The 115343-nt window shown below is 66.6% G+C and carries 86 protein-coding genes (2 of these 86 only partly in view); 53 read left to right on the top strand and 33 right to left on the bottom strand.

Annotated elements, in window-relative coordinates:
- From GT347_RS04260 to adk, 4 genes are all read left to right on the top strand, one after another.
- A protein-coding gene (locus GT347_RS04260) for a hypothetical protein (RefSeq protein ID WP_160550779.1) crosses the window boundary here: on the top strand, window positions 1–7640 show its 3' portion. 2104 nt of this gene lie to the left of the window's left edge; 7640 of the gene's 9744 nt are visible here — the last part of the coding sequence; its start codon lies off the left edge, out of view; it ends in the stop codon at window positions 7638–7640.
- 299 nt (window positions 7641–7939) lie between these two features.
- Entirely contained in the window at window positions 7940–9976 is a 2037-nt protein-coding gene (locus GT347_RS04265) for a chromosomal replication initiator protein DnaA (RefSeq protein WP_160550780.1), read from the top strand.
- Window positions 9928–17862: a hypothetical protein gene (locus GT347_RS04270; protein ID WP_160550781.1), complete on the top strand. Its 7935-nt coding sequence runs from the start codon at window positions 9928–9930 to the stop codon at window positions 17860–17862. Before GT347_RS04265 ends, GT347_RS04270 begins: the two co-directional genes overlap by 49 nt.
- A gap of 275 nt (window positions 17863–18137) precedes the next feature.
- Window positions 18138–18794, top strand: a complete 657-nt coding sequence (gene adk / locus GT347_RS04275) for an adenylate kinase (protein ID WP_160550782.1) — start codon at window positions 18138–18140, stop codon at window positions 18792–18794.
- On the opposite strand, the gene GT347_RS04280 is transcribed toward adk, so the two are convergent.
- Window positions 18760–19677, bottom strand: a complete 918-nt coding sequence (locus GT347_RS04280; protein ID WP_229722677.1) for an asparaginase — start codon at window positions 19675–19677, stop codon at window positions 18760–18762. The two genes, adk and GT347_RS04280, sit on opposite strands and share 35 nt — an antisense overlap.
- A gap of 134 nt (window positions 19678–19811) precedes the next feature.
- Here GT347_RS04280 and lexA point away from each other — a divergent pair, with 134 nt between their 5' ends.
- The 3 genes from lexA to GT347_RS04295 all read left to right on the top strand — a co-directional run bounded on the left by lexA (window position 19812) and on the right by GT347_RS04295 (window position 22130).
- Window positions 19812–20498: a transcriptional repressor LexA gene (gene lexA / locus GT347_RS04285; RefSeq protein WP_160550784.1), complete on the top strand. Its 687-nt coding sequence runs from the start codon at window positions 19812–19814 to the stop codon at window positions 20496–20498.
- Window positions 20499–20646: 148 nt separating this feature from the next.
- Window positions 20647–21009 carry a hypothetical protein gene (locus tag GT347_RS04290; protein WP_160550785.1) on the top strand — a complete coding sequence of 121 codons (363 nt, stop codon included), beginning with the start codon at window positions 20647–20649 and terminating at the stop codon, window positions 21007–21009.
- A 113-nt stretch (window positions 21010–21122) separates the two neighbouring features.
- Window positions 21123–22130, top strand: coding sequence for a D-2-hydroxyacid dehydrogenase family protein (locus GT347_RS04295; protein ID WP_160550786.1), 1008 nt, complete (start codon window positions 21123–21125; stop codon window positions 22128–22130).
- A 44-nt stretch (window positions 22131–22174) separates the two neighbouring features.
- Here GT347_RS04295 and GT347_RS04300 read toward each other — a convergent pair whose 3' ends face one another.
- Window positions 22175–24301: a type IV pilus assembly protein FimV gene (locus GT347_RS04300; protein ID WP_160550787.1), complete on the bottom strand. Its 2127-nt coding sequence runs from the start codon at window positions 24299–24301 to the stop codon at window positions 22175–22177.
- Window positions 24302–24526: 225 nt separating this feature from the next.
- Between GT347_RS04300 and GT347_RS04305 the strand changes: the two genes are divergently transcribed.
- The 3 genes from GT347_RS04305 (at window position 24527) to GT347_RS04315 (ending at window position 26201) form a co-directional block, all read left to right on the top strand.
- Window positions 24527–25306: an oxepin-CoA hydrolase, alternative type gene (locus GT347_RS04305; RefSeq protein WP_160550788.1), complete on the top strand. Its 780-nt coding sequence runs from the start codon at window positions 24527–24529 to the stop codon at window positions 25304–25306.
- Window positions 25307–25452: 146 nt separating this feature from the next.
- On the top strand, window positions 25453–25749 hold the full coding sequence (locus GT347_RS04310; protein WP_160550789.1) for a hypothetical protein: 297 nt from the start codon (window positions 25453–25455) through the stop codon (window positions 25747–25749).
- A 182-nt stretch (window positions 25750–25931) separates the two neighbouring features.
- A complete protein-coding gene (locus GT347_RS04315; protein WP_160550790.1) occupies window positions 25932–26201 on the top strand; it encodes a hypothetical protein in 270 nt (89 codons plus the stop codon).
- Between the two features lie 88 nt (window positions 26202–26289).
- On the opposite strand, the gene GT347_RS04320 is transcribed toward GT347_RS04315, so the two are convergent.
- From GT347_RS04320 to GT347_RS04330, 3 genes are all read right to left on the bottom strand, one after another.
- Window positions 26290–26484, bottom strand: coding sequence for a hypothetical protein (locus GT347_RS04320; RefSeq protein ID WP_160550791.1), 195 nt, complete (start codon window positions 26482–26484; stop codon window positions 26290–26292).
- Between the two features lie 98 nt (window positions 26485–26582).
- Window positions 26583–28982: a YgiQ family radical SAM protein gene (locus GT347_RS04325; protein ID WP_160550792.1), complete on the bottom strand. Its 2400-nt coding sequence runs from the start codon at window positions 28980–28982 to the stop codon at window positions 26583–26585.
- A gap of 127 nt (window positions 28983–29109) precedes the next feature.
- On the bottom strand, window positions 29110–29562 hold the full coding sequence (locus GT347_RS04330; protein WP_160550793.1) for a CHRD domain-containing protein: 453 nt from the start codon (window positions 29560–29562) through the stop codon (window positions 29110–29112).
- A gap of 161 nt (window positions 29563–29723) precedes the next feature.
- Between GT347_RS04330 and GT347_RS04335 the strand changes: the two genes are divergently transcribed.
- The 5 genes from GT347_RS04335 (at window position 29724) to GT347_RS04355 (ending at window position 41271) form a co-directional block, all read left to right on the top strand.
- Entirely contained in the window at window positions 29724–30290 is a 567-nt protein-coding gene (locus GT347_RS04335) for a chromate transporter (RefSeq protein ID WP_229722679.1), read from the top strand.
- Window positions 30287–30883, top strand: a complete 597-nt coding sequence (locus GT347_RS04340; protein ID WP_229722681.1) for a chromate transporter — start codon at window positions 30287–30289, stop codon at window positions 30881–30883. Before GT347_RS04335 ends, GT347_RS04340 begins: the two co-directional genes overlap by 4 nt.
- A 262-nt stretch (window positions 30884–31145) precedes the next feature.
- Window positions 31146–34214, top strand: coding sequence for a hypothetical protein (locus tag GT347_RS04345; RefSeq protein ID WP_160550794.1), 3069 nt, complete (start codon window positions 31146–31148; stop codon window positions 34212–34214).
- Between the two features lie 14 nt (window positions 34215–34228).
- Entirely contained in the window at window positions 34229–40237 is a 6009-nt protein-coding gene (locus GT347_RS04350; protein ID WP_160550795.1) for a DUF11 domain-containing protein, read from the top strand.
- Window positions 40238–40314: 77 nt separating this feature from the next.
- The gene (locus GT347_RS04355) at window positions 40315–41271 is read left to right on the top strand and encodes an aldo/keto reductase (protein WP_160550796.1); all 957 of its coding nucleotides are present in this window, start codon (window positions 40315–40317) and stop codon (window positions 41269–41271) included.
- 1 nt (window position 41272) lies between these two features.
- Here GT347_RS04355 and GT347_RS04360 read toward each other — a convergent pair whose 3' ends face one another.
- The 3 genes from GT347_RS04360 to GT347_RS04370 form a co-directional block, all read right to left on the bottom strand.
- A complete protein-coding gene (locus tag GT347_RS04360; protein WP_160550797.1) occupies window positions 41273–41740 on the bottom strand; it encodes a RidA family protein in 468 nt (155 codons plus the stop codon).
- 78 nt (window positions 41741–41818) lie between these two features.
- Window positions 41819–42715, bottom strand: a complete 897-nt coding sequence (locus GT347_RS04365) for a transglutaminase family protein (protein ID WP_160550798.1) — start codon at window positions 42713–42715, stop codon at window positions 41819–41821.
- Window positions 42715–45348 carry a circularly permuted type 2 ATP-grasp protein gene (locus GT347_RS04370; protein ID WP_160550799.1) on the bottom strand — a complete coding sequence of 878 codons (2634 nt, stop codon included), beginning with the start codon at window positions 45346–45348 and terminating at the stop codon, window positions 42715–42717. Before GT347_RS04370 ends, GT347_RS04365 begins: the two co-directional genes overlap by 1 nt.
- A gap of 148 nt (window positions 45349–45496) precedes the next feature.
- Here GT347_RS04370 and GT347_RS04375 point away from each other — a divergent pair, with 148 nt between their 5' ends.
- On the top strand, window positions 45497–46072 hold the full coding sequence (locus tag GT347_RS04375) for a hypothetical protein (RefSeq protein ID WP_160550800.1): 576 nt from the start codon (window positions 45497–45499) through the stop codon (window positions 46070–46072).
- 7 nt (window positions 46073–46079) lie between these two features.
- On the opposite strand, the gene GT347_RS04380 is transcribed toward GT347_RS04375, so the two are convergent.
- The gene (locus GT347_RS04380) at window positions 46080–49499 is read right to left on the bottom strand and encodes a transglutaminase family protein (protein ID WP_160550801.1); all 3420 of its coding nucleotides are present in this window, start codon (window positions 49497–49499) and stop codon (window positions 46080–46082) included.
- A 215-nt stretch (window positions 49500–49714) separates the two neighbouring features.
- Here GT347_RS04380 and GT347_RS04385 point away from each other — a divergent pair, with 215 nt between their 5' ends.
- The 5 genes from GT347_RS04385 (at window position 49715) to GT347_RS04405 (ending at window position 58487) form a co-directional block, all read left to right on the top strand.
- Window positions 49715–52075, top strand: a complete 2361-nt coding sequence (locus tag GT347_RS04385) for a DNA internalization-related competence protein ComEC/Rec2 (RefSeq protein ID WP_160555216.1) — start codon at window positions 49715–49717, stop codon at window positions 52073–52075.
- A 92-nt stretch (window positions 52076–52167) separates the two neighbouring features.
- Window positions 52168–53613, top strand: coding sequence for a circularly permuted type 2 ATP-grasp protein (locus GT347_RS04390; protein WP_160550802.1), 1446 nt, complete (start codon window positions 52168–52170; stop codon window positions 53611–53613).
- An 18-nt stretch (window positions 53614–53631) separates the two neighbouring features.
- Window positions 53632–54597 carry an alpha-E domain-containing protein gene (locus tag GT347_RS04395; protein ID WP_160550803.1) on the top strand — a complete coding sequence of 322 codons (966 nt, stop codon included), beginning with the start codon at window positions 53632–53634 and terminating at the stop codon, window positions 54595–54597.
- An 88-nt stretch (window positions 54598–54685) separates the two neighbouring features.
- Complete coding sequence (locus GT347_RS04400) at window positions 54686–57916, top strand: bifunctional diguanylate cyclase/phosphodiesterase (protein ID WP_160555217.1); 3231 nt, start codon at window positions 54686–54688, stop codon at window positions 57914–57916.
- Window positions 57917–58019: 103 nt separating this feature from the next.
- Complete coding sequence (locus tag GT347_RS04405; RefSeq protein ID WP_160550804.1) at window positions 58020–58487, top strand: hypothetical protein; 468 nt, start codon at window positions 58020–58022, stop codon at window positions 58485–58487.
- Between the two features lie 46 nt (window positions 58488–58533).
- Here GT347_RS04405 and parC read toward each other — a convergent pair whose 3' ends face one another.
- From parC to GT347_RS04420, 3 genes are read right to left on the bottom strand one after another with little or no spacing between them, the layout of a single operon-like run.
- On the bottom strand, window positions 58534–60903 hold the full coding sequence (gene parC, locus GT347_RS04410) for a DNA topoisomerase IV subunit A (RefSeq protein WP_160550805.1): 2370 nt from the start codon (window positions 60901–60903) through the stop codon (window positions 58534–58536).
- Entirely contained in the window at window positions 60900–61709 is an 810-nt protein-coding gene (locus tag GT347_RS04415; protein ID WP_160550806.1) for a lytic transglycosylase domain-containing protein, read from the bottom strand. Before GT347_RS04415 ends, parC begins: the two co-directional genes overlap by 4 nt.
- Before the next feature lie 8 nt (window positions 61710–61717).
- On the bottom strand, window positions 61718–63694 hold the full coding sequence (locus GT347_RS04420) for a DNA topoisomerase IV subunit B (protein WP_160550807.1): 1977 nt from the start codon (window positions 63692–63694) through the stop codon (window positions 61718–61720).
- A gap of 138 nt (window positions 63695–63832) precedes the next feature.
- Here GT347_RS04420 and GT347_RS04425 point away from each other — a divergent pair, with 138 nt between their 5' ends.
- From GT347_RS04425 to GT347_RS04440, 4 genes are all read left to right on the top strand, one after another.
- Complete coding sequence (locus GT347_RS04425) at window positions 63833–64381, top strand: class I SAM-dependent methyltransferase (RefSeq protein ID WP_160550808.1); 549 nt, start codon at window positions 63833–63835, stop codon at window positions 64379–64381.
- A gap of 48 nt (window positions 64382–64429) precedes the next feature.
- Window positions 64430–65326 carry a 4-hydroxy-tetrahydrodipicolinate synthase gene (dapA, locus tag GT347_RS04430; RefSeq protein ID WP_160550809.1) on the top strand — a complete coding sequence of 299 codons (897 nt, stop codon included), beginning with the start codon at window positions 64430–64432 and terminating at the stop codon, window positions 65324–65326.
- A gap of 48 nt (window positions 65327–65374) precedes the next feature.
- The gene (gene bamC, locus GT347_RS04435) at window positions 65375–66496 is read left to right on the top strand and encodes an outer membrane protein assembly factor BamC (RefSeq protein WP_229722683.1); all 1122 of its coding nucleotides are present in this window, start codon (window positions 65375–65377) and stop codon (window positions 66494–66496) included.
- Between the two features lie 93 nt (window positions 66497–66589).
- Entirely contained in the window at window positions 66590–67366 is a 777-nt protein-coding gene (locus GT347_RS04440; RefSeq protein ID WP_160550810.1) for an MBL fold metallo-hydrolase, read from the top strand.
- 61 nt (window positions 67367–67427) lie between these two features.
- On the opposite strand, the gene GT347_RS04445 is transcribed toward GT347_RS04440, so the two are convergent.
- On the bottom strand, window positions 67428–67784 hold the full coding sequence (locus tag GT347_RS04445; protein WP_160550811.1) for a hypothetical protein: 357 nt from the start codon (window positions 67782–67784) through the stop codon (window positions 67428–67430).
- A gap of 191 nt (window positions 67785–67975) precedes the next feature.
- Window positions 67976–69127: a cupin domain-containing protein gene (locus GT347_RS04450; RefSeq protein WP_160550812.1), complete on the bottom strand. Its 1152-nt coding sequence runs from the start codon at window positions 69125–69127 to the stop codon at window positions 67976–67978.
- A 37-nt stretch (window positions 69128–69164) separates the two neighbouring features.
- On the opposite strand from GT347_RS04450, the gene GT347_RS04455 reads away from it, so the two are divergent.
- Window positions 69165–69689: an FKBP-type peptidyl-prolyl cis-trans isomerase gene (locus GT347_RS04455; RefSeq protein ID WP_160550813.1), complete on the top strand. Its 525-nt coding sequence runs from the start codon at window positions 69165–69167 to the stop codon at window positions 69687–69689.
- A 62-nt stretch (window positions 69690–69751) separates the two neighbouring features.
- Here GT347_RS04455 and GT347_RS04460 read toward each other — a convergent pair whose 3' ends face one another.
- The 3 genes from GT347_RS04460 to coaBC form a co-directional block, all read right to left on the bottom strand.
- Window positions 69752–70279, bottom strand: coding sequence for an outer membrane lipoprotein (locus GT347_RS04460; protein WP_160550814.1), 528 nt, complete (start codon window positions 70277–70279; stop codon window positions 69752–69754).
- 183 nt (window positions 70280–70462) lie between these two features.
- A complete protein-coding gene (gene dut / locus GT347_RS04465) occupies window positions 70463–70912 on the bottom strand; it encodes a dUTP diphosphatase (protein ID WP_160550815.1) in 450 nt (149 codons plus the stop codon).
- A 2-nt stretch (window positions 70913–70914) separates the two neighbouring features.
- Window positions 70915–72147: a bifunctional phosphopantothenoylcysteine decarboxylase/phosphopantothenate--cysteine ligase CoaBC gene (gene coaBC / locus GT347_RS04470; protein WP_160555219.1), complete on the bottom strand. Its 1233-nt coding sequence runs from the start codon at window positions 72145–72147 to the stop codon at window positions 70915–70917.
- Window positions 72148–72315: 168 nt separating this feature from the next.
- Here coaBC and GT347_RS04475 point away from each other — a divergent pair, with 168 nt between their 5' ends.
- The 9 genes from GT347_RS04475 to GT347_RS04515 all read left to right on the top strand — a co-directional run bounded on the left by GT347_RS04475 (window position 72316) and on the right by GT347_RS04515 (window position 80544).
- Window positions 72316–74004: a CTP synthase gene (locus tag GT347_RS04475; protein ID WP_160550816.1), complete on the top strand. Its 1689-nt coding sequence runs from the start codon at window positions 72316–72318 to the stop codon at window positions 74002–74004.
- Window positions 74001–74858: a 3-deoxy-8-phosphooctulonate synthase gene (gene kdsA, locus GT347_RS04480; protein ID WP_160550817.1), complete on the top strand. Its 858-nt coding sequence runs from the start codon at window positions 74001–74003 to the stop codon at window positions 74856–74858. Before GT347_RS04475 ends, kdsA begins: the two co-directional genes overlap by 4 nt.
- Window positions 74855–75142, top strand: a complete 288-nt coding sequence (locus GT347_RS04485) for a DUF1330 domain-containing protein (protein ID WP_160550818.1) — start codon at window positions 74855–74857, stop codon at window positions 75140–75142. Before kdsA ends, GT347_RS04485 begins: the two co-directional genes overlap by 4 nt.
- Window positions 75143–75202: 60 nt before the next feature.
- Window positions 75203–76486 carry a phosphopyruvate hydratase gene (gene eno / locus GT347_RS04490; RefSeq protein ID WP_160550819.1) on the top strand — a complete coding sequence of 428 codons (1284 nt, stop codon included), beginning with the start codon at window positions 75203–75205 and terminating at the stop codon, window positions 76484–76486.
- Between the two features lie 23 nt (window positions 76487–76509).
- Complete coding sequence (locus GT347_RS04495) at window positions 76510–76785, top strand: septum formation initiator family protein (protein ID WP_160550820.1); 276 nt, start codon at window positions 76510–76512, stop codon at window positions 76783–76785.
- A 15-nt stretch (window positions 76786–76800) separates the two neighbouring features.
- Window positions 76801–77415 (top strand): nicotinamide riboside transporter PnuC, encoded by a 615-nt coding sequence (gene pnuC, locus GT347_RS04500; protein WP_160550821.1) that lies wholly within the window; start codon window positions 76801–76803, stop codon window positions 77413–77415.
- Window positions 77412–78059: an AAA family ATPase gene (locus tag GT347_RS04505; protein WP_160550822.1), complete on the top strand. Its 648-nt coding sequence runs from the start codon at window positions 77412–77414 to the stop codon at window positions 78057–78059. The genes pnuC and GT347_RS04505 overlap by 4 nt, the downstream gene beginning before the upstream one ends.
- Before the next feature lie 206 nt (window positions 78060–78265).
- Entirely contained in the window at window positions 78266–79297 is a 1032-nt protein-coding gene (locus GT347_RS04510) for a hypothetical protein (RefSeq protein WP_160550823.1), read from the top strand.
- A 143-nt stretch (window positions 79298–79440) separates the two neighbouring features.
- Window positions 79441–80544: a hypothetical protein gene (locus GT347_RS04515; protein ID WP_160550824.1), complete on the top strand. Its 1104-nt coding sequence runs from the start codon at window positions 79441–79443 to the stop codon at window positions 80542–80544.
- A gap of 19 nt (window positions 80545–80563) precedes the next feature.
- Here GT347_RS04515 and hslO read toward each other — a convergent pair whose 3' ends face one another.
- Window positions 80564–81550 (bottom strand): Hsp33 family molecular chaperone HslO, encoded by a 987-nt coding sequence (hslO, locus tag GT347_RS04520; protein WP_160550825.1) that lies wholly within the window; start codon window positions 81548–81550, stop codon window positions 80564–80566.
- Between the two features lie 53 nt (window positions 81551–81603).
- On the bottom strand, window positions 81604–82128 hold the full coding sequence (locus GT347_RS04525) for a gamma carbonic anhydrase family protein (RefSeq protein WP_160550826.1): 525 nt from the start codon (window positions 82126–82128) through the stop codon (window positions 81604–81606).
- Window positions 82129–82186: 58 nt separating this feature from the next.
- On the opposite strand from GT347_RS04525, the gene GT347_RS04530 reads away from it, so the two are divergent.
- From GT347_RS04530 to GT347_RS04540, 3 genes are all read left to right on the top strand, one after another.
- Window positions 82187–82984, top strand: coding sequence for a ferritin-like domain-containing protein (locus GT347_RS04530; RefSeq protein WP_160550827.1), 798 nt, complete (start codon window positions 82187–82189; stop codon window positions 82982–82984).
- A gap of 86 nt (window positions 82985–83070) precedes the next feature.
- Window positions 83071–84303, top strand: a complete 1233-nt coding sequence (locus tag GT347_RS04535; RefSeq protein WP_160550828.1) for an EAL and HDOD domain-containing protein — start codon at window positions 83071–83073, stop codon at window positions 84301–84303.
- A 68-nt stretch (window positions 84304–84371) separates the two neighbouring features.
- A complete protein-coding gene (locus GT347_RS04540) occupies window positions 84372–85619 on the top strand; it encodes an EAL and HDOD domain-containing protein (protein ID WP_160550829.1) in 1248 nt (415 codons plus the stop codon).
- A 31-nt stretch (window positions 85620–85650) separates the two neighbouring features.
- Here the strand turns inward: GT347_RS04540 and GT347_RS27385 are convergent, their stop codons facing one another.
- The 6 genes from GT347_RS27385 to GT347_RS04570 all read right to left on the bottom strand — a co-directional run bounded on the left by GT347_RS27385 (window position 85651) and on the right by GT347_RS04570 (window position 91339).
- The gene (locus GT347_RS27385; RefSeq protein WP_229722684.1) at window positions 85651–86937 is read right to left on the bottom strand and encodes a YfaP family protein; all 1287 of its coding nucleotides are present in this window, start codon (window positions 86935–86937) and stop codon (window positions 85651–85653) included.
- Window positions 86927–87553, bottom strand: coding sequence for a hypothetical protein (locus GT347_RS04550; RefSeq protein WP_160550830.1), 627 nt, complete (start codon window positions 87551–87553; stop codon window positions 86927–86929). Before GT347_RS04550 ends, GT347_RS27385 begins: the two co-directional genes overlap by 11 nt.
- Window positions 87554–87665: 112 nt before the next feature.
- Window positions 87666–88634: a Bug family tripartite tricarboxylate transporter substrate binding protein gene (locus GT347_RS04555; RefSeq protein ID WP_160550831.1), complete on the bottom strand. Its 969-nt coding sequence runs from the start codon at window positions 88632–88634 to the stop codon at window positions 87666–87668.
- Between the two features lie 45 nt (window positions 88635–88679).
- Window positions 88680–89441 carry a DUF72 domain-containing protein gene (locus tag GT347_RS04560; protein WP_160550832.1) on the bottom strand — a complete coding sequence of 254 codons (762 nt, stop codon included), beginning with the start codon at window positions 89439–89441 and terminating at the stop codon, window positions 88680–88682.
- Complete coding sequence (gene xerD, locus GT347_RS04565) at window positions 89416–90342, bottom strand: site-specific tyrosine recombinase XerD (RefSeq protein WP_160550833.1); 927 nt, start codon at window positions 90340–90342, stop codon at window positions 89416–89418. Before xerD ends, GT347_RS04560 begins: the two co-directional genes overlap by 26 nt.
- A gap of 22 nt (window positions 90343–90364) precedes the next feature.
- The gene (locus tag GT347_RS04570) at window positions 90365–91339 is read right to left on the bottom strand and encodes a tripartite tricarboxylate transporter substrate binding protein BugE (protein WP_160550834.1); all 975 of its coding nucleotides are present in this window, start codon (window positions 91337–91339) and stop codon (window positions 90365–90367) included.
- Window positions 91340–91464: 125 nt separating this feature from the next.
- On the opposite strand from GT347_RS04570, the gene GT347_RS04575 reads away from it, so the two are divergent.
- Window positions 91465–92376 carry an AEC family transporter gene (locus GT347_RS04575; protein ID WP_160550835.1) on the top strand — a complete coding sequence of 304 codons (912 nt, stop codon included), beginning with the start codon at window positions 91465–91467 and terminating at the stop codon, window positions 92374–92376.
- On the opposite strand, the gene queG is transcribed toward GT347_RS04575, so the two are convergent.
- Complete coding sequence (gene queG, locus GT347_RS04580; protein ID WP_229722685.1) at window positions 92356–93453, bottom strand: tRNA epoxyqueuosine(34) reductase QueG; 1098 nt, start codon at window positions 93451–93453, stop codon at window positions 92356–92358. The two genes, GT347_RS04575 and queG, sit on opposite strands and share 21 nt — an antisense overlap.
- Between queG and tsaE the strand changes: the two genes are divergently transcribed.
- From tsaE to GT347_RS04595, 3 genes are all read left to right on the top strand, one after another.
- Window positions 93436–93972: a tRNA (adenosine(37)-N6)-threonylcarbamoyltransferase complex ATPase subunit type 1 TsaE gene (tsaE, locus tag GT347_RS04585; protein WP_229722687.1), complete on the top strand. Its 537-nt coding sequence runs from the start codon at window positions 93436–93438 to the stop codon at window positions 93970–93972. The two genes, queG and tsaE, sit on opposite strands and share 18 nt — an antisense overlap.
- Complete coding sequence (locus tag GT347_RS04590; protein ID WP_160550837.1) at window positions 93969–95414, top strand: N-acetylmuramoyl-L-alanine amidase; 1446 nt, start codon at window positions 93969–93971, stop codon at window positions 95412–95414. The genes tsaE and GT347_RS04590 overlap by 4 nt, the downstream gene beginning before the upstream one ends.
- A gap of 153 nt (window positions 95415–95567) precedes the next feature.
- The gene (locus GT347_RS04595; protein WP_160550838.1) at window positions 95568–95786 is read left to right on the top strand and encodes a glycine zipper 2TM domain-containing protein; all 219 of its coding nucleotides are present in this window, start codon (window positions 95568–95570) and stop codon (window positions 95784–95786) included.
- 3 nt (window positions 95787–95789) lie between these two features.
- Here GT347_RS04595 and GT347_RS04600 read toward each other — a convergent pair whose 3' ends face one another.
- Complete coding sequence (locus GT347_RS04600; RefSeq protein ID WP_160550839.1) at window positions 95790–96434, bottom strand: DedA family protein; 645 nt, start codon at window positions 96432–96434, stop codon at window positions 95790–95792.
- A 60-nt stretch (window positions 96435–96494) separates the two neighbouring features.
- Between GT347_RS04600 and mutL the strand changes: the two genes are divergently transcribed.
- The 6 genes from mutL (at window position 96495) to GT347_RS04630 (ending at window position 104841) form a co-directional block, all read left to right on the top strand.
- Complete coding sequence (gene mutL / locus GT347_RS04605; RefSeq protein ID WP_160550840.1) at window positions 96495–98357, top strand: DNA mismatch repair endonuclease MutL; 1863 nt, start codon at window positions 96495–96497, stop codon at window positions 98355–98357.
- A gap of 117 nt (window positions 98358–98474) precedes the next feature.
- Window positions 98475–99410, top strand: coding sequence for an alpha/beta hydrolase (locus GT347_RS04610; RefSeq protein WP_160550841.1), 936 nt, complete (start codon window positions 98475–98477; stop codon window positions 99408–99410).
- Between the two features lie 31 nt (window positions 99411–99441).
- Window positions 99442–100470, top strand: coding sequence for a tRNA (adenosine(37)-N6)-dimethylallyltransferase MiaA (gene miaA / locus GT347_RS04615; RefSeq protein ID WP_160550842.1), 1029 nt, complete (start codon window positions 99442–99444; stop codon window positions 100468–100470).
- Window positions 100467–101141 (top strand): ABC transporter ATP-binding protein, encoded by a 675-nt coding sequence (locus tag GT347_RS04620; protein WP_160550843.1) that lies wholly within the window; start codon window positions 100467–100469, stop codon window positions 101139–101141. The genes miaA and GT347_RS04620 overlap by 4 nt, the downstream gene beginning before the upstream one ends.
- Window positions 101142–101152: 11 nt before the next feature.
- On the top strand, window positions 101153–103732 hold the full coding sequence (locus GT347_RS04625) for an ABC transporter permease (protein ID WP_160550844.1): 2580 nt from the start codon (window positions 101153–101155) through the stop codon (window positions 103730–103732).
- A complete protein-coding gene (locus GT347_RS04630) occupies window positions 103729–104841 on the top strand; it encodes a lipocalin-like domain-containing protein (RefSeq protein ID WP_229722689.1) in 1113 nt (370 codons plus the stop codon). The genes GT347_RS04625 and GT347_RS04630 overlap by 4 nt, the downstream gene beginning before the upstream one ends.
- Before the next feature lie 634 nt (window positions 104842–105475).
- Here GT347_RS04630 and GT347_RS04635 read toward each other — a convergent pair.
- The 5 genes from GT347_RS04635 to GT347_RS04655 all read right to left on the bottom strand — a co-directional run bounded on the left by GT347_RS04635 (window position 105476) and on the right by GT347_RS04655 (window position 110207).
- On the bottom strand, window positions 105476–106453 hold the full coding sequence (locus tag GT347_RS04635; protein WP_160550845.1) for a branched-chain amino acid ABC transporter permease: 978 nt from the start codon (window positions 106451–106453) through the stop codon (window positions 105476–105478).
- Window positions 106454–106459: 6 nt separating this feature from the next.
- Window positions 106460–107335, bottom strand: a complete 876-nt coding sequence (locus GT347_RS04640; RefSeq protein ID WP_160550846.1) for a branched-chain amino acid ABC transporter permease — start codon at window positions 107333–107335, stop codon at window positions 106460–106462.
- 127 nt (window positions 107336–107462) lie between these two features.
- The gene (locus GT347_RS04645; RefSeq protein WP_160550847.1) at window positions 107463–108659 is read right to left on the bottom strand and encodes an ABC transporter substrate-binding protein; all 1197 of its coding nucleotides are present in this window, start codon (window positions 108657–108659) and stop codon (window positions 107463–107465) included.
- A 25-nt stretch (window positions 108660–108684) separates the two neighbouring features.
- Window positions 108685–109425, bottom strand: coding sequence for an ABC transporter ATP-binding protein (locus GT347_RS04650; protein WP_407704136.1), 741 nt, complete (start codon window positions 109423–109425; stop codon window positions 108685–108687).
- 8 nt (window positions 109426–109433) lie between these two features.
- Window positions 109434–110207, bottom strand: a complete 774-nt coding sequence (locus GT347_RS04655; protein ID WP_160550849.1) for an ABC transporter ATP-binding protein — start codon at window positions 110205–110207, stop codon at window positions 109434–109436.
- 255 nt (window positions 110208–110462) lie between these two features.
- Between GT347_RS04655 and GT347_RS04660 the strand changes: the two genes are divergently transcribed.
- From GT347_RS04660 to egtD, 4 genes are all read left to right on the top strand, one after another.
- Entirely contained in the window at window positions 110463–110684 is a 222-nt protein-coding gene (locus tag GT347_RS04660) for a CsbD family protein (protein WP_160550850.1), read from the top strand.
- Between the two features lie 47 nt (window positions 110685–110731).
- A complete protein-coding gene (locus GT347_RS04665; RefSeq protein WP_160550851.1) occupies window positions 110732–111307 on the top strand; it encodes a hypothetical protein in 576 nt (191 codons plus the stop codon).
- A 105-nt stretch (window positions 111308–111412) separates the two neighbouring features.
- Entirely contained in the window at window positions 111413–112735 is a 1323-nt protein-coding gene (egtB, locus tag GT347_RS04670) for an ergothioneine biosynthesis protein EgtB (RefSeq protein ID WP_160550852.1), read from the top strand.
- A 29-nt stretch (window positions 112736–112764) separates the two neighbouring features.
- Window positions 112765–113742, top strand: coding sequence for an L-histidine N(alpha)-methyltransferase (gene egtD, locus GT347_RS04675; protein WP_195812421.1), 978 nt, complete (start codon window positions 112765–112767; stop codon window positions 113740–113742).
- A gap of 13 nt (window positions 113743–113755) precedes the next feature.
- Here the strand turns inward: egtD and GT347_RS04680 are convergent, their stop codons facing one another.
- On the bottom strand, window positions 113756–115021 hold the full coding sequence (locus GT347_RS04680; protein WP_160550854.1) for an MFS transporter: 1266 nt from the start codon (window positions 115019–115021) through the stop codon (window positions 113756–113758).
- A gap of 70 nt (window positions 115022–115091) precedes the next feature.
- Between GT347_RS04680 and GT347_RS04685 the strand changes: the two genes are divergently transcribed.
- Window positions 115092–115343, top strand: partial view of an AraC family transcriptional regulator gene (locus GT347_RS04685; protein WP_160550855.1) — the 5' end (the start) only. It continues 681 nt past the right edge of the window; 252 of the gene's 933 nt are visible here — the first part of the coding sequence; it begins with the start codon at window positions 115092–115094; its stop codon lies beyond the right edge, outside the window.

Consider the following 115343-nt stretch of genomic DNA (forward strand, 5'->3'; position numbering starts at 1 on the left):
TCATCCGTCTGATCAAAGCGTTTTCAGCGCTGAAGACCATATTCGGAAACGATGCCTCATTCATGTTCACCCAATCCATACAGCCAGGATTGATGGGTGAAAATCCTCGCAAAATAAGCCACTCACTTCACAAATCACTGGCAGACAATCTGCTCAGCATTACATACAACCCGCTTTTCACCATGGACGCAATGCGCCCCCTGATGCCATTGAGCCACGCCGGCGGAATAATATATAAAGTAGAAACAGAACTATACAAGATCCACGTCATTACCAATATCTACTTCGATCCAAAAAACCCGGATATTTTGGGAAAGATATCAGCTGACCTGGAAACCGTCGCAAAATCAGCGCTCGCAGACGAAATGTTAGCCAAGAGAACGCCCGGATTCCCTCTGACACGCACCACCAAGCTTCATTATCGGCCGCGACTAGAGAAGTACCATCCCGTCTCCATCAACACCCTCGACGAGTACAACAGGATACAGATACTCTACGACGCACCGCAAGAAACGTCGGTTCGTGACGAGGCAGAATCGCTTGAAATATTGGCCCGCATGCCATTCGGCCCGGCAGCACAAGAAATCAAGAAAATAATCACACCCATCAAAATGATTCTCGATGTCTTTTTTGTGCCCTTTGCCGAGGAAGACAGCTCCGGCAAACCCACCGGAAAAATCGTCAGATGGACGCTGGAGTCACCTTCGGATTTCTTCTCCAAATACTTCATTGCGCCAATGGGCCCGTTGATCACCGGCCTGAATGCCATCAGCGGCTCTCACAGCGGAGAATTCCATACCTTCGTCGACGCCGCCGAGCGATATTTCTCCACCATTCCGGCCATTAACAGCCTCTGCGCCGCACTGGAGGATTGCGACAACAGGCCGCTTGAATCAATTTATCACTCCAAACTGGCCTTTCATCTCGCAGGCATCGCTGATCAGTGCGAGAGCGAATTCACGCGCATCCGGGCGTACAGGATCTGGCTGCTGTTCAAATACGCCAGTTCCGCCGCCGACGATGCAAAAAGTACGATCAGCCTGGCCATCGCAAGGTTTATGTCCGAGATGGCGAACGGCGATGGGATGGGTGAAAAAGTCAGAATCGCACTCAAGGAAATCAATCAGCAGTATCTCGTGAACAACCCGCAGATGAGCCAGATGGCCGAACAGGCAGATGCAAAGCTGCTGGAGCTTCGCAACAGCGTGAGAGAAATAAGACTTCAGGATCATATCGAAAGCAAGCCCCAAATAGCTGATTTACTAAGGCGCATCGGCCAGATGAATTTCGACAGTCTGGTCGAAACAGACCAGATCATAAAAGCCCGGCAAGTCACTCAGCAAATCGGCTCGGCCATGGTTGACATAATATTGACCATTGCCTCAAAAGGGCTCTTGCTGCCCGAACTCATACAAAACGGCGTGGAAATACTCGACGACAATACCCTGGGCGCGCTGAACAAAATAATTTCCGGGTGTGTGGGTGAGTTCGACAAGATGATCAGCCCCATCGCAGGCAGCGAGAAGTTCCTCACGACCAAGGCCATTGAAAAAGTCATGGTCGAGATCGAACAGAATTTCGTGAAAAACGACAACGCCTTGGGGAAAATCGCCAGGATATTCAGAGGCCATTTGGTCAGCAACCTGAAGCTCCTATTCTGCGTGCCTGGCTCCCAATCGATTTCCGGCCTGCTTTCGCTGATACCACAGACGATTTTCAGCACCATCAATGACTTTATATTCCTGGACCTCATCGGCCACCGGCTGAAAGAATACCAAGCCACAACCAGACAGCATGTCAGCGACCTCCAGAAAAAATACTACAACGGCTTGCTGAGCAAAAGCCGCGACGAATTGAAATCAAATTTCAAGTGGGTTTACTATTCATTGTGCACCATCGGCAAGATCGAGGACCCCGTCTTCCTGAAAGAGAGTCAACCCCTATTCTTCGGCGAAAATTACCTATCGCTGGCGCAGGAATATGTGGCGTCCATCACCGGAGAAGCTCCTCTGCCGGAGTTCAATCCACTTACTGACGGCAAGCCTCTACCAATCGATCCAAACATCCCCGCGCAAGACGAAGCGGAACAGGAGGATGAAAACGATACCGTCGAAAAAAAACGCACATTCGTCAATTCTGCCGACATTGTTTCGCCCGACGCCGCAAAGGCCGCAATGGGCGGCAAGCAGATTTTCAACGAAAAAATCGTAGAGTTGAGCAGAATATATGGCCCAAAAATGAATGACATCGTGGATCGCATGCCAAAAGGCATTCATTTTGTCGACTCTGATTTTGTAAGCGTACTGGGTCCACTAGATCTGGAGGTAGCACAATTGAAGGCCACCTTCAACCGAAGACTGGATGGCACCGGCGGCTACCCGGCATATGACGAATTCATCAGAACATTCACCATTACCACGACCAACGCCGTCGGTTTGCCGGAAAAAATCAGCCTGGAGATGGTGATGAAATCGGGCAGCATCGAATATGCGCAGGAATTCGCGGATGAGCAAATCAGGAAGAATCAGCAGTTCATGCGTTTTCTGGCTGAGAGAAGCCTGATGTCGGCCAACTATTGCACAATCGAGGATATCCAGCGAAGCGACGGCTCTCGCGATCAGACAGTCGTACGCAAAACCATTGAAGGCGATTTCAGGGCTTTTGATATTCACGTCACTTACCAGGAAGTGCACACGGAGAGTCATGGCGAGACCGAAGAGATAATCGGGATCATACCTACGTACACGGCAGTCAACCCACATGATCCCCATGCAGTCGCTTTCCAGAATCTGATGAACGGCGGCCAGGTGCTGCAAGAAGACAGATTCAAGCTCATAACCGACGTTTCGGACAAGATTTTCTACTTCAAGGGTCAGATAGAAAGCAGGCTATATGAACTCTTCTATGACTACCAACTGAACTTCATTACCGCGCGGGAAGCCGGTGGTCATCTGTTCCTGAGTGAAGACAATGACTTTGTCAAGCATATCAGGACGGAGCTCACAAGAAAGATGGCGTTTTCGCATCTGGATACAGAACCTCATGTCGTGCCGATCTCGACCAACTTCGGCAAGTTCAAGTCTTTCTCGAAAACTCCCTTTATTTTTTCGCTGCCAGAGAACGCGGTGTCGAGGACGCTGTTCTCAGATGATGTAGCGACGCTCCGAAAAGCCTTCGACGCCGCGCACTGGTTTGTCAGGGAGGCTAACGGAACGCCTTTTGTCGGCCTGGGCATAGCGAACGTCAAACTGGTCAGAACCGATTTTGTTTCCATGCAGGTTCCGCACGTTGAATCGGCGGTGGTCGGCAGCTCCATCGGCGAAACGACGCTGACCGTGAACTTTGAAATAATTCATCGATGGCGCACGCAAGCGGCCGACGCGAACACAGCCAGTGCTCAGTCGCGCGATCTCAGGAATCAACTGGCGGCCGATCCACGCGCGATGACGCAGAAAACCCTCTTGTCCTTTTTCACCAGCCACTTCGGGAATCAATTCAAAATCCTGTGCACCGCTTTAGGCGACGCCTCACTTTCACCTCCGGATGGGCGTTTTGACAAGGTGTTGGACACCATATTGGCGCCCTTGACCCCCTACGCCCGTGTGTCGAGGTTAAAACCTCTCCTGAACCTGAATTTCAGAAAAAAGCTCCGGGTCGATGCCGCCGCCAGAGCGGCAGCTGCTCCACCAAACACGGTAGCGGATGCCCTCGATGCTGCGAGCCCACTGCGTGCTATTTCAATGGCCGATCTCAACAATGCCCTGCGCAATCGTCCGGCAGAAACGATCGACGCCATTGCACGATTTGACGACATGGTGGCCAAAGTATTTTCGGTCTATATGCACGCCACACTTCGTGTCGTGATAAAGCACGAATCAGATCATGCATCCAATGTGTACAGTTGGATGCTGGGAGCCATGGATGCTGAATCAATCTATCAGGAACGGATATTTTATTCTCTGGTCCGAAGTGTAGCCATAGCCTCAAAGGGTATTGGCATGAGTGCAGCATTGTCCATGGACCCACGTGAGGCCGTCACCACTTTCTACGGAAACTTTGACAGCGGGCAATACACCCCCGAAAGAATGAAATACCCAGACCCGGAGTTATTTATCCCGGAACAGACTTCGGTGACCGGAGAGCTATGGGAAGAGCTGAAAATACTGCGGCAGACCAATCTGGCCGACTACAACTCCAGAATCGATCAAATTGCAAAATCGCTCATCAAGAACCCATCGCCGAAAACGTTCAGAGAGCTGCACGCGATATTTTCGGTCGCCAATCGGCACATCACCAGTGGAGATTGCCATCAGTTGGCCGACACGTCCTACAACTTCCTCTCCGAAAAAACTCAAGCCGCCTTGCAGAATCTCCAGGACTTTGCGCATGCCATTTACAGCCAGATCAACAGCTATGGAAGCGACGCCAACCGGTACATTCAACTTCTAAGAAGCCAAAACTTCATTCAAGGAAACTATCAAGCAGAGGTAGAAGGAATCACGGCTTTCCTGGACGAGTTCAGAACCAGCATCATCGCGAGAGACGGGGTGGATCTGACCAAATGCTACCGCGATATTCGCATGTTCTTCAACCCAGATGACCTGCCAGTAAAAACCAACAGCGGCCCCATAAGGGGAAGAGCATTCATCACCATTCACAGCGCAGAAACGAATCAACCACTATTCACGGTTGCACATAAACTTTCGGTCATCACGGATCAAAAGACCGGTGAAAAGACACTGATTTTCGTCGAGCCGGTTTCTGTTTCTCCAGCCAATCTGCAGCACATGATCGCGAGCACACAGAGATCAACCGGCTACGCAGCATTCCCGGCGCTGATCGGCACAGGCAAGGATTTCAAGAAGCACGCTCACACACTGGTGAACTTCTCTCCAGCCATCGCAGGCAGGACACTTGACGGCCAAACCTTCCGCAATTTGTTCGAAGCCACCGTGTCCGAAATCGCCAGCAGACGGCCCATCAACCAGGCGGATCGAACGACAGACCTGAACCCCAACGGCGGAATCAGGATATTCTGGGATTTTACGTTGCTGGACAAATCAAGCGACGCAGGCAGTCACCCAACGGCAGTCAAATATCAATACGCGTCTCAGGGCCACCATACATTCAAATTCAGGCCCAAACGGCAGAACACCAACACAGCAAACGTGCAGCCGAGGTCTCCCGCCATCTTTCAGTATCGCCTGCTGCCAAGTGAACTCACAGAGCCGCCGGTAAAGCCAGCGCTGATAAAGGCCGAGTACAGCATTCCTGATTCCGACGATCTTGGACAAATCACGACCTTCGCCGCTGACGTGAACAACGAGCCGGCTTTCCGCGGCAAAAATCTCAGTCTAAAACACACTAAAACACGGATCCTCGAGTTGCTGCGGGCAACGGGTCGCAAAGTGGAAGACATTGTCAGCATGAGGCAATTAAGCACCAGTGAAATAGATTACCAGAAATTCATGACTGAATGGAGTACGCGCAACGCGCTTTTTAAAACCAAACTATCGGAAATCAACAAGGTCGGAATGTTCGAAACCTTCATGGGGCGCTTGATGGACGATTGCGACGTCTATTTCTCGCTCGGCGACATCTCGTGGCGGCGATACCTGAGCAAAACCGATGACAACATTGGCAAAATTGTCACCATCATGCACGCCCTGGAATTCAGAAAAGGTGCCGTGCAAAGAGTCGACGGCAAACCTTATATTGGCCTTGTCGATATTTATAATGTCATCGACATCAATTTCTATAGATTCAAGACTCGTGCGTCCGCGCTTGACATGCTTTACGAACTCAGCAGCATCGAGCTCGAAACCAATAAATGCGAACTTATTTCTTCGGCTAGCGAAGATGATTTGATTAGCAAAATTGCGACTTATTGCAGGTCCGTGCGGTGCAAAGAGATAGACGACGAAGCGTTCAAAAAATCGGAAGAATCGGGCAGGGTTTACAACAAAAACATGGTGATGACATTAAGAAAATACCATGGCTTCTTCGTCGGCCACGCGCGTAAATTTGGCAGCAAAATCAACCTGCCATTCCACATCCATGTTGTCGATCAAGTAATTCTGCAAATGGAAGCCGAAAGCAGCAAAGCCGTATTGCAAAACGACGAGATCGTGGAGAGTTTGCTTGGCGTGCTGTTTCCAATGTATCAAGCCCACCCGGAGGAAATAGAACCCTACTTTTATGCGAGCATCAAGCTATGCCTGGATACCAAGCAATTCCCGATATTAGCAAGGTTTTTTAACGATAAAGTACTGCCGGTGATCAACCTTACAAAGCTGGGAACCGACGAATCCAAGACCACTCTCTTCTGGAGCGAAGAAGAAATACGCTTCGAATATGGTCCACAGAACTCGCTCATCAAGCATCTATCTTTCAAAGGTCTGATATCGGGATTTTCACCAGATGAACGAGCAAGATTCCTGACCGCATTGGAAGACGCCTTTGCCCTCAGGGGGCAGAAGCTTTTCCTGGAAGAAAAAAAAGACGCCAGTGTAATTTACACGCTCATCCCGGCCGCTTCCACGCAATTCAGCGAACGTTTCAAGATTAGTTCCAAGCTGAAAAAAAACCTGGATCGTATGGCGCTTATCGAAAGCACGAAAGGATATGTCCTGCCTGAACTCGACCACGAGAAATCCAACGACCAGACTGCATATGAGTATAGAAACTTACAGGGCAAGTATTCGCTGGACAAGTTGGGCACCTACGCCATAAACAGGTATCTGCAAACAAAGGCATTCGCTGCGGACGACATGGATAAATTGGTTAAAACGTTCAGCACATGGTTGCCCAGCAAGGAAATAGCGCGGGATTATTATGAAAACAATGCTGCGTTTCAATCAGAGCCATTTTCATATTCCGCAGCGGATATGCAGAGAGATATTGCGCAAATGAAGGCCGCGGTCACCAACCTGCCGCAAGACATTCGCCGGGCCGGGCACGCCGCGCGAGCCGCCATGCGATATCTCATCGAGAAATATGCGAAGGCTGACACGGATCCTCAGCGATTCAGCATCATCAAGCGCCTAGTGCAGGAGAGAGGAAAAGATGCACTTCTGTATTTTTTAGAGCGCACAGTCGCTTCCAACTTCGATTTATTAGACCAGCTTGCAGCCCATCCTGGCGGGATCAAATTACAGTTCAGCCCCTTCATCGGAGGCGCATCAGACAACCGGCATTATATATTTGCCTATTTAAAAAAATTGGCTGCCCTGCCGGACGAATGTCAGTTCCTTTTCGCAGCCTTGCAAGACGCGTTTAAGCTGCATAACATGAAGCTGCAAAACAATATTGATTACGCGGGAAACTCGGTTGAAGTAGCCATCGACAACGCGGTACACCAGGAGTTTGTGGACTTCAAGATCTGTGATCTTGAAGAATTCATTGCGGGGCTGCCGAACAACACCGACTTCGATATCGAATATTCGAGTTACCAACCCAGCCCGGATCGCCAACCGGTCAGCGTTTTCACCGTAGGCAACTCGGCAGCCAATGACGCTCGATACAAGCAAGCCAATGAAATCTTGCTTTATTTAAATAACGTCATCCCCGGGCCGAGCGTTGAAAATCTGGCGCGAGCTTTGAAAAACCAGCTGGAGAGCAAGAAAAGAAAACGAAACTGAAAGCAGACGTTCTGCCGGCTGACATTCTGCTTTGAGTAAGGAGAATGCCGAACTTCGTGTCATAACATACCCGTTCGAGCAATCATCGTAACGGCAAAGGCAAGGTGCAGCCGGGCTTCTTTTAAAAGGCCGGCGACCTTGCCGCTCGCTATCGGAGACAAGTTCCTGGCCGGAACCTTTCCTTCGAATACCGAGAATATTGAATTTCGCGAGGGCCAGGGAGCTTTCGTGTAGCTCTCTCGAATTGCCGCCGTTCCTCCGCAAAGTGAAGCCCCCCTTCATTAATCAGGCGTACTCCCATGGCTGCGGAATTCAATCCTTCGTCCTCTCTCCAAAACGCATCGGCAAATTCCAAAATTTCAGTGTTGACCGTTTTGACTCAAGGCCTGATTGCTCTAAAAACACAGCAGTCGCAGAATTTACCAGGGGGCAAGAGCTCAAAATCCGAGGTCATTGCGGAACAAAAGCTACCGCCCAACGAAGTCAGCGAGGAAATGAGAAACCTGCTTGGCCTCAAGTCAGGCTTCAAAAGCCATGACAATATCGACACGTCAACCGAGACTTTCCCAAACGATGGTCACGATCACGGCCGCAACGGGAGATCGAAACGTGACTTGCGGGCCATGCAGGACCGGTATGGCCGCTACCATTACGTCACTACGTTGGTAGAAGTTCAGCCTGGCGGCCAATTCCTGCCGTGGGCCGATGGCTTCTACCGCTATTACCACAAAGGGGTTCTGCAGGGACAAAACATCTACATCGCCGGACTAGACGGTCGCTTTTACCAGGTTTTTCAACCAAACCGGGCTGACATGGCACCCGGCAACGTCTATGTGCAGGGTCGCACAGGCATTCAGGCAACGCAGGCTCCGCCACCGGCTAGCACCAGCCGAAATCCAAGCTTGCCCTATTGGGGTCCCAACCAGAGCGATCAGCCACCCGCCAGTACCGCAGACCCGCGCAAGGCGGATTACCAAAACTTTGGCTGGTTCGATGCCAATCCCGCCCGCCCTGACCAACGGCTAAACCATGCAGCAGCGCATCCTGGGTTCCAGGCGGCACAGCCAGTTAATCCGGGCGCCTTTGGCAGCCATGACCGGCCGAATGAACCCACGCGCCCCCCATATATCCCGAGCGCCACCGGGAGAGATCCAAGCAAGGCGTTTTACGGTTCAAACCAGAGCGATAAGCCGGAAACAGGTACTCGAAATCCTGGCCAGGCGGACAACAACAAATTTCATTGGACCGCCGCCACACGCTCGCCAATGGTGCATTCACCAAGCACGTCGACCAGACGTCTTTCTACCAAGCCGCCTGCGCCACTTTATCAATCGCGCTATGACGAAAACGGCCAGCCTGTTGATGAATCCGAAGACTACACCGCGGTGACCGACTATTACGGCAGAACCATCAAGACGCATGTTGTAGGTTACGACATGAACGGCAAGAAAATATACAGCCACGTCGGCCCCAGAAAACTCATCGGCATGCTTCCAAACAAAACCGCTGTCTATGGAGACTACGAGCGTGTTCTGATCGGCTGGGACGAAAACAGACGTCCGGTTTACCTGGGTGACAATTTCAAGCAAGGCACCATAGATCCGCAATACCTGGGTAGAACAGCCAGCACTCCCTCATATGGCAAGGGATTTGAGTTTGCCGACACGAATTGGTGGGAGCATAACTACACGACCACCACCCGCGCACCACGCATATACATATCCACATCCAGACCCAGCAACTTGAATATATACGACAAGCACGGCCATTTCATTGGTGACGCTGAAACAGGGAGGGCGAGAGGACGGCCAGGCCAGCACACCCATGACGGCCCAGGCAATCGCCTCGGCAATAACGGCGACATACCGGAAACGACCACCAAGGACCCGAGGGCTGCCATCTATCCGGTGGCACTGGATCGCAGTGGCAAGCCCACTCGAATCAATCAAGCGTGGCGCACACCCACGGACAGACTCGCGCCTGACTACGGTCCAAATAACGATCCGGCATACCAGCAGCGATACTCCGCTGCAGGGCGGTCTTCCCAACGCTACGGCAACTCCAGCAACCGGGCCAGCTGGCAGTTGGCCAGACCGAAATATCCACAGTATTTTATCTTTGAAGACATCACATACAGGGCGATGAACCAGGCCTTGGCAACCGTCAGAAGCAAAAGGCAAATTGGGGTTAAATTAACAGAACCTGCCCCGCCCCCATTCAAACCGGCAACAGTACTGTCGACAGTGAAAACCTGGCCGAGTACACCGCACGAAAAAATATCTACAAAATGCAACAGGACCATTTCAACGCCATTACGGGGTTCGAAAAGCCGTTGATGGATACGATCAAGGAACTGGAGCGCGAAATACGTGATGCGGAACAAGCCCAGCTGACCGATTCGCTGGATAAACGCGAAACCACGGAGGATACGTTAATTGCCAAATTGCCGGTCGCGCATTTCACTTCGCCGACCATGGAAACAATTCTGGAAGAGTTGCTCCCTCGATATGAAGACGCTCACGGCACGCAGTTGACGGAAGCGCAAGCGTCGAATAGTTATCATAATCAGGTGGCCGAGACCATCAAAACCCAGATTCTCCAATACTTCAGGAATCCGACGCCTGCAGCCGAGATAAATATCATCCGTTTCGTCAAGGCATCGGCCGGATTCAAGGCAGCATTTGGAAAAGACTCTTCATTTATATTCACCCCCTCAGGCCAGGCAGGACTTCCCGGAGAGCCGCCAAGGGCCATAAGTTATTCGCTGCGTTATTCCCTTTCGAACACGCTCACCAGCATTCTGTTCAACCCGATTTACGACATCGTGCCCGGCACGTCACCGCAAATCGTGGGGCAAACGGGGGCTTCGGTTCAAAAAGTCGAGACCGACCTCTATAGCGTCCAGGTTGTCGCGAGTATGTATTATGAAATCTCCAGTCCTGATGCTTTGACCGCCGCATCGGAACTCTTGGAAAAATGCGTGAAAACGGCTCTTGCCGATGAAATGATCGCCCGGAGAACGCCAGGAATTCCGCTGGTGCGTACCAGCAATTTCGCTTACACAGCGGAAGCGGATAAATATCATCCCGTGACAATCACGACAGTGGAGGAATACGAAAGGCTTCGCACAGCGTATGGTTTCGCGCCAAGGATATCGACGCGCGATGAACGTGCGCCACTGCCATTTATGGCGCGGATGCCATTCAGCTTGGCGGCGCAAGAACAACGGAAGATTTTCCTGCCGGTCAAAACCATGCTGGATCAATTTTTCGTGCTCTTTGCGGAGAAGGATTCATCCGGGCAGTCTACCGGTAAGATAGTCAGATGGACGATCGAGTCCGCAGCAGAAAAGGTCTCGAAATATTTTCTAGATCCAATAAACGGATTGAAATTTTTCCTGACTTCAGTATCGGGGCCCCACACCATCCAATTCGCGGCTTTCAGCGACGACGCCGAACGGTATTTTTCCAGCATCCCGGGCATTTTCGGACTTTGCGAAGCCTTGGAGGAATGCCAGCAAACGGTACTCGAGAACGTGCAGGATTCTAAAATTGCCTGGAATGCTGCCGGAATTACCTCGGGGTCCAGGACGGAATTCATGCGGATTCGCGCGTATCGAATCTGGCTGTTGGCTAAGTACGCGTCGCTCGCGACCGAAGACTCAAGGGCCGGCTTCACGTTGGCCATGGGCAAATTCCTTTCGGATATCGCCGATGGCACCGGCCGCGGAGAGCTTATCAGGATGGCCCTCAGGGAGGTCAACCGCCTGTCTTTGCGCAACCAGCCTGAGCAATGGAAAATCGCCGAGCAGGCGGATGCGAAGCTGGTCGAATTACGCACCAGCGTGAGAGAAATCAAGCTGCAGGATCATATTGAAAGCAGGCCGCAGATTGCGGACTTGCTGGGAAGGATCGGGCAGTTGAACTTTGAAAGCCTCACGAGTGCAGATCAGTTGATGAAGGCGCGGCAAATCAGCCAGCAAGTAGGGTCGGCGTTCATAGATGTGTTGATGACGATCGTGACCAAAGGAGCACTGCTGCCCAATCTGGCGCAGAACACAGTAGAAGCCATCGACAACAATACGCTGGGTCTGATGAACTACCTGATTTCAGGATGCGTCGGTGAATTGGATGCGGTTATTAGCGCAATTCCTGCAGGCAAAAAATACCTCACGACCGAAGCGATCGAAAAGGTGATGTCAGAGATAGAAACCACTTTCTCGCAGAACGACAACAAGCTGGGAAATATTTCTCGAATATTCAGAAGCCATTTGATCGGCAATATCAAAACGATGTTTTGCGTGCCGGGATCGTTTTCACCCGCGGGACTGATTTCCGCGATACCGCAAACGATTTTCAGTACCCTTAATGACATGATTTTCGCAGATATGATCAGCGCGAATATACAGGGGTACAAGATTGCCTCCAGGGAGCACGTCAATGCCTTGCAACGAAAATATTTCAACAGCCTGGTCAGCAAAGGGCGGGAAGAATTAAAGGAAAACTTCAAGTGGGTCTATTATTCTTTATGCAAGATCGGGAGCATTGAAGATCCGGCCTTCGTCAGGGAGAATCCGATTCTCTTTTTCAAGGAAAACTACCAGTCGCTCTTGCAGGAGTATGTTGCCTTGACCACGGGTGAAGCGCCCCAGCCCGAGTTCACCGGCCCCCTCAGCAGCATTAGATTCGCCCCGACCAATCTCACCCAGGCAGACGGGACGCCGGCAGCACGGCAAAACGGCGCAGAAATAGGCAAGCGTGTACTCGTCGATGCCGCCGAAGTTCAAGACGTCAATGACACTTGGCTAGCGAAGCAGGGCGATGAAATATTCCTCCAGCAAATGCGGCAGCTGGATTTGATTCACGGGAGAAAATACGAGGAACTTTGCTACCTGCTTCCGCCGGGAGCAACACTCACCGATCGGGATTTCTTCCACGTTTTAGGCCCGCTGGATCCCGAAGTGGAACAGCTGAAAAATACATTCAATGCGAAGCCCGACGGCAGTGGCGGCTATCCAGCCTATCACGAATTCATCAGGAAATTCAGCATCACGACTTACCGGGGCATTGTCCCGACACATGTAAGTTTTGAGATAACGCTCCCGACAAACAATATAGAAATCGCTCAGGAATTGACAGCGGATGAGCTGCAGAAGAACGATGAATTCATGCAGTTCATTTCCGACAAGAATACGCGGGCGGCAAAGTTTGTAGTCATCAGGGATCAAGAAAGGCCGGACGGTACGCGCGAGCAGATGGTGGTCAGGAATACTCCGGGAAATTATAGGATATTTAACGTTCAAGTGAGTTACCAAGCGGTCTACGACGAACGACATGCCGGCATCAGGGACAAAATTGGCATTTTACCCCACTACAGTCCGCTGCATGCATTTGATCAGCATGCCAGCACGTATTGCGATTTGCTGAATTACGGACAAGTTCTGCAGGAGGACAGCTTCCGGAGGATCACGGAAGTGACGGACACGGTCTTTGTGATCAACGCAAGATTCATGCACAAACGCTATGAGCTGTATTATGACAACAACCGCAATCTGATCACGACAAGACCGGCGGGGACCCGCGTCTTCTCCTTGAAAGACGACGCTTTCACTGAGCAGGCCAGAAAGGATCATGCCGCCAGGAGGGGGCTGGGATTCTTCGCTACTCACCGCCATGTAGTACCGGTGCCGACTGCTTTCGGAAGGTTCAGGTCGTTCTCCAAGACACCGTTTATCTTTGCGACAAAAACTCCCTTGGCAGTTTCCACCCCGCTGCAGGCGCAGGATATAGCGGAATTTGAAGACTTGTTCAGGGCGGCCGAATACGTCGCATCCCATGCCAGGAACATTTATATGGGCCTGGGCGTGGTGAACGTCAAATTCGAGAACAGTGGCATAGCCGGATTGTCTGTGCCTTATATAGAGAAGCTTGCCCCTGGAAGTTCGATTGGCCAGACTACCCTCAATGTCAATCACCGGTTCTTCGCCCAGCTGGACCATGACCTGGCCACTGCCAATGCCTTAAGATCGGAGGCCAGAACGCTTAAAAACACACTGGATGTCTATTCCAGGCACAGACCCCCGCAAGCGCTTCTGGATATTTACAGGCAGCACCTGGATGCGCAGTTCCATGTACTGCTCTCGGCTCTCCCCGAATGGGCGAGGACGCCAGCGGACTCACGCTTCGAGCAGGTCGTCGACACCGTGTTCGCCCCCTTGGCGCCTTTCGTCGACAGCTATCGATTGAAGCATCGGCTGAACGATCTGGAAATATCGCGGATCAGGGCGGCCGCGCCGGGCAATCCTGCAGCGGCGAGTCCGGTCGATCTTCTGATCGACAAAAACATCCTTCAGGTAGCGAGAAGCAATCCTTCCTACTTGATGGAATGCCTGGCGAACTTCGATGCAAGAGTCGCGCAGATTTTCGAGATCAAAAGAAATCATCAGCGGGCCGGGACGATAAGGCATGAAGCAGACCATGCCGCCAATTTGGACAGTGCGCAGGTCGGCGCGCAGGATGCAGATTCGGTGCAGCAGGAAAGAGTATTCTACTCACTGGTCAAGAACTTGATATCGGCCTCCACAGGAGTGGAAATGAGCGAAGTGCTGGGCCTCAGCAGGCACCAGGCCATTATCAGGTTTTACGGCACATTCGTCTACGACCAGGCTTACCCCGAACGATTCGGCTACACCGCGACTGATGACATCATCGCAGAGCAGTCGTCGGTCACCGGTGAAATTTGGGAGCGCCTTAAAGTAGTGAGCCGTGATCAGCCGGCCGAGTATCTCCACGTGATGGACCAAATCGCCCGTTCTCTGCTCATGGACGTGTCGGCAGGTGGTTTTGCGACGATGAAAGCTGTTTTTGATGTTGCCACCCGCCATGTGACCAGTGGGGATCGCCACGAACTGGCGGATACCTCATACGACTTTGTTTCCAGGCGAACGCAGCGCGCGGCACAAAATCTTCAGGATTTTGCTCATGGACTGCTCATGCAAATCAAGGCGCTGGCTACCACGAAAAAGGATTACGTCCGCGTTTTGAGGAGCCTGAATGTGATTCAGAATGATTATTCAACCGAATGGCATCAGATGAAGTTGTTTGCCGATGCGTTCCACATGTCCCCCGTCAATCAAATTGACCTCGATCTTACAAGCTGCTATCGGGAAGTGAGGATGTATTTCAATCCAGACGAGTTTCCAGTCACTTCCGTGCCGACCCGAATTAATGGCAGGGCTTTTATTACACTTCACCGGAAAGATACAGCTCAGCCCATTTACACCGTTGCATTCGGGCTTTATGTCGAGAAAAACACCCGGACCAACGAAAACATCATGAAGCTTGTCGACCCCCTCGCCGTTGCTCCCAATGCCCTGAGAGCCGTGATCAGAGAAACGGCGCGATATACCGGCTGGCCCAGCTTTCCGGCGCTGGTGGGATCGGTGAAGCATTTTCCAGATTTGGCCGGCACGGTAGCGAATTTCGCGACAGCCGTGGCGGGCAAGACAATGGATGAACGCGCCTTCTCCGGTCTGTTCGAATCCAGCCTTGTGGATATGGCCCATCATCGTCCGATGGGCCCTCGAGACGTGGCGGCAGCCCTCAATCCTAGTGACATGCGGACATTCTATGATTTCACCTTGCTTGACGCAGAAGGCGAAGGCGCCCCCGTGCAAGACGTCAATCGGGCCGGTGGCGTGAAATATCTGTGGGCGCGTGAGACTTATGGCGTCCCGCGTACTTTCAAGGCGCGGCCCAAGCGCGACAGTGGCGGCCCGACGGATCGCGCAATCACGCCGCTACTGGTGAAGCTGGAATACAGAATTCCCAATTCGACGGAGGTGGGCAACATCACGTTCGTTGCCGCGGATATCTATAATCAGCCGGCATTTTACGGCTTCCACCCGAGCACTCATTTCACCAAAATACAGGCGCTTCAGCTCCTCTCCAGCCTGGCCCATGTCAAGGCGGACGCCTTTGTCGGCATCACGCAGTTGAAAACCGGCGAAAAAGCCTATCAGGATTTCATGTCTGCATGGAATGCGCGCCAAGCCGCATTCAAGGCCAAGCTTTCCACCATCAGCAAGATTGGAATGTATGCAACTTTCATGGAGAGTCTGAAGGCGGATTGCGATGTCTACTTTCCGCTGGGCAGCGTTTCATGGCGTTCGTTTCCAAGCAGAACCGATGGCAATATCGATAAGGTTCTCACCGTCATGCGGGCGTTGGAATTCAAGAAAGGAGCGGCGCAACGCCCTGACGGTGCACCCTATGTGGTGCTGACCGATCTCTGTAATGTCATCGACGTCAATTTCTACAGGTTTCGGACGGATGCTTCGGCGCTCGACATGCTGTACGAACTCAGCTCCATAGAATTGAGCAGGAACGGCTGCGCCGTCATTTCGGGAGCCACCGAACTGGATCTGTTGGAAAAAATCGAGATTTATTGCAGGGGCGTTCAATGCAACGCTGTGGAGGAAGAGAAGTATGCAAAACCTGACGATTCCAGAAGCAGTTATAACAAACATACGGTCCGAGAACTGAGAAAGCAATACAGCTACTTCCTGGGCTATGTCGGCAGATTTGGCAGTGACTTGGACGTGGGATTTCACTTCAACGTGGTCAGACCTGTCATGCAAGCGATGGAAAGAGGACGCGATACCGCGGTGTCTCTTGCGGAGGAAATCACCGACAGCATGCTAGGCCTGCTGCAGCCGCAATACCAGAACAATCCGGCCGATCGCCGCGCGTTTATGTATGCCGGCATCAAGCTGTGTCTGGAAAATGGGCAACCCGCATCGTTGGCGAAGTTCTTGAACAATGCGGTGTTCAGCGATCTGGGGCTTGCGGAAATTGCCGGCGGTGAGTGGAACGTACTGGTTTCCTGGATTCGCCAGGAGATCCGTTTTCAATACAGCGGCCCTGGCTTGTTCACCAGAACAATCTCCCTCGCCGGCCTGGCATCCGGTTTTTCGGTCGACGAGAAATTTCATTTCCTTCGAGCTGTTGAAGAGAGCCACGCATTGAAAGGGCACAAGCTGATTCTGGAAGATAAGACAGACGAGGAGTTGACTTACACTTTCATTCCCGCCAACTCAGCCCAATACAGCGAACGTTTCAAAATCAGTTCAAAACTGAAGGCGAGCCTGGACAGCATGCCGCTGGAGGCGGGTTCCAAGGGCTACGTGATGCCAAAACTGGACCACAGCAGATCTTCCGCACAGAACAAGAATGACTACGAGAATTTGAAGATCAGATTCGAGCTGGACAAGCTGAACAGCTATGGCATGAACCGTTACCTGCAAGCCAGGGAACCCAGCGCCAGCGACATGGAAATGAATGTGAAAATATTCAGCCAGTGGTTGCCGAGCAGTGAACTCGCGCGGCTCCTCTCACAGGCTTCTCCGCAGGCAGCGGAAGAGGATGGCATTTTCCAATACTATGCAGCAGACATGCATGCGGATATTCTCCAGATGAGTGAGGCGGTTATTGCCTTGCCTCAGGATCTGCGCGGGACAGTGCATGCCGCGCGTGTCGCGCTGCGACACCTGATGGACACTTATTTCACGGTGGCCACAGACGCCCAACGATTCAGCATCATCAAACGTTTGATTCAGGGAAGACAGGCCAAGCCGCTGGTTTACATCCTCGAACAGACGGTGACCTCCAAATTCGATGAAATAGAGATGCTGGCCGCCCAGCTTGGCGGGGCCAAAATTGGTTTCGAGGTTGCCGCTGGGGGTTCACTGGATAATTGGAGCTATGTTTTCCGTTATCTGCAGGCTTTGCTGCCACTGCCGGAGGAGCGCCGGTTTCTTTGGGATCGTCTGCAAGACGCTTTCAAGCTGCACCGCTTGCAGCTGGCCGATGAAATTAATTATGCCGAAGGCAGCATTCGCCTGACATACGACAGCACCATTTATCCCGAGCTGGCACAGTTCAGGTTTGCCGATCTCGAGGAGTTCGTCTCCCGCCTCCCCCAAGGCACCAGCTATCGTATAGGATTCAAGGCGCGGCAAACGGCCCCCGGGCAGCTTCCGCGCAGTGTATTCGACGTGGATGAGTCGAAAATCGACCAGGGCCCTTACAGCAAGGCCAATAAAGTCCTGGCGTATTTCAACAATGTGTTGTCAGGGCCCCAGGTTGAATATGTGGCCGTGTATTTCACACGGCTTCTGGAGATGAAAAACCATGCTCAAGGTTCCGGGCAGGCCTTGAATTAACCGAGAGGCGCCGTGCGATGGCGGCTCTGCGGCGTCGCGCGGCCGGATCGGTAGATGGAGTGGATGCATGCTCTGGCGCGACCATCGGCTGGAATGAGCCCGCGCAGCCGTCTTTGCTAGGGCTTACCCCGTGCCGCACCGACAGGCGGTGAAGGTTTCGTGCAAGGCGTGCATGCTATCCTCGACTCCAATAGAGCACCCGCCCGCCCCTTGGCACCCACGCCCTTCGCGCGCGCGGCTTGCGGTGCCAGATTTTTTATCTTCCGAGGATTCCCATGAGATTGATCCTGCTGGGCGCGCCGGGCGCCGGCAAAGGCACGCAAGCTGCGTTCATCTGCCAGAAATACGCCATTCCGCAGATCTCCACCGGCGACATGCTGCGCGCCGCCGTCAAGGCCGGCACGCCGCTGGGGCTGCAGGCCAAGGCGGTGATGGAATCCGGCGGCCTGGTCAGCGACGACCTGATCATCAACCTGGTCAAGGAAAGGCTGATGCAGCCCGACTGCGAGAAGGGCGTGCTCTTCGACGGTTTTCCCCGCACGATTCCGCAGGCCGATGCCATGAAGGCGGCGGGCGTGAAGCTCGACTATGTGCTGGAGATCGACGTGCCTTTCAGCGACATCGTCGAGCGCATCAGCGGTCGGCGTTCGCATCCGGCTTCGGGCCGCACCTACCACGTGAAGTTCGCGCCGCCCAAGATCGAGGGCAAGGATGACGCGACCGGCGAGGACCTGATCCAGCGCGAGGACGACCGCGAAGCCACGGTGCAGAAGCGCCTGGACGTCTACAGCGCGCAGACGCGTCCGCTGGTGGATTACTACCGCGGTTGGGCCGAGCAGGAGCCGGCCAAGGCTCCCAAGTACCGCAAGATCAGCGGCGTGGGTTCGGTCGACGAGATCACGCAGCGCGCGCTGCAGGCGCTGTCGAACTGAGCAAGCTCAGCTGAAGGGCGATGCGGGCCTGGGCTGGCGTCAGCGCCGGCTTGCGGTCTCCCCGATCGAAGGGATCGGCGTCGCCCAGCGGGCAGCGGCTGCCGATGGAAACCTGCACTCCCGCGGCGCGGGCTTCGTCCAGCGCGTGTTCCATTTCCCGATGCAGCGTGGCGTTGCCGGTGCCGGCCACGACCAGGCCTTCGACACCGGCGGCCAGCAGCGCCCGCACCTCGCGCCCGGTGGCGCCTGCATGGCTGCTCAGCCAGGCCACCCACGGAAGCCGTCCGCCCTGCTCCAGGCGCGCCTGCAGCGCTTCCAGCGCCCCCGGGACATGGTCGGCGCCGGCCATCGGCCATCCACGCAGGATTTCCCAATCGCCCGCCCTGCCCCGTGCGAGGCAGCCTGCGTCGCCGGCTTCGAAGGCATCGATCCGCTTCGGATGGACCTTGCGCACTTCGCTGCCGGCAAGGACGCGGCCCGCGAACACCACCAGCACCCCTTGGGCGCCCGGCATGCAGGCCACAGCGATGGCATCGCGCAGATTGCCCGGGCCATCGGGCTCGGCATCACTCGCGGGCTTCATGGCGCCGGTCAGCACGACCGGCTTGCCGGCCTGCAGCACGGCGTGGAGGAAGAAGGCGGTTTCTTCCAGGGTGTCCGTGCCATGTGTCACCACCACCCCGTGCACCTCGGGCTGCGCCAGCCAGTGCTGCAGGCGCCGGGCCAGCGCCAGCCAGACCGCCTCGGCCATGTCCTTGCTGTCGATCTGCGCGACCTGCTCGGCCAGCAGTTCGCAGCCGGCAGGCAGTGCCAGGCCCTGCGTGAGCTGGCCGACCGGCACCTGTCCGGCCCGGTAGCCGTGCTGGGAGGCGCGATCCGCCATGCCCGCGATCGTGCCGCCTGTGCCCAATACCACCACTTTCATAGACAACCTTGCTGTAGCGCTTGCCAGCGAGCCGAAAACTGTTTAAAAATACAGGCACTGGATATCCAGACAGCCCACCCTCAGGAGAGGCCATGATCGATACACCCGTCCTGCCCGTCAAACTCACCGCGCGCCAGCAGCAGATCCTGGAACTGATCCAGAACGCCATCGCCCGCACCGGTGCGCCGCCGACCCGTGCCGAGATCGCCAACGAGCTCGGCTTCAAGTCGGCCAACGCGGCCGAAGAGCATTTGCAGGCGCTGGCACGCAAGGGCGCGATCGAACTGGTCAGCGGTACTTCGCGCGGCATCCGGCTGAAGCACGGGCAGATGCACCAGGCGGGCGCCGGTCGCGCCCATCAGCTGATGCTGGCGATTCCCGGCCTGGCGCAGCTGGCCTTGCCGCTGGTCGGCCGGGTGGCGGCCGGTTCGCCGATTCTCGCCCAGGAGCATGTGGACCAGACCTACCACGTCGAAGGCAGCCTGTTCCAGCACCGGCCCGATTACCTGCTGAAGGTGCGCGGCATGTCGATGCGCGACGCCGGCATCATGGATGGCGACCTGCTGGCGGTGCAGTCCACCCGCGAGGCACGCAATGGCCAGATCGTGGTGGCGCGGCTGGGCGAGGAGGTGACGGTCAAGCGTTTCCAGCGTACGCCCCACGGCATCGAGCTGCATGCCGAGAACCCCGACTACCCCACCATCATGGTGGCGCCGGACGAGCCCTTCGAGATCGAAGGCCTGGCTGTCGGGCTGATCCGCAACACCATGCTCATGTAGCCATTCGCCGCAGCGTCAGGTGGCGGGCGTTCGGCTGGGGCCTGGGTTCGACCAGGCCTGGCGGCAACCCTCGCGCTGCGGTTTCTCAACGTGAATCCTGCCTGGACCGATCGATGGATACGACGTCCTGTCACCAAGGAGTTTTCACATGGCATCCACCACCGCTTTCTCGCGCGGCCCGGCCGCTTCTTCCAACGTCAACGTCAACGGCAACGGCGGTTCCTGGCTGGCGCCACTGGCCGGCTGGGTGCAGCGCAGGGTGTTGCCGCGCAAGGCGCAGGCGCAGGCACATCCGGCCATGCAGGCCAAGCCGCATGCGGTGCCCATCGTGGTCACGCCCAGCCGGCCACGGCCGCCGCTGCGGGTGCTGCGGGTGGCCGACGGCGCCTCGCGCCAGGACGCGGGCCGCATGGTGATCTCGGGCCGGCTGGCCGATGTCTGCGCCGAACTCGATCGCCTGGCCGCATGGGAGTCCGCCCGTTCGGTGGAGCGGCGGCAGAAGATCAACTAAAGCTCAAGCAAAGCGCCGCCAACGGCCCCATGGCGGGGCCTCCTAACCTGCGCTCACGTTTTTGCTGGCGTGCCCGGCCCGATCTCGCACATCGGCAAGGCACAATCGCAAAGATGAACATCGTGATCCTCGACGACTATCAGGATGCCGTGCGCAAGCTGCCATGCGCCTCTCGTTTGGACCCCTACTCCGCCAAGGTCTTCACCAACACGGTCAAGGGCATCGGTCAGTTGTCGGTACGACTGAAGGACGCCGATGTCATCGTGCTGATCCGCGAGCGCACCCACATCAGCCGGCAACTGATCGAGAAGCTGCCCCGGCTCAAGCTGATTTCCCAGACCGGCAAGGCCGGCCCCCATATCGACATCGCGGCCTGCACCGAAAGGGGTGTGGCGATCGCGGAGGGCGTGGGTTCGCCGGTGGCGCCGGCCGAGCTGACCTGGGCCCTGATCATGGCGGCCATGCGGCGGCTGCCGCAGTACATCGCCAACCTGAAGCACGGCGCCTGGCAGCAGTCGGGGCTGCGCTCGGCCTCGATGCCGGCCAACTTCGGCGTGGGCGTGGTGCTGCGCGGCAAGACGCTGGGCATCTGGGGTTATGGCCGCATCGGGCAGCTGGTGGCGGCCTATGGCCGGGCCTTCGGCATGAATGTCCGCATATGGGGCCGGGAGGCCTCCCGGGCCAAGGCGCTGGAGGATGGCTTCCAGGTGGCATCGAGCCGGCAGGAGTTCTTCGAGCAGTGCGACATCGTCACCGTGCACCTGCGCCTGAACGAGGAGACACGCGGCATCGTGACGCTGGATGACCTGTCGCGCATGAAGCCGACCGCCCTCTTCGTCAACGCCTCGCGGGCCGAACTGGTCGAGCCAGATGCGCTGATCGCCGGCCTCAACCGCGGCCGGCCCGGCATGGGAGCGGTGGATGTTTTCGAGACCGAGCCACCGCTGCAGGGCCATGCCTTGCTGCGGCTGGAGAACTGCATCTGCACGCCGCACATCGGTTATGTGGAGCAGGACAGCTACGAGCTCTACTTCGGTGCTGCCTTCGACAACGTGGTGAACTACATCAAGGGTTCGCCGACCAACATCCTGAACCCCGGCGCGCTGCAGGTCCGGCGCTAAGGGCAGAGCGCTGCAAGTGCCGGCCGCATCACGCGGCCCGGGGCTCAGCGCGGCGGTGTCTTGTCCGACGGGGGCACGGCCACGTCGAACATGTCGAAGTCGATCAGGTGCGGATCGTCCGCCGGTGCCGCCGGCGTGCGGGCGCCCACCGGGCCGCCTTCGGGCAAGGCGATGTCATCCAGCGAAGGATGGGGCGCACGGGCCGGCGCGGCACCCGAGGCGAAGTCCATCGGCAGGCCCAGGTCCGGCAGGCCCGAATCCGTGGTCTGCATGTGGAAGGGCGCGGGCATGTCCAGCGGGTCGCCGGGTTCCAGCGCGAAGTCGATGGTGGCGCCGGAGCTGGCCACCGGTGCCGGTGCGGGCGCCTCGACGGCCGGGGTCGCCGCCACGGCGGCGGCAAGCGCCGGCGTGCTGGTGAAGCCCGCCAGGCCCGGAGGCGTGGTCAGGCGCACCGCCGTCGTGCCATGTTCGAGTTTGGCCACTTCGTACAGCATCAGCAGGTCGCGGTAGGCCTCGAGCTGGAAGGGCGGATGCGCCTGCAGGTCGGGCTGGCGCACCAGGAAGGATTCGATCAGGTCCAGCACTTCGGCCCGCGACCAGTTCTGCGCGATCTGCCCCAGCACGTCCTCGTAGGAGAACAGGTCGCGGCTGCGTTTGAGGAAGGTGGCGAAAGTGGGCAGCTCGGCGTTGAAGACCGCGTTGAAATCCGCGCTCAGCTTGCGATATGGATCGGTCAGGCTGAGGGTGTGGAAGAGCTGCAGCAGGTCGAGATAGGCGCCCGGGCTGGTGCCCGGATGGCTGTCGATATAGCCCTGCAGCAGTTCGATGGCCTGGTCGTACTGGCCGAGCGAGGCGAAGAAGTCGGCGTTCTGCTGCACATCGGCCAGCTCGTTGGCCGAGCCGTTGCGCAGTTCGCGCGCGGCGCGCATCGCGGCCTCGGCGGAGTTCGGTGCGACCGGTGCCTCGGCATGCGGCGCGCCAGCGGCTGTCGCATGCATGGGCTCCATCAATGGCGCCTGTTCCGCATCCGCGCCGGGAACCAGGGTGTCGGCTTCGCCGGCTTCGTGGGGATAGAGGAAATCGACCGGAGCCGGCTGCGTGTCGACAAAGCCTTCGCCGAAAGCGGTGGCGGCGTCGGCGCCGAATTCGGCCTGATGGCGCGACTTCCACCACACCGGACGGCCGGTGCCCCGGCTGCGCCAGAACAGGAAGCCGGCGGCCAGCAGCACCAGGATGACCACGCCGCTCAGCGCCCACATCCAGATCCAGGCCGAGTCGCGCTGCGACTGTGCCTCGGCGAGCTGTGCCTGCAGATCGGCCTCGCGTCCGCGTGCCAAGCGCGAGCCGGTCTGCAGCGTCTTGATCTGGTTTTCCAGCGTCAGGATGCGCTGCTGGTTATCGCCATCGGGCGCCAGCGTGCCGTCGGCGGTATTGAGCGCACGCCACACGGCGGCGGCCAGGGTGCGCTGCTCGGGAGTCGTGGTGAGGGACGGCGTGGCCATGCTGTCGGAAGACCGCAGCGAGACGATCTGCTCCTGCAGCCAGTCCATCGGCGACTGCAGCTCCAGCCGCGGGCGGCTGGCGGCGGCGCCGCTGTCAGCGGTGCGGACCGGCTCCGGCGCCACCTTGGGCGCCTTCGGTACCGCGGGCCTGGCCGCTGCCCGGCTGTGCGATGGCGCTGCCGCTGCGACCGGCGGGCGCCGCGTCGGTGCGGCCGATTCGCGCACCGCCGGCAGCGGACGGTACTGCGGCACCGCCGCGGGATTGACCGGCAGCGTGGCCACCGTGTTCGATTCGATCGGCGAGCCCGCCAGGAGCGTGTAGCGGCGCGACACCGCGGTGGCGCAGCCTGCCCGCAGCAGCACCGCCACCACCGGCTCGTTGACGGCCAGCACCGAACTCACCTGCACCACCGCCTGCAAGGGCTGCGCGCCCGCACGGGTGGTCACCCGCACCCGCGTCGGATCGACCCGGCTGTCGCCATAGAACAGCTCGGCGCTGACGCAGGAGGAACTGGCATCGCTGCCCGCATCCAGCGCGATGTCGAAGCTCAGGTCCAGCGCCTGGCCCACGATGGCCTCGCCGCGGGACGGCCCCATCGACAGCGCCTCGGCCTTCCACGCCACGGCACACAAGGCCGCGCCCAGTACCACCTGGAAACGGTTGGGCATGCTCAAAGCGTGCGCACCGTCAAGACAAGGAACCCGGATTTCAGTCGCGGCAGGTGGCAATGCATGGCTGGGGAATGATCAGGGCTCAAGTTAGAAACGAAGCGGATTTTGTCACACGTAAAAAAAAATAACAGATCCGATAATGCCCCGTCGTGGGAATAAAGCCGCAGTTACATTCGCCCCTCCTCACTGCTCTCCGCCCGCGGCGTTTCAAGGATGCAGCCGATGCCCGCAGAAGTAAGAAGTCACAGCCATGGCCAGACCATGGTGGTCAGCTTGCACAATCCCGAATACGGCAATGCGCTGGAACCCGGCATGTATGCCGCGGCCGTCGAGGCCCTCAATGCCGCCGGCGACAACCCCGATGTGCGCTCGGCGGTGATCGTGGGCGCGGGCGAAAGTTTCTGCGCCGGCGCCCGGCTGCAGCAGCTCGCGCAAGGCCGTGGCGGCTCGCGTGCGCAGCAGGCCGAGGCGGTCGATGGACTGCATCTGCTGATCGATGCGGTCAGCACCTTTCCCAAGCCGGTGATCGCCGCGGTGGAAGGCAAGGCGGCCGGCTCCGGCTTCTCGCTGGCCCTGGCCTGCGACATGGTGGTGGCGGCGCGCGACGCGGTCTTCGTGCTGTCGCAAGCCCGCCTGGGCCTGACCCCCGACGGCGGCGCGACCTGGCATCTGGCGCGTTCGCTGCCGCGGGCGCTGGCACTGGAGATCGCGCTGCTGGGCGAGCGGCTGACGGCCGAGCGCCTGTATGAGACCGGCCTGGTCAACCGGCTCACCGCCACGGGCGAGGCGCTCGATACGGCGCTGCGGCTCGCGGAGGCCCTCAATCGCCGCGCACCCGCCGCGCTGGCCGCGACACGGGAGCTGCTGGCGCGAGCGCCCTCCTCCACCTTGAGCCAGCAGCTGGGCGCCGAACGCGAGTGTTTCCTCGACTGCCTGGCGCATCCTCATGCGGGCATCGGCATCGATGCGGTACAGCACCGCAAGGAGTCTTCGTTCGACTAGTTCCGCAGGCGCTTGTCGCTGGCTGCCGACACGGCTGTCATGCGCCAGCCCGGGCCCACGTAGGAAGGCATCCATTTGTGGGCGCCAGACACACCACGGGGACAAAGCGGTGTCCATACTGGCGGCTCCTTCTCACGGAGATCAGCATGAAAACAAACTCCCTTCGCACTCTTTCCACCGTCGTCGCCCTGGGCGTCGCCGCCCTGTCCTTCTCCGCCCATGCGCAGACCGAGCCCGCCAAGGGCAACGGCCCGGTGCAGCGCGCCGAGGACGCCACCGTGCGTACCGCCAAGAAGGCTGGTCACGCCACCGCCCATGCAGGCGAGAAAGTTGCTGGCGGCGTGCGCAAGACCGGCAACAAGATCGGCTCGCACCTGCCGCCGGCCAAGAACCCCAGCAACCTGGACAGCCAGGGCGTTCCCAAGGTCACCAACGGCTCCTGAACGCGGCCTGGGACCCGGCCATGCGCCGGGTTCGACAGCCCTGCCCAAACCCGCCCTCGTGGCGGGTTTTTTGCATGGCGCGCCAACGCGGGCCCGTCCTACGCAAGGCGCGGGGAGCGGGTTCCATACTGAACTTTCGATCTTTTCGACCAACCACTTCCGTTAAAAAAAGGGGCCCAGCCATGAGCATCGAATCCGTCGAAGACAGCAGCCTGTTCGGCAAACCCAGCGTCGATCCCGAAGGCGTCGTCGGCAAGGCCGCGGCCAGCGCGCACGACACCGTCGACAAGGCCGCCCAGCGCGCCCAAAGCGCCTTCGATTGCGCCCACGACTACATCGACCAGGCGGTGGAAGCACCACGCAACGTCATCCGCGACAACCCGGTCGCATCGGTGGTGCTGGCCCTGGCCGTCGGTTTCCTCTGGGGCCGCCTGGGCGCCAGCCGCGACTGATCCGGCCTGCACCGCACCGGGCTGGAAACGCCCGCAAAAAAGCCCCGCGCCGTGATGGCTGCGGGGCTTTTTTGCGAGCGCAGCGCGCTCAATCGCCGACCGGCTCGGGCTGCACCACCCGCTCGACTTCCTCATCGAAAGGCACGCCGGCCGGCTCCACCAGGCCTTCGCCCGGCGAGGGTGCTTCGACCTGCTCGGGCAGGTCGTCGGAATCCAGGTCGTCCTCGTCCGCAAGGGCGGGATCGGCGGCCGGAAACTCAGGATTGCCAAGACGGCTGTTCATGATTCGGGCTCCTTGTGGAATTAACGGAAAACCCGATTCTGCGCCGGCTTCGCCTCCACAGATGTATGCGGTTGCGAATGCCGTTCCAGCCCCTGCGGCTAGCGCCGACCCGAAGGCTTGACCCTTGGCCGCGAGCCGTTGTCGCGCGGCGGCAGGCCGGTGTGCTGCGTCAGGATGCGGCCGGCGCGCGGCGGCTCCACGGCCGTGGCCTTGCGGCTCTTGGCTACCTGCGGCGCAGGCGTGGAGTTCTTGCGCCGCGCGCTCTGGTAGCCGCCGTCGTCCAGCGGCTGGTAGGTGGGGATCAGGTGGTGCTTGCCGTTGCCGATCAGGTCGGCGCGGCCCATGTCCTTGAGCGCTTCGCGCAGCAGCGGCCAGTTCTTGGGATCGTGGTAGCGCAGGAAGGCCTTGTGCAGCCGGCGGCGGCGTTCGCCGCGCACGATGTCCACCGTCTCGCTGTCGCGGCCGATCTTGCGCAGCGGGTTGCGGCCGCTGTGGTACATGGCCGTGGCGGTGGCCATGGGGCTGGGATAGAAGGTCTGCACCTGGTCGGCCCGGAAGCTGTTGCGCTTCAGCCAGAGCGCCAGGTTCATCATGTCTTCGTCGGTGGTGCCCGGATGGGCGGCGATGAAGTAGGGCACCAGGAACTGCTTCTTGCCGACCTCTTCCGAGAACTTCTCGAACATCTGCTTGAAGCGGTCGTAGCTGCCGATGCCCGGCTTCATCATCTTCGACAGCGGACCGCTCTCGGTGTGCTCGGGCGCGATCTTGAGGTAGCCGCCCACATGGTGCTGCACCAATTCCTTGACGTACTCCGGGCTCTGCACCGCCAGGTCGTAGCGCAGGCCGGAGCCGATCAGGATCTTCTTGATGCCGCGCAGGGCCCGCGCACGGCGGTAGATCTTGATCAGCGGGCCGTGGTCGGTGTGCAGGTTGCTGCAGATGCCCGGATAGACGCAGCTGGGCTTGCGGCAGGCCGCTTCGATCTCGGGCGTCTTGCAGCCCAGGCGGTACATATTGGCGGTGGGACCGCCCAGGTCGGAGATGACGCCGGTGAAGCCGGCGACCTTGTCGCGGATGTCCTCCACCTCGCGGATGATGGATTCTTCCGAGCGGCTCTGGATGATGCGGCCCTCGTGCTCGGTGATCGAGCAGAAGGTGCAGCCGCCGAAACAGCCGCGCATGATGTTCACGCTGAAGCGGATCATCTCCCAGGCCGGGATCTTGGTGGCGCCGTCGTGGCTGCCGTTCTCGTCGGCGTAGCGCGGATGCGGGCTGCGGGCGTAGGGCAGGTCGAAGACGTAGTCCATCTCGGCCGTGGTCAGCGGGATGGGCGGCGGGTTGATCCACACGTCGCGGGCGGTCGTGCCCTCGCCGTGCGCCTGCACCAGCGAGCGGGCATTGCCGGGATTGGTCTCCAGGTGCAGCACCCGGTTGGCATGGGCGTAGAGGATGGGATCGGAGCGCACCTGCTCGTAGCTCGGCAGGCGGATCACGCTGCGGTCGCGCGGCGGCGGCTTCAGGCGCACGGCAGGGTTGGCCACGAAACGCATCGGCTGCGCGCCGCCCGGCAGCTGCGGCGCGGCGGCCATCAGCGAAAGCTTGGAGAGGTCGGGCAGCGGCGGCGGCTGGCCGGCCTCGGCGGCGGCCGCGGCGGCCTGGGCCTCGTCCTCGCGGGCGCAGGTGGCGCCCTGGGCCTTGGCCTGCTCCGACACCATCAGATAGGGATTGACATGCGCTTCCACGCGGCCGGGCATGTCGACCTCGGTGGAGTCGATCTCGAACCAGGCCTCGCCCGGCATCTGCCGCCGCACGAAGGCGGTACCGCGCACATCGGTGATGTTCTCGATCGGCTCGCGCGCGGCCAGCCGGTGGGCGATCTCCACCACCGCGCGTTCGGCATTGCCGTACAGCAGCAGGTCGCTCTTGGCATCCACCACCACGCTGCGCCGCACCTTGTCGGACCAGTAGTCGTAGTGGGCGATGCGGCGCAGGCTGCCCTCGATGCCGCCGAGCACGATGGGCACGTCGTTATAGGCCTCGCGGCAGCGCTGCGAATAGACGATGGCCGCGCGGTCCGGCCGCGAGCCGGCGCGGTCGCCGGGGGTGTAGGCGTCGTCGCTGCGGATCTTCCGGTCGGCGGTGTACCGGTTGATCATCGAATCCATGTTCCCCGAGGTCACGCCGAAGAACAGGTTGGGCTTGCCCAGCGCGCGGAAGGGCTCGGCGCTCTGCCAGTCGGGCTGGGCGATGATGCCGACCCGGAAACCCTGCGCCTCCAGCACCCGGCCGATGACCGACATGCCGAAGCTCGGATGATCCACATAGGCATCGCCGCTGACCACGATGATGTCGCAGCTGTCCCAGCCCAGCGCCGCCATTTCCTCCCGCGAAGTCGGCAGGAATTTCGCCGTGCCGAAACGATGCGCCCAGTACTTGCGGTAGCTGGTGATCGGTTTGGCGGCGCGCGCGAAAAAGGAAACGTCGACGGGGGCGTTCATCGTGGCTTTCTGGGGGAACCCTCGATTTTAGTTGGCAGTTGCTATCACCTACCGCCAGAAATGACAAAGCCGTGGTCGGATGACCACGGCCTGTCGAAGAAACACCCGCCGTTGGCGGGCGCCCGCTTCAGCGCACCAGCAGCACCTGGCCGCGGATTTCGCCGCCGGGATACTTGGCGGAGTGGATGTTGAAGTACCACTGGCCGTCGACGATCTGCTGCACCTGGGCCGGCGAAACGATGGCCTCGCCCTCGAAGCTGGGCGAGGGAATCGGCGTCAGCTTCACCGGCACGACCACGCCGGCATTGGCGCCGGGCGCCGCCGGGCCGTGGAAATGCGCCGCGGTGGCCGGGCCGCTCAGGCCGGAATACTCCACCTTCCAGCGCAGGCCGCCGGTCTGCTTGTTGAGCCAGACCTGGGCCAGGCCCTGGCCCATGGAGACGGTCGGCGGCACTTCGGCCTGGGGCGACAGCCGAGCCTGCATGGTGGCGACGTTGTCGGTGACGGTGGCGCAGCCGGCGGCCAGCGCGATGCTGGCGACGGCGAACAGGCCGAGTGCGGCGCGGCGGATTTTTTGCATGGAATCTCCTGATGGATGCGGACGTATCGGGGTCGGACGACCCGAGGCATCTTGTGCGGCCGGCCGATATCGGTAGAAACAGACTGCAACGAATAGCGGTCCGCTGGCGATAATCGCAGGATGCCGCCATCGCCGACGCCCGCCTCCCAGAACCCACCGCGGTGGAACCGGCGCCCAGGCCCGGCCCCGCCTCCCTCACCGAACTCTTCCTCGCCTTCAACTGGCTGGCCCTGCAGGGCTTCGGCGGCGTGCTGGCGGTGGTCCAGCGCGAGCTGGTGGAGCGCAAGCGCTGGATGACACTCGACGAATTCGTCGAGGAATGGGCCGTCGCCCAGGTCATGCCCGGCCCCAATGTGATCAACCTCGGCCTGATGCTGGGCGACCGCTTCTTCGGCTGGCGCGGCGCCGCCGTCACCCTGCTGGGCCTGATGACGGTGCCGCTGGTGCTGGTGCTCTGCCTGGGCCTGGTCTACAGCCACTTCCAGAACCAGCCGCAGGTCGCGGGCGCGCTGCGCGCCATGTCCGCGGTGGCCGCCGGACTCATCATGGCCACCGCCTGCAAGCTGCTGCCGGCCCTGCGCAAGCATGTGCTGGGCATGCCCTTCTGCATCGGCGTGGCGGTGGTCTCCTTCGTCGCGGTCGCCTTGGTGCGCATGCCGCTGATGTCGGTGCTGCTGGTGGTGGGCGGCATTTCCTGCGTGCTGACCTGGAGAAAACTCAAGCCATGAACATCCATATGGCGCCGGGCGACTGGCTGGCCCTCTTCGGCCAATACCTGCTGCTGTCGCTGCTGTCGGTGAGCGGCGCCATCGGCACCGTGCCGGACATGCACCGCTACCTGGTCGACCAGCACGGCTGGCTGAGCGACATGCAGTTCAACGCATCCATCGCCATCGCGCAGGCCGCCCCCGGGCCCAATATTCTTTTCGTCGCGCTGATGGGCTGGAACCTGGGCCTGAACGCCGGCGGCGGCCTGGGCGCCGGGCCGCATGCCTGGGCGCTGGGCATGTTCGGCCTGCTGGTGATGATGGGCGGCATCCTCCTGCCGAGCAGCCTGGTCACCTACAACGCCGCGCGCTGGGGCCAGCGCAACCGCCATCGGCGCTCGGTGCGGGCCTTCAAGCAGGGCATGACGCCGATGGTGATCGGCCTGCTGCTGTCCACCGGCTGGGTGCTGGTGCGCAACGGCGCTGCCGAGCAGCACCCGGTGAGTGCCTGGGTGCTGGCGCTGGTCAGCGCGGTGCTGGTGTGGCGCACCCGCATACACCTGCTCTGGCTGCTGGGCGCCGGGGCGATCCTGGGCGCGTTCGGCCTGGTGTGATCGTCTGGAGCCGGGCCTTGGACTCCGCCCCCGGCCGGTTGTTTTTCCGCACCGCCTAGCCCCAACGGCCCAGGCAGCGAAGGCTCACATCCTGTTCGCGTAGCGAAAACTCGGTGGCAATCCATGCCGCCGGGAATTCGACATTATGCGACGCCCTATTTCATCCGGTCTCACCATTCTGGCCGGAGCCGTCAGCCTGTATTGCCGCAGCGCAGGCGCGCAACAGCCCCCGGAAGATTTTCCGCATCTGGTGGAAAACGCCATGCCGCTGAATGCGCCCAATCATCTGGTGGTGGAGCCGGTCCAGTCCAATACCCAGGTGCAGCGGCAGGCCTTCGAATTGCAGGGCCGTTATCTCACGGCTGGCGAACATATCGAGGTATTGCTCGAAAAGAACCAGGCACCGGCCGACGGGCATACCGCCCTGCCCCTGCGCATCCTGGTGCGAGATGCCGATGGCCGGCCGATCACGGCGCCGATCAAGGTGGCGGTCGATACCAGCCTGGGCCGTCTGCGCCTGGCCGACGGCCGCCTGGCCAGCAGCACCCATCTGGTGGTGGTCAACGGCCAGGAAGACCTGGAACTCGTCGCTTCCAGCACGGCGGGCAGCAATGCCATCCGGGTGAGCAGCGGCCCGGTGAACGCCGTCGGCAGCATGGACTTCCTCGCCCAGCTGCGGCCGCTCTTCGGCCTGGGCATCGCCGACATCAGCCATACGCTCACCCGCAGCCAGCACGAGGACCAGGTCATCGCCAAGACCGGTTTCGAGGACAACTTCCACCAGTGGGACGGCCCCAACCAGTCCGGCGTGGTCTACCAGAACACCAGCAGCCGCGCCGCCGGATTCATCAAGGGCACGATATTCCAGGATTATGTGCTGACCAGTTCCTACGATTCCGCCAAGATCACCCAGCAGAAATTCTTCTGGGATGTCGATCCCAACGACTATTACCCGATCTATGGCGACACCTCGGTCGTTCGATACGACGCCCGCAGCACCGGCAAGCTTTATCTGCGGATCGACCAGCAGAAGAACTATTTTCTCTACGGCGATTTTCTCAGCCATGACAGCGCCCAGCCGCTGCGCCTGGGCAGTTACGCACGCACCCTGACCGGCGCCCGCGCGCATTACGAGAACGAGACGGTGGCGGCCACCGCCTTCGCAGCCAAAACCTCGCGCACCACCATGGTCGATGAGCAGCCGGGCCGGGGCCTGTCCGGGCCCTATGCGGTGTCGCGGCTGAACGCGGTGGCCAATTCGGAGCAGGTCAGCATCCTGGTGCGCGACCGGCTGCAGCCGGCGGTGGTGCGGTCGCGCACGCCCATGGTCCGCCATGTGGACTACGAGTACGAGCCCTTTTCCGGCCGCATCCTCTTCCGCGAGCCGGTGGCCAGCGTGGACGAGGACTTCAACCCGGTGTCGATCCGCATCGTCTACGAGGTGGAGGACGGCGGACCCAAGTACTGGGTGGGCGGCGCCGACGGCCAGCTGAAGCTGGGGCCGGACCTGACCGTCTCGGGCCGCCACACCAAGGACGACAACCCGCTCACCCAGAAGACCCTCTCCGGCGCCACCGCCGACTGGCAGCTCGGCGAGAGCACGCACATCGTGCTGGACGCGGCCTCCAGCCGCGGCAGCGACTTCATCGCCAGCGGCAGCCTGGGCACGGCGAGCAACCGCGGCCTGGCGGCGGGCGGCGGCTCCATCCTGGCCCTGCCTTCCGGTCAGGCCTTGCGGGCCGAGCTGAACCACGACAGCGGCCCCTTCAAGGTCTCCGGCTTCGCCGCCCGCACCGACGTGGGTTTCGACAATGCCAGCGCCGGCATCAACCCCGGCCGCAAGGAGGCGCTGCTCAAGTCGGAATACGCCATCGCCGAAAACCTCACCGCCGTGGCCAGCGGCCGCTTCTCGCAGGACCTGATCACGCCCGGCGAACAGGTGCTGCTCTCGGCCGGCCTGCGCCGCGCGGTGACACCCCGGCTGCGCCTGGGCGTGGGCGTGAACAAGGTGCGCGACGACTATCCGGCCGGCGCCAGCCCGCTCGGCAGCCTCGGCTCGGCCGCCCTGCCGGGCGCAGTTGCGCCGGGCGGCCTGCACAGCACCAGCTTCGGCGCGGGCGATTTCCAGTACGGCCCCTTCTCCAACCTGCTGGGCAGCAGCTGCGTCGGCCTGCCGCAGTGCGACATCGTGCACCGCTACACCTCGGTCTACGCCGACGCGCGCTACGAACTCACCGACAGGTGGAGCCTCACCGGCGTCGCCGAGCAGGCGGTGGACGGCGACCACGGCTGGCGCCTCGGCGTGGGCACCGAATACCGTTTCCGCGACGCCGGCAGGCTCTACGGCCGCTACGAATGGGTCGATGGCCTGTTGGCCAACTACGGCTTCGGCGACGACCTCAAGAGCAGCCACCGCCTGGTCTTCGGCGCCGACACCGCCTATATGCCGGGCGGCAATGTCTTCGAGGAACTGCGCCTGGCCGAAGGCAGCGACGGCCACGACGCGGTCAACGCGGTGGGCGTGCGCAATGTGTTCCACCTGAACGAACACCTGGTGGCCAATACCTCGGTGGAAAACCAGGTGCTGGTGCAGACCGATACCGGCAACCGCAACGCGCAGGCCGTGGCGGGCGGCCTGGAATACAGCGGCAGCCCGCTCTGGCGCATCGGCGGCCGGCTGGAGTACCGCATCTCCGACACCCAGAAGACCTGGCTGTCCTCCGCTTCCGCGGTGCGCCGCCTGAACCAGGACTGGTCCGTGCTCGCCCGCAACCTGCTGCTGAGCTCGCAGGGCCGCGACACCGCCGCCGGCCAGGACCATACCCAGGACCGGCTGCAGCTCGGCCTGGCCTGGCGCGACACCGGCAGCAACCGGCTCAATGCCATCGGCCGCTACGAACACAACATCGACCACAACACCGGCCCGGACAGCCCCGACAACTACCGCAACGACGTGCTGGCCCTGGCCGCCAACTACCGGCCGGCGCGCGACTGGACGCTGAGCGCCTCCGGCGCCTTCAAGCACCAGGTCGACCGCTTCGACGGCCCGGGCTCCAGCTTCAACGGCAAGCTGGTCTCGGCCCGGGTGATCCACGACCTCAACGAGCGCTGGGACCTGGGCCTGATCGGCTCGCACAGCTGGGGCGGGCCGACGCAGGAGAACGGCGTGGGCGTGGAAGTCGGCCTGCGGGTGATGACCAACCTCTGGCTGTCGGCCGGCTACGTGGCCGGCAGCTATGCCGACAGCGAGCTCTACAGCACCAACAGCCACTGGCGCGCGCTGTACCTGCGGCTGCGCTTCAAGTTCGACGAGAACCTCTTCAAGCCCTGAGGACGGGACGGCACATGCACAAGCTCTTCAACGATCTGCTCCCTGCGCTGCGCAGGCCCTGGATGGCGCTGATCCTGGCCGGATCGCTTTTCGGCCCCGCCCTGGCGGGCGCCGCCGTCGGCCCCGATCTCGCCCGCCCCCAGGGCCAGGGCTGGGCCGGCACGGACACCGGCGGACTGACCGAGAAAGCGAACAACCTGTGCCCGGCCGGCCAGGTGCTGATCGGACTGAATTTCTGGAACGTGGCCATGCGGGCGGTACTCTACGACGGCACCGGCATCCAGGGCATCTGCGCCACCATCGCGGACAGCCTGGCCATCCGCGAAGCCGGCACGACCGGCGCGGCGCTCGCCAGCGGCGTGGGTTATGGCGCCACCAGCCGCATGGTGTGCCCGGCCGGCCAGGTCCTGAGCGGCTGGTCCGTCATGCAGCCGATGACCGACAGGCAGTCAGTCAGCGGTGTCGGCCTGTTCTGCAGCACCCTGGGCCGCAGCGGCACCAGCGTGACCGTGAGCAGCCCTTTCAACACCCAACTGGTCGCCGGTGTTTCCGCGGGCGGCCGCCGGCCGCTGGCACTCTGCCCTGCCGGCACCGCCGCGGCCCGCTTCGATGCGCGCACCGGCAGCGCACTCCAGCAGCTGCAGCTGGTCTGCTATGCGCTCCTCGACCAGAAGCCGGACCTGCGGCTGGCCGTGTTGCCGCCCTCGCCCCCGATGGTGGTGGGTACCCAGTCGACCGTCACCGCGACCGTGACCAACACCGGCAATGCCGATGCCGCCGGTGCCGTCATCAAGCTGCAGACGAACGCCGCCCTGAAGCTGCAAGGCAAGGTCGGCAGCGGCTGGAGCTGTACCGTCCAGTCGGACACCGTCGCCAGCTGCGCTCTGTCGGGCACCATCGCTGCGGGTGGCGGCACCATCACCGTGCAGCTGCAGTTCCGGCCCGGCCCGGAAGTCGGCGGCACCACCGTCACCAGCGAATACTCGATAGGCGCCGATGGCGGCGAAGGCCCGGCGCCGGCGGGCTGCAGCGATGCGAGCCAGTGCGTGCGCAGCGCCAACGCGGTGGAAGCCGGTGTCCTGCTCGGCATCACCACCTCGTCGCCCGTGCCAGCGCTCGCCGTGGGACAGGAATCGAGATACACCGTCACCCTCAGGAACCAGGGCAGCGCGGCTGCGAGCGCGGCCCAGGTGAAGGCGCGGGTGCCCGCCGGGCTGGACTACGTCGCGGGCACCGGCGACGGCTGGACCTGCGTGCCCGACAGCGACCTGGTGTCCTGCAGCTTCGGCGGCTCCATCGCGGCCGGCAGCAGCAGCGCCCTGACGCTGGGCTTGCGCCCCACCCCCGGCGCGGCTGGCAACACCGTCAGCCTCGCCACCTCGGTGGGCAAGACCGGCGCCGGCGCACCCTCGCCCGGCGCCTGTTCCGATCCGGCCGAATGCTCCACCAGCGCCGACGGCGGTACGCAGGTCGCCACGGGCGTCGTGCTGGGCATTGCGTTGTCGCGGCCGGTGCCGGATCTGGCGGTGGGGGTGGACTCCACCTACACCGTCACCGTGACCAACACGGGCACCGGGCCGGCCGCTGCCGCCCAGGTGAAGCTGCAGCTGCCCGCCGGGCTCGACCATGTCTCGACCACCGGCGGCGGCTGGAACTGCTCGCTTGGCGCGGGCAGCCTGGTCACCTGCAACGCCACCGGCACCTTGCCGCCGGCAGCCGTCGGCACCTTCGGGCTGGTGGTGCGGCCCACGTCGGCCGCTGTCGGCACCGATCCCGGCGTGACCGGCTCCATCGGCAAGGAAGGCGGACCGGCGCCCGCACCCGGCACCTGTTCGGATCCAGCCGAATGCACGGCCAGCCCCGGCGGACTGGGACCGGTCGGCAGCGGTGTGTCGCTGGGCATTTCCATCTCGGCTCCGGTACCCCGGCTGACTGTCGGCATCGACTCCACCTACACCGTCACCGTGACCAACCAGGGCAGCGGAGCGGCCACCGCCGCCCAGGTCAAGCTGCAGCTGCCCGCCGGGCTCGACCATGTCTCGACCACCGGCGGCGGCTGGAACTGCTCGCTTGGCGCGGGCAGCCTGGTCACCTGCAACGCCACCGGCACCTTGCCGCCGGCAGGCGTCGGCACCTTCGGGCTGGTGGTGCGGCCCACGTCGGCCACTGTCGGCACCGATCCCGGCGTGACCGGCTCCATCGGCAAGGAGGGCGGACCGGCGCCTGCGCCCGGCACATGTTCCGATCCCGCCGAATGCACGGCCAGCCCCGGCGGGCTGGGACCGGTCGGCAGCGGTGTGTCGCTGAGCATGTCCATCTCGGCTCCGGTGCCCCGCCTCACGGTCGGCATCGACTCCACCTACACCGTCACCGTGACCAACCAGGGCAGCGGCCCCGCCACCGCCGCCCAGGTGAAGCTGCAGCTGCTCGCCGGGCTCGACCATGTCTCGACCACCGGCGGCGGCTGGAACTGCTCGCTTGGCGCGGGCAGCCTGGTCACCTGCAACGCCACCGGCACCTTGCCGCCGGCAGCCGTCGGCACCTTCGGGCTGGTGGTGCGGCCCACGTCGGCCGCTGTCGGCACCGATCCCGGCGTGACCGGCTCCATCGGCAAGGAAGGCGGACCGGCGCCCGCACCCGGCACCTGTTCGGATCCAGCCGAATGCACGGCCAGCCCCGGCGGACTGGGACCGGTCGGCAGCGGTGTGTCGCTGGGCATTTCCATCTCGGCTCCGGTACCCCGGCTGACTGTCGGCATCGACTCCACCTACACCGTCACCGTGACCAACCAGGGCAGCGGAGCGGCCACCGCCGCCCAGGTCAAGCTGCAGCTGCCCGCCGGGCTCGACCATGTCTCGACCACCGGCGGCGGCTGGAACTGCTCGCTTGGCGCGGGCAGCCTGGTCACCTGCAACGCCACCGGCACCTTGCCGCCGGCAGCCGTCGGCACCTTCGGGCTGGTGGTGCGGCCCACGTCGGCCGCTGTCGGCACCGATCCCGGCGTGACCGGCTCCATCGGCAAGGAGGGCGGACCGGCGCCCGCACCCGGCACATGTTCCGATCCAGCCGAATGCACGGCCAGCCCCGGCGGGCTGGGACCGGTCGGCAGTGGTGTGTCGCTGGGCATTTCCATCTCGGCTCCGGTGCCCCGCCTCACGGTCGGCATCGACTCCACCTACACCGTCACCGTGACCAACCAGGGCAGCGGCCCCGCCACCGCCGCGCAGGTCAAGCTGCAGCTGCCCAGTGGCCTCGATCAGGCCTCGACAGCAGGCGGCGGCTGGAACTGCTCGCCAGGCGCCGCAGGCCTCGTCACCTGCAACAGCACCGGCACCCTGGCGCCCGCGAGCAGCAGCACCTTCGCACTCATCGTGCGGCCGGGCCCGGCAGCCACCGGCACCGCCCCCCTCGTGGCAGCGTCCATCGGCAAGGAAGGCGGACCGGCGCCCACGCCTGGCAGCTGCGCGGACCCTGCCGAATGCACCAGCAGCCCCGGTGGCGGCGGCACCGTCGATGGCGGGGTCACCCTGGGCATTTCCATGTCCTCCCCCACGCCGGCGCTGGAGGAAGGCGTCGATTCGACCTATACCGTCACGGTGATCCACAAAGGCACCGGACCAGCCCCGAAGGCGCAGGTGAAACTGCAACTGCCCGCCGGGCTGGAGCAGGTTTCCACGACCGGCAGCGGTTGGGCCTGTTCGCCTGGTGCGGCAGGCAGCCTGGTTACTTGCGACGCCACGGTCGCCCTGCTGCCGGGGAGCTCGAGCATCCTGGTGCTGGCCGTGCGCCCCGCGCCCGACACGGCGGGCAAGGTCCTGGTACCCGCCGGCTCCGTGGGCAGGGACGGCGGACCGGCGCCGGCCCCCGGCACCTCCTGCACCGACGCAGAAGCCTGCACCGCCGGCCCCGCCGATCCGCGGCCGGTCGCCAGCGGCGTGGTGCTGACCATCGCCGTGTCCGGGCCGGCACCGGCGCTGACCGTCAATCTGGATTCCACCCTGGTCGTCACCCTCACCAATGCAGGCAATGCGCCGGCCCGGCGTGCCCAGCTCAAGGTGCAGCTGCCGGCCTGGCTGGACTACCGCTCGCTCAGCGGCCCCGGCTGGAACTGCAGCGCGGCGGCAGGCCTGCTCGGCTGCGACTACCACGGCGCCATCGCCGTCGGCGACAGCAACCGCGTGGCGCTGACGGTGCGCCCCGCGTCGCAGGCGGCAGGCCAGCAGCCTTCGATCGCCGTTGCGGTGGGCCAGACCGGCGACACGGCGCCCACGCCCGGCAGTGCCTGCACCGAGAGCGCGCAATGCTGGACCGGCCCCACAGACCCGGCACCGGTAGGCTCCGGCATCGGCCTGACGGTCAAGGTCAGCGCGCTCACGCCCGGCCTGGAAGTGGGCAAGGAGTCGCAATTCGCTGTCACGGTCGCCAACAACGGCAGCGCGAGCGCCAACGCCGCGCAGGTGAAGGTGCAGCTGCCGCCCGGGCTGAACTTCAATGGCAGCGACGGCACCGGCTGGAAGGCTGCGATCGATGCGAACCAGCTGGTCAGCGGCGACTTCAGCGGCAGCATCGCGCCGGGCGAGGCGAGCACCGTCGTGCTGAAGGTGCAGCCCGCCGCCACGCTGGCGGGCCAGACGGCCAGGATCGTGCTGGCGATCGGCAAGGACGGCGCAGAGGCGCCCCATCCCGGCGGATGCAGCGAGCCCGGCCATTGCGCCACGGTGCCGGGTTCGGAGGACATCGTCGGCCGCGGCATCGCGCTCACCCTGGCGACCGCGCCCCCCGCACCGGCCCTGGCCGTGGGCACGGATTCGGTCTATGTCCTGCGCATCCGCAACCGCGGCAGCGCGCCCTCGCCCACCGCCCAGGTCAAGACCCAGCTGCCGCAGGGCATGGACTTCGGCGCCGGCCCTCCCGGCGAGGGCTGGCAGTGCGCAAGCGATGCCAGCCAGCGCGTGACCTGCGATTTCGCCGGCGCCGACATCCCGCCGGGAGGAGAACCCCGTCTGCTGTCGCTGCAGGTGCGGCCTTCCCCGGCCTTGGCCGGGGCCAGCGTGGGCACGGTCTCGTCCATCGGCAAGGACGGCGGCCCGGCGCCCGAGCCCGATGCGATGTGCAGCGATCCGGACAGCTGCAGCATCGTGCCGGCCAGCGTGGTCGGCGGCGGCGGCGGCCTGGCCATCACCAAGCAGGCCAACAAGAAGCAGGCCGAGATCGGCGACGTGGTGCGCTACACCGTCGGCGTGGCCTACCTCGGCGGCGGCACCGCGCGGACAGTGACGGTGGACGACCGGCTGCCCGCGGGCTTTCGCTACATCCCCGGCACCCTGGCGCTGCGCCGCGGCAACGCGCCGGCCCTGCCGGTGGCCGACCCGGCCGGCGCACCTGGACCGCGGCTGACGCTGGCGGCCGGCGACATCGAAGCCGGCGGCCGCGTCGAGCTGTCCTACCGGGTGCGCATCGGCATCGGCGCGCAGCGCGGCACCGGCAGCAACACGGCGCGGGCGCAGTCGGCCAACGGCATGGCCTCGGCCACCGCGCGCGCCGTGGTGCAGGTCAGCGGCGGCGTCTTCAGCACCGACGCCTGCATCCTCGGCAAGGTGTTCACCGACTGCGACGGCAACGGCCTGCAGAACGGCCAGGAGATCGGCATACCGCAGGCCCGTGTCTACCTGGAGGACGGCACCAACATCGGCACCGACAGCAACGGCAACTTCAGCATCTGCGGCATGCGGCCGACCACCCATGTGATGCGGGTCGATCCCGCCAGCCTGCCCGAGGGCGCCAGGCTGCTGCCCTCGTCCAGCCGCAATGCCGGCGACCCGGACAGCCTCTTCGTCGACCTGAAGAACGGCGAGCTGCACCGGGCCGACTTCGCGGTGCAGGCCTGCACGCCCGCGCAGCAGCAGCAGATCCGCGAGCGCGCCCAGGCGCTGGAGAAGGCCGAGCAGGCACCGGGACAGCGGCCGGACTTCGGCCTGCGCTTCAACTCCGACCGCAGCCTGCGCGCCCCGCCCGGCCGCTGAGCCGCCGCGGGCCGCGCCTGCAGACCCGACGCAAAACGCCCAGAATGGGCGTTTTGCTTTTGTGGATCCGACTCGACATGGAATATCGCGCACTCGGCCGTTCCGGCCTGCAGGTCTCCCCCATCACCTTCGGCTGCAACGTCTTCGGCTGGACCATCGACGAAGCCACCTCGCACCGCCTGCTCGATGCCTGGGTGGACGCCGGCATGAACTTCATCGACACCGCCGACATGTACTCCACCTGGGTGCCCGGCCATGTCGGCGGCGAGTCCGAAACCATCATCGGCCGCTGGTTCGCCCAGGGCGGTGGCCGGCGCGACAAGGTGGTGCTGGCCACCAAGGTCGGCAAGCCCATGGGCGAAGGCAAGGTCGGCCTGCATCCCAGATACATCCGCGAGGCGGTCGATGCCTCCCTCAAGCGCCTGCAGACCGACCGCATCGACCTCTACCAGTCGCACGACGACGATGCGAAGGTGCCGCAGGAGGACGTGATGGGCGCCTTCGACGACCTGGTCAAGGCCGGCAAGGTGCGGGCGGTGGGCGCCTCCAACTACGAGGCCCCGCGCCTGGCCAGCGCGCTAGACACCAGCGAGCGCCTGGGCCTGGTGCGCTACGAGAGCCTGCAGCCGCTGTTCAACCTGCACGACCGGGCCTTCTTCGAGAAGGAGCTGCAAAAGCTCTGCGTGGAGCGCGGCGTGGGCGTGATCAACTTCTACGCCCTGGCCGCCGGCTTCCTCACCGGCAAGTACCGCAGCGCCGCCGATGCCGGCAAGAGCCCGCGCGGCGCGGGCGTGGTGCAGAAATACCTGGATGCGCGGGGCCAGCGCATCCTGGCCGCGCTGGACACGGTCGCGGCCCGCGTCGCCGCCAAGCCCGGCCAGGTCGCCCTGGCCTGGCAGATCGCCCAGCCGGGCATCAGCGCGCCGATCGCCAGCGCCACCACGCTGGAGCAGCTGAAGGAGTTGCTGGTGGCGGCGGCGCTGAAGCTGGATCGGCAATCGCTCGATGAGCTGAGCGCGGCCAGCGCCTATTGAATCACAGGCCCGGCGCGGCCACTTCGGCGATCAGCTCGATCTCCACGCAGCTGCCCAGCGGCAGCTGCGCCACGCCGAAGGCGCTGCGGGCATGGGCGCCGCGCTCGCCGAAGACTTCGGCCAGCAGCTCGCTGGCGCCGTTGGTCACCAGGTGCTGCTCGGTGAAATCGGGCGTTGAGTTCACCAGGCTCATCACCTTGACGATGCGGGTCACCTGGTCGAGGTCGCCCACGGCCGACTGCAGCGTGCCCAGCAGGTCCACCGCCACCGCGCGGGCGGCTTGCTGGCCCTCTTCCGTCAGCACGGAATCGCCCAGCTTGCCGACCCAGGGCTTGCCGTCCTTGCGGGCGATATGGCCCGAGAGGAACACCAGGTTGCCGGTGCGCGCGAAGGGCACGTAGGCGGCGGCGGGGGTGGCCACCGGCGGCAGCGTGATGCCGAGGGCGCGCAGTTTGTCGTAGACGCTCATGGGAAGAATCCTGAAGGTTGCTGAAGTGAGAAAAAGACAAGGCCGGCATGGCGGCCGGCACGGGACAGCGGCGGCCGGCTACTCGATCGGCTCGACCGTGACGCCGACGTCCAGCGTGTGTTCGCCGCCGCCGTGCAGCAGGCCGCGCATCGGCGAGACGTCGCCGAAATCGCGGCCGTGGGCGATGGTGACATAGTCCTCGCCCGGCCTGCGCCGGTTGGTGGGGTCGAAGTCCCACCAGGCGCCGGGCTCCTGCACGTCGTGGCCCGGCGGCGCATATACCGACACCCAGGCATGCGATGCATCGCTGCCCACCAGCCGCGCCTGGCCGGGCGGCGGCACGGTCAGCAGGTAGCCGCTGACATAACGTGCCGGGATGCCCTGGGCGCGCAGGCAGCCGATCATGATGTGGGCGAAGTCCTGGCACACGCCGCGCCGCTGCGCCAGCGCCTCGACCGCGGGCGTGCCGACATCGGTGCTGTCGCTCTCGTAGAGGAAGTCGTCGTGGATGCGCCGCATCAGCGCATCGGCCGCCTGCAGCACCGGCATGCCGGGCTGGAAGACCGGCCGGGCATAGGCCGCGAAATCCTCGTGCTGGGGCACGTATTCGGAGGCGAAGACGAACTCGGCCGCGCGGTCCCAGACGCTGCCGGCGCGAAAGCGGAAACGCTCGCGCACCGCTTCCCAGGCGGCGCCGCCGTCCTCGGGCAGGGGCGCGGGCGGGCTCGTGTCGACCAGGCTCTCGGCCACCACCCGCAGTTCGTCGTGGGCCGCCTGCAGCGAGAAGAAGCTGCGGGTGTTGCCCCAGGCGTCCATGCGCTCGGAGCTGGCCGAGGGCTGCGGCGTGATGCGCATGCGGTGCTGCAGCAGCTTCTGGCAGGCGGTGTTGCGCGGCTTCAGGTGCACGATGTGCTGGGCGGTGTCCACCGCCGGCACATAGGCATAGACCGTCTCGTGTTGGATGCGCAGTCTCATCAGGTGGCGATGCTGTGGCGGGCGTCCGAGTGGGTGAAGTATTGGGCGCTGATCGCATCCGAGAGGTTGTAGGCGCTGTCGCAGCATTGCTGCAGCAGCAGCGCCAGCTGGGGCGAGGCCTTGCTGCCGTCCGGCCCGGAGCCGCACAGCACGGACAGGTCCCAGAGCTCGGTATTGGGCACCATCAGGCTGAGCGCGCCGCGCTCAGCGCCAGGGGCCGCATGGCCGCCCTCGCCTGCCGCGCGCACCTCGGCCAGCCGGGCCAGCCGGCCGCGCAGCAGCTGCGCCACCCAGCCGAGCGAGCGCGGGTTGTCGCGGTCTATCACCAGCAGGTCGACCAGGGCCGCGACCTCGCGGGTCTGCTGGTACTGGGCGTGGAAGGTGATGGTGCTGTCGAACAGGGCCAGCACGCCTTCGAAGCCGGCCTCGTCGAACACCGCGCCGGTCTCCAGCGCCAGCTGCAGGGCCGAGGCCAGGAAACCCAGCCTTTCGATATGGCGGCCGATGGACAGCAGGCGCCAGCCGTCGTCGCGGGTCATGCGGTCGGTCTGGCCGCCGGTGATCGCCGCCAGGTGGCTGCTGGCCGACTCCAGGATGCGCAGGGCATCCACCGAGAGATAGCTGTCCTCGCCCTCGTAGGCGGCGAAGCGGCGGTAGAAATCTTCCTCGGCATGCACGATGGTGCTCCAGTGCTCCTGGGCCAGGCGTTCGCGCACGCCGGCCGCGGCCAGGCGCTGCGAGCGCAGGTTCTGGCCGACGGAGAAACCCTCATCCGATGCCAGGGTGCGGATCAGCGAGCGTTCGAACACCCGGCGTGCCTGCGCGGCCGAGGGCACTTTGGAGGACACCAGGCCGTTGTCCACCGCCGTGGCCGAGAGCCAGGCCAGCAGCGGCTGCGAGGACTGGTCGTCGCCGTTGAGCGACTGCAGCACCAGGCGCGCCAGGCGCACGTTGTTCTCGGCACGCTCGGTGTAGCGGCCGAGCCAGAACAGGTGTTCGGCGGCGCGGCTGGTCACCAGGCGGGTGCGCCGGGTGATGATCTCGGGCATGGCATGGGTCGGCAGCAACGTGGCGGTATCGACCTCGCCCGGCGCCAGCACCCAGACATCGGCACTGCTGCCGCCGCGCTGCATCGAGACATGGGCGCTGCCAACGCCGGATGCATCGCCCACCACCCGCGCCATGCCGCCGGGCAGCACCCGCCAGCTGCCCGGACCGTCGGACACCGCGAACACCCGCAGCAGCACCGAACGCGGCGCGATGTGGCCGCCGCCGGCCGCCGGGTTCTGCTGCCAGGTGGGAATCTGCGACAGCGGCAGCTGCTCCTGCAGCGTGTGTTCGATGCTGCGGCGCTGGATGCGGCCGCTCCATTCGTCGCGGCCGCGCTGCGCCAGCTCACTGCCCAGCACTGCCTCGAAGGAGTCGTGCCAGGGCGATGGCGGATAGGTCGGCTTGATCACGCAGTCGGCCATGCGCGGCACCGCGTTCTCGCGCGCTGCATCCTCGCCGCACCACCAGGTGGGCAGGGCCGGCAGGGTGAGTTCCTCGCCGAGCAGATGGCGCGCCAGGGCGGGCAGGAAACCCAGCAGCGCGGGCGATTCCAGGAAGGCCGAGCCCGGCGCGTTGGCCAGCAGCACATTGCCGGCGCGCACCGCCTGCAGCAGGCCGGGCACGCCGAGCGTGGAATCGGCGCGCAGCTCCAGCGGATCGAGGAACTCGTCGTCCACCCGCTTCAACAGGCCGTGCACCGGCTTCAAGCCCTGCAGGGTCTTCAAGTAGAGCCGGTCGTCGCGCACCGTCAGGTCGCTGCCCTCGACCAGGGTCAGGCCGAGGTAGCGCGCCAGGTAGGCATGCTCGAAATAGGTTTCGTTGTAGGGGCCGGGCGTGAGCAGGGCGATCAGCGCGTCCTTGCCCGCCGGACTGCTGCGCTTGAGGCTCTCCACCAGCGCGCCGTAGGTGCTGGCCAGGCGCTGCACCTGCATCGACTCGAAGGCCTCGGGGAACTGGCGCGAGATGGCCAGCCGGTTCTCCAGCAGATAGCCCAGGCCCGAGGGCGCCTGGGTGCGCTGCGACACCACCCACCAGTGTCCGTCCGGCCCGCGCGCCAGATCGAAGGCGGCGATGTGCAGCAGCGTGCCCTTGGGCTGGGCGCCCTGCATCTCGCGCAGGAAGCCCGGATGGCCGTGCACCAGCGCCGGCGGCAGCAGGCCGCTGGCCAGCAGGCGCTGCTCGCCGTACATGTCGGCCATCACCCGGTCCAGCACATGCACCCGCTGCAGCACGCCGGCGCAGATGCGCTGCCAGGTGGCCGGATCGAGGATCAGCGGGAAAAGGTCGACCGACCAGGGCCGCGGCGGCGCGCTGCCCTCGTCGGCATAGACGTTGTAGGTGACGCCGTTGTCGCGGATCTGCCGGCGCAGGTTGGCCATGCGGCGGTCCAGGTCGTCGAGGCCCGACTCGCCCAGCAGGTCGAAGAAACGCGCCCATTCGGCCACCAGCGCACCATCGCTTGCGGTGCCGCCGCGCAACTCGTCGAAATGGCCGCGCGCGGCCGAACCCGCGATGGCATCGGCCAGCGCGGAGGGAGTCTCGGCGACCGTGCCGGCAAAAAGGGAACTGCGGGGTTCATCCATGGGAGGGGCGATTGTCCCTCATGACCGGCCCCGGCCTGTGGCGTGCGCACCATGGCCTTCGTCAGGCGGCCGGCAGCTTCGGCCCGGCTCCGGCGCGAAAGCCGGCGCCCGCCAAAGATGCCGGCTTTTTCCACGCCCGAGACTTGCCATGCCACGTTCCACCTTCCTGGGCAGCCCGCCCGTCGGCGCCGCCTTCACCTCGCTTCGTTCCCTGGCCGATGCACTGGCCGAAGACGGGCCGGACATGCCGGCGCCCGCGCCGCACCCCACGGCCGGCACGGTGCTGGCCGACCTGCCGCAGCACGGCGGCGCAAGCCATGGGTACCGCGGCGGCATCGATTCGGACGACGACGACATGGACGTCGGCAGGGACGCCATCGAACGCGCCGCGCGCCAGCACCGCCAGGGCCGGCAGCACCGCGAACGGGTGCTGCGGCTGTGCGTGAGCCTGAACCACGGCTGGGGTGTGCCGCCCTATATCGAGCCGGAGCCGGGCTACCGGCCGCCCGATGCCGAGACGCAGGCCATCGTCTGCTGGCGTTTCGAGGACGGCGTGCTGGAACTGCGCCCGCTCGGCGCCTTCCTGCAAAGACTCGACAGCGGCTTCGCCCTGCATCTGCACGGCAGCGGCCTCATGGCCATGCGCGACGGGCAGTGGGTGCAGGAGCCGGACCAGGCCTTCTTCCGCGACCTGGAAACCGCCGCCGGCCTGCCGGTGCTCTGAGCGCTGCTCAGCCGCGCCGCAGATCCAGCGTGTACGGAAACTCCCGGCTCGCCGCCACGCCCGAGATCGGCTCGGCCGGGATCTTCAGCTCCCCGGTCGAATGCCCGCTCTGGAAGAAACGCGCCAGCCGGCGGCTTTCCGCCTCGTTGGCATTGACCGGCAGCGTGGTGTAGTTGCGCCCGCCCGGATGCGCCACGTGGTAGCGGCAGCCGCCGATGGCGCGGCGCATGGCCACGTCCACGATGTCGAAGGTCAGCGGCGCATGCACGCCGATGGTGGGGTGCAGGGCCGAGTACGGGTTCCAGGCCTTGTAGCGCACGCCGGCGATGTATTCGCCCTCCACGCCGGTCGGCTGCAGCGGCAGCTGCCGGCCGTTGACCAGCACCGTGTGGCGGTGCGCGTCCAGCCCGGTGACACGCACCTCGATGCGCTCCAGCGAGGAATCGACGAAACGCACCGTGCCGCCGCCGGCCGTCTCCTCGCCCATCACATGCCAGGGCTCCAGCGCCGCGCGCAGCGTGAGCTGGGTGCCCAGCGCCTGCACCGAGCCGATGCGCGGGAAGCGGAACTCGAAATGCGGCGCGAACCAGGCGGCGTCGAAGGCATAGCCGGCGCCCCGCATCTCCTCGATCACGTCCTCGAAATCGGCCTGCAGGAAACCCGGCAGCATGAAGCGGTCGTGCAGCGTGGTGCCCCAGCGCGCCACCGGCGCCTGGAAGGGTTTTTTCCAGAAGCGCGCCACCAGCGCCCGCAGCAGCAGCTGCTGCGCCACGCTCATGCGCGGATGCGGCGGCATCTCGAAGGCGCGCAGCTCCAGCAGGCCCAGGCGGCCGGTGGCGGAGTCGGGCGAATACAGCTTGTCGATGCAGAACTCGGCGCGGTGGGTGTTGCCGGTGATGTCGATCAGGATGTTGCGCAGGGTGCGGTCCACCAGCCAGGGCGGCATGGCCTCGCCGTGCTCCTTGCGGGCGGCGGCGATCTGCTGCAGGGCGATTTCCAGTTCGTAGACCTGGTCGTTGCGGGCTTCGTCCACCCGCGGCGCCTGGCTGGTCGGGCCGATGAACATGCCCGAGAACACATAACTCAGCGAGGGATGGTTGTGCCAGTAGTGGATCAGGCTGGCCAGCAGCTCGGGCTTGCGCAGGAAGGGGCTGTCTTCCGGCGTGGCGCCGCCCATCACGAAATGGTTGCCGCCGCCGGTGCCGGTGTGGCGGCCGTCGGTCATGAATTTCTCGGCCGACAGGCGCGACTGGAAGGCGGCCTCGTAGAGGAACTCGGTGTTGCGCACCAGCTCGCGCCAGCTGGCCACCGGCTGGATGTTGACCTCGATCACACCCGGATCGGGCGTCACGGCCAGCAGCTGCAGGCGCGGGTCGCGCGGCGGGGCATAGCCTTCGAGCACCACCGGCATCTTCAGCGCGGCGGCCGTCGCTTCCACGGCCGTGAGCAGGGAGAGGTAGTCCTCCAGATGGCTCATCGGCGGCATGAAGACGTAGAGCATGCCCTGCTTCTTTCCGCCCTTCTCCACCTTCTCGCGTGCCTTGGCCTCGGCCTCGGGGCCATTGGCCAGGGCCGGGTCGCGCACTTCCACGCAGAGGCCGACGCGGCTGGTCCAGGGGGCCGATTCGAAACGCTGGGGTTTCTGCGTCATGGCGGCGGCCAGATGCGCCTCCTGTGCCTTGGCTTCCACCTGGCTGGGCAGCGGACGGCGCGGGGCGCTGGGGTCCAGCTCGATGACGTAAGGGATGTCCTCCACCTTGATCCAGGGCAGCGAATCCAGCGGCAGGCGAAAGCCCATCGGCGAATCGCCCGGCACCAGGCGCAGCACGCCGTCGCGCACGAACCAGGGGCCGGTAGCCCAGGTGGTGGCGCCGGCCACTTCCAGCGCCTTGCCGGGCTGCACCGTGTCGTCGCGCGGCGCGGCCTGCAGCGGCAGCAGCCAGCCGGTGGTGGCCGACAGGCCCTTGTCGAAGACGCGGCGCAGGCGTTCGCGCTCCAGCTCGTCAGCCAGGCGGGCATCGATCACATCGACGTTGACCGGCAGGCGGCGTTCGCGCCAGAGGTAGTAGAGCGTGTCCTCGTAGGCCGGCTCGATGTAGCTGTCCTGCAGGCCGAGCTGGCTGGCCAGGTGGCGGGTGAAGCGTTCGGCGTCGTCGGTGGTGAAGCTGTGCGGCTGGCGTTCGTCGGCCAGCAGGGCCTTGTCCTTCCAGCAGGGCTGGCCGTCGGTGCGCCAGTAGATGCCCATGGCCCAGCGCGGCAGTTGCTCGCCCGGGTACCACTTGCCCTGGCCGGTGTGCACGAAGCCGCCGGGGCCGTATTCGGCCTTGAGCTTGGCGACCAGTTCGGTGGCATGGGCGCGTTTGGTCGGGCCCATGGCCGCGGTGTTCCATTCGGCGGCGTCGCGGTTCTCGGTGGCCACGAAGGTGGGCTCGCCGCCCATGGTCAGGCGCACGTCGTAGGCGCGCAGTTCCTCGTCCACCGCATCGCCCAGGGCCAGCACCTCGTGCCATTGCCGGTCGCTGTAGGGCCGGGTGACGCGGGGCGATTCGTGCACCCGGCTGACCTTCATCTCGTGGCGGAAGTCCACCTCGGCCTTGCCCAGCAGCGCGCCCTCGATGGGCGCGGCGCTGCCCGGCGTGGGTGTGCAGGCCAGGGGGATGTGGCCTTCGCCGGCGAACAGGCCCGAGGTCGGGTCCAGGCCGACCCAGCCGGCGCCGGGCAGGTAGACCTCGCACCAGGCGTGCAGGTCGGTGAAGTCGTGGTCGGTGCCGCTGGGGCCGTCCAGGGCCTTCACATCGGGCGTGAGCTGGATCAGGTAGCCGGAGACGAAACGCGCGGCCAGGCCCAGGTGGCGCATCAGGTTGACCAGCAGCCAGGTGGAATCGCGGCAGGAGCCGCAGGCCTTCTCCAGCGTTTCCTCCGGCGTCTGCACGCCGGGCTCCATGCGGATCAGGTAGCGCACATCGCCCTGCACCTGCTGGTTGAGGCCGACCAGGAAGTCGATGGTGGCGCGCTCGCTGCGGTCGATCTTCTTCAGGTATTCGGTGACCAGGGGCGTGGCCGGCTCGGGCACCAGGTAGGGCGCGAGTTCCTCGGCGATCTGCGGCGTGTAGCGGAAGGGGAAGGTCTCGGCCTCGGGCTCCAGGAAGAAGTCGAAGGGGTTGTAGACCGACATCTCCACCACCAGGTCGATGGTGACCTTGAATTCGGTCGTCGGGTTGGGCACCACCAGGCGCGCCATGTAGTTGGCGAAGGGGTCCTGCTGCCAGTTGACGAAGTGGTCGGCCGGCTCGACCCGCAGCGAATACGAGATGACGTTGCTGCGGCAGTGCGGCGCCGGCCGCAGGCGCACGATCTGCGGGCCCAGCAGCACGGGGCGGTCGTAGCGGTAGTGGGTGACGTGGTGCAGAGCGGCGTGGATGGACATGCGCGGAGGGTGCTTTGCTGACGAGGAGGAGGACCGCAGGGGCGCGGACTAAAGCCGATCTGCATACTAGCAAGAGGCAAGCCCGAGCGGCGGTGCGCCACCCCTAAGATCTTTCGATCTTGTCCTGCCCGCCTACAGCCACCGTCCCGCCCCGCCATGGCCGGCCCTGGACGCCCTGGCTGGCCGGCTGGCTGGCGGGCAGCGCCCTGCAGCTGATGCAGCCGCGGCTGTGGAGCATGGCCGCCTATCTTGCTCTGGCCGCGTCGGCCCTGCTGGGCCTGCGCCTGGCGCGACACCCGACGAACGGCCATCGACTGCGCGCCGCGGCCGTAGCCCTGGCCGCCGCCTTCGCGCTGTGCGGGCTGCGCGCGGCCGCCTTCCAGGCACAGGCGCTCTCCCCGGCGCTCGAAGGCCGGGACCTGCTGCTGACCGGCACCGTGGCCGCCATGCCGCAGTCCACACCGAACGGCATGCGTTTTCGCCTGGAGATCGAATCCGCCAGCCAGGAGGGCGCGGCCGTGGCCGTGCCGCCGCTGATCGACATGGGCTGGTGGACCGAGTCCGGCGCGGGCGACGTGTTCGACGGCCCTGCCCTGCGCGCCGGCCAGCGCTGGCAGTTCACCGCCCGGCTGAAGGCGCCGCACGGCAGCCGCAATCCGCATGGTTTCGACTACGAACTCTGGGCCTGGGAGCAAGGCGTGCAGGCCACCGGCAGCGTGCGCCTGTCGCGCAGCCTGGCGGCGCCGCGCCTGCTGCAAGAGGCCGGCTGGCGCCACCCGGTGGAAGCGGCGCGGCAGTCGGTGCGCGATGCGATCCTGGTCCGGCTGGCCCGCGCCGAGCCGGGCGATGCGGCGCTGACCCTGTCCCGGCAACGCGCGGCCGGCGTGGTGGCGGCCCTGGTCACCGGCGACCAGCAGGCCATCGCCCGCTCCGACTGGGACCTGTTCCGCGCCACCGGCGTGGCCCATCTGATGAGCATCTCCGGCCTGCATGTGACCATGTTCGCCTGGATGGCGGCGGCGGCCATCGGCTGGCTGTGGCGCAGATCGGCCCGTCTGTGCGCCTGGCGGCCGGCGCCGCATGCCGCGCTGCTCGGCGGGATCCTGCTGGCCGGCCTGTATGCCCTGTTCAGCGGCGGCGGCCTGCCGGCGCAGCGCACGGTGCTGATGCTGGCCATCGTGGCCGTCCTGCGCCTGAGCGGTCGGCGCTGGCCCTGGCCGCAGGTCTGGCTGCTGGCCTGCGCGGCGGCGGTGGCGCTGGATCCCTGGGCCCTGCTGCAGGCGGGTTTCTGGTTGAGTTTCGTCGCGGTCGGTGTGCTGTTCGCCAGCACGGCCGCGCCTTTGCCACAGGCGCCGGAAGCGCCGCCATCCGCCCGGCACTGGCGGGCCCGGCTGGGCGCCCTGCTGCGGGAACAGGCGATCGTGACCGTGGCCCTGGCGCCGCTCACCCTGCTGCTGTTCAGCCAGCTCTCGCTGGTCGGGCTGCCGGCCAATCTGCTGGCGATCCCCTGGACCACGCTGGTCGTGACGCCGCTGTCCCTGCTGGGCGTGGCCTGGCCGCCCTGCTGGGACCTGGCGGCCGGGGCGGTGCGCCTGCTGGTGCTGCCGCTGGAGGCCATGGCGGCCTGGCCGCATGCGGTGCTGGCCCTGCCGAGCGCACCAATCTGGGTCACGGTGCTGGCGGTCCTGGGTGGTGCGCTGGCCTGCATGCCGGTGGCGCCACGGCTGCGGCTGCTGGGCATCGCCCCGCTGTTGCCGGCGCTGCTGTGGTTTCCGGTGCAGCCGCGGCCGGGCCGCTTCGAACTGCTGGCGGTGGATGTCGGCCAGGGCAGCGCGGTGCTGGTGCGCACGGCCGGGCATGCGCTGCTCTACGACACCGGCCCGCGCTACGGCGCCGACGACGACGCCGGCCAGCGCCTGCTGGTGCCGCTGCTGCAGGCCGCTGGCGTGCGGCTGGACACGGTCGTGGTCAGCCACCGCGACGACGACCATGCGGGCGGCGCCGCATCGGTGCTGGCCAGCCAGCCGCAGGCCGCGCTGCTCGCCTCCATCGAGGCGCAGCATCCGCTGCAGTCGCTGCGCCCGGCCACCCGCTGCGAGGCCGGCCAACACTGGTCCTGGGACGGCGTGGACTTCAGCATCGTGCATCCGCAGGCGGCCGACTACCGCCCCGGCACCGCCAGCAATGCCCTGAGCTGCGTGCTGCGCATCCAGGACGCCGACGGCCATGCGGCGCTGCTCACCGGCGACATCGCCGCCGCCGACGAGGCCCGGCTGCTCGCCTCCGGCGCCGAACTGCGGGCCGACTGGCTGCTGGTGCCGCACCACGGCAGCCGCGGCTCGTCCAGCCCCACTTTCATCGCGGCCGTCGCGCCGCGCGTCGCCATCGCCCAGGCCGGCTATCGCAACCGCTTCGGCCATCCGGCGGCCGAGGCCATGGCGCGCTACACCGGGCCCGGCGTCGCCTGGACCGACACCATCCACTGCGGCGCGGCCCGCTGGTCCAGCGAGCGCCCCGAAGAAGTCTTGTGCGAACGCAGGGAGGCGCCGCGTTATTGGCAGCACAATCCCGCCTGACTCCATGTCGGCGGGCAGGGTTTGCGTGGCCTCACGCGACATCCATCTCCGGCCTGGAACTTGCTATCCTCGGTGCAGGAGATCGCCCTTTCATGCGGAAATTCGACGAGATGTACGCCACGCTGCCGCCCGAGCCGGGCCAGGTGCGCGACCACTACAAAACCTATGACCGCTGGCTGGCCCAGCAGCCGCCGGACACCATGCTGCGGCGGCGCGAGGAGGCCGAAGTCATCTTCCGCCGCGTCGGCATCACCTTCGCGGTGTACGGCGCCAAGGACGAGGACGGCTCCGGCACCGAGCGGCTCATCCCCTTCGACCTGATCCCCCGCATCATCCCGGCCCACGAGTGGCAGCGCATGGAGCGCGGGCTGGTGCAGCGGGTCACCGCGCTCAACCGCTTCCTGCACGACGTCTACCACGACCAGGAGATCATCCGCGCCGGCGTGATCCCGGCCGACATGGTGTTGCAGAACGCCCAGTTCCGCCCGGAAATGATGGGTGTGGACGTGCCCCGCCACATCTACTCGCACATCGCCGGCATCGACATCGTGCGGGCGCCGGATGCCCAGGGCAACGGCGAGTACTACGTGCTCGAAGACAACCTGCGGGTGCCCTCCGGCGTCAGCTACATGCTGGAAGACCGCAAGATGATGATGCGGCTCTTCCCCGAGCTGTTCAGCCAGCACCGGGTGGCCCCGGTCGCCCACTATCCCGACCTGCTGCTGGAGACCCTGCGCGCCTCCGCGCCGCCGGCCACGCCCGATCCGACCTGCGTGGTGCTCACGCCCGGCATGTACAACAGCGCCTATTTCGAGCACGCCTTCCTGGCGCAGCAGATGGGCATCGAGCTGGTCGAGGGCCAGGACCTGTTCGTCAAGGACGACTTCGTCTGGATGCGCACCACCCGCGGCCCCAAGCGGGTGGACGTGATCTACCGCCGGGTCGACGACGACTTCCTCGACCCGCTGGTCTTCCGCCCCAACTCCACCCTGGGCGTGGCCGGCCTGGTGCAGGCCTACCGCGCGGGCAACGTCGCCATCTGCAATGCCATCGGCACCGGCGTGGCCGACGACAAGGCGATCTACGCCTACGTGCCCAAGATGATCGAGTTCTATCTGGGCGAGCAGCCCATCCTGAAGAACGTGCCGACCCACATGGGCCGCAACCCGGACGAGCTGAAGTACATCCTCGACAACTTGAAGGACCTGGTCGTCAAGGAAGTGCACGGTGCCGGCGGCTACGGCATGCTGGTGGGGCCGGCCTCGACCACCGCCGAGATCGAGGACTTCCGCCGCGCCATCCTGGCCAAGCCGGACGGCTACATCGCCCAGCCCACGCTCAGCCTGTCGAGCTGCCCCACCTATGTGGAGAGCGGCATCGCGCCGCGCCACATCGACCTGCGGCCCTTCGTGCTGTCGGGCAAGGAGGTGCAGATGGTGCCGGGCGGCCTGACCCGCGTGGCGCTCAAGGAAGGCTCGCTGGTCGTCAACTCCTCCCAAGGCGGCGGCACGAAAGACACCTGGATCCTCGAAGTCTGAGCAAAGAAGAGAACACGCATGCTGAGCAGAACCGCAGACCACCTCTTCTGGATGTCCCGCTACACCGAGCGCGCCGAGAACACGGCGCGCATGCTGGACGTCAACTACCAGACCGCCCTGCTGCCGCAGTCCGCCGAGGCCGCCCAGATCGGCTGGCAGGGCCTGCTGACCATCAGCGAACTGCTGCCGGCCTACCAGGCGGTGCACGGCGAGATCACGCCCTACCAGGTGATGAACTTCATGGTGCGCGACGAGGACAACCCGTCTTCCATCATCTCCTGCCTGAAGGCCGCCCGCGAGAACGCCCGTGCGGTGCGCGGCACCCTCACCACCGAAGCCTGGGAGACGCAGAACCAGACCTGGCTGGAGGTCAACCGCATGCTGCGCGCCGGTGATTTCGAGCGTGATCCCGGCGCCTTCTTCGAATGGGTGAAGTACCGCTCGCACCTCTCGCGCGGCGTGTCGGTGGGCACCATGCTGATGGACGAGGCCCTGCACTTCATGCGCATCGGCACCTTCCTCGAACGGGCCGACAACACCGCCCGCCTGGTGGACACCAAGTTCCACGCCATGCACAACGACTTCATCGGCCTGACCAGCGACGACAGCGAGCAGGAGTACGACTTCTATCACTGGAGCGCGGTGCTGCGCAGCGTGTCGGCCTTCGAGATCTACCGCCGCGTCTACCGCGACGTGATCCGGCCCGAGCGTGTGGCCGAGCTGCTGATCCTGCGCGCCGACATGCCGCGTTCCCTGCACGCCAGCCTGAACGAGGTGGTGAGCAACCTGCAGAGCGTGGTCGCCGGCAGCGAGCTGAGCATGAGCCAGCGCAAGGCCGGCAAGCTGCGCGCCGAGCTGCAGTTCGGCCATATCGACGAGATCCTCGCCACCGGGCTGCATGCCTTCCTGACCCAGTTCCTCGACCGGGTCAACGAACTCGGCGCCCACATCAGCCGGGAGTTCCTGGTACCCACGGCGGCCTGACCGCCCGCCAGGTTGCCGGACCCGCAGGGAGACCTTCATTTCCACCGCTCCCCGGGGTGTCCGCGGCAAACACGGCGCCTCCCTCTCGATCAGCAACCGGCTGACGCGCTGGCTCAGCCGGCTGTCGGTCGGCCGCAAGCTGACCCTGATCTACCTGCTCGACCTGAGCGCGGTGATCTTCGTCTCCGGCATCCTCATCAACGAGAAGTACATCTCGATCGACTTCACCCGCAAGGAGGAGATCGGCAGCATGTACAGCGCCTCCGTGCGCGAGCTGCTGCTGATGCCCTTCCTGCCCTACAAGGAGCAGGTCGACCCGGGCGAGAACGCGCTGCGCCGCTTCAACGACCTGCGCGCCCGCTACGACGCGCCGCTGCATTCGGCCGAGGCCAGCGCCCTGTTCGAGCGCGCCTGGCGCCGCGCCGCCGCCAACCGGCAAGCGGGCTCGACCGAGGTGGCCGACAGCCAGCTCACCCGCAACATGCTGCGTTCGGCGCGCGAGCTGCTGACCACGGTGGGCAACCAGTCCAACCTGATCCTCGACCCCGACCTGGACAGCTACTACGCCATGTCGCTGGTGGTGCTGCGTTTCCCGGAGCTGCTGGAGGTGATCGACGACACCATGCGCACCTTCGACGGCGCCGGCAACGCGGCCGGCGTGCGGGCCCAGGCCTTCGGCGAGCGGCGCTCCGAACTGCTGATCCTGGCCGGCCGCATCGATGCCTCGGCCATGGGCATACGCTCGGACTACCTGCAGGTCTTCGCCGCCGGCTCGCCTGCGCTGCGCGCCGCGCTCGATCCCGGCCGCCAGAGCCTGGCCGACGCGCTGGCCGATTTCCTCACCATCGTGCAGCGCCTGGCCGGCCCCGACGCCGGCCCGCGCGACATCGCCCAGCTGCAGGCGGCGCGCTCCACCGTGCTCTACGAACTCGACCGCAGCTGGATCCGCTGCGCCAGCGAACTCGACGTGCTGCTGGCCACCCGCGTCGAGAGCCTGTTCATGCGCATGTTCATGCACCTGGGCACCGCCCTGCTGCTGCTGGGCTGCATCCTGAGCCTGGTCTATGCGGTGGCCCAGCAGATCGCCCGGCCGCTGCGCCACCTGGCCCGCGTGGCCGACAGCGTGCGGCGCAGCGGCAACTACGCGCTGCGCGCCGAATGGGTCAGCCGCGACGAGATCGGCACCCTGGTCACCGCCTTCAACGGCATGCTGGCCCAGCTCGGCCGCGAGCGCGAGAACCAGCAGGAGCTGGCCTCGCGCGAACGCGCGGCGCGGGCGCAGCTGGAGATCGTGGAATCGGTGCCCATCGCCATGGTGGTCACCTCCATCCCGCGCCACGAGGTGCTGCATGCCAATGCGCCGGCCGCGCCCTGGCTGGACGGCATCACCACCGACCCCTGGGGCCGCAAGCTGGAGCCCGGCGTGCGGGCGCGCTTCTTCCAGCAGCTGGCCGACCGCGGCGCGGTCGACGAGTTCGAGGTGCGCTGGGATGCCGGCGGCGAATCGGCCTGGGCGGTGCTGTCCGCGCGGCGCCTGCTGTTCCAGGGCCGTGACGCCATCCTCACCGCCTTCACGCCGGTCAACGTGATGAAGCAGATGGAGCAGCGGCTGGAGCTGTGGTCGAAGGTGTTCGAGGCCTCCTCCGAAGGCATCGCCATCATGGACGAGCAGCTGCGGGTGCTCAGCGTCAACAACGCCTTCTGCCGCAGCACCGCCCTGGAAGCCTACGAGGTGGTCGGCCGCGACTTCGCCAGCCTGCTGGAGGAAACCGGCGCCACGCCGCTGCAGATGCGCATCGGCAATGCCGCCAGCGAGCGCGGCGCCTGGCAGGGCGAGGTGCAGTTCCGCCGGCGCGGCTCGGCCAGCTATCCGGCCTGGCTGGTGGTGTCGGCGGTGCGGCCGGCCAGCGGGCATGGGGCGGTGTCGCACTACATCGGCATCTCGGTCGACATCACCGAACGCAAGCGAACCGAGGAGCGGGTGCAGTTCCTGGCCGACCACGACGTGCTGACCGAGCTGCCCAACCGCTCGCTCTGCGTGGCCCGGCTGGCCGACGCGCTGGTGCATGCGCAGGCCGCCGAGGAACGCGTCGCCGTGCTCTTCATCGACCTGGACCGTTTCAAGTCGGTCAACGACACCCTGGGCCACCATGTGGGTGACGCGCTGCTGCGCTCGGTCGCCGGCCGGCTGACCCAGGCGGTGCGCAACGAGGACACCGTCAGCCGCCTGGGCGGCGACGAGTTCGTGGTGATCCTGCGCGGCGTGGCCGATGCCAGCGAGATCCGCGACATCATCGAGGAGCGCCTGATACCGCTGATCCGCGCGCCGCACGACGGCGAAGGCCACGAGCTGCGTGTGTCCTGCAGCATCGGCGTGGCCGTCTTCCCCGAGGACGGCCAGGACATCGACGAGCTGATGCGCCGCGCCGACGCCGCCATGTACGAGGCCAAGTCCTCCGGGCGCGACCAGTACCGCTTCTTCTCGTCCGAACTCGACAAGCTGGCCCGCGAACGCCGCACGCTGGAGCAGGCCCTGCGCCACGCCCTGGAGCGCGACGAGCTGGAGATGCACTACCAGCCGCGCATCGACGCCCGCACCCTGGACGTGGTCGGCGCCGAGGCCCTGATGCGCTGGACCCATCCGGAGCTGGGCTCCATACCGCCCAACACCTTCATCCCCATCGCCGAGGAAAACGGCCTGATCCGCCCGCTCGGCCTCTGGGCCATGCAGCAGGCCTGCGGGCTGCTGCAGCGCTGGAAGGCGCAGCGCCGGCCGCTGATCTCGCTGTCGGTCAACATCTCGGCCAGCCAGCTGGCGGATCCGGCGCTGCTGGATTTCCTGCGCGACTTCACCATGCACAGCGGCATCGATCCGCAGCTGCTGGAGCTGGAGATCACCGAGACCCAGCTGATGGAAAACGCCGGCGCCGCCGGCCAGGGCCTGAGCGCCCTGCGCCAGCTGGGCGTGCGTTTCTCCATCGACGACTTCGGCACCGGCTATTCGAGCCTGGCCTATCTCAAGCGTTTCCCGATCGACAAACTCAAGATCGACAAGTCGTTCGTGCAGGACCTGCTGGGCGACACCACCGACCTGGCCATCGTGCGCGCCATCATGGCGCTGGGCCACAACCTGGGCCTGGGCGTGGTGGCCGAGGGCGTGGAGAACTTCGCCATCGCGCACCAGCTGAAGCTGCTGGGCTGCGACGAACTGCAGGGCTACCACTTCGCCCGGCCGATGCGGGTCGAGGCGCTGGAAGCCTGGATCGACGCGCGCCAGCAGCAGGCCGGCGGCGAGCGCCGGCAGCACGGCGAACATTGACGAAGTTCTTCGTTCGGCCGGACATGGCTTCGTGTGTCCGGCCGGACGGGGGGTGCGGACGGGACGACAGTGGCGCTCCTACTGTCTTCCACCGGATCTGCACATGGCATTCCTTCCCATCGTCGGGCCCTTGATCGGCTGCTTCCAGGGCGTCTTCCACGCCGTCGAACGCGCCGTCAACAGCTCTGAGCACAACTTCAAGAAAGACCTCGGCAGCCTGCTGGAGCAGGCCGGCGTTCCCGGGGATGTTCGCAAGAAGATCCAGAAGCTCCTCGACACCGGCAAGGACGAGGAGATCGGCGAAAAGATCAATGCCCTGATGGCCGCGGGCATCATCCCGCCCGAGCTGGGCGACACCATCCTGCAGCTGGCCGAACAGAACGGCGTGCCGCGCAGCTCACTCGACCCGGAGCGTTTCGGCGAGCAGATGGACGACGAGGACATCTACCGGGTGCTGGGCGGCAGCTTCCCGCAGGAGCTCGACGAGATGGAGTCGAAGCGGGCCCAGCAAGCGGCGGTGGAGCAGGCGCTGGAGGACGAGGAATCCGCGCTCCAAGAAGCACTCGGCTGATCCCTCTCCACATCCGCGGGCCTGCCGGCCGCAGCGCCGCAGCGCCTCAGACCAGGCGTTCGACCAGCGCCGGCTTGAAGCCCAGGTCCGCCGCCTTGCCCTTGCGCCCGCGTGCGGCCCTGGCGTTGTTGAGCGAGCGGATCTCCAGCGTCTCTTCCCGCTCCTTGCCGCCCCGGCCCAGGCCGGAGATACGCACGCTGCGGGTATAGGCCGCGGCGCCGGCCAGGGTGTCCTTGGGTTCCAGGTCGATCAGCATCAGACCCCGGCCGCCCTTCTCCATCAGCTTCAGTTCGGAAATCTCGAAGGTCAGGATGCGGCCGCCGGCCGATGCGCAGGCCACGTGTGTGGCCGGCGGCACTGGCTCCGAGCCCGCCGGCTGCGCGCCCGGCGGCAGCATGGCCAGGCTGGGCTTGCACAGCGTCTCGCCCTCGCCCAGCGAGACGAAGGTCTTGCCCGAACGGTTGCGCGAGACCATGCCCTCCACATAGGCGATGAAGCCGTAGCCGCCAGAACCGGCCAGCAGCAGCGCCGCGCCTGCCGGGCCAGCGAAGTAATGCAGGGGCTGCGTGCCCGACTCCAGCTCCACCAGCGTGCCGATCGGCTGCCCGTCGCCGCGTGCATTGGGCAGCGCGGCCACCGGCACGCTGTAGATGCGCCCGTTGCTGCCGAAGACCAGCAGCACATCCACCGTGCGGCAGGCGAAGGTGCCGTAGAGCCCGTCGCCCGCCTTGAAGGCGAAACCGGCCGGATCGTGCCCATGGCCGGTGCGCGCCCGCACCCAGCCCTTCTGCGAGACCACCACCGTCACCGGCTCGTCGATCACCCGCACCTCGGCCACGGCGCGTTTCTCGGCCTGGATCAGCGTGCGGCGCGGGTCGGCGAACTGCTTGGCGTCGGCCTCGATCTCGCGCACCATCAGGCGCCGCAGGGCGGCCGGGCTGCCCAGGATTTCTTCCAGCTTGGCCTGCTCGTCGCGCAGGGCGGAAAGCTCCTGCTCGATCTTGATCGCCTCCAGCCGGGCCAATTGGCGCAGGCGGATTTCCAGGATGTCCTCGGCCTGCCGGTCCGACAGCTTGAAGCGCTCGATCAGCGCGGCCTTGGGGTCATCGGCCGCGCGGATGATGGCGATCACCTCGTCGATGTTGAGCAGCACGATCTGCCGCCCTTCGAGGATGTGGATGCGGTCCAGCACCTTCTGCAGACGATGCCGCGAGCGGCGCTCCACCGTCTGCTGGCGGAAGGCGATCCACTCCATCAGCATCTGGCGCAGCGACTTCTGCACCGGCCGGCCGTCGATGCCCACCATGGTCATGTTGATCGGCGAGGAGGTCTCCAGCGAGGTCTGCGACAGCAGGATGCCGATCAGCTCGGCCTGCGGCGTGCGGCCGGTCTTGGGCTCGAAGACCAGGCGCACGGCGGCGTCCTTGCTGGACTCGTCGCGCACCGCATCCAGCACGCCGAGCAGCGTGGCCTTGGCCATCTGCTGGTCCTGCGTGAGCGCCTTCTTGCCGGCCTTGACCTTGGGGTTGCTCAGCTCCTCGATCTCTTCGAGCACCTTCTGCGAGCTGACGCCCGGCGGCAACTCGTTGACCACCAGCTGCCACTGGCCGCGCGCCAGTTCCTCGATCTTCCAGCGAGCGCGCACCTTCAGGCTGCCGCGGCCGCCGCGGTAGGCGTCGGCGATGTCGGCGGCGGGGCTGATGATCTGGCCGCCGCCCGGATAGTCCGGGCCCGGGATCAGCGCGAACAGCTCCTCGTCGGCCAGCTGCGGCTGCTTGATCAGCGCCACGCAGGCATCGGCCACCTCACGCAGGTTGTGGCTGGGGATCTCGGTGGCCAGGCCGACGGCGATGCCCGATGCGCCGTTGAGCAGCACGAAAGGCAGGCGCGCCGGCAGCTGGCGCGGCTCCTCGGTGGAGCCGTCGTAATTGGGAATGAAATCGACCGTGCCCTGGTCGATCTCTTCGAGCAGCAGCTGGGTGATGCGCGACAGGCGCGCCTCGGTGTAGCGCATGGCGGCGGCGCCGTCGCCGTCGCGGCTGCCGAAGTTGCCCTGGCCGTCGATCAGCGGATAGCGCTGGGAGAAATCCTGCGCCATGCGCACCAGCGCGTCGTAGGCGGCCTGGTCGCCGTGGGGATGGAAGCGGCCGAGCACGTCGCCGACCACCCGGGCGCTTTTCACCGGCTTGGCGCCGTTGGCCGCGTTGGCGCCGGAGAAACTCAGGCCCATGCGCTCCATCGCATACAGGATGCGGCGCTGCACCGGCTTCTGGCCGTCGCACACATCGGGCAATGCGCGGCCCTTGACGACCGAGAGCGCGTATTCGAGGTAAGCCCGCTCGGCGTAGGTGGCCAGGTCGGGGTTCGGATCGTCGGACGGCACGGGGGCCAGGTCCAGGGGGGTCTGATCGGTCATCGGATGCCAGGAGTGTTGGGGGGCAGGTCCTGCACGGCGGATTCGGCCACCGTGTCGGGCTGCGCGGGAATTTCCATCCGCACGCGGATCGGCGCCGCGCGCGGATTGCCGCCGGGCTTGAGCGAGCGGTAGAGCTGCATCACCGTCTGCACGTAGTCGCGTGTCTCGGGATAGGGCGGAATGGCGCGGCCGGCGCGCTGCACCGCGCCTTCGCCGGCGTTGTAGGCGGCCACGGCCAGGTCGAGCCGGTCGGGGAACCGATCGATGAGATAGCGCAGGTGGCGGCTGCCGGCGCGCAGGTTGACCGCCGTGTCGGCCAGCTGCGGGTTGAGCGGCTTGCGGGCATCGAGCACCACGCCGTATTGCTGGGCGGTGGCCGGCATCAGCTGCATCAGGCCGACGGCGCCGCGCGGCGAGACTGCTGCCGCATCGAAGCCGGATTCGGCCGCGATCACCGCCTGCAGCAGTTCGAAATCGACACCCGCCGCGCGGGCGGTTTCACGCATCTGCCGCGCCACGGCCTTCATGCCGGGCGAGATGGCGATCAGGGTCTGCAGGCTCTGGGCCGAGGCGCGCGCGGCATGCGGGGCGGGCGCCGCATCGGGCCGGGCCGGCAGGAAACGCGAGTCGTAGCTCTCGCCGGCCCGGAAGAAGAGCTGGTAGTGCGGGTCGATGCGCTCGGTGGCGAAATGCGCCGTGCCCTGGTCGTCCACCCAGCCCCAGACGTCGGACTGCGCCCGGCCCGCCAGCGGCAGGGCCAGGCCCAGCCACAGGACCAGGAGACAGAGCGGACGCAGGCGGGCCATGGGCAGCTTCAGATATCGACCTCGATGGCGTCGCCGCGCAGCTCCATCAGCTCGCGGCGCGCGGCGGCCTCGCCCTTGCCCATCAGCTTGGTGATGCGCTGCTCGGTCTGCCCGTTGTCGAGTTGGCCCAGCTGCACCGGCATCAGGCGCCGGGTGTCGGGGTTGAGGGTGGTCTCCCAGAGCTGCGTGGCGCTCATTTCGCCCAGGCCCTTGAAGCGGCTGATGCTCCAGGCGGTCTCGCGCACGCCGTCCTTGCGCAGCTTGTCGAGGATGGCGGTGAGTTCGCCCTCGTCCAGCGCATAGACCTTGGCGGCGGGCTTCTTGCCGCGCGCCGGTGCGTCCACCCGGTAGAGCGGCGGGCGGGCCACGAACACATGGCCGGTCTCGATCAGCTTGGGGAAGTGGCGGAAGAACAGGGTCAGCAGCAGCACCTGGATGTGCGAGCCGTCCACATCGGCATCGCTGAGGATGCAGATCTTGCCGTAGCGCAGGCCGCTCAAGTCGGGCGAGTCGTTGGGGCCGTGGGGGTCGACGCCGATGGCCACCGAGATGTCGTGGATCTCGGTGTTGGCGAACAGCCGATCGCGCTCCACCTCCCAGGTGTTGAGCACCTTGCCGCGCAGCGGCAGCACCGCCTGGCATTCCTTGTCGCGGCCCATCTTGGCGCTGCCGCCGGCGGAGTCGCCCTCGACCAGGAAGACCTCGTTGTGGGCGATGTCGCGGTTCTCGCAATCGGTGAGTTTGCCGGGCAACACGGCCACGCCGGAGCCGCGCCGCTTCTCCACCTTCTGGCCGGCCTTCTGGCGGCTTTGCGCGGCGCGGATGGCGAGTTCCGCCAGCTTCTTGCCGTACTCCACATGCTGGTGCAGCCACAGCTCCAGCGCCGGCCGCACGAAGGAGGACACCAGGCGCACCGCGTCGCGCGAGTTCAGGCGCTCCTTGATCTGGCCCTGGAACTGGGGGTCCAGCACCTTGGCCGAGAGCACGTAGCTGGCGCGGGCGAAGACGTCTTCCGGCATCAGCTTGACGCCCTTGGGCAGCAGCGCATGCAGTTCGATGAAGCCCTTGACCGCGGTGAACAGGCCGTCGCGCAGGCCGCTGTCGTGGGTGCCGCCGGCGCTGGTGGGAATCAGGTTGACGTAGCTCTCGCGCACCGGCGCTCCTTCCTCGGTGAAAGCCACCGCCCAGGTGGCGCCCTCGCCCTCGGCGAAGCTCTCGTTCTGGCGGTCGGCGAAGCCCGAGCCGTCGAAGATCGGGATCACCGGGTCGTGCTGCAGGTTCTGGGCGATGTAGTCGCGCAGGCCGCCCTTGTACTGCCAGGTCTGGGTTTCGGCGGCGCCGCTGGTCTTTTCCTGCACCAGGGTCACGGTCACGCCCGGCATCAGCACGGCCTTGCTGCGCAGCAGGTGCACCAGCTCGTTCTGCGGCAGGGCGGCGGATTCGAAATACTTGGCGTCGGGCCAGACGCGGACCGTCGTGCCCTGCTTGCGGTCGCCCGCGCCCGCCTGACGGGTGGCCAGGGCCTCGACGACGGCACCGGCGCTGAACACCAGGTGCGCCACCTTGCCTTCGCGCCAGGAAGTCACTTCCAGCCGGGTGGCCAGGGCATTGGTCACCGACACCCCCACGCCGTGCAGGCCGCCCGAGAAGCTGTAGGCGCCGCCCTTGCCCTTGTCGAACTTGCCGCCGGCATGCAGGCGGGTGAAGACCAGTTCGATCACCGGCGCGCCCTCCTCCGGATGCATGCCGAAGGGAATGCCGCGGCCGTCGTCCTCCACGCTGACGGAGCCGTCGGCATGCTGGATCAGCTTGATCTTCTTGCCGTAACCGGCCAGGGCTTCGTCGGCCGCGTTGTCGATCACCTCCTGCACGATGTGCAGGGGGTTGTCGGTGCGGGTGTACATGCCCGGGCGCTGCTGGACCGGCTCCAGGCCCTTGAGGACGCGGATGGAGCCTTCGGAATATTCGCTGGGTGCAGTGGCCATGGGGGTGGGGGTCGACAGGGGCGGCAAAGGCGCGGATTGTAGTCAGGCCCGGGAATTGGCTGTACAGGTATCCAGTGATCCACTCGGACTTACAGGGTCGGGCGAGAATGCGGCGTGATTCAGCTACCGATATCCGCCGTGCATTCCGGCCCCGACGCGCCCTCCGAATGGATCCTGCGCTGGTCCCCCCTGGTGCCGCCCGGCGCCCGCCTGCTCGACCTGGCCTGCGGCGCCGGCCGGCACCTGCGCTGGTTCGCCGGGCGCGGGGTGCAGACGCTGGGCGTGGACCGTTCGCCCGAGGCCGTGCAGGCCGCCCAGGCCTGCGGCGAAGGCCTGCTGGCCGACCTGGAGAACGCGCCCTGGCCGCTGCCGGGCCGGCGCTTCGACGCCGTCGTCGTCACCAACTACCTGCACCGGCCGCTGCTGCCGCGCATCGTCGAGAGCCTGGCGCCCGGCGGCCTGCTGCTCTACGAGACCTTCGCCCTCGGCCAGGAAACCGTCGGCCGCCCGTCCCGCCCCGAATTCCTGCTGCGGCCCGGCGAGCTGCTGGGCGCCTGCCAGGGCCTGCATGTGCTCGCTTACGAGGACGGCTGGCTGCCTGCGCCGCGCCGGGTGCAGCGCATCGCCGCGCTGGCCATATCAGACTTCGTCCCGAAAAACACGGGGCCTTTACACCCACATGGCTAAAATCCGCCGTTTCGCTCTCCGTCCTCCCCAGAAGGCCAACCCGCGCACATGAGCTCATCTCCAGGCACCCTCACCGGCAGCATCGTGGCGCTCGTCACGCCCATGCACGAAGACGGCAGCGTCGACTATCCCGCCCTGCGCAAACTGATCGACTGGCATATCGCCGAGGGCACGGACTGCATCGGCGTGGTCGGCACCACCGGCGAATCGCCCACGGTCGATGTCGAGGAACACTGCGAGATCATCCGCGTGTCGGTGGAACAGTCCGCCGGGCGTGTGCCCATCATGGCCGGCTGCGGCGCCAACTCCACCCGCGAGGCGATTGAGCTGGCGAAGTTCGCCAAGGGCGTGGGCGCCGACAGCCAGCTGCAGGTCGTGCCCTACTACAACAAGCCGACGCAGGAAGGCCAGTACCAGCACTTCAAGGCGATCGCCGAAGCCGTCGGCGACCTGCCCACCGTGCTCTACAACGTGCCCGGCCGCTCGGTGGCCGATATGCAGCACGACACGGTGCTGCGTCTGGCCCAGGTGCCCGGCATCATCGGCATCAAGGAAGCCACCGGCAACATCGAACGCGCCCAGTGGCTGATCCGCGACCTGCCCAAGTCCTTCGCCGTGTATTCCGGCGACGACCCGACCGCCGTGGCCCTGATGCTGTGCGGCGGCCAGGGCAACATCAGCGTGACCGCCAACGTGGCGCCGCGCCTGATGCACGAGCTGTGCATGGCCGCCGTGGCCGGCGATGCCCGCCGCGCGATGGAGATCCAGTTCAAGCTGATGCCGCTGCACAAGCAGCTCTTCGTCGAGGCCAACCCGATCCCGGTCAAGTGGGCGATGCAGCGCCTGGGCCTGTGCGGCGCCACCATGCGCCTGCCGATGACGCCGCTGTCCTCGGGCAATGAACCTGTGGTCGAGCAGGCACTCCAAGCCTGCGGCCTGCTGTAAGCGGTGCTCCTGCGCCGATTGCTTTCCGATCCAAAGAAGGATTTTTCCGTGACCCGTTCTGCATCCGCGACCGCCGTGGCCGCACGCCTGGCCTGCCTCGGCCTGGTCTTCGCCCTGTCGGCCTGCTCCGTCTTCGACAACGAAAAGATCAACTACAAGAGCGCCAAGCGCGCATCGCCCACGCTGGAGGTGCCGCCCGACCTGACCCAGCTGACCCGCGACACCCGCTACGTGGTGCCCGCCGGCGCCACCGCCTCGGCCGCCGGCTACGACGCGGCCCAGGCCGTGGCCTCGCCCACCGCCGAGACCGCGCCCACCAGCCTGGGCGACACCCGGATCGAACGCGACGGCAACACCCGCTGGCTGGTCATCAAGCGTCCGGCCGACAAGCTCTGGGATCCCACGCGCGACTTCTGGACCGAGAACGGCTTTCTGCTGACCATCGACCAGGCCAAGCTCGGCATCATGGAAACCGACTGGGCCGAAAACCGCGCCAAGCTGCCGCAGGACTTCATCCGCCAGACCCTGGGCAAGCTGATCGACTCGATCTACTCCACCAGCGAACGCGACAAGTTCCGCACCCGCATGGAACGCCGCGCCGACGGCTCCACCGAGATCTACATCAGCCACCGCGGCATGCAGGAGGTCTACTCCGACAAGGCACAGAAGGACCAGACCGTCTGGCAGCCGCGCCCGACCGATCCGGAGCTGGAAGCCGAGATGCTGCGCCGCCTGATGGTCAAGCTCGGCGGCGCCAACGAGGTGCAGTCCAAGCAGGCGATGGCCGCGGCCGTGGCCGTGCCCACCGTCGCCACCATCGGCAATGTCGGCGGCGCGCCGGTGGTGCTGCTCAACGAAAGCTTCGACCGCGCCTGGCGCCGTGTCGGCCTGACGCTGGACCGCACCGGCTTCACCGTCGAGGACCGCGACCGCAGCCAGGGCGTGTACTTCGTGCGCTACGTGGCCCCCAACCCGGACCGCAAGGACCAGAGCTTCCTGGGCAAGATCTTCAACCGCAACCCGGATGCCCAGGCACCGGTGCGCTACCGCATCACGGTCAAGACCGAAGGCACGGCGACCACCGTGTCGGTGCTGGGCGAAGGCGGCTCGCCGGCCCTGCCGGCGGATGCCGAGCGCATCGTCCGGGTCATGGCCGACGACCTGAAGTAAACATGGCCCCTCGGCTCGCCACTTCGTGTGCTTCGCCATCCCCCAAGGGGAAGGCGCGGCCCGCCTTGGGGCGGCCCGGCGGCGGCCGCTGACATGCTCCGGTTTCGCAACCTGGGCAGCGGCAGCTCAGGCAATGCCACTTTGGTCGAAGGCAGCAGCGGCCTGTCGACCAGCCGCCTGCTGATCGACTGCGGCCTGGGCATCCGGGTGCTGGAAAAACGGCTGGCCCTGGCAGGGCTGGCCTGGGGCGACATCGACGCCCTCTTCATCACCCACGAGCATTCCGACCATATCGGCTGCGCCCAGCAGGTGGCGCTGCGCCACCGCATTCCGGTGTGGATGAGCGGCGGCACCTTCCAGGCCATCGGCGAGCCGGATTTCGACGGCCTGTTGAACCTGGCGCACGACCTGCAGACGGTGGCCCTCGGCGGCTTCGAGTTCCGCCCCTTCACCGTGCCGCACGATGCGCGCGAGCCGCTGCAGCTGCGCTGCTCCGACGGCGCCCGCCACCTGGGCGTGGCCACCGACCTGGGCCATGTGAGCGGCCATGTGACGGCGCAGCTGCAGGGCTGCCATGCCCTGATGCTGGAATCCAACCACGATCCCGAGCTGCTGGCCTTGTCGCGTTATCCGGACTTCCTCAAGCGCCGGGTCAGCGGCCGGCTCGGCCACCTGGCCAACCATGCGGCGGCCGAGCTGGCGCGGACGCTGCGCCATCCCGGCCTGGGCTGCGTGGTGGCGGCGCACCTGAGCGAGCGCAACAACCTGCCCGAGCTGGCACGCGCCGGCCTCGCGGCCGCGCTCGAATGGCAGCCGGAGCAGATCATCGTGGCCGACCCCCGCCACGGCACGGACTGGCTGCCGGTCTGACATAAAAAAAGCCACCGCGTTCGGTGGCTTCTTGCTGGCAGGCCGGTGACCCGGCCCTCACTCACTTCTTGGCGGCTTCGGCGGCGGCGTCCGCGGCCTTCTTGGCCTGGTCGGCCGAGTCCGATGTGCCGTTGCCCGGAGCGGTCGCGCTGCCGGCCGTGCCCGATGCGCCGGGCGTGCCCGAGGTGCTGCTGCTGTCGGGCGTGGTCGTGCTCGGCGAGGCGGACATCGCGCCGCCCGGTGCCGGGGTGGCTTCGGTGGCGGGTGCTGCAGGTGCCGGCGCCATCGGAGCCGCGGCGGCCGGTGCTTCGGCGGGTGCCGGTGCGGGCACCGGAGCCGGCGCGACTTCTTCCTTCTTGCCGCAGGCGGCCAGGGCCACGGCGGCCACCAGGGATGCGAGAACAACGTACTTCTTCATAGCGATACTTCCTTTGGATGGAATGGAATCGACGAACACGACTGGCATCCGACACGCGGCAATGCGTTTGCGTTGGGATGGGGGCCGCGCGGCCGGCCCGTCAGGACCGGGCGAATCGATTATAGGAACGCACTCCCAGCGTGCCCCAGGCGCCGACAGGGCATGCAACCAAAGGCTTCGAAGCCGGCCGGTCAGTCGTTGTGGGCCCAGCCGGCGATGCACCAGGAGCGCAGCAGTTCGCGGGCATCCTCGCTGGCGCCGGCCAGCGCCGCGTCGTCCAGCAGGCGTTTATCGGCCAGCTGGCGCATCAGGCGCGCGTCGCGGCCGGCGGCACGGTAGCTCTCGCCGTTGATGAAGATGTGGCGCTCGTCGTAGAGCATGCGGGTGCGGCGGTCCAGGCGCAGGCGAGTCAGCGGGATGTCGTCCTCCTCCTCGTCGAAGCCCTCGATCTCGTCGAACCAGACGTTGGCCTTGGGTTCGGTGAGGTACTCGCCCATGGCGCGCGGCAGGGCGTCGCGGTCCTTCAGCAGGCGTTCGACCGCGGTGGCGGCGAAATCGACCAGGGCCTGCGGCATGGCGGCCGGCTGGCCGCTGGCGGCCGCGCCGGCATCGCCGTAGAGCTTGCCCGGGGCGTCTTCATCGACCGCGTCCTCGGCCAGGCGCTGCAGCATCTCCTGCGCCAGCTCGTCCTGGCGCGGTGCGCGAAAGCCGATGGAGCAGGTGATGCAGTCGCCGCCCACGGCCACGCCTTCATGGGCGTAGCGCGGGGGCAGGTAGAGCATGTCGCCGGGCTCCAGCAGGTATTCCTGCTCGGGCTGGAAATCGGCCAGGATCTTCAGCGGCATGCCTTCCTGCAGTTCCAGGTTCTTCTGCCGGCCGATGCGCCAGCGGCGCTGGCCGGAGGTCTGCAGCAGGAAGACGTCGTAGCTGTCGAAATGCGGGCCCACGCCGCCGCCGTCGCTGGCGTAGCTGACCATCAGGTCGTCCAGGCGCGCATCGGGCAGGAAACGGAAACGCGAGAGCAGCCGGTGGGCCGCGTCGTCGTGCAGGTCCACGCCCTGCACCAGCAGGGTCCAGCCGGGCTGGTTCAGGGCCGGCAGCGCGCGGCGCGCCACCGGGCCGTGGCGCATCTGCCAGTCGCCGCCGTCCTGGCGGATCAGGCGGGATTCGACGTCTTCGTCGGCGGCCAGCGCGAAGAGCTGGGCGCGCGAGGGTGTCGCCTTCAGGGCCTCGGCATCGAATGCCTGGCGCACCAGCAGGGGTTTCCTCTGCCAGTGGCGCTGCATGAAGGTCTGGGCAGAGAGGCCGCCCAGCAGGGCCAGGGGCGTGGAGATATCGGTCATGAAAAGCCAGTCGGTCGAACTGCGACAATTCTCCCCCATGGACATTACCCCCCAATGCGTGGTCGCGCTGACCTGGCGCCTGACCGATACCCTGGGCGAAGAGCTGGATGTGCTCGACAGCCCCGTCGAATTCCTGATCGGCGGCGACGACCTGCTCGAAAAACTCGAAGAGGTGCTGCAAGGCCACAAGGCCGGCGACCTGGTCGAGCTGCAGCTGGAGCCCGAGCAGGCCTTCGGCGACTACGACGACCAGAAGCTCTTCCTGGAGCCGCGCAAGCTCTTCCCCGCAGGCATCGAGGAAGGCATGACCTTCGAGGGCAGCGCCCTTCCCCCGGGCATGGATCCGCCGCCGCCGGCCGACCTGTTCTACACCGTCACCGATCTCTATCCGGACCATGTGGTGCTGGACGGCAACCATCCCCTGGCCGGCATCGCCCTGCGTATCCACATGAAGGTGGAAGCGGTGCGCGAGGCCACCGAGGACGAGATCGGCAAGGGCAGCGCCGGCACCGGTTTCTTCAAGGTGCAGCCGGCGGCGCCGGGCGGCAATCTGCTGCACTGAACCTTCCCCAAAAGAAAAACGGGCTGCCAGATGGCAGCCCGTTTTGCTTGGCGACAACCCGATCAGATGCGTTGCAGCTGGTTGTTCTGGATACGCACCCGGTCGCCGATACGCAGGTCGCCCGGCGAGGGAACGTCGAAGGTGCGCGTGCCGCCGTTCTCCACCTGCACCGACACGCGGTAGGTCTGCACCACCGGGCCGCGCTGGTTGCCTTCGAGCGCATTGCCCGCGACCGCGCCGCCCAGCAGGCCGGCACCGGTGGCCAGTGCACGACCGCCGCCGTGTCCGATCTGGTTGCCCACCACGGCGCCGAGCACGCCGCCGATGATGGCGCCCGCGCCCGAGGGCTGGCGGGCCACTTCGCCCTGCATCACCTCGATGTTGGCGACACGGCCGTATTCGGTGTAGACCTGGGGCTGCACATAGCCCTGCGGAGCCTGCTGGTACACCGGTGCCTGGTGGTAGACCGGCGCCGGCTGGTAGACGGGAGCGGGCCGCGCGCCGTAGTACGGGTCGACGGCGCAAGCCGTGAGTGCGAGCACGCTGGCCGATGCTGCGGCGATCGCAATGGTGCGGTAGATGTTCTTCATAGCTTGCTCCTGAGGATGAACGCTTGGCGCAATGCGCCGAAACGATTCGTTGAGTAGGCGCCTGGCAGCGGCGGCATGGACTTGCATACCTGCACTTTTCAGCGTCGGATGCTCAACGCAGCCATGGTAGGAGCTGGCTGACACCCGTGCTGCAAAGTTGCGCAAAGAAAGGTGAAAAAGCCTTCAGCCGCGGCCGGTGGAACCATAACCGCCGGCGCCGCGTTCGGACGCCTCGCCGAACTCCTCCACCACCCGGAAACGCGCCTGCGCCACCGGCACGATGACCATCTGCGCGATGCGCTCCATCGGCGCGATGGTGAAGGCCGTGTCGCTGCGGTTCCAGGCGCTGACCATGAGCTGGCCCTGGTAGTCGCTGTCGATCAGCCCGACCAGGTTGCCCAGCACGATGCCGTGCTTGTGGCCCAGGCCCGAGCGCGGCAGGATCATCGCCGCATAGCCGGCGTCGGACAGGTGGATGGCGATGCCGGTCGGCACCAGCTGCCAGGCGTTGGGCGCCAGCTCCAGCGGGGCATCCAGGCAGGCGCGCAGGTCCAGGCCGGCGCTGCCGGGGGTGGCGTAGGCGGGCAGTTGATCCGCCATGCGGGGGTCGATGATCTTGACGTCGATTTGCATGTTCATTCTTTTGTCTTCAGGCGCCGGGCGATCTCCGCCACCAGCTTGCGCGCCAGCACCAGCTTGGGTGCGCGCTCCAGGGCCTGGAAACCGTGGGCGTCCACCAGCAGGAGTTCGTTGTCGTCGCGGCCGAAGGCCGTCGGGCCGATGTTGGCGACCAGCAGCGGGATGCCCTTCCTCTGGCGCTTGGCCGTGGCATGGGCCAGCAGGTCATGGCTTTCCGCCGCGAAACCCACGCAGTAGAGCTGGCCGCTTCGGGCGCGTTCGCCCTGGGCCACCGTCGCCAGGATGTCGGGGTTCTCGACGAACTGCAGCGTGGGCGGCTGGCCGTCCACCGCCTTCTTGATCTTGTGGTCGTGGAACTCGGCCGGGCGCCAGTCGGCCACCGCGGCGGCGGCGATGAAGACCGTGGCCCGCTCCGAAGCCTGCAGCGTGGCCGCCAGCATCTGCTGGGCCGACTGCACATCGATGCGGCAGACGCCGCGCGGCGTGGCCTGCGCCACCGGCCCGGCGACCAGCGTGACCTCGGCACCGGCCTCGGCCGCCGCCCGCGCCACCGCGAAACCCATCTTGCCGCTGGAATGGTTGGTCACGCCGCGCACCGGATCGATCGCCTCGAAGGTCGGCCCGGCGGTGATCAGCACATGCTGGCCGGCCAGCGGCTTGGGCTGGAAGAAGGAGATGACCTCGGCCAGGATGTCGGCTGGCTCCAGCATGCGGCCGTCGCCGGTCTCGCCGCAGGCCTGCATGCCGTTGCCCACGCCGAGCGAGACGGCGCCGTCGGCCTGCACCTGCGCCAGGTTGCGCCGGGTGGCGGGATGCACCCACATCTCGCGGTTCATGGCCGGCGCCAGCAGCAGCGGCACCCGTTCGGCCGGCCGGGCCAGGCAGAGCAGGCTGAGCAGCTCGTCGGTGCGGCCCTGGGCCAGGCGGGCGATGAAGTCGGCGCTGCAGGGTGCCAGCACGATCGCATCGGCCTCGCGGCCCAGGTGGATGTGCGGCATGCCGTCGGGCGTGCGGCCCACCGAGCCGGCCTCCCACTGCGAATCGGCCACCGGCCGGCCCGACAGGGCCTGCATGGTCACCGGCGTGATGAACTGCGCCGCCGCCTCGGTCATCACCACCTGCACCGTGGCGCCCGCCCCGATCAGCAGGCGGCAGAGCTCGGCGGACTTGTAGCAGGCGATGCCGCCCGTCAGGCCGAGCAGGATGTGTTTACCGGAGAGGTCCATCAGCGGGCGCGGCGGCCATGAAAGCCTGCCGCGGCAAGGGAAAGCGGGCAATGTAGCAGAGGCCCCGCGCCGCCGCAGGGCAGCGGGCACATGTCGAAAGGGCGAGGTCCCACCCCCCTCTATAATCTCGCTTTACCACCTCCCGGGAAGCCCGACGTTCCCGATTTCGACATGACCAAATTCGTCTTCGTCACCGGCGGTGTGGTGTCCTCCCTGGGCAAGGGAATCGCCTCAGCCTCCCTTGCAGCGATTCTCGAATCGCGCGGCCTCAAGGTCACGTTGATCAAGCTCGATCCCTACATCAATGTGGATCCGGGCACGATGTCCCCGTTCCAGCACGGCGAAGTCTTCGTCACCGACGACGGTGCCGAGACCGACCTCGACCTGGGCCACTACGAGCGTTTCATCGAGACGCGCATGAAGCGCACCAACAACTTCACCACCGGCCGGATCTACCAGTCGGTGCTGGAGAAGGAGCGCCGCGGCGACTACCTCGGCAAGACGGTGCAGGTGATCCCGCACGTCACCAACGAGATCCAGGAATACATCAAGCGCGGCGCGGGCATGGGCACGGCCGACGCGGTCGATGTCGCCATCGTCGAGATCGGCGGCACGGTGGGCGACATCGAGTCCCTGCCCTTCCTCGAAGCCGTGCGCCAGATGAGCCTGCGCATGGGCCCGAACAATTCGGCCTTCGTGCACCTGACCTACGTGCCCTGGATCGCCGCCGCGGGCGAGCTGAAGACCAAGCCCACCCAGCACACCGTGCAGAAGCTGCGCGAGATCGGCATCCAGCCCGACGCCCTGCTCTGCCGCGCCGACCGCCGCATCCCGGACGACGAGCGCGCCAAGATCTCGCTGTTCACCAACGTGCCGGAATGGGGCGTGATCTCCATGTGGGACGTGGCCACCATCTACCGCGTGCCGCGCATGCTGCACGAGCAGGGCCTGGACGGCCTGATCTGCGACAAGCTACGCCTGAACACGCCGCCGACCTCGCTGCGCCGCTGGGACGAGCTGGTCTTCGAGACCGAGAACCCGCAGCACGAAGTGGCCATCGCCATGGTCGGGAAGTACGTCGACCTGTCCGACAGCTACAAGTCGCTGAACGAAGCGCTGCGCCACGCCGGCCTGAAGAACCACGCCAAGGTGCGCATCGAGTACATCGACTCGGAAACCATCACTTCCGACAACGTCGACAGCCTCGGCAAGTACGACGCGGTGCTGGTCCCGGGCGGCTTCGGCCAGCGCGGCGTGGAAGGCAAGATCAACGCGGCCCGCTATGCCCGCGAGCACAAGACGCCCTACCTCGGCATCTGCCTGGGCATGCAGGTCGCCACCATCGAATACGCGCGCCATGTGGCCGGCCTGAAGAAGGCCAACAGCACCGAGTTCGAGCCCGAGACGCCCGAGCCCGTCATCGCCCTCATCACCGAGTGGAAGGACGAGGACGGCACGATCAAGACACGCAACGCCTCGTCCGACCTCGGCGGCACCATGCGCCTGGGCGCGCAGAGTTCCGACGTGGCCAAGGGCACGCTGGCCCATGCGATCTACGGCGACGTGGTCACCGAACGCCACCGCCATCGCTACGAAGCCAATGTGAACTACCTGGACCAGCTGCGCAAGGCCGGCCTGGTGATCTCGGCGCTGACCCAGCGCGAACAGCTCACCGAGATCGTCGAGCTGCCGCGCGAGGTGCATCCCTGGTACATGGGCGTGCAATTCCACCCCGAGTTCAAGTCCACGCCGTGGAACGGCCACCCGCTGTTCAACGCCTTCATCAAGGCCGCGCTGCAGCACCAGGCCGGCGCACCGCGCAGCACCACGTTGCCCGACGCCACCGAGGCCACCGCATGAAGCTCTGCGGCTTCGACATCGGGCTGCAGCAGCCCTTCTTCCTGATCGCAGGGCCCTGCGTGATCGAGTCCGAGCAGCTGCAGATGGACGTGGCCGGCCAGCTGAAGGAAATCACCGGCTCGCTCGGCATTCCCTTCATCTTCAAGAGCAGCTTCGACAAGGCCAACCGCTCCTCCGGCAGCACCTACCGCGGCCCGGGCCGCGAGAAGGGCCTGGAGATCCTGGCCAAGGTCAAGCGCGAACTCGGCCTGCCGGTGCTGACCGACGTGCACACCGAGGAAGACATCACCGAGGCCGCCAAGGTGGTCGACGTGCTGCAGACCCCCGCCTTCCTGTGCCGGCAGACCGACTTCATCCGCGCCGTGGCGCAGTCGGGCAAACCGGTCAACATCAAGAAGGGCCAGTTCCTCGCGCCGCACGACATGAAGAACGTCATCGACAAGGCCCGTGCCGCCGCGCGCGAAATGGGTCTTGCGGAAGACAACTTCATGGCCTGCGAACGGGGCGCCAGCTTCGGCTACAACAACCTGGTCTCGGACATGCGCAGCCTGGCGATCATGCGCGAGACCGGCGCCCCGGTCGTCTTCGACGCCACCCATTCGGTGCAGCTGCCCGGCGGCCAGGGCACCAGCTCCGGCGGCCAGCGCGAGATGGTGCCGGTGCTGGCGCGCGCGGCGGTCGGCGTGGGTGTGGCGGGCCTGTTCATGGAGACCCATCCGGACCCGGCCCAGGCCCTGTCCGATGGCCCGAACGCCGTGCCGCTCAAGCACATGAAGGCGCTGCTGGAGACCCTGGTCGCGATCGACCGGGTGGTCAAGTCCAATAGTTTTCTGGAAGACGACTTCAACGCATGAGCGCATACCTCATCGCCGACGTGCAGATCACCAACCCGGACCAGTACGACGAGTACAAGAAATGGTCCACGGCGGCCATGCAGGCGCATGGCGCCGAAGTCTGCGTGCGCGGCGGCGAGATCGTTCCGATGGAAGGCGACTGGACGCCGCAGCGCGTGGTGCTGCTCAAGTTCGGCAGCGTGCCGGCGGCCCGCGCCTTCTACGATTCGCCGCAGTACGGCAAGGCGCGCGAAGCGCGTGCCGGCGCGGCGGTGATGCGCATGGTGGTGGTAGAGGGCCTGTAGCCCGCGGCCGCGCCACAAGACAGCTCCAAGGTTTTTAGGCAATCCAAGGAAAGAGAAGACATGAGTGCAATCGTTGACATCGTCGGGCGCGAAGTGCTCGACAGCCGGGGCAACCCCACCGTCGAATGCGACGTGCTGCTGGAATCCGGCGTCATGGGCCGTGCGGCCGTGCCGTCCGGCGCCTCCACCGGCAGCCGCGAAGCCATCGAGCTGCGCGACGGCGACAAGACGCGTTACCTGGGCAAGGGCGTGCTCAAGGCCGTCGAACACATCAACACCGAGATCTCCGAAGCCGTGCTCGGCCTCGACGCCTCGGAACAGGCCTTCCTCGACAAGACCCTGATCGACCTCGACGGCACCGACAACAAGAGCCGCCTGGGCGCCAACGCCATGCTGGCCGTGTCCATGGCCGTGGCCCGCGCCGCGGCCGAAGAGTCCGGCATGCCCCTGTACCGCTACTTCGGCGGCATGGGCGGCATGCAGCTGCCGGTGCCGATGATGAACGTCATCAACGGCGGCGCGCATGCCAACAACTCGCTGGACATCCAGGAGTTCATGATCATCCCGGTCGGCGCACCGAGCTTCCGCGAAGCCGTGCGCTACGGCGCCGAGGTCTTCCATGCCCTGAAGAAGATCATCAACGACCGCGGCATGAGCACCGCCGTCGGCGACGAAGGCGGCTTCGCCCCCAGCGTCGAGAGCCATGAAGCGGCCATCGTGCTGATCCTGGAAGCCATCGAGAAGGCCGGCTACGTGGCCGGCGAACAGATCGTGCTGGGCCTGGACTGCGCCGCCAGCGAGTTCTACAAGGACGGCCACTACGTGCTGTCCGGCGAGAACCTGACGCTGACCGCCGCCCAGTGGACCGACATGCTGGCCACCTGGTGCGACAAGTACCCCATCATCAGCATCGAGGACGGCATGGCCGAAGGCGACTGGGATGGCTGGAAGCACCTGACCGAACGCCTGGGCAAGAAGATTCAGCTGGTGGGCGACGACCTGTTCGTCACCAACACCAAGATCTTCAAGGAAGGCATCGACAAGGGCATCGGCAACTCGATCCTGATCAAGATCAACCAGATCGGCACCCTGACCGAGACCTTCGCCGCCATCGAGATGGCCAAGCGCGCCGGCTACACCGCCGTGATCAGCCACCGCTCGGGCGAGACGGAAGACAGCACCATCGCCGACATCGCTGTCGGCACCAACGCCGGCCAGATCAAGACCGGCTCGCTGTCGCGTTCGGACCGCATCGCCAAGTACAACCAGCTGCTGCGCATCGAAGAGGACCTGGGCGACATCGCCGTGTACCCGGGCCGCGACGCCTTCTACAACCTCAAGTAGCAGGCCGCAGCGCCCCAGCCGACATGGTCAACCGCATCGTTCCCATCGTGCTCATCGCAGTGCTGGCGGCGCTGCACGCGCAGATGTGGCTGGGGCGCGGCAGCATCCCCAAGGTGGAGGAGCTGCGCGCGCAGATCGCCGAGCAGCAGGCCTCCAACACCCGGGCGCAGGCGAACAACGAGCGCCTGACCTCCGAGGTCGATGACCTGCGCGAGGGCCTGGACATGGTCGAGGAAAAGGCCCGCTCCGAACTCGGCATGGTGCGGCCCAACGAGATCTACGTGCAGATCACCAAGTAGGCCCGGAGCGTCGCCGTGCACGACCTCCTCTTCTCCACCGCCTTCACCGTCTGGGGCGTGGCCACCAGCTGGGCCGAGGCCGTGGCCGTGGTGCTGGCCCTGGCCATGGTGGGCATGAACATCCGCGAGCGGCACTGGGGCTGGCCGCTGGCGATCCTGAGTTCCATCCTCTATTTCTTCATCTTCCAGCGCAGCCAGCTCTATGGCGATGCGGCACTGCAGGTATTCTTCATCCTGCTGGCCGGCTGGGGCTGGACCAAATGGCTGCGCGGCCGCCGCGCCGACGGCTCGGCCCTCGTGGTGAGTGTGCTGAGCGGCCGCGGCCGGCTCGGCGTGCTGCTGGCCTGGGCGCTGCTGTGGCCGGCGCTGGGCCTGTTCCTGCTGCGTTTCACCGATACCGACGTGCCCTGGTGGGATGCCTTTCCCACCGCCGGCAGCCTGGTCGGCCAATACCTGCTGGCCCGCAAGTACACCGAGAACTGGCCGGCCTGGCTGGCGGTGAACGTGGCCGGCGCCGCCCTCTATGCCTACAAGGGCCTGTGGATCACCGCCCTGCTCTATGCCGTCTTCGCCATGCTCAGCGTGAGCGGCTGGCGGGCCTGGCAGGCGCGCTCCGTCGCCGCCGCATGAAGCCGCTGGCGATCGCGCTGCTGGGGGCGGAGAGCACCGGCAAGAGCACACTCGCCGTGGCGCTGGCCGAACGCCTGCGCGCCGCCGGGCGGCGTGTGGTGCTGGTGCCCGAGGTGCTGCGCCAGTGGTGCGAACACGAAGGCCGCGTGCCCCGGCCGGACGAGCAGTCCGGCATCGCGCAGGAGCAGGCCCGTCGCGTCACGGCCGTGGACGACGCCGACATCGTCATCGCCGACACCACGCCTCTGATGACCGCCATCTACAGCGACAAGCTCTTCGCCGACCGCTCGCTCCACCCCTTCGCACTGGAGCACCAGCGCCTCTACGCCGCCACCCTGCTCACCGGCCTGGACCTGCCCTGGGTGGCCGACGGCCTGCAACGCGACGGCCCGCATGTGCGGGCCCCCATCGACGCCATGCTGCGTGCCGCGCTGGCCGAAGCCGGCATCGGTTACCGGGTGATCTACGGCAGCGGCGATGCCCGCCTGGCCTCGGCCCTGCAGGCGCTGGAGCCGGTGCTGCCCGGCATCGCCCGCCTGCCGCCCGGCGCCACCGCCGCCTGGACCTGCCTGAACTGCGACGACGCCGCCTGCGAGCACCGGCTCTTCAGCCGCTTGCGCGACACGGCGCAAGACCCGCGCTAGCAGCCCGCAAAGCTCGGCTGCCGGCCCGGCCCTTCGGCTCGGCACGCCGCACGGTGGGGAGATGTCCGCAGCATGCGGCCTTCCTCCACTGCCATCCCGCTGCCATGGACTTCCGCCCGACTTCGCCTGCGCCCGCGACATTCCCGGCGACCACGACCGGTGCTTCTGCCAGCTCCTGCGCGGCATCGACAGCCGGCAGCCCGCCGGTGTCCCCGCCCGACTACGCCAGCGTCACCGCCGGCACCGACCTCGCCGGCTGCTTCACCGGCGGCGATACGCTGGGGGCCAACTTCCACCGTTTCGTGGAAGAACTCGATCCGACCAACCCCTGGGTCTACCTCCCGCTTCCGCCCGCGACCCTGTCGCGCCTGTTCGAACAGCTGCAGCGCCTGAGGCCCAACGCCCGCATGGCCGCCCTGCAAGTCCTGGCCGCCTACATCCGCGCGATGGAGCGCAAGGACAGGCCGAAAGCCTGGGCCCTGCTGGATGCCCAGGCGCGCCGCCATGCGACGCCGGATTTCTGCACCAGGCTGCAGGCCACGGTCAGGCGCTGGAACTCGATCGAACGCCTGGACGTGATGCGCAACGTACACGAACTGATGCCCTTGCTGCGCCAGGTGCCGCATGGCTGCGCCTGCCGGATCATGGTGATGCTGGTGTGCGCACGCCTGGGCACCCTGCCCTTTTCGCTGGCCGCGCGTTTCGGCGAGGAACGGGCCGCCGCATTCGATCGGGCCGTGCACGGCAACGGCGAATCGATGGACTGGAGCCCCATGGAATCGGCGGCTCCGCGCCGCAGCGCGGCTCAATGGGCCGCCGAGCCCGATGCGCTCGAACGCCAGTCCGCATGCGCCTGCTTCAACGAGATGCTGTCGTGGACCGCCGAACTGCAAGATGCGCGCGATCGCCGGCTGCTCACGGTGCAGCTGCTGGGCAAGGGGCTGGCCGCCTTCGAGCAGCGCGACCTGCAGGAGGTCATTCCCGACGCGCTGGAGGTGCTGGCCGCGAACGTACGCAAGGACACGCAGGCCCACAAGCCGGCCGCCGCCATCGGCCACAGCTACTGCCTGGGCATCGAGGCGCTGAAGCTGGCGCTCAAGCACTACGGAACCGATGACGAGCGCATCTGGACGGCCTTCATCGACAGCGAGGCCAGGCGCCAGCCGGACGGGCTCTATCCGCCCGCCAGGCACCAGGAACGGATCGCCGAAGCCAGGCGGCTGCTCGACATGGCCTGAAGGGCGCGACGGCCATCGCGCCCCGGCCCGCGGCTTCGGGTCGCCCGCTGTCCGCCCTGCTGGCAGGTCCAGCATGGCGGTTCGTTTCACAACCGGGCGCCACCATGCACACCCACTGGAATCAGAGCTCCTCACGTTTCAACATGCCTGACATCCAGGAGGAAGCCGAAGACGGCTCGCCGGCAAGCCCGGGCGGCACGGGCGCCGCTGGCATGCGGTCGATGCCGGATTTCATCGTGGCCGGCACGCAGGCCGAAGCCACCGCCTGCTTCGAAGAGGTGCCGGCCAGGGATTTCCAGCTCGAAAAATTCGCCGAGGAGCTCGACCCCGGCAACCTGGCAGGCCACCTGCCCAGTCCCGAACACACCCTCAAGAGCCTGCCGCAGCGCCTGAGCATGATGTCGCCGCAGGCCCGCCAGGCCAGCCTGCTGCTGATGGCGGCCCATGTCGCGATGCTGGCGCCGCAACAGCATACCGCCGCATGGGCGCTGCTGGCCGAACAGGCCCGGCGACACGGCACGGCGGCGTTCTGCACGCAGCTGGAAGACTGCGCGCGGCGCTGGCAGGCGCCCAGCCGCCTGGACATCATGGCCAACATCCAGGCGCTGATGGCCGCGCTGCAGCCGCTATCGCGGGACAGCGCATGCCGCATCGTCGTCGTCCTGCTGGGCGCGCATCTGTCGGCCCTGCCCTGGTCGCTGGCCGAACGCTTCGGCGCCGAGCGTGCCATGGGCACGGCGCGGCGGGTGAGCGACCCGATCTTCGCGATGGACTGGAATCCCATCGAGGCGCCGCTGCGGCCCCGCACCCAGCAGCAATGGACCGGGGAGCCCAACGCCAAGGCGCGCCAGGCGGCCATCGCCTGTTTCGAGGAATTGCTGTCCTGGATTCCGCGGGTCAGCAAGGTCAAGGAGCGGAACTTCCTCACCGTGCACCTGCTGGCCCGGGCCAGCACCGCGTTCGCCCAGCGCGACCTGCAGGAAGTCATTCCGCGCGCCATGGCCATGCTGGGGGTGAATGCCGACGACGAGCTGGCCGCAGGCTGCTCCGCCCATGAACGCAGCACCACCTATTGCCACGGCGTGGAAGCCCTGAAGCTGGCCCTGGAACACTATGGTGAAGACGACAGGCAGACCTGGTCCGCCTTCATCGACGAACAAGCCGCCGCGCTGCCCGGCCGCCTCTACACGCCGCTCAAGCACAGCAGCCTGAAGGCGGAGACGCGGCGCCTGATCGACCTGGCCTAGTGGCCCTTGGTCCGTCCCGTCACTGCACCGCGCTGCTGCCCGGCGCCAGGCCGGTCGGATCCGCGAAGAGCTGCGCCGCATCGACCTTGTCGAAGCGGTACTGCTGGCCGCAGAACTCGCAGCCGACCTCGATCTCGCCGCGCTCCCGCAGGATGTCGTTGGCTTCTTCCAGGCCCAGGCCGCGGATCATGCCGGCCACCCGTTCGCGGCTGCAGGTGCAGGAGAAATGCGGGCCGCCCGCGCCGTCCTCGGGCGCGAACAGCATCAGCTTCTCTTCCCAGAACAGGCGGCGCAGGATGGTGTCCACGTCCAGCGAGAGCAGTTCCTCGCGCTTCAAGCTGGCGGCCAGGGTGGCGATGCGGTTGTAGTCCTCGTTCTGGCCGATCTCGTCCTCGTTCTCCTGGCTCACCAGGCTGCCGGCGAGGTTGCGCTCGCCCTTGACCGGCATGCGCTGGATCAGCAGGCCGCAGGCGATCTTCTCGTCGGCCGCCAGCACCAGTGTCGTGTCCAGCTGCTCGCTCTGCAGCATGTAGTGCTGCAGCACATCGGAGAGCTTGTCGATCGGCTGGCCCTGGTCGTCGAACAGCGGCACCACGCCCTGGTAGGGCTGCTGGCCGGGGAACTTGGTCTTCGGGTCGAGCGTGATGGCGCAGCGGCCCTGGTTGCGCAGGTTGACCATGTCGGGCAGGCGGGCGCCCTCGGGCACCTCGCCCATCACCGAGGCGGTGGCGCGCAGGCCCAGGTCGGCCTGCACCTCGGCCACGGCCAGCTTGACCGGGCCGTCGCCGAAGATCTGCAGCACCAGCGCGCCCTGGAACTTGATGCTCGAATGCATCAGCACGCCGGCAGCCATCATCTCGCCGAGCAGTTCGGCGACCGGCGGCGCATAGGGGCCTGCGGTGTTGGAGGCGCGGCGCCGCAGCGTCTCGGCCCAGGCGTCCGTCAGGCGGACGATGGCGCCCCGCACCGGGGCGCCGTCGAAAAGGAAGCGATGTAGTTCAGACACGCGAAGGAGATAGGGATGGATGCTGGAAATAAAAGCGAAGCCGAGCGCCGCGCTCAGTCGATGCGGCGCAGGCCGGCGGCGAAGCGCTGGGCGTTGCGCACATAACCCGGCGCGCTGCGCGAGATGCCCGCGATCTGCTCGGGCGTGAGCTCGCGCACCGAACGGGCCGGCGAGCCGACGATCATCGAGCCGTCCGCGAACTCCTTGCCTTCGGTCACCAGCGAGCCGGCGCCGACCAGGCAACGCTCGCCGATCCTGGCGTGGTTGAGCACCACCGAGCCGATGCCGATCAGCGAACCCGCGCCGATGCTGCAGCCGTGCAGCGTGACCAGGTGGCCGATGGTGACGTTCTCGCCGATGGTCAGCGGCAGGCCGGCATCGGTGTGCAGCACGCTGTTGTCCTGCACGTTGGAGCCGCGGCCCACGGTGAGGGTGGCGTTGTCGCCCCGCAGCACCGCGCCGAACCAGACGCTGGCGCCGTCTTCCAGCACCACGTCGCCGATGATCTGCGCGTTGTCTGCCACCCAGGCGGTGGGGGCGATGCGGGGACGGACGCCGTCGAGTTCGTACAGGGGCATGGCCTTGCTGCTCCAGCGGGCAAAAGCCGATTCTAGGTCGCTCCCTAGAATCGGGGCCATGGAAATCCGCCAACGCGCACTCGACGCGCTCCTGCTCGCCGACCCGCAGGCCAAGGCCGCCGCGGCGCTGGCCCTGCAGCGCGATGCCGGCAGGCTGGCGCTGGCCGAGCGCGCGCCCGAGGGCCCGGCCGATCCGGCCACCCTGCCCGGTCGCCCGGAGCGCCCGGAACTGCTGGACCACACCCAGGTCGCCCGCCGCTCGCCCGCCTCCTTGCCCGGCCGCGCCGCGTTGCTGCATGCGGTGGCGCATATCGAACTCAACGCGATCAACCTGGCGCTGGACGCGGTCTGGCGCTTCGACGGCATGCCGGCGCAGTACTACCTCGACTGGGTGCGGGTGGCCGCCGAGGAGGCTCAGCACTTCTGCCTGCTGCGCGCCCATCTGCAGTCCATGGGCTACGACTACGGCGACTTCCCTGCCCACCAGGGCCTGTGGACCATGTGCGAGCGCACCGCCCACGACGTGACCGCCCGCATGGCGCTGGTGCCGCGCACCCTGGAAGCCCGCGGCCTGGACGCCGCCCCGCCGATGCAGAACAAGCTGCGCCACGTGGGCACGCCGGACGCCCTGGCCGCCGTCGCCATCCTCGACGTGATCCTGCGCGACGAGGTCGGCCATGTGGCCATCGGCAACCGCTGGTACCGCTGGCTGTGCGAGCTGCAGGGGCTGGAGCCGGTGGCGCACTACCGCATGCTGACCCGGCTGCACCAGGCGCCGGCGCCCAAGCCGCCGCTCAATCTCCCTGCACGGCGCCTGGCCGGTTTCACGGAAGAGGAACTGCAGGCGCTACCCTAGTCGGCTATCGACCGGCCGACACCGGCCTGTATCCATAAGAATCCTAGAATGGGCCAAGCCCAACGCACAAGCAATCATAGCCACCCATGACAACGACCACTCCCGACACGCCCTCCGCCATCATCGCCCGCCAGGCCATCGTGAATGCAGAGCGGGCCGTGGTGGGGTATGAGCTGTTCGACCGCTCGCAGGGCAATGGCCTGCACACCGCCGCCAGCGACGTCACCCTGATCTTCAACGCGCTCTCCCATGCCGGCACCGAGGAACTCATCGGCCGCATGCAGCTCTTCATCAACTGCACGCCCAGCAGCCTGGCCGGCGGCCACCTGGACCTGGTGCAGCCCGAGAAATTCACGCTGGAGATCCCGCCGGCCGAAGACAACGACGCCTCGCTGATCGAAGGCCGCACCCCCGTGCTGGCCTCGCTGCGCGAACGCGGCTTCCAGCTGGCCTTCGAGCCCTCGGTGCTGGAAGACGTCTACAAGCCCTGGGCCGCCCTGGCCGACTACATCAAGTTCGACCTGGCCGCCGTGCCGGCCGACCGTCTCGAAGGCCTGGTGCGCCGCGCCCAGAACCTGCCGGGCGTGGACCTGGTGGCCGAGAAGGTCGAGACCGAAGAGCAGTTCAACGCCGTGCGCACCATGGGTTTCGGACTGTTCCAGGGCTACTGGTTCGCCCGCCCGGCGGTCGTCGCCACCCGGCTGATCGCGCCTTCGCAGCTGGCCGCCGTGGAGCTGGTGAATCTGGTGCGCCGCCAGGCCAGCACCGACGAGATCGAGCAGGTGCTCAAGAAGGACGCGGGCCTGGCCTTCAACCTGATGCGCCTGATCAACTCGGCCGGCTTCGGCATGCAGCGCGAGGTCACCTCCTTCCGCCACGCGGTGATGATCCTGGGCCTGAAGAAGCTCTTCCGCTGGGCCGCATTGCTGCTGCTGGCATCGAAGAACGGCACGCCGCCCGCCGTGGGCAGCCTGGCCGTGGTGCGCGGCCGGCTGATGGAACTGCTGGTCGGCGAGCGCCTGGGACCGGAAGTGCGCGAACACGCCTTCGTGGCCGGCATCTTCTCCATGCTCGACGTGATGCTGGGCCTGCCGATGGACCAGGCCGTCAAGCTGCTGACCCTGCCCGACGAGGTGGTCGAAGCCCTGCTCACCCGCAGCGGCCCGCTGGGCCTCTACCTGCAGCTGACCGAAGCCTGCGAGACCGGCGACGAGGACGTCTTCCGCACCGCCAGCGAATCGCTCGGCCTGAGCAGCCAGGAGGTCAACTGGGCCCACCTGCAGGCGCTGGCCTGGTCGGACGGCATCCCGGCACAGTGATGAGCCCGCACCGCAGCCGGCACCGCCGGATTGCGGATTAACATTTCGCTTTTGTTCCGCCGAGCGCCATGCCTTCCAACGATCCGTCCGACGTCGCCGCCACCGCCTCCTTCGCCGACGCAGGCCTGATCGGCCGCGAGGCCATCGTCGACCGCGACCGCGCGGTCGTCGGCTACGAGCTGTTCGACCGCTCGGCCGGCCCCGCGGCCGCATCGGGCATCGCGCTGCTGCTGAACCTGCTGTCCCACCCCGATGCCGAAGGCCTGCTGGGCCGCCACACCGTCTTCATCCGCTGCGAGCACGAGAGCCTGAGCAACGGCGACCTGGACCTGGTGCCGCCCGAGCGGGTGGTGCTGATGGTGCCCTCGTTGCCCGACGAGAGCCCGGCCGCGGTGGCGCCCGTCACCCAGCTGCTCAAGGACCTGCGCGCCCGCGGCTTCCGCCTGGCCTTCGACCAGGGTGTGCTGAAGAAGTCCTTCCTCGAATGGCTGCCGCTGGCCTCCCATGTGCGGCTGGACCTGGCGCATTTCGCGCCGCAGATCGGCCAGTCGCTGGTACGGCTGGTGCGCAGCTCCACCCAGGCGCAGGTGATCGCGCAGAACGTGCACACGGCCGAGGTGCAGGCGCAGCTGGCCGGCTACGGCGTGGCCCTCTTCCAGGGCCACTGGTTCGCCAAGCCCAGCGTGATCGAGGCCAAGGGCGTGCGGCCTTCGCAGGCCATCGTGCTGCAGCTGATCAACCTGGTGCGGCGCCAGGCCGATCCTGTGGAGATCGAGGAACTGCTCAAACGCGACCCCACCCTCTCCTTCAACCTGCTGCGTTTCATCAACTCGGCGGGCTTCGGCCTGACCACGGAAGTGACCTCCTTCCGCCACGCCGTGATGATCCTGGGCCTGAACAAGCTGTTCCGCTGGGCGGCCATGCTGATGACCACGCCGCAGGATGGCAGCGCGCCGGCACTCGGCACCACCGCCGTGGTGCGCGGCCGGCTGATGGAGCTGCTGGCCACCGAGATCATGCCGCGCGACGAAGCCGACAACGCCTTCGTGGTGGGTGTGTTCTCGCTGCTGGACGCGATGTTGAGCATGCCGATGCAGAAGGCGCTGGAATCGCTGTCCCTGCCGCAGGCGGTGACCGACGCTCTGCTGCACCACCAGGGCCCCTTCGCACCGTTGCTGACGCTGACGGAAGCCTGCGAAAGCGAGAACGACAAGGTCTTTGCCGAGACGGCGATCGCGCTCGGGCTGTCGAACCACCAGGTCAACTGGGCGCATCTGAACGCCCTGGCCTGGGCGGACGAGATGGCGCCGGGCTGAGCCAGGCGGCCCGGCCTTGGCCGGGCGCTGCTTACTGCGCGGCGAACCGGAACCTGCCTTTCTGGTCCTGGCTGACGAGAACACTCACGACTGGAGTCGATGCAGTGCCGACGGGAAGTTTGGCAGTGAAGATCACGCCTTCCCGTGACGACGCCACCTGAACCGTCGCCTGCCGGCCAGGCGTCTTGTCGAAGTTGTCGATGACGATGGCGTACGCGCCGGTCTGCAGAGTGCGTGAATCGCACGCAGCGTAGTAGTGCTCGGGCCCATACCCCACTGTGTTATCGACGTCGAGAAATCCTGCATGACCCACGGGATGGTCGTAGTACACATGCGTCCCGGTGGGCTCGAAGGTATGCAGATCCACATCGCCAGGGCCATCCCAGGTCAGCGTGACGGTGAACGCCCCAGGGCTGCCGACGGTTTCCGGTGTTTGCAGCGAGTCCATCGCGGTCTCCACCAGGGAAGCCACCAAGCTCCTGGCGCTGCGGGCAGCATCGAGATAGGTTTCGGCAAAAAAGTGCCCTGTCACATCGAAGCGGGAGTACGGCAGGCTGATGTTGGCGGGTGGAACCGATGCCAGGCCCTGCGCACGCATGGCATTGATGACGAGATCGATATCGGCCAGCACGTGAGGGCCCCGCAGCGTGGGTGACGCAGGTGCCACATGTACCGCCGCCACCGATCGGCCGGCCTTGGGCTCGATGTAGTCATAGGCCTGGTTCATGAAGAGATTCCCCTGGGAGTGCGCCACCAGCATGAGTTTCTGTTTCTGCACCAGCAGCGCATCCAGCCGGGTATTGTGGCTGGCGTAGTCGGCCTGCGTGGGCGCCTGGCTGGTGAACAGCGAGGCGGTGAAGGCCACGATCCTGGTGCTGAGGCTGGTGTGGATCGCGTCCATCAAGCTGGCGGCGGCAGGCAGGCGTGTGGTGAGGCTGGCCACCAGCCCCTGGTCGCCGGACAGGCTGTCCCAGAAGAACTCCCATCGCGCGCCGAGTTCGCCGCTGCGGTCAATCTCCGCGGCCCGCTGGACGAAGGTTTCCGCGAGATCCTGCATGACGCCGCCGGAGTGGTTGTAGAAGTTCTCGTATTGGACGGATTCGTCGTTGACTTCGTCGCCGATCAGCCCCTGGAGCGAGCCCATTCCTTCGCCCGCCTGCGATGCGGTATTGAGCACGCCGTTGAAGAACCCGACGGTGTAGCCGGCCGGCTGACACAAGGCCTCATCACGGACCGACCCGAGCGCCGAGAACGATTGCGCCGCCATCAACGAAACGATGATGAAACTGCGAAGAAGACGGTGGCATTCAGTTCTCACACACGTCTCCTCGCGGGTAGACGGTGGAGGTGCCGCTGATGGCGACATTGAATCGTTCATAGGCGTCGAAGCGGGTTCTGGTGTTCACCGTGAACTTCTCAACCGTGCGAACACTGCGGCTGGACTCACCCGTCGGGTAGACCTGATGGATACAGGCAACCGCCTTGGCGATCCCGCGTGTCGCCGCGATCAGTCCGGACTGCTGTCCGGTATCCGCCAGCATGGCCACCTGCAGGGCCCTGGACAATTGAAGCAAGGCGCCCCGCTGCTCGGCAGGGCTGGGCAGGGCGGCGACGTAAGCGTCGATGTCGTCCCGCACCCCGTTCGCATCGGCGTCCGGACCTGCGACCGTGCGCTCGCGGTTCAATCGGGGCAGCTGGCCCGCGGCTTCGGCCGCACGGATCGCATCGCCCAGCGTCATGATGGCAGCGGGCGCCGGCCCCGGGCCGCCCGGTGCAGCCGGTGTGCCGGCAGTGGCCGCTTCACCGGCTGGCGCGCCACCTACGGGGGCGGCAATGTCGTTAGCTACGACGGAATTTCCGCCGCCACAGGCCGACAAGCTCAGCACCACGCAGGCCACAAGCGCAGCGCGGGTCCGCTTCACGAATTTATGCATCCCGGTTTCCCCTCTCGATGGGGCGGGACTTTAATTCAGATTTTCAATCGGCAATCATTCATTAGTGACAACTCACTCCCTATGAAAGCGAAGCCGGTAGCCGACCGGACATCTAGTCCGCCTTGATGCCCGCCGCCTTGATGATGCGGGCGTTGCTGGCCGATTCGGCCGCGATCTGCTTGCCGAATTCCGCCGTGCTCATGGTGGTGGCCACGTTGTCGGCCGCCAGCAGCTGGTTGCGGAAATCGGGGTTGGCCAGGATGCGGTTGATCTCGGTATTGAGCCGCTGCACCACCGGCTGCGGCGTCTTGCCCGGCGCGAAGATGCCGAACACCGAGGACAGATTGGCCGCGCCGTAGCCCAGCTCGCCCAGCGTGGGCACATCGGGCAGGCTGCCCAGGCGCGAAGGCGCGCCCACGGCCAGCGGCACCAGCTTGCCCTGCTTGGCCTGCGACACGATGGCCGGCGCGGCATTGGTCGACAGCACCTCGAAATGCCCGCCCAGCGCATCGTTCAGCTGCTGGCCGCCGCCCTTGTAGGGCACATGGGTGACGGTGACGCCGGCGGCCGCCTGCAGCTGCGCCAGCATCAGGTGGCCCAGCGATGCATTGCCCGAGGTGGCCCAGCGCACCTCGCCGGGATGGGCCATGGCGTATGCCATCAGGCCCTTGAAGTCGCGCGGCGCCAGCGCCGAAGTGCCCATCACCACCACCGGCGAATACATCACGCTGGCCACCGGCGCGATGTCGTGCAGCGGATCGAAGGGCGTGGGGCCCAGGTGCGGGTTCAGCACCAGCGGGCTGATGGCCGAGAAGCCCAGCGTGTAGCCGTCCGGCGCGGCCTTGGCCACCGCATCGATGCCGATGCCGCCGCTGGCGCCGGCCTTGTTCTCCACGATCACCGGCACGCCCAGCGGGCCGCTCAGGCGCTCGGCCAGGGAGCGCGCCACGTTGTCGCTGACGCCGCCGGCCGGGTAGGCCACGACGATGCGGATCGCACGGTTGGGATAGGGCTGGGGCGCCTGGGCCAGGGCGGCGATGGCGGTGACGCCGAGCAGCAGGGAGAGGAGTAGTTTCTTCATGAAGAACGATGGGGATGAGAAAAGGTCAGCGGCACAGCGGGGCGGTCAGGACTTGGACAACAGCGCCTGCAGCGCCAGCGCATCGGGCACCGCATGGCCGGCGGCGGTGTTGTCGAACACACACCAGCATTCGGCGCCTTCGTCCCGGTACCGGCGCAACAGCCGCGCCCAGTCGGCCAGGCCGTCTACGGAGTAACCCGAATAATAAGTGCGCGGCGAACCATGCAGCCGCAGATAGGCAAGACCGCGCCAGCCGCCGGGCGATTCGCCGCCCGCCTCGCGCACCGGATCGGCCAGCACCCGCCCCACCCGGTGCGCCGCCAGCAGCGCATGGGCTTCGCGCCCGAACCAGCTGGCGTGGCGCGGCTCCAGCGCCACCAAGCCAGGGTACTGGCGGCGCAGCAGGTTGAGGAAAGCATCGACCGTCGCCGCCTCGAAGGCCAGGCTGGGCGCCAGCTGCACCAGCAGGCAACCCAGCCGCGGGCCCAGGGCTTCGACCTGGCCGAGGAAAGCCGCCAGCGGCTGCTCGACATCGGCCAATGCCCGGTCGTGGGTGATCTCGCGCGGCAGCTTCACCGAGAAGCGGAAATGGTCCGGCGTGCTCTCGCCCCAGCGGGCATAGGTCTTGGGCTGGTGCGGGCGGTAGAAGGAGGTGTCGATCTCGGCCATGCCGAAGACACCCGCATAGCGCTGCAGATGCGTGCCTTCGGCGGGAAATGCCGGCCAGCTCTGCCTAGGCAGGCTCCAGCCGGCAGTGCCGATGCGCAGCGCGGGCGGCGGCTCAGCCGCGTGGGTGGTGCTTGCCATGCAGCGTCTTCAGGCGCTCGCGCGCCACATGCGTGTAGATGGTCGTCGTGGAGATGTCGGCATGGCCCAGCAGCAGCTGCACCGCCCGCAGGTCGGCACCGTGGTTGAGCAGATGCGTGGCGAAGGCGTGGCGCAACGTGTGCGGCGACAGCTTGGTGTGGATGCCCGCCGCCACCGCATAGCGCCGCACCACCAGCCAGAAGTTCATGCGCTGCATGGCGCGGCCCTCGCGGGCGGTGACGAACAGGTCCTCGGTCTGCCGGCCGGCCAGCAGCTCGGGCCGCGACTGGGCCAGGTAGCGGGTCAGCCATTCACGCGCCACCTGGCCGAAGGGCACCAGGCGCTCCTTGGCGCCCTTGCCGGTGACCCGCAGCACGCCATCGTTCATCGACAGCTGGAACATGCGCAGGCCGATCAGCTCGCTCACCCGCAGGCCGCTGGCATAGATCAGCTCCAGCATGGCCTTGTCGCGCAGGCCCAGCGCGGTGGAGACATCCGGCGCGTTCAGCAGTGCATCGACCTGCGCCTCCGACAGCGTGGCCGGCGTGCGCATCGGCGGCTTGGCCGGCAGCAGGCGCAAGGTGGGGTCTCGCTGCACCGCGCCCTCGCGGATCGCCCAGTGGAAATAGCGCCGCAACACGGTGAGCCGCCGGTTGGCGGTGCTGGGCTTGCTGGTGCTGAACTGCGCGGCCATGTAGGCCTGCAGATGGTGTTCGGCGGTGGCATCGATGGCGGTGCCAGGCATGGCCTGGGCCAGCCAGCCGGCGTAGCCCGCGAGGTCGCGTCGGTAGGCGGCCAGGGTGTTGGAGGAAAGGCCGTCCTCCAGCCAGATCGCATCGACGAAGGCATCGATGCGGGGCTGGCTTTCCGTGGCGGAGGCGGCGGGGTTCGGGCGTTCCATGGCGCCCGAACTTAGCAAATCTCTATTCCAGCACCAGCTTCTGCTGCTGGACCACCTTCTTGTAGACCTCGAACTCGGCCTTGATCTCGGCGGCGAACTGCTCGGGCGTGTTGCCCAGGACCAGGGAGCCGGTGTCCTCGATGCGTTTGCGCACGGCCGGGTCTTCCAGCACCTTCTTCACGCCGGCGTTGATCTTGTCGACGATCTCGCGCGGCATGTTCTTGGGGCCCAGGATGCCGTAGTAGGCCAGGCGGTTGACCGGCTCCAGACCGACTTCCTTGAAGGTCGGCACGTTGGGCAGCGCGGCCAGGCGCTGCGGCGCGGCCACGACGATGGGCACCAGCCGGCCTTCCTTCACGAAAGGCAGGGCCGACGGCAGGTTGTCGAAGATCATCGGCACTTGCCCGGCCACCACGTCGTTGAGCGCCGGGCCGGCGCCGCGGTAGGGGATGTGGGTGACGAAGGTGCCGGTGAGGCTCTTGTAGAGCTCCATCAGCATGTGGCCGATGCCGCCGGTGCCCGAGGTGGCGTACGAGTACTTGCCGGGCGACTTCTTCAGCGCCTCGGCGAAGGAGGCGTAGTCCTTGGCCGGGAAGGACGGATGCACCGCGATGATGTTGGGCGTGGCCGCGATGTTGATGATGGGCGTGAAGTCGGTGATCGGGTTGTACGGGGTCTTGGGGTTGATCGCCGGGGCCGACGCGGTGCTGGAGACGGTCGCCAGGCCCAGGTAATAACCATCGGGCGCGGAGCGCGCGGTGTCCTGCGCGCCGATCACGCCGCCGCCACCGGCCTTGTTCTCCACCAGCACCGGCTGGCCCAGCACCCGGCTCAGCGGATCGGCGATGACCCGCGCCACGATGTCGGTGGTGCCGCCGGGGGCGAAGGGCACGACCAGGTGGATCGGTTTGTTGGGCCAGGCGGCTTGCGCCAGGACGTTGCCACTGGCGGCTGCCAGGAATGCGGCGGCCGTTGCGACCAGGGTCCTGCGTTGCATGGATGTCTCCTCCGTATGTGAATCGATGGCACATGCTAAACGCGATCCCGGCCCTGGACGGGAGTCTCACAGCACTCACTCACCTGGGGGAAACCCGGACCGGACCCGCTGCTATCCTGCCCCGCGTGAATTACGCGCAACTGCTTTTCCCCGACTTCTCGCTCATCCTCTGCGGCTATCTGCTGTGCCGCTTCACGGCGCTCGACCGGCCGGTCTGGCAGCAGGCGGAGACCCTGGTCTATTACTTCCTCTTCCCGGTGCTGCTGTTCCAGTCGATCGCCAAGGCGCCGCTGGAGCTGCGCGCCGCCTCCAGCATGGTGGCGGCCGGCGTGCTGACCGGGCTGGTCGGCATAGGACTGGCCTATGCGGTGCCGCACTTGCCCTGGCTGCGCAACCGGGTGGACCGGCGCGACGCCGCGGCCAGCGCGCAGGTCGCCTTCCGCTTCAACTCCTACATCGCCCTGGCGCTGGCCGAACGGCTGGCCGGGCCGGCCGGCGGCCAGGCGATCGCGGTGTTGATCGGCGTGGGCGTGCCCATCTACAACGTGGCCGCCGTCTGGCCCATGGCGCGCCATGGCGGCCACAAGGTGCTGGGCTCGCTGCTGCGCAATCCGCTGATCGTGGGCACCTGCGCGGCCCTGGCCTTCAACCTGGCGGGGCTGACGATTCCCGACCTGCTGGCGCCGGCCGTCTCGCGCATCGGCGCGGCGGCGCTGGCCCTGGGACTGCTGTGCGCCGGGGCGGGCATGCAGTTCTCCGCGATGAGCGGCGGGCTGACCCTGGGCGCCTGCATGCTGCTGATCCGGCATCTGGTCTCGCCCATCGCGGCGCTGGGTTTTTCCAAGCTGTTCCACCTGGGCCATACGCAGGCCACGGTGCTGCTGATGTTCGCCGCCCTGCCCACCGCGTCGAGCTGCTATGTGCTGGCGGCGCGCATGGGCTACAACGGGCCTTACGTCGCCGGGCTGGTCACCCTGTCCACGGTGGCGGGCGTGGTCAGCCTGCCTTTCGCGTTGTCACTGCTGCGCTGGCTCTGAGGCCTGGGCCAGCGCCCAGGCGACATGTTCGCGGACCACCTCGTCGGCATGCCCGGACTGCGCCTGCAGCGCGGCCAGCAGCGGCGCCCGTGCGGCCTCGTCCGGCGCCGCGCGCAAGGCATTGCCCAGGCCGACCGCCAGATTGCGCAGCCAGCGGGCATGGCCGATGCGGCGGATCGGCCCGCCTTCGGTGCGGCGCAGGAACTCCGCCTCGCTCCAGCCGATCAGCGCGGCCAGCGGCTCGCCCTGCAGGCCAGGGCGGGCATCGAAGTCGGCCAAGGTGGATGGCCTGGCGTACTTGTTCCACGGACAGCTGACCTGGCAGTCGTCGCAGCCGTAGATGCGGTTGCCGATCAGCGGGCGCAGCTCCAGCGGGATCGGACCGGCATGCTCGATCGTGAGGTAGGAGATGCAGCGCCGCGCATCCAGCCGCCCCGGCGCCAGGATGGCCTGGGTGGGGCAGACCGTGATGCAGGCCTGGCAGCTGCCGCAATGCGCGCTCACCGGCTCGGTGGGCGGCAGGGCCAGGTCGAGATAGATCTCGCCCAGGAAGAACATCGAGCCCCCAGCCCGGTCCAGCACCAGCGTGTGTTTGCCGCGCCAGCCCTGGCCGCTGCGGGCGGCGAGTTCGGCTTCCAGCACAGGTGCGGAGTCGGTGAACACCCGGTGGCCGAGCGGGCCGACCTCCTCCGCGATGCGTTCGGCCAGCCTCTGCAGCCGGCTGCGCAGCACCTTGTGATAGTCCCGGCCGCGGGCGTAGACGGAGACGATGGCCTCGCCGGGCCGGTGCAGCCGGGCGGTCTCGCGCGCCTGCCAGTCGGGCGGGGTGTCGCGCGGCAGGTAGTCCATGCGCGCCGTCAGCACGCTGACCGTGCCCGGCACCAGCTCGGCCGGCCGGGCCCGGCGCAGGCCGTGGGCCGCCATGTAATGCATCTCGCCATGGAACCCTTGGGCCAGCCAGGCGATCAACCCTGCTTCGGCGGAAGACAGATCCACACCGGTCACGCCGATTTGGGAGAATCCCATCTCGCGTGCCCACTCCTGAATCCGAGAGACGAGTTGACTGCTGCTGATCACCCCGGAATTGTAGGAACCCCCTCGCCCCCCAGCCTGACGCTGGCCTGGGCCGATGAAGACGCCACCCAGGCTTTCGCGCTGCGGCTGGCCGGCGCGGCCGAACTGCGCCATGCCTTCATCGCGCTGCACGGCGATCTGGGTGCCGGCAAGACCACCTTCGTGCGCCACCTGCTGCGGGCGCTGGGCATCGAGGGCCGCATCAAGAGCCCGACCTATGCGGTGGTCGAACCGCACCAGGTGTCCGGACCGGACGGCGCCTGGCCGGTCTCGCATTTCGACTTCTACCGCTTCGACGACCCGCGCGAATGGGAAGACGCCGGCTTTCGCGACATCTTCGCCGCCGAGGGCCTGAAGCTCGCCGAATGGCCCGAGAAGGCCGCGGGCGTGCTGCCGGTGCCGGACCTGGACATCGCCCTGACCAGCCAAGCCGACGAAACCCGCAGCGTCACCCTGACCGCCAACACCCGCCTCGGCGAGGCGCTGCTGCGCCATGCCGAGGCCGCCAGAACATCCGAATGAAGCGTTTCCGACCCACCCGCGCCGCCGCCCCGGGCGCCCTCACCCGCCGCGGCGCCCTGCGCGCCGGCACCGTGCTGCTGATGCTGGGCGGCGCGCAGATCGCGCGCGGCGCCGGCATCCTGGCGGTGCGGGTCTGGCCCGCGGCCGAATACACCCGCGTCACCATCGAATCCGACAGCGCGCTGGAGACCAAGCAAATCTTCGTGTCCTCGCCGCCGCGCCTGGCGGTGGACATCGAGGGCATCGAACTCGACCCCGCCCTGCGCGAGCTGGTGTCCAAGGTCAAGAGCGACGACCCCTTCATCGCCGGTGTGCGGGTCGGCCAGAATGCGCCCAATGTGGTGCGCCTGGTGCTGGACCTGAAGCAGGCCGCGCGGCCGCAGGTGTTCACCCTGCCGCCGATCGCCGCCTACCGCCACCGGCTGGTGCTGGACCTCTATCCGGCCGAAGCGCTGGACCCGCTGGAAGACCTGATCGCCGGTCGCCTGCGCGATGCCCAGCGCGTGGCGCCGGCCGGCGCCCCGCCGGTGGCCGCCGATCCGCTGGGCGAGCTCATCGCAAAACAGAGCGACAAACCCGCGCCCACCACGCCCAACAACACCAGCCCCGGCCAGCGCCCGGCACTGCCCCTGCCGCCGATGCCGGCCGCCCTGGCCGCGGCCCCGCCGCCGGCCCCGCTGGTGCCCGGCGCGCCGCTGCCCAGCAGCACCCGCACCGACCGCATCATCATCGTGGCCATCGACCCCGGCCACGGTGGCGAGGACCCCGGCGCCACCGGCCCCTCCGGCACGCACGAGAAGGACATCGTGCTGCGCATCGCCCACCTGCTGCGCGACCGCATCAACGCCAGCAGCGTCGGCGGCAATCCGATGCGCGCCTTCCTCACCCGCGACGCCGACTTCTTCGTGCCCCTGGGCCAGCGGGTGGAGAAGGCCCGCCGGGTGCAGGCCGACCTCTTCGTCAGCATCCACGCCGATGCCTTCACCACCCCGGCCGCCCAGGGCGCCAGCGTGTTCGCGCTGAGCCAGGGCGGCGCCTCCAGTTCCGCCGCGCGCTGGCTGGCCAACAAGGAAAACTCCTCCGACCTGGTCGGCGGGCTCAACGTGGGCAGCAAGGATGTGCACGTGGCCCGCGCCATGCTCGACATGAGCACCACCGCGCAGATCAACGACAGCCTGAAGCTCGGCAGCGCCCTGCTGCGCCAGATCGGCGGCCTGGGCGGCAAGCTGCACAAGGGCAGCGTGGAGCAGGCCGGCTTCGCGGTGCTGAAGGCGCCGGACATCCCCAGCGTGCTGGTGGAGACCGCCTTCATCAGCAATCCGGAAGAAGAGGAACGCCTGCGCGACCCGGCCTACCAGGTGCGCATGGCCGATGCCCTGCTCAAGGGCATACAGGGCTATTTCGCGCGCAACCCGCCACTGGCGCGCAGCCGCACGCTCTGACCGCGCCACGGGCTAAATCCCGGGGTGCGCTGGCCTCGCCAGACGACAGGCGCGGCCGTCATGCGCCTACAGGCGGGCGTGATTCACCTTCATAAAGTGGCGACACAGGTTTTCAAGAAGCCTGACTTCGAAACAAACCAAAAGGTGAACCCAATGAAGAAGACGAACATCCTCCTCGCCGCCGCAGCAGCCGCCATCGTCAGCCTGAGCGGCTGTGCCGGCGGTGGCCCGACCAACGCACAGGTCGGCACCGGCGTCGGCGCCGTGGCTGGCGGCGTGGCCGGCAACGCGCTCTTCGGCAGCACGCTGGGCACCGTCGGCGGCGCCGCGGCCGGCGCACTGGTCGGCAACGAAGTCGGCAAGCGCCGCTAACCCTCAGACGGCCTTCTGGCGCCCCGAGCGCCAGGCGCCGTAGATCGCCAAGGCGCTGGGCACCAGGATCAGCGCCCAGATGATCTTTTCCAGGTTGGACTTGACCCACTCGAGGTTGCCGAAGAAGTAACCCGCCAGGCTCAGGCCCACCACCCAGACAATCGCGCCCGCCACGTTGAAAAGCGTGAAGCGGGCGCGGTTCATTTCGGCCACGCCCGCCACGAAGGGCGCGAAGGTGCGGATGAAGGGCATGAAGCGCGCCGCGATCACCGCCACGCCGCCGTACTTCTCGTAGAAGGCATGGGCCTGGTCGAAGGCCTTGCGGTTGAAGAAGCGTGAATCCTCCCAGCCGAAGACCTTGGGGCCCAGCTTGCGGCCGATCATGTAGTTGCACTGGTCGCCCAGCACCGCGGCCACCAGCAGCACCGGCATGGCGATCTTCAGGTCCAGCAGGCCCGAGCCCGAGAGCGCGCCCACGATGAAGAGCAGCGAATCGCCGGGCAGGAAAGGCATGACCACAACGCCCGTCTCCACGAAGACGATGACGAACAAAAGCGCGTAGATCCAGGCGCCATAGGCGGCCACGAAGGCTTCCAGATGCTTGTCGACGTGGAGGATGAAATCCAGAAGGGTATGGAGAAATTCCACGGCGTAGGGGCTCCCTGTGTTGTTGGTCCGCCGACTCTAGCCGACTCCTACAATTCGCCGATGACCGTGATTGCCGACCGCCGACCCATCCGTGAACTGCCCGACGAGCTGATCAGCCAGATCGCGGCCGGCGAGGTGGTGGAGCGGCCCGCCTCGGTGGTGCGCGAGCTGGTCGACAACGCCCTGGACGCCGGGGCCGCCCAGATCACCGTGCGCCTGCTGGCCGGCGGCGTGCGGCTGATCGCGGTGGAGGACGACGGCTCCGGCATTCCCGAACCCGAACTGGCCACCGCCCTCAAGCGCCACGCCACCAGCAAGATCGCCAGCCTCGCCGATCTGGAATCGGTGGGCACCATGGGTTTTCGCGGCGAGGCGCTGGCCGCCATCTCCTCGGTGTCGGAGCTGTCCTTGCTCTCGCGCACCGCGGCGCAGCCCAACGCCTTTCTGCTCGACGGCCGCAGCGGCGAACTGCGGCCGGCGGCGCGCGGCGTGGGCACCTCGGTGGAGGTGCGGGAGCTGTTCTTCGCCACGCCGGCCCGCCGCAAGTTCCTGAAGACCGACGCGACCGAACTGGCCCACTGCATCGAGGCGGTGCGCCGCCATGCCCTGGCCCGGCCGGACGTGGGTTTCGCGATCTGGCACGAAGGCAAGCTGGTCGAGCAGTGGCGCCGCTGCGAGGGCTCCAGCGCCCAGGCACATGACCGTCGCCTGGCCGACGTGCTGGGCGAGGACTTCCTGGAGCGCTCGGTGCTGGTCGAACACCGCAGCGGCAACCTCACCGTGCGCGGCCGCGCCGGCGTGCCCGATGCGGCGCGCTCCCGTTCGGACTGGCAGTACTGCTGGGTCAACGGCCGTTATGTGCGCGACAAGGTGATCGGCCATGCCGCCCGCAGCGCCTACGAGGACGTGCTGCACGGCCAGCGCCAGCCGGTGTATGCGCTGCATGTGGCGGTGGACCCGGCTCGCATCGATGTGAACGTGCATCCGACCAAGATCGAGGTGCGCTTTCGCGACAGCCGCGAGGTGCACCAGGCGGTGCGCCATGCGGTGGAGAACGCGCTGGCCGCGCCGCGCGCAGGCGCGACGAACGGTGCCGCTTCGCTGCTGCCCGCGTCCGCGCTCCCGGCGGAAGACGCTGCTTCCGCCACGGTCATGCCGACGGCCTTCTCCTCGACAGCCGCACCCGCGCCCTACCGTCAGTTCCAGCAGGGACTGGGCCTGGAGCCCTCCGGCATTCGCGTGGAAGAACTGGGCGCGTTGTGGCAACCCAGCCCGCGGCCGCAAGACGCTCCCGTCGTGGCTCCGGCTCCCGCCACGCCCGCGCCCCTGCCCGATGGCGACTGGCCCCTGGGCCGCGCCCTGGCCCAGCTGCAGGGCATCTACATCCTGGCCGAGAACACCCAGGGCCTGATCGTGGTCGACATGCATGCGGCCCACGAACGCATCGTCTACGAGCGGCTCAAGACCCAGCTCGATGCCGACCGCATCGCCAGCCAGCCGCTGCTGATCCCGGCCACCTTCGCCGCCACGCCGCAGGAAGTGGCCACGGCCGAAGGCTGCGTCACCGTGCTGGCCACGCTGGGACTGGAGATCACCCCGTTTTCGCCGCGCACCCTGGCGGTGCGGGCGGTGCCCACCTCGCTCGCGCAGGGCGACGCGGTGGAGCTGGCCCGAAGTGTGCTTGCGGAACTGGGGCAACACGATGCCAGCACCGTGGTCCAGCGTGCCCGCAATGAATTGCTGGGCACCATGGCCTGCCACGGCGCGGTGCGGGCCAACCGCCGCCTGACGCTCGAAGAGATGAACGCGCTGCTGCGGCAGATGGAAACCACCGAGCGTTCGGACCAGTGCAACCACGGCCGGCCCACCTGGCGCCAGCTGACGGTGCGCGAGCTCGACGCCCTGTTCCTGCGCGGCCGCTGATCGTCCGATCAGAGGGCCGATCCTGTTGCAATTTCGGCGGTGGACCCTGTCCACCGACTGTGTACCTGGACGTTAACCAACGGAACCAATCCTTTTCCAACGCGCTCGATCATCCTCATGACCAAAGCCCGCCCTTACTTAGCGTCCCTGGCCGTCGGCATGGCGGTGCTGGCGGGATGCTCGACACTGGACTACAAGCAGCGCGAATGGATCTTCCAGCCCAGCGACCGTGCCTGGGGCAATGTGCAGGAAGCACCGGACATGCAGGACGTCTGGATCGACTTCCAGTCCGACACGGAAGCCGGCCCCGGCCGGCTCCACGCCCTGTGGCTGCCCGCCGCCACGCCCGAGAACCTGCCGCGCGCCGTCGCCGCCAAGGACAGCGAGACCCGCAGCGGCCCGCCCGTGCTGCTCTACCTGCACGGTGCACGCTGGAACGTGCTGGGTTCGGCCGGCCGCATCCGGCGCATGCAGGAGATGGGTTTCTCGGTACTGGCCATCGACTACCGGGGTTTCGGCAAGAGCAGCGAAGCCCTCCCCTCCGAAGACACCGCCCGTGAAGACGCCCGCGCCGCCTGGGAATGGCTGGCCAAACGTTTCCCGGACCGCTCGCGTTATGTCTTCGGCCATTCGCTGGGCGGCGCCATCGCCATCGACCTGGCCACCAATATCGACGACGCCAGCGGCGTGATCGTCGAAGGCACCTTCACCAACATCACCGATGTGGTGAGCAATTTCAAATGGGGCTGGCTCCCGCTGTCGGCCCTGATCACCCAGCGCTTCGAATCCATCGACAAGGTGCGCCGCATCCATGCGCCGTTGCTGGTGGTGCACGGCACCGACGACAGCGTGATCCCCGCGGCCCTGGGCAAACGGCTCTATGAGGCCGCCTCGGTGCCCAAGCAGTTCGTGCTGGTGCAGGGCGGATCGCACTACAGCACCAATGCGGTCGGCGAGGCCCAGTACCGGCGGGCGCTGCATGGGCTCTTCGGGCTCAACACGCTGGAAGCCCCGCAGGTGGCGCAGGCCGGCACGCTGGGCGCCACGCCCTGAAGCTTCGCAGGCGGTCTGCTAACCTCGCCCGATGAGTGGCGCCGCGACGAGTCTTTCTTCCCCTTCTTCCGTTACCGGCAGCGGCCTTCCGGTAATCGCGCTGGCCGGTCCCACGGCTTCGGGCAAGACGGCCGCGGCCCTGGCGCTGGCCCGCCACCTGGCGCCGCGCTTTCCTGTCGAGATCGTCAGCGTCGATTCGGCCCTGGTTTACCGCGGCATGGACATCGGCACCGCCAAGCCCGACGCGGCCGAGCTGGCCGCCGTGCCGCACCACCTGATCGACATCCTGGATGCCGCCGAACGCTACAGCGCCGCCGCCTTCGTGGCCGATGCCGGACGCTGCATCCGCGAGATCCGCCAGCGCGGGGCCCTGCCCCTGCTGGTCGGCGGCACCATGCTGTACTTCAAGGCCTTGTTCGATGGCCTGGATGCGATGCCGGCGGCCGACCCCGCGATCCGCGCGGCCCTAGACGCCGAAGCCGCCGAGCGCGGCTGGGCCGCCCTGCATGCCGAACTGGCGCTGGTGGACCCCGCCACCGCGCAGCGCCTCGCCCCGCTGGACAGCCAGCGTATCCAACGTGCGCTGGAAGTCTTCCGCGCCACCGGCCAGCCGCTCAGCAGCTTCCACCAGCGCCAGCAGCGCGCCGCTTCAGCCGCGGGCGAGCCGAGCGCCGCCACCCTGGTCTCGCTGGAACCGGCGGACCGCGCCTGGCTGCACCGGCGCATCGCCCAGCGCTTCGACACCATGCTGGAGCAGGGTTTTCTGGACGAAGTACGCAGCCTGCGCGCACGCGGCGACCTCTCGCTCGACCTGCCCTCGATGCGCTGCGTGGGCTACCGCCAGGCCTGGGAAACCCTGGACCAGTCCGCCCAACCCGATGCACGCCAGCTGCAGGACCTGCACGAACGCGGCGTCGCCGCCACCCGGCAGCTCGCCAAACGCCAGTTCACCTGGCTGCGCAGCCTGCCGCAGCGGCAGGTGGTGCCGGCCGATGCGCCGGATGCCCTGCAGCAGGTGATCGCCGCGGTGGACGGCCTGCTGGCGCGTGTGCCGGCATGAGCGCTGACGCGGCGGTCGCCGTCCATGACCTGGCCAAGCGCTACGGCCCCGCCGCGGTCTTCGAGCATGTGGATTTCTCGGTCGCCGCCGGGGAGTTCGTCGCCATCGTCGGGCCCTCGGGGGTGGGCAAATCCACCCTGCTCAACTGCCTGGCCGGCCTGGACCGCTGGGACCAGGGCTCGGTGCGGGCCGCGGGCGTGACGCTGGACACGCTGGATGAAACCGCCCGCGCCCTGTGGCGCCGCCAGCATGTGGGCTTCGTCTTCCAGGCCTTCCATGTGCTGCCGCACCTCGACGTGGCGCAGAACATCGCCATGCCGCTGCTGCTGCTGGATGTGCCCAAGGCCGAACGCCAGGCACGGGTGCAGGCCATGCTCGAAGCCGTCGGCCTGCAGGGCCTGGGGCAGCGCCTGCCGCAGCAGCTCTCCGGCGGCCAGCTGCAGCGGGTGGCGATCGCCCGCGCGCTGGCCCACCGGCCGGCGCTGCTGCTGGCCGACGAGCCCACCGGCAACCTCGACCCCGAAACCGCCGCCCAGGTGATGGAGCTGCTGGTGGCCGAGGCCCGCCAGAACCGCGCCGCCCTGGTGCTGGTCACCCATTCGGACGGCGCCGCCGCCCGCGCCGACCGCCGGCTGCGCCTGGCGCGCGGCGGCATCGCCGACATCGGCTGAGCCGGATCGCCATGCAGGCCGGCGCACGCGAGCTGTTCATGGTCTTCTCCTGGCAGGAGATCCGCCGCCATCCGGCGCGCCAGCTGGTCGCCGTGATGGCCGTGATGCTGGGCGTGGCCCTGGCCTTCGCGGTGCACCTGGTCAACGCTTCGGCGCTGGACGAATTCGCCCAGGCCGCCCGTTCGCTCGACGGCCGGCCCGACCTGGAACTGCGCGCGGTGCGCGAGACCTTTTCCGACCAGGGCCTGGCGCGCATCTCCGCCCTGCCCGGCGTGGCCGTCGCGGTGCCGGTGCTGGAAGCCACGGTGAACGCGCAGGCCGCCGATGCGCGGCGGCCCATCGCCCTGCGCCTGCTCGGCACCGATGCGCTGTCGGTGGCCCGTACCGCACCCGCCCTGCTGCCGCAGACCCTGCCCGGCGCCGACCGGCTGGACCTGTTCGCGGGCGATGCGGTCTTCCTCAACGCCGCCGCGCTGCGGGCCCTGGGATTGGACGGCCAGGCCCGCGCTGGCGCGGCGCTGCGGCTGCAGGCCGGACTATCGCGCCACGAACTGCGGCTGGCCGGCACCGTGGCCGCCGGCGGCGCGCCGCTGGCCGTGATGGACATCGCCGCCGCCCAGGCCGTGCTGGGGCTGGGCGGACAGCTCTCGCGCATCGAGCTGCGGCTGTCGCCCGGCGCCGATGCGGCCACGACAGCCAAGGCCCTGCAGGCCTTGCCCGACGCCGCCGGTGCAGCCGTGGCGGCGCCGGAAGACAGCAGCAGCCGCATCGGCAACCTGTCGCGCGCCTACCGCGTCAACCTCGCGGTGTTGGCGTTGATCGCGCTGTTCACCGGCGCCTATCTGGTCTTTTCGATGACCGCGCTGTCGGTCGCCAAACGGGCGCCGCAGTTCGCCCTGCTCGGCGTGCTGGGCCTGACGCCGCGCGGCCGGCGCGCCCTGGTGCTGGCCGAGGCCGGCCTGCTGGGCGCCATCGGAAGCGGCCTGGGCCTGCTGCTGGGCGGCACGCTGGCCGCGCTGGCGCTGCGGCTGCTGGGCGGCGACCTGGGCGGCGGTTATTTCGGCGGCGGCACGCCGCGCCTGCAGCTGGAGCCGGCCGCCGCCCTGGTCTACGGCCTGCTCGGCATCGCCGCCTCGCTGGTCGGCGCCTGGTGGCCGGCCCGTACCGCCGACCGCCTGCCGCCGGTGCACACCCTCAAGGGACTGGGCGCCGGGGCCGACGCACCGCCCCGTCCGGCCATCGCGCTGCTGCTGCTCATCGGCGGCGGCCTGCTGGCGCTGGCGCCGCCGATCGCCGGGATACCGCTGGCCGCCTATGCCTCGGTGGCGCTGATCCTGGTCGGCGGCATCGCCGCCCTGCCCTGGCTGGTCGGCCTGCTGCTGGACCGGCTGGAGCCGCTGGCGCAGAACCAGGTCCTGGCCCTGCTCGGCGTGGAGCGTGCCCGCCGCATGCGCGGCACGGCGGCGGTGGCCGTCGGCGGCGTGGTGGCCTCGCTGGCGCTGGCGGTGGCGCTCACGGTGATGGTGGCGAGTTTCCGCGGCTCGGTCGCCCAGTGGCTGGACAGCGTGCTGCCCGCCGACCTGGTCCTGCGCCTGGCCGCACCCGGCAACGCTTCGGACGCCGCCGCGTTCGATGCCGGTCTGGCCGGCGCCGCCAGCGCCCTGCCCGGCATCGCCCGGGTGCAGGCCGCCCGGCTGCAGCGCCTGCAGCTCGATCCGGCGCGGCCGGCGGTGCTGCTGGTGGCCCGCCCCATCGACAGCACGCCCGGAGGCGCCGCCCAGGTGCTGCCGCTGCGCGATACGCCGCTGGCGCCTCCGCCCGGGCAGATCGCCATCTACGTCAGCGAAGCGATGGAGCAGCTCTACGGCGCCCACCCCGGCACCTTGTTCCCGGCGCTGGACCGGGCCTTCCCCGAAACACCGCCCGGCCGCTTCTTCGTGGCCGGCGTGTGGCGCGACTACGCCCGCCAGTTCGGCGCCATCGCCATCGACCGCGATGCCTACCGGCGCCTGTCCGGCGACGACCGGGCCAACGAACTGGCCTTGTGGCTGGCACCCGGCGCCGACATCGCCGCCGTACGGCCCGCGCTCGCCGCGCTGGTGCGCCAGCGCTCCGGCGGCGCGGAGCCCGAGATCGCCTCCAGCGCCGAACTGCGCGGCACCGCCCTGCGCATCTTCGACCGCAGTTTCGCCGTCACCTACTGGCTGCAGGCCGTGGCCGTGGGCATCGGCCTGGCCGGCGTGGCGGCCAGCTTCGGCGCGCAGGTGCTGGCCCGGCGCAAGGAGTTCGGCCTGCTCGCCCACCTGGGGCTGACACGCCGGCAGATCCTGGCGGTGGTCGCCGTGGAAGGCGCCGCCTGGACGGCCATCGGCGCGGTGGCCGGCGTGGCGCTGGGCCTGGCTGTGGCGGCGGTGCTGGTGCATGTGGTCAATCCGCAGAGTTTTCACTGGACCATGGACCTGCGCATCCCCGCCTGGCGCCTGGGCCTGCTGGCCCTGGCCGTGGTGGCCGCCGGCACCGTCGCCGCGCGCCTGGCGGGCTCGGCGGCGGCCAGCCGCGATGCGGTGCTGGCGGTGAAGGAGGACTGGTGAACACGCGCCGCCAATGGCTGGCCGCCGCCGCGCTCGCGCTCGGCCTGCCGCCGCTGCGTGTGTTCGCCGCGCCGGCCGGCCTGGTCTTTCCGCGCGACTTCGGCGCCCATCTCGAAAGCCGCACCGAGTGGTGGTACATCACCGGCCACGCCGTGCAGGGCGCGCGCCGCTTCGGCTTCCAGATCACCTTCTTCAAGAGCCGGGTGCCGGGTGCGCAGTCGCTGGAATCGCGGCTGGCGGCGCGGCAATTGCTGTTCGCCCATGCGGCGATCACCGACATCGGCGGCGCCAGGCTGCTGCACGACCAGCGCATGGCCCGCTGGTCCGGCCTGCCGCAGGCGCAGGACGGCTTCGGCCAGGGTTTCGCCTCCCTGGCCGATACCGATCTGCGTATAGGCACCGGCGACAGCGCCTGGACGCTGCGCCGCCAGGGCGCTCAACTGCACGCACGCGCCGTCTCCGAACATTTCGCCTTCGATCTCGACCTGTCCGCGACCCAGCCCGTGCTGCTGCAAGGCGCGGGCGGCATCTCCCAGAAAGGGCCGCTGCCCGAACAGAACAGCCACTACTACAGCCTGCCGCAGCTGCAGGTGCGCGGCCAGCTGCAGGTGGATCGCCAGCGATTTGCCCTCGACGCGGCAGGCCCCGCCGACAACGCCGCCTGGCTCGACCACGAATGGAGCGCCGAGATCATGCCGCCCGGCGCGGTCGGCTGGGACTGGACCGGCATCAACGGTTTCGACGGTGCGGCCCTCACCCTGTTCCGCCTGCGCCGCGCGGATGGCGGCGCGCTCTGGGCCGGCGGCTCCTGGCGGGCTTCAGCCCAGGCGCCTGTGCAGAACTTGGCGCCGGAGGGCATCCGCTTCGAAGCGCTGCGCCACTGGACCAGCCCACGCACCGGTGTGCGCTACCCCGTCGAATGGCGGCTCGACACCCCCGTCGGCCGCTTCAGCCTGCATGCCCTGCTGGACGACCAGGAACTCGACAGCCGCGCCTCCACCGGGGCGGTGTACTGGGAAGGGATTTCGGAGTTGCGCGATGCCCAGGGCAAAGCTGTGGGCCGTGGTTATCTGGAACTCACCGGATATCAAGCGCCGTTGAGGATGTAGGGCGGTTGGCCTTTTCTACTTCTTCTACTCCTACTGAGGGTGGAGGTGGGGCTGGCGTCGCCCCACACCCCCGGTAACTTTCTTTCCATTGAAAGAAAGTCACCAAAGAAAAATTAAAAAGCGGGATCGGGGACGGGCTTTCGCCCGGGTCGGGCCTTTGTTTCGCTGCGCTTCACTCGGCTCTCCGCATGGCGAATTGGGCTCAGCAACGATTGCTGATGCTCGAGGATCGGGACGCTCGTTCGCCAAAAGCTTCACGCTCAGCCGACCGACAAGTTTGATCAAGCGCCGCGTCCAATCCGCTGGAAACCGCCAGTGCACCAAAACAAGCGTTCACCAAGCGCGTCAGTGCGTGAAGCTTTTGGCGAGCGGGCGGCCCGAACCTCGAGCATTCGTTCCGGTTGCTGAGCTCACTACGCCATGCCGAGAGCCGAGTGAAGCGCAGCGAAACAATGACCCGACCCGGGCGAAAGCCCGTCCCCGATCCCGCTTTTTAATTTTTCTTTGGTGACTTTCTTTCAATGGAAAGAAAGTTACCGGGGGTGTGGGGCGACGCCAGCCCCACCTCCACCCTCGGTAGGAGTAGAAGAAGTGAATCAAGGGACCAACAAGCAGCGGACCAGAAATACCAAACTCACCGCCTCCCCCGCAAGGCCAAAGCCTGCACTTCCCCCATCACCCCGCGCCGGAACGCCAGCACGCAGACCACGAAGATCAGCCCGGTCACCATGGTCACCGACTCACCCAGCGTGCCGAACCAGCCGACCCCGGTGAGCGATGCCAGCCCGTTGCCGATCTCCCCGAGCTTGTTCTCCAGCAGCACCACCACGCAGGCACCGACGAGCGGTCCGGACAGGGTGCCCATGCCGCCCACCAGCGTCATCAGGATCACCGCACCGGAAGCCGTCCAGTGCACATCCGACAGCGTGGCGAAACCCAGCACCAGCGTCTTCAACGCCCCCGCCAGCCCGGCCAGCGCGGCCGACAGCACGAAGGCCAGCAGCTTGAAGCGGTGCGTGTCGTAGCCCAGCGAGATGGCCCGCGGCTCGTTCTCCTTGATGCCGCGCAGCACCTGCCCGAACGGCGAATGCACCGTGCGCACGATCAGCAGAAAGGCCAGCACCACCACCGCCAGCGCCACGTAGTACATGGTGCGGTCGTCGCCCAGGTCCAGCAGGCCGAAGAGCTTGCCGCGCGGCACGCCCTGCAGCCCGTCCTCGCCGCCGGTGAACGGCGCCTGCAGCGCGGCGAAATACACCATCTGCGCCAGCGCCAGCGTGATCATCGCGAAGTAGATGCCCTGGCGCCGGATCGCCAGCAGCCCGAACAACAGCCCCAGCAGCGCGCCCACCGCCGTGCCCAGCAGCAGGGCCAGCTCGGGCGTGAAATGCCAGGCCTTGATCGCATGACCCGCCACATAGGCCGATCCCCCGAAGAAGGCCGCATGGCCGAAGGACAGCAGGCCGGTGTAGCCCAGCAGCAGGTTGAAGGCCACGGCGAAGAGCGCGAAGCACATCAGCTTCATCACGAACACCGGATAGGCGCCGGCGAAGGGCGCGGCCAGCATGGCGATCAGCAGCAGGGCCCAGCAAAGCGGTGCGAGTTTCTTCATGGTGTTTCAGGCTTCCTTTCCGAACAGGCCGGCCGGCCGCACCAGCAGCACCAGGGCCATGATCAGGAACACCACGGTGGACGAGGCCTCGGGATAGAACACCTTGGTCAGCCCTTCGATCACACCCAGCCCCAGCCCGGTAAGGATGGAACCCATGATCGAGCCCATGCCGCCGATCACCACCACCGCGAACACCACGATGATCAGGTTCTGCCCCATCAGCGGCGTCACCTGGATCACCGGCGCCGCCAGCACCCCGGCGAAGGCCGCCAGCGCCACGCCGAAGCCGTAGGTCAGCATCACCATCAGCGGCACGTTCACGCCGAAGGCCTCCACCAGCCGCGGGTTCTCGGTGCCGGCGCGCAGGTAGGCGCCCAGGCGGGTTTTCTCGATCAGGAACCAGGTCGCCAGGCAGATGGTCAGCGAGATCAGCACCACCCAGGCCCGGTAGTTGGGCAGCATCATGAAGCCGACGTTGGTGGCGCCGTCGAGCAGCTCCGGCGGGTCGTAGCCCAGGCCCGAGACGCCGTAGATCGAGCGGAACACGCCTTCGATCAGCAGCGTGAGGCCGAGCGTGAGCAAGAGCCCGTACAGCGGATCGAGCCGGTAGATATGGCGCAGCAGCAGCCGCTCCAGCACGATGCCGAACAGGCCCACCAGCAGCGGCGCCACGATCAGCATCACCCAGTAGTCGATGTTCCAGTAGGTGGCGCCCATCCAGGCGAAGAGCGCCCCCATCATGAACAGCGCGCCATGGGCGAAGTTGATCACCCCCAGCAGGCCGAAGATGACCGCCAGGCCCAGGCTCAGCATCGCGTAGAAAGAGCCGTTGACCAGCCCCAACAGCAGTTGGCTGAGCAATCCAGGCAGGGAAACCGTCATGGGCAGGGCCGTCCGATCAGAAAGAAGCTATCTCATGGAACACCGCCGACCGGCTTTGCCGGTTGGCAGGTGTTGCCCCCGTGAGGGGGTTGGCGAAGACACGAAGTGCGCAGCCTGGGGGTGGTCCTTATTTCCAGAGTTCGCATTTCGTTTCAGCCTTGGTCGTGAAGACCTGCTCTCCCGGCAGCGTGGCGATCACCTTCAGGTAGTCCCAGGGCTTCTTCGATTCGGCCGGCGACTTGGCTTCCACCAGGTACATGTCGTGGATGAAGCTGCCGTCCTGGCGGATGTAGCCCTTGCCGTAGAAGTCGTCGATCTTCATGCTCTTGAGCTGGGCCATGACCTTGTCCGAATCGGTGGTCTTGGCCGCCTGCACCGCCTTCAGGTAGGTGGTGACGGCGGAGTAGTCGGCCGCCTGCACATCGGTCGGCATGCGTTTGGTCTTCTCGAAGAAACGCTGGCCGAACTGGCGGCTGGCGTCGTTGCGGTCCCAGTACCAGCTGGTGGTGTGCAGCAGGCCTTCGGTGTTCTTCAGGCCCAGGCTGTGGATGTCGGTGAGGAACACCAGCAGGCCGGCGGTCTTCATGGTCTTGTTGATGCCGAACTCGCGCGCCGCCTTGATCGAGTTGATCGTGTCGCCGCCCGCGTTGGCCAGGCCCAGGATCTGCGCCTTGGAGTTCTGCGCCTGCAGCAGGAAGGAGGAGAAATCCGAGGCATTGAGCGGATGGCGCACCGCGCCCACCACCGTGCCGCCCTTGGCCTTGACCACCGTGGTGGTGTCGGCCTCCAGCGCATGGCCGAAGGCGTAGTCGGCCGTCAGGAAGAACCAGCTCTTGCCGCCGCGCTCCACCACCGCCGAGCCGGTGCCCTTGGCCAGCGCCACCGTGTCGTAGGCGTAGTGGATGGTGTAGGGGCTGCACTGCTCGTTGGTCAGGGCCGAGGTGCCGGCGCCGTTGTTGAAGTACACCCGCTTCTTCTCGGCCGCCACCTTGGCCGTGGCCAGGGCGGTGCCCGAGTTGGTGCCACCGAAGATCATGGTCACGCCCTGCGTGTCGATCCATTCGCGCGCCTTCGATGCGGCGATGTCGGCCTTGTTCTGGTGGTCGGCGGTGAGCAGCTCGATCGGCTGGCCCAGCACCTTGCCGCCGAAGTCCTCGATGGCCATCTGGATCGCGGTGATGCCGTTCTTGCCCTCGAGGTCGGCATACAGGCTCGACAGGTCGGTGACGAAGCCGATCTTCACCTTCTCCTGCGCCTGCGCGGCGGTGGCGGCGAGGCCGCAGGCGGCCAGGGCGAGAACCAGTTTTCGGACTTTGTGTTGCATGGCATGTCTCCTTCTTGGTGATCGATCAGACGTTGAGCAAGGCATCCAGCGCGGGCATGCGCGCCTCCAGCTGCGAGGCGACGAACTGCATGGCGATGCGGCCATGCTCCATCACGTAGAAACGGTCGGCCAGGGGCGCGGCGAAGCGGAAGTTCTGCTCCACCATCACGATGGTGTAGCCCCTGCCGCGCAGCGTGGTGATCATGCGGGCCAGGGCCTGCACGATGACCGGCGCCAGGCCTTCCGAAATCTCGTCGAGCAGCAGCAGCCGCGCCCCGGTGCGCAGGATGCGCGCCACAGCCAGCATCTGCTGCTCGCCGCCCGACAGGCGGGTGCCCGGGCTGTGCCGGCGCTCGGCCAGGTTGGGGAACATGGCGTAGATCTCGTCGATCGGCATGCCCGCGCCGGGCGGAACGCCCTTCAGGCGCGGCGGCAGCAGCAGGTTCTCCTCGCAGGTGAGGCTGGCGAAGATGCCGCGCTCCTCCGGGCAGTAGCCGATGCCGCAATGGGCGATGCGGTGCGTGGGCAAACCCACCGTCTCCTGCCCGTAGACCTTGATCGAGCCGGTGCGCCGCCCGGCCAGGCCCATAATGGAGCGCAGCGTGGTGGTGCGGCCGGCGCCGTTGCGGCCCAGCAGGGTCACCACCTCACCGGGCTGCACCAGCATGTCCACGCCGTGCAGCACATGCGATTCGCCGTACCAGGCCTGCAGCTCGTTGATCTCGAGCGCGGGCGCCGTGCTGGAAGGGGTTTCGTTGGCACTCACGAGCATGCTCAGTGGCCCTCGGCCTGCAGGGCGGTGTCGGTGGTGCCCATGTAGGCCTCCATCACCTGGGGGTTGGTCGACACCTCGGCATAGCTGCCCTCGGCCAGCACGGCGCCGCGCTGCAGCACGGTGATGCGGTCGGCGATGGTGGAGACCACCTTCATGTTGTGCTCCACCATCAGCACCGTGCGGCCGGCCGACACCTTCTTGATCAGCGCCGTGACCCGGTCCACGTCCTCGCGGCCCATGCCCTGGGTGGGTTCGTCCAGCAGCATCAGCTCGGGCTCCATCGCCAGGGTGGTGGCGATCTCCAGGGCGCGCTTGCGGCCATAGGGCAGCGAGGCCGTCTCGGCATCGGCCAGCTCGGCCAGGCCGACCTCGTCGAGCAGCTCGCGGGCCCGGCCGTCGAGCTGGCGCAGGCTGGTTTCGCTGCGCCAGAAATGCATGGACGTGCCGAGCGCCCGCTGCAGGCCCAGGCGCACGTTCTCCAGCGGCGTGAGGTGCGGGAACACCGCCGAGATCTGGAAGGACCGGATGATGCCCAGCCGCGCGATCTGCGCCGGCCGCAGCCCGGTGATGTCCTCGCCCTTGAACTCGATCCTGCCGGCGCTGGGCGCCAGGAACTTGGTCAGCAGGTTGAAGCAGGTGGTCTTGCCGGCGCCGTTCGGCCCGATCAGCGCATGGATGCTGCCGCGGCGCACTGAAAGGTCCACGCCCTGCACCGCCGTGAAGCCGCGGAAGGTCTTGGTCAGCCGGTGCGTCTGAAGGATCACATCGTCCATGCGGGCTTAGAGGATGGTAGGTGGCCGATCCTAGGAGCGCTAACCGTGACCAGCCATTGGGACAAGTCATTAGTCCTGCCGTGGCCCCGTGCAAGCCTGCCGTCAGTTCCATCGAACAGCCGTAGGCATGTGCCTACGCCCGCTGGCGCGGGTCTCCTATCAGGTCCGGATGCCCCTGGCGCCTACAGTGCCTCACCGACCGGCAACTGTCGGAATTCACATAACAAGCAAACCGGAACGAAGAAGGAGATTGCCATGACAAGCGAACGCACCGAAGCCAACTGGCTGCAGTTCAAGGGCAAGGTCAAGGAACAGTGGGGCAAGCTCACCGACGACGACCTGGACGTGATCCAGGGCAAGCGCGACCAGCTGATCGGCAAGATCAAGGAGCGCCACGCCATCGAGCACGAGGAAGCCGAGCGCCAGGTCGAACACTGGCACCGCAGCAACCCGACCTTCTTCTTCGAGAAGTCCTGAGCATCCGCATCCCGCATACCAGCATCCAAATTTCCGGAGAAATCATCATGAAAAAGACCTTCCTCGCCATCGCCATCGCCGCCTCCTTCGTCAGCTTCGGCGCCTCCGCCGCCACCAGCAAGGACGAGCACAAGGCCGCCGTCGACCAGGCATCGGCCACCTACAAGACCGACAAGGCTGCCTGCGACTCCATGAAGGACAACGCCAAGGACATCTGCGTCTCCGAAGCCAAGGGCAAGGAAAAGGTCGCCAAGGCCGAAGCCGATGCGATGTACAAGCCCGGCGCCAAGGCCGACAAGAAGGTGCGTGACGCCAAGGCCGACGCCGCCTACGACACCGCCAAGGAAAAGTGCGACGACCAGACCGGCAATGCCAAGGACGTCTGCGTGAAGGAAGCCAAGGCCGCGCAAACCGCCGCCAAGGCCGATGCCAAGGTCGCCAAGACCGCCTCCGACGCCCGTGCCGGCGACGCCTCGGCCGCCAAGGTCGCCGACGAGCGCAAGGATGCCTCCAAGGACAAGCGCGAAGCCGACTACAAGGTCGCCAAGGAAAAGTGCGATGCCATGTCCGGCGCCGCCAAGGACACCTGCGTAGCCGACGCCAAGACCAAGTACGGCATGTAAGCACCGTGGCCCTGCGATTCGACAGGATTTCGCGGGGCCGCTGAACCCGCCGACGGACGACCGGCTAACCTGCCGGTCGTCCGCATTTCGTTTGCCGGGAACCGCATGCAAGAACCATCACGACCCACCGCTTCGCCTGAACGGCCCGAGCGCGGCGCATCCGCCGCACGCGCCTTCTGGCAGCAGCGTTTCGCCGAGGTCCGCGCCCACACGCTGCGGCTGGCCTCCAGCCTGTCGGCCGAAGACCAGTGCGTGCAGTCCATGCCGGACGCGAGTCCGGTGAAGTGGCATCTGGCGCACACCACCTGGTTCTTCGAGACGGTGCTGCTGCCGCGCTCCCCGCTGGCCTACCAGCCCTTCGACGCCAGCTTCGCCTACCTCTTCAACTCCTATTACGAGGCCCTGGGCCCGCGCCATCCGCGCCCGATGCGCGGACTGATCACCCGCCCTTCGCTGGCCGAGGTGATGGCCTACCGCGCCCATGTGGACGCGGCCCTGGACGAAGCCATCGCCCTGGCCGACGAAACCACGTGGGAGACCCTGCGCCCCATCCTCCTGCTGGGCCTGAACCACGAGCAGCAGCACCAGGAGCTGATCGCCACCGACGTGCTGCACCTGCTGTCCTGCAACCCGCTGCTGCCCGCCTGGCAGGCGCCCGCGCCCACCCAGCTGCGCCTGGCCGAGGACCGCCACACCGGCTGGATCGAGATGCCCGGCGGCATCGTCGACATGGGCCGCGACCTGCCCCAGGACGCCCGCGGCGAGCATGACGACGACTTCGCTTTCGACAACGAAACCCCGCGCCACCAGGTCCTGCTACGGCCCTATGCGATCGCCGACCGCCTGGTGAGCTGCGCCGACTATCTGCGTTTCATCGAAGACGGCGGCTACCGCACCGCCAGCCTGTGGCTGTCCGACGGCTGGGCCGCCGTGCAGTCGAACGGCTGGCGCCACCCCGCCTACTGGCTGGCGTCCGACGATGCCCGCCTGGCCCTGCAGCCGCAGCATGGCGCCGCCCACACCGGCCCCGGCTGGCAGGTCTTCGGCCCCCACGGCCTGCGGCCGCTGGACCCGGGTGCCGCCGTCGCGCAGCTGAGCTTCTACGAAGCCGCCGCCTATGCCGAATGGGCCGGCGCGCGCCTGCCGACCGAAGCCGAATGGGAAGCCGCCTACGACGCGCCCGGCATCCGCGGCATGACCGGCGAGGTCTGGCAATGGACCCGCTCCTCCTACGACCCTTACCCCGGCTTTCGCCCCCTGCCCGGCGTGGCCGCCGAATACAACGGCAAGTTCATGGTCGGCCAGGTGGTGCTGCGCGGCAGCAGCCAGGCCACGCCGCCCGGTCATGCGCGGCCGAGCTATCGCAATTTCTTCCCGCCGGCGGCGCGCTGGCAGTTTTCGGGCCTGCGGCTCGCGAAGGACCTCTAGAGATGACGCCTCCCCACCTCGCCCCCCACATGGCCAACGTGCAGGACAAGCAGTCCACCCCCGCATGCGCCGAAGCGCTGTGCACGCCCTTCGCCCGCGACCTCGCCGCCGGCCTGGCCGAGCAGCCGCGCCGCGTCTCCCCCAAGTACTTCTACGACTCCACCGGCTCGCAGCTCTTCGAGCAGATCTGCGAACTGCCCGAGTACTACCCCACCCGCACCGAAATGGCGCTGCTGCGCCACCATGCCCGCGAGATCGCCGAACTGGCCGGCCCGCGCGCCGAGATCGTGGAATTCGGCGCCGGCGCCCTGCAGAAGATCCGCATCCTGCTCGATGCCTTCGAGGACCCGGCCGGCTACCTGCCGATCGACATCTCCGGCGAACACCTCAACGCCGCCGCCGCCGAATTGCGGCGCGAATACGCCTCGCTGGCCATCCAGCCCGTGGCCGCCGACTACACCCAGCGCCTGCTGCTGCCCGCGCCCGCGGCCGGCGCCGGCAAACGCATCGGCTTCTTCCCCGGCTCGACCATCGGCAACTTCACCGAGGCAGAGGCCCTGCGTTTCCTGCAGACCGCCGCCCGGGTGCTGCAGGGCGGCGCGCTGCTGTTGGGTGCCGACCTGGTCAAGGAACCCTCCACCCTGCATGCCGCCTACAACGACAGCGAGGGCGTGACGGCGGCCTTCAACCTCAACCTGCTGGCCCGCGCCAACCGCGAGCTGGACGCCGACTTCGACCTGGACCAGTTCGCCCACCACGCCTTCTACAACGTGCCCCAGCGCCGCATCGAGATGCACCTGGTGAGCCGCTGCGACCAGACGGTGCAGTTCTGCGGCGAGCGTTTCTTCCTGGCCGAGGGCGAGAGCATCCACACCGAGAACTCGCACAAGTTCACCATCGCCGGCCTGCGCGAGCTGGCCGCCCGGGCGGGCTTCACCGCCGGCCCGGCCTGGACCGATGCGGACGGCCTCTTCAGCGTGCACTGGCTGATCGCGCCGGCCGCCTGAAGAGGCGGGTGGCTCAGGTCAGGCGCGCCACCAGCGCCGTGCGGCGTGCCCGGCGCACATTGAAGGCGCTGGCGATCAGCACGCCCTGCACCACCGCCAGCCCCACCAGCACGCCGCGCAGCTGGCCCCGGTCCATCAGCAGGCCGAAGACCAGCGGCGCCACCGCCTGGCCGATGTCCAGCCCCGCATACACCACGCCGTAGACCCGGCCGGTGGCGTTCTCCGGCGTGGAGCGCTTGACCAGCAGATCGCGCGAAGGCCCCGCAGTGCCGGTGGCGAAACCCATCAGCCCGAACAGCACCGGCACCATCACCGCCGGCATCTGCAGATAGGCCATGGCCAGCGCCATGCAGGCCCCCACCGCGAAACCGGCGCCGACGATGCGTTCGCAGCGCTGCGGATCGGCCGCCATGAAACCGCCCAGCACCATGCCGCCGGCCGAGCAGACCATGTAGATCGTCAGGCAGACCGCCGCCATGGCCACCGGCACATCGTGCAACTGTCGTGCGGCCTCGGGCGCGAAGGCCTGCACCGCGCTGGTGGCGGCCGCATAGAAGAAAAAGAAGGCGAAGCACATCCACACCGCCGGGATGCGCAGGAAATCCAGCCCGCCCGCGACCGCGGCCGAGGGCGCGTTCGCGCCCTGCCCCGTGGCCTTCTGCACCTCCTGGCGCGTCAGCACCAGATGCCCGCCCTGCCACACCAGCACGGCCAGCACCGCCAGGGCCAGCACACCCGCCGACAGCAGCGCCACCCGCCAGGAGAAGGCTACCGCCAGCGGCACCACGAAGGCCGGCGCCAGCGCCCAGCCCAGGCTGCCGGTGATGCCGTGCACGCTATAGGCATGGCCCAGCCGGGTCGGCGCCACCCGGCGGTTGAACAAGGTGTAGTCCACCGGATGGAAAACCCCGTTGCCGATGCCGCCCACCACCGCGCCGGCCAGCAGCATCCAGTAGCTCTGCGCCGAGGCGTAAAGAAAGGCACCGCCCGCCAGCATCGCCAGCCCGGCATACAGCACCGGCCGCGGGCTGAAGCGGTCCACCACGAAACCCGACATTGCCTGCACCGCGCAGGACACCACGAAGAACACCGTCAGCACGAAACCCAGCTCCTGGTAGCCGACGCCGAAAGCGTCCTTCAGCCAGGGGAACAAGGGCGCCAGAAGCAGCTGGCTGAAATGGCTGATGCCATGGGCCAGGCCGACGAGGCCGATCAGGGTGGCGTCGGCGCGCAGACCGGGTGCGCGCGGCGGTTTCGAAAGGGAATTGGAAGCAGGCATGCGGCGATGGTAGGCCGGCCCTTGCAGGCGGAATGCCGACACAAAGCCAATTTCCATCGAGAATCCGCCAATGCTGCCGAACGACCTCCGCTCCGCCCTTCTGACGCTTCCCCCGCTGCGCCCGCCACGCCGCAAGCGCCAAGCCGCGTCCCCCGCCGAGGTGGGCGCCGTCACACCGCACCTCTACCAACCCACGCCGCAGCGCCCGGTGCGCGCCAAGCAGCGCCTGCTGCGCGCCGACACCCTGGTCATGCCGCACCGCCATCCCTGGCCGCAGCTCACCTTCTCCAGCCAGGGCGTGATCCGGCTGACCACCGCGCGC

The organism is Xylophilus rhododendri, from assembly GCF_009906855.1.
In the GTDB taxonomy this organism is placed as follows: Bacteria; Pseudomonadota; Gammaproteobacteria; order Burkholderiales; family Burkholderiaceae_C; genus Xylophilus; species Xylophilus rhododendri.

Excerpts from the sequence above, each read along its gene's own strand:
- parC (WP_160550805.1), bottom strand. The coding sequence starts at position 60,903 with ATGACCGATCAGACCCCCCTGGACCTGGCCCCCGTGCCGTCCGACGAT.
- GT347_RS04305 (WP_160550788.1), top strand. The coding sequence starts at position 24,527 with ATGCCCGCAGAAGTAAGAAGTCACAGCCATGGCCAGACCATGGTGGTC.
- adk (WP_160550782.1), top strand. The coding sequence starts at position 18,138 with ATGAGATTGATCCTGCTGGGCGCGCCGGGCGCCGGCAAAGGCACGCAA.
- GT347_RS04530 (WP_160550827.1), top strand. The coding sequence starts at position 82,187 with ATGGAAATCCGCCAACGCGCACTCGACGCGCTCCTGCTCGCCGACCCG.
- kdsA (WP_160550817.1), top strand. The coding sequence starts at position 74,001 with ATGAAGCTCTGCGGCTTCGACATCGGGCTGCAGCAGCCCTTCTTCCTG.
- GT347_RS04380 (WP_160550801.1), bottom strand. The coding sequence starts at position 49,499 with ATGTCCATCCACGCCGCTCTGCACCACGTCACCCACTACCGCTACGAC.
- GT347_RS04390 (WP_160550802.1), top strand. The coding sequence starts at position 52,168 with ATGCGGAAATTCGACGAGATGTACGCCACGCTGCCGCCCGAGCCGGGC.
- GT347_RS04300 (WP_160550787.1), bottom strand. The coding sequence starts at position 24,301 with ATGCCCAACCGTTTCCAGGTGGTACTGGGCGCGGCCTTGTGTGCCGTG.
- egtB (WP_160550852.1), top strand. The coding sequence starts at position 111,413 with ATGCAAGAACCATCACGACCCACCGCTTCGCCTGAACGGCCCGAGCGC.
- GT347_RS04570 (WP_160550834.1), bottom strand. The coding sequence starts at position 91,339 with ATGCAACGCAGGACCCTGGTCGCAACGGCCGCCGCATTCCTGGCAGCC.
- GT347_RS04475 (WP_160550816.1), top strand. The coding sequence starts at position 72,316 with ATGACCAAATTCGTCTTCGTCACCGGCGGTGTGGTGTCCTCCCTGGGC.
- miaA (WP_160550842.1), top strand. The coding sequence starts at position 99,442 with ATGAGTGGCGCCGCGACGAGTCTTTCTTCCCCTTCTTCCGTTACCGGC.
- egtD (WP_195812421.1), top strand. The coding sequence starts at position 112,765 with ATGGCCAACGTGCAGGACAAGCAGTCCACCCCCGCATGCGCCGAAGCG.
- GT347_RS04590 (WP_160550837.1), top strand. The coding sequence starts at position 93,969 with ATGAAGCGTTTCCGACCCACCCGCGCCGCCGCCCCGGGCGCCCTCACC.
- GT347_RS04440 (WP_160550810.1), top strand. The coding sequence starts at position 66,590 with ATGCTCCGGTTTCGCAACCTGGGCAGCGGCAGCTCAGGCAATGCCACT.
- GT347_RS04525 (WP_160550826.1), bottom strand. The coding sequence starts at position 82,128 with ATGCCCCTGTACGAACTCGACGGCGTCCGTCCCCGCATCGCCCCCACC.
- GT347_RS04640 (WP_160550846.1), bottom strand. The coding sequence starts at position 107,335 with ATGACGGTTTCCCTGCCTGGATTGCTCAGCCAACTGCTGTTGGGGCTG.
- GT347_RS04405 (WP_160550804.1), top strand. The coding sequence starts at position 58,020 with ATGGCATTCCTTCCCATCGTCGGGCCCTTGATCGGCTGCTTCCAGGGC.
- mutL (WP_160550840.1), top strand. The coding sequence starts at position 96,495 with ATGACCGTGATTGCCGACCGCCGACCCATCCGTGAACTGCCCGACGAG.
- GT347_RS04620 (WP_160550843.1), top strand. The coding sequence starts at position 100,467 with ATGAGCGCTGACGCGGCGGTCGCCGTCCATGACCTGGCCAAGCGCTAC.
- GT347_RS04385 (WP_160555216.1), top strand. The coding sequence starts at position 49,715 with ATGCAGCCGCGGCTGTGGAGCATGGCCGCCTATCTTGCTCTGGCCGCG.
- GT347_RS04550 (WP_160550830.1), bottom strand. The coding sequence starts at position 87,553 with ATGCATAAATTCGTGAAGCGGACCCGCGCTGCGCTTGTGGCCTGCGTG.
- GT347_RS04415 (WP_160550806.1), bottom strand. The coding sequence starts at position 61,709 with ATGGCCCGCCTGCGTCCGCTCTGTCTCCTGGTCCTGTGGCTGGGCCTG.
- GT347_RS04560 (WP_160550832.1), bottom strand. The coding sequence starts at position 89,441 with ATGGCAAGCACCACCCACGCGGCTGAGCCGCCGCCCGCGCTGCGCATC.
- GT347_RS04540 (WP_160550829.1), top strand. The coding sequence starts at position 84,372 with ATGCCTTCCAACGATCCGTCCGACGTCGCCGCCACCGCCTCCTTCGCC.
- GT347_RS04270 (WP_160550781.1), top strand. The coding sequence starts at position 9,928 with ATGCAACAGGACCATTTCAACGCCATTACGGGGTTCGAAAAGCCGTTG.
- GT347_RS04645 (WP_160550847.1), bottom strand. The coding sequence starts at position 108,659 with ATGCAACACAAAGTCCGAAAACTGGTTCTCGCCCTGGCCGCCTGCGGC.
- GT347_RS04595 (WP_160550838.1), top strand. The coding sequence starts at position 95,568 with ATGAAGAAGACGAACATCCTCCTCGCCGCCGCAGCAGCCGCCATCGTC.
- GT347_RS04555 (WP_160550831.1), bottom strand. The coding sequence starts at position 88,634 with ATGAAGAAACTACTCCTCTCCCTGCTGCTCGGCGTCACCGCCATCGCC.
- GT347_RS04370 (WP_160550799.1), bottom strand. The coding sequence starts at position 45,348 with ATGGATGAACCCCGCAGTTCCCTTTTTGCCGGCACGGTCGCCGAGACT.
- GT347_RS04420 (WP_160550807.1), bottom strand. The coding sequence starts at position 63,694 with ATGGCCACTGCACCCAGCGAATATTCCGAAGGCTCCATCCGCGTCCTC.
- GT347_RS04295 (WP_160550786.1), top strand. The coding sequence starts at position 21,123 with ATGAACATCGTGATCCTCGACGACTATCAGGATGCCGTGCGCAAGCTG.
- GT347_RS04375 (WP_160550800.1), top strand. The coding sequence starts at position 45,497 with ATGCCACGTTCCACCTTCCTGGGCAGCCCGCCCGTCGGCGCCGCCTTC.
- GT347_RS04680 (WP_160550854.1), bottom strand. The coding sequence starts at position 115,021 with ATGCCTGCTTCCAATTCCCTTTCGAAACCGCCGCGCGCACCCGGTCTG.
- GT347_RS04355 (WP_160550796.1), top strand. The coding sequence starts at position 40,315 with ATGGAATATCGCGCACTCGGCCGTTCCGGCCTGCAGGTCTCCCCCATC.
- GT347_RS04345 (WP_160550794.1), top strand. The coding sequence starts at position 31,146 with ATGCCGCTGAATGCGCCCAATCATCTGGTGGTGGAGCCGGTCCAGTCC.
- GT347_RS04485 (WP_160550818.1), top strand. The coding sequence starts at position 74,855 with ATGAGCGCATACCTCATCGCCGACGTGCAGATCACCAACCCGGACCAG.
- GT347_RS04455 (WP_160550813.1), top strand. The coding sequence starts at position 69,165 with ATGGACATTACCCCCCAATGCGTGGTCGCGCTGACCTGGCGCCTGACC.
- eno (WP_160550819.1), top strand. The coding sequence starts at position 75,203 with ATGAGTGCAATCGTTGACATCGTCGGGCGCGAAGTGCTCGACAGCCGG.
- GT347_RS04290 (WP_160550785.1), top strand. The coding sequence starts at position 20,647 with ATGGCATCCACCACCGCTTTCTCGCGCGGCCCGGCCGCTTCTTCCAAC.
- GT347_RS04635 (WP_160550845.1), bottom strand. The coding sequence starts at position 106,453 with ATGAAGAAACTCGCACCGCTTTGCTGGGCCCTGCTGCTGATCGCCATG.
- GT347_RS04320 (WP_160550791.1), bottom strand. The coding sequence starts at position 26,484 with ATGAACAGCCGTCTTGGCAATCCTGAGTTTCCGGCCGCCGATCCCGCC.
- GT347_RS04515 (WP_160550824.1), top strand. The coding sequence starts at position 79,441 with ATGCCTGACATCCAGGAGGAAGCCGAAGACGGCTCGCCGGCAAGCCCG.
- GT347_RS04360 (WP_160550797.1), bottom strand. The coding sequence starts at position 41,740 with ATGAGCGTCTACGACAAACTGCGCGCCCTCGGCATCACGCTGCCGCCG.
- GT347_RS04610 (WP_160550841.1), top strand. The coding sequence starts at position 98,475 with ATGACCAAAGCCCGCCCTTACTTAGCGTCCCTGGCCGTCGGCATGGCG.
- lexA (WP_160550784.1), top strand. The coding sequence starts at position 19,812 with ATGATCGATACACCCGTCCTGCCCGTCAAACTCACCGCGCGCCAGCAG.
- GT347_RS04395 (WP_160550803.1), top strand. The coding sequence starts at position 53,632 with ATGCTGAGCAGAACCGCAGACCACCTCTTCTGGATGTCCCGCTACACC.
- GT347_RS04330 (WP_160550793.1), bottom strand. The coding sequence starts at position 29,562 with ATGCAAAAAATCCGCCGCGCCGCACTCGGCCTGTTCGCCGTCGCCAGC.
- GT347_RS04280 (WP_229722677.1), bottom strand. The coding sequence starts at position 19,677 with ATGGCGGATCGCGCCTCCCAGCACGGCTACCGGGCCGGACAGGTGCCG.
- xerD (WP_160550833.1), bottom strand. The coding sequence starts at position 90,342 with ATGGAACGCCCGAACCCCGCCGCCTCCGCCACGGAAAGCCAGCCCCGC.
- GT347_RS04265 (WP_160550780.1), top strand. The coding sequence starts at position 7,940 with ATGGCTGCGGAATTCAATCCTTCGTCCTCTCTCCAAAACGCATCGGCA.
- GT347_RS04325 (WP_160550792.1), bottom strand. The coding sequence starts at position 28,982 with ATGAACGCCCCCGTCGACGTTTCCTTTTTCGCGCGCGCCGCCAAACCG.
- GT347_RS04315 (WP_160550790.1), top strand. The coding sequence starts at position 25,932 with ATGAGCATCGAATCCGTCGAAGACAGCAGCCTGTTCGGCAAACCCAGC.
- GT347_RS04655 (WP_160550849.1), bottom strand. The coding sequence starts at position 110,207 with ATGGACGATGTGATCCTTCAGACGCACCGGCTGACCAAGACCTTCCGC.
- GT347_RS04505 (WP_160550822.1), top strand. The coding sequence starts at position 77,412 with ATGAAGCCGCTGGCGATCGCGCTGCTGGGGGCGGAGAGCACCGGCAAG.
- GT347_RS04535 (WP_160550828.1), top strand. The coding sequence starts at position 83,071 with ATGACAACGACCACTCCCGACACGCCCTCCGCCATCATCGCCCGCCAG.
- GT347_RS04625 (WP_160550844.1), top strand. The coding sequence starts at position 101,153 with ATGCAGGCCGGCGCACGCGAGCTGTTCATGGTCTTCTCCTGGCAGGAG.
- GT347_RS04350 (WP_160550795.1), top strand. The coding sequence starts at position 34,229 with ATGCACAAGCTCTTCAACGATCTGCTCCCTGCGCTGCGCAGGCCCTGG.
- GT347_RS04310 (WP_160550789.1), top strand. The coding sequence starts at position 25,453 with ATGAAAACAAACTCCCTTCGCACTCTTTCCACCGTCGTCGCCCTGGGC.
- GT347_RS04460 (WP_160550814.1), bottom strand. The coding sequence starts at position 70,279 with ATGAAGAACATCTACCGCACCATTGCGATCGCCGCAGCATCGGCCAGC.
- GT347_RS04365 (WP_160550798.1), bottom strand. The coding sequence starts at position 42,715 with ATGAGACTGCGCATCCAACACGAGACGGTCTATGCCTATGTGCCGGCG.
- GT347_RS04340 (WP_229722681.1), top strand. The coding sequence starts at position 30,287 with ATGAACATCCATATGGCGCCGGGCGACTGGCTGGCCCTCTTCGGCCAA.
- GT347_RS04445 (WP_160550811.1), bottom strand. The coding sequence starts at position 67,784 with ATGAAGAAGTACGTTGTTCTCGCATCCCTGGTGGCCGCCGTGGCCCTG.
- dapA (WP_160550809.1), top strand. The coding sequence starts at position 64,430 with ATGAGCTCATCTCCAGGCACCCTCACCGGCAGCATCGTGGCGCTCGTC.
- GT347_RS04450 (WP_160550812.1), bottom strand. The coding sequence starts at position 69,127 with ATGACCGATATCTCCACGCCCCTGGCCCTGCTGGGCGGCCTCTCTGCC.
- dut (WP_160550815.1), bottom strand. The coding sequence starts at position 70,912 with ATGCAAATCGACGTCAAGATCATCGACCCCCGCATGGCGGATCAACTG.
- GT347_RS04660 (WP_160550850.1), top strand. The coding sequence starts at position 110,463 with ATGACAAGCGAACGCACCGAAGCCAACTGGCTGCAGTTCAAGGGCAAG.
- GT347_RS04495 (WP_160550820.1), top strand. The coding sequence starts at position 76,510 with ATGGTCAACCGCATCGTTCCCATCGTGCTCATCGCAGTGCTGGCGGCG.
- GT347_RS04665 (WP_160550851.1), top strand. The coding sequence starts at position 110,732 with ATGAAAAAGACCTTCCTCGCCATCGCCATCGCCGCCTCCTTCGTCAGC.